Source organism: Halomonas pelophila, assembly GCF_040196315.1.
GTDB classification, from domain to species: domain Bacteria; phylum Pseudomonadota; class Gammaproteobacteria; order Pseudomonadales; family Halomonadaceae; genus Halomonas; species Halomonas pelophila.
On sequence record NZ_JBEGCI010000001.1, the window covers coordinates 281916 to 370818 of the forward strand.

Here is an 88903-nt window from a genome sequence, read left to right on the forward strand (position 1 = left end):
TTCGAGGCCGACCCGCTCAATCTCTTCGTGGTGGTGGAGACCGGCGACCATCACGCCAGCGTGCTCGACGGCGACACCTTCGAGCGGATCCACCGCTTCCCGACCCGCTACGCCCTGCACGGCGGGCCCAAGTACACCCCGGACGGGCGCTACGTCTTCTTCGGCTCCCGAGACGGCTGGATCACCAAGGTCGACCTCTACAACCTCGAGGTGGTGGCCGAGGTGCGCGCCGGCATCAATATGCGCAACATCGCCGTCTCCGCCGACGGCCGCTACGTGATGGCCGCCAACTATCTGCCCCACAGTCTGGTGCTCTTCGATGCCCACAACCTCGACCTGATGAAGGTCTACCCGGTGGCGGGCGAAGGTGGCGAGAGCTCGCGGGTCAGCGCCGTCTACGCCGCGCCGCCGCGGGGCAGCTTCATCGCCGCGCTCAAGGATATAAAGGAGGTGTGGGAGATCCCCTGGCCGCTGCCCACCGAGCCGGTGGTCGCCACCGGGCACATGGCCACCCCGCTCGAGCCGAGGCGCCGCCACGACACGCAGAGCTTTCGGGTGCGCCGCCTCCCGGTGCCGGACTACCTGGACGACTTCTTCTTCGACCCGGCCTATCGCCACGTGATCGGCGCCTCCCGGGGCGGGCAGGGCGGGATGGTGATCGACCTGGACAGCGGCGAGAAGGTCGCCGACCTGCCCCTGGAGGGCATGCCGCACCTGGGTTCCGGCATCACCTGGGAGCACGAGGGGCGCCGCGTCATGGCCACGCCCCACCTGACCCGGGCGGCGGTGTCGATCATCGACATGAGCGACTGGACGGTGATCAAGACCCTCGAGACCGACGGCCCCGGCTTCTTCATGCGCAGCCACGCCAACTCCCCCTACGCCTGGGTGGACGTCTTCTTCGGCCCGAACCGCGATCGGGTGCACGTGATCGACAAGGCGAGCCTCGAGATCGTCGAGACCCTGATCCCCGAGCCCGGCAAGACCGCCGCTCACGTGGAGTTCGACCGCGACGGCGAGAAGCTGCTGCTGAGCCTGTGGGAGGAGGACGGCGCGGTGATCGTCTATGACGCCGTCACCCTCGAGGAGGAGCAGCGCATCCCGATGAGCCGGCCCTCGGGCAAGTACAACGTCTGGAACAAGACGCGCTACGAGGAGGGCACCAGCCACTGAGGCGCCTCATAAGAAGTATTCTTGATACCTGTCAAGGAAGGGGACGGAAGAGTGGGCCACAATGGCCATCACCAAGCGTTTTAGTCGGGTATAGCGCCATGCAATCGACCACCTCCTCCGTTCGCTCCTCCTCGCTGTCGCGCCTGCCGGTGGCGAGGCTGGCCTTTCGCCCCTTCTTCCTGCTGGCCGCGCTTTACGGCGTGGTGGCGATGGTCGTGTGGCTGGCCTTCTGGCACGGCGATATCCTGCTGCGCCCCGTCGGCGGGCTGATGTTCTGGCACCAGCACGAGATGCTGTTCGGCTTCGCCACCGCGGTGGTGGCGGGCTTCCTGCTCACCGCGGTGCAGAACTGGACGGGGCTGCCAAGCCTCAAGGGCGGGCCGCTGCTGGCGCTGGTCGCGCTCTGGCTGGCCGGGCGGGCCCTGATGGCCTTTCCAATGGGCATGCCGGAGTGGCTACCGATGCTGGTCGACCTGGCGTTCCTGCCGGTGGTGGCCGGCGTCATGGCCCGGCTGGTGATCGCCGCGAAGCGCTGGCGCAACCTGATCTTCCTGCCGGCGCTGGGCCTGTTGACCCTGGCCAACCTGGCCATGCACTTGGGGGTGCTCAACGGCGATGCCGAACTGATCCGCCAGGCCGCCTACCTGGCGGTGCTTACGATCACCCTGCTGATGGTGGTGGTGGGCGGCCGGGTGATCGCCATGTTCACCGCCAACCGCCTGGGGCTGACCCGCCGGCCGGCGATCCCCGCCCTGGAGACTCTTAGCCTGGGCAGCGTGCTGGCCGTGGTCCTGGCCCAGGGGCTCGCCGTGCTCGGCGTGGCACTGCCGGGTGCGCTCTTCGCCATCCTGCTGGGGCTGGCGGCGCTCGCCAACGCCTGGCGCCTGGCGCGCTGGGGCGGCCAGCACAGCGGGCGCGAGCCGCTGCTCTGGGGCCTGCACGGCAGCTACGCCTGCATCCCGCTGGGGCTGGCGATGTGGGCGCTGGCGGCGCTGGGCGTGTTCCGCGCGGAGCTGGCCGTGCATGCGCTGACCATCGGCGGCATGGGCACCATGATGCTGGCGATGATGTCGCGGGTCGCGCTGGGCCATACCGCGCGCCCCATCCGCACCCTGCCGGGCATCGGCGTGGCGCTCGGCCTGATGCTCGCCGCCGCCGTGCTGCGCTCGCCGGTGCTGGCGCTCGTCCCGCAGATCACCCACTGGACCTACAACCTGGGCATCATCTTCTGGTGCCTGGCCTACGCGATCTTCCTGTTCCACTATACGGGGCCGCTGCTGTCGGCCCGGGCCGACGGCAAGGACGGATAAGACTCACCGCCCCGACACCGACGACAAGGACGCCGCGCCCCGTGGAACACTACGCCCTGATCAAGCACCTGCACGTCACCGCCGCCACCCTGAGCCTCGCCTTCTTCCTGCTGCGGGCCTGGTGGTCGGTGCGCGAGGCCCCCCTGCTGCAGCGACGCTGGGTGAAGGTGCTGCCCCACCTCATCGACACCGCCCTGCTGGGGCTCGGCGTGACGCTGATGGTGCTGCTCTCCGCCTGGCCCCATCAGCAGCCCTGGCTCGCCGCCAAGCTGATCGCCCTGCTGGGCTACATTGGCCTGGGCACGCTGGCGATCAAGCGCGGCCGCACCCCGGCGGTGCGCGGCGTCGCGGCGTTGGCCGCGGTGGCGGCCTTCGCCTACATGCTGGGGGCGGCCGTGACCCACAGCCCGCTCTCCTGGCTGGCCTGAGGCCAGGGGCGCCTGCGCTGAGCCCTATGCGCTGAGCCCTATGTACTGACCTATACTGACCCCGCCACTCGTCTGCAGAAGGATGCTCTCATGTCGAAACAGGAACTCCCCTCCGGTGCCGGTCAGGTGGCCGAGCAGTATCCCGAGGTCTGGTCGGCCTATGCCGAGCTCGGCCGGGCCTGTGCCGAGTCCGGCCCGCTGGACGCGCGCACGCGCCGCCTGATCAAGCTGGCGCTGGCCGTGGGGGCGCGCTCCGAGGGAGCGGTGCACTCCCACGTGCGCCGCGGCCTGGAGGAGGGCGAGTCCGCCGAGGCCCTGAAGCAGGTGGCCATGCTGGCCATTCCCACCCTGGGCCTGCCCGGCGGCGTCGCGGCCCTGACCTGGATCGAGGACATCACCGAATCCTGATCGCCAGCGGCTCTCGGGCCACTGGGACAAGCGTTTAATTGTGAGTTGGTCACGCCGCTCCGGGGTCTGCTAGGTTCGAGGCTGCTGTATTGGCAGCACTCGATCTACCAGACCCCGGAGTCATTTCATGCGGTACAACAACAAGACACTGCTCTCCCTCTCCGCCGCCGCCCTCTGCGTCGGCATGGTCTCCTCCGCCTCGGCGGCTACCCTGGAGGAGGTGAAGGAGCGCGGCGAGCTGCGCTGCGGCGTCAACGTGGGCCTCTCGGGCTTCTCCTCGCCCGACGAGGACGGCACCTGGCAGGGACTCGACGTGGAGACCTGCCGCGGCATCGCCGCCGCGATCTTCGACGATCCCGAGGCGGTCTCCTTCACGCCGCTGACCGCCAAGGAGCGCTTCACCGCCCTGCAGTCCGGCGAGATCGACGTCCTCTCGCGCAACACCACCTGGACCGCGACCCGCGACAACTCGCTGGGGCTGAACTTCACCGCCACCACCTTCTACGACGGCCAGGGTTTCATGGTGGCCAAGGACCTGGGCGTCGAGGGACCCAAGCAGTTCGACGGCGCCTCGATCTGCATCCAGTCCGGCACCACCCACGAGCTCAACCTGGCCGACTACTTCCCCTCCCGGGGCATCGACATCCAGACCGTCACCTTCGACACCCCCGACCAGACCGCCCAGGGCTTCGCCAGCGGCCGCTGTGACATCCTGACCTCCGACACCTCGCAGCTCAGCGCCCTGCGCCTGCAGCTGCCCGAGCCCGACAGCGTTGAGATCCTCGAGACGCTGATCTCCAAGGAGCCGCTCGGCCCCGTGGTTCGCCAGGGCGACGACCAGTGGCTGGACATCGTCAAGTGGTCGATCTTCGCCATGGTCAACGCCGAGGAGCTCGGCGTGAACAGCGACAACGTCGACGAGATGAAGGCCACCCCGCCCAACCCCCAGGTGGCGCGCCTGCTGGGCGTGGACGGCGACTACGGCGAGCAGATGGGGCTGGAGAACGACTGGGCCTATCAGCTGATCAGCCACGTCGGCAACTACGACGAGGTCTTCGCCAGCACCGTGGGGCAGGACTCGCCCATGCAGATCAGCCGCGGCGTGAACGCGCTGTGGAACGAGGGCGGCATCCTCTACGCACCGCCGGTCCGCTGACCCACCCTGAACGTTCCATGATCGGGCATCACGCATGAGGCCATGCGTGATGCCGTTGCGTTGACGTCCACGAGGCTCGATATGCTGCGTTCTTCTTCACGGGAGCGGGGGCCGCTGTGGCGCGACCCCACCTTCCGCGCCCTGCTGGTGCAGGGCATCCTGCTGCTGGCGCTGGGGGCCTTCATCGCCATGGTGGTGTCGAACACCCTGGCCAACCTCGAGGCCCGGGGAATCACCACCGGCTTCGGCTTCCTCCAGGACCGCGCCGGCTTCTCGATCCCCCAGACCCTGATCGACTACTCCGGCGACAGCACCTATGCCCGCACCTTCGTGGTGGGGCTGCTCAACACCCTGCTGGTCTCCGCTCTGGGCATCGTCACGGCGACCCTGATCGGCTTCGCCGTGGGTATCGCCCGGCTGTCGCCCAACTGGCTGCTGGCCCGGCTGGCCACCGCCTACGTCGAGATCTTCCGCAACATCCCGCTGCTGGTGCAGATCCTGTTCTGGTACTTCGCCGTGCTGCAGGCCCTGCCGAGCCCACGCAACAGCCACTCACTGTTCGAGGCGATCTTTCTCAACGTGCGCGGTGTGGTGCTGCCCGGCCCCCAGCCGCTTGACGGCTTCGCCGCCACCCCCTGGGCGCTGCTGGCCGCGGTGATCGCCACCGCCGGGCTGGTGCGCTACGCCCGGCGCCGCCAGGCGCAAACCGGTCAGGCCCTGCCGGTCTTCAAGCTCGGCGCGCTGATCCTGATCGGCCTGCCGGCGCTCACCTTCGTCGCCACGGGCATGCCGCTTGACTGGTCCATCCCGTCGCTTCAGGGCTTCAACTTCCAGGGCGGCGTGACGATCCTGCCCGAGCTGATGGCGCTGTGGCTGGCGCTCTCGATCTATACCGCCTCCTTCATCGCCGAGATCGTGCGCTCGGGGATCCAGTCGGTGCCCCAGGGCCAGGTGGAGGCGGCCAAGGCGCTGAGCCTGCCCGGCGGCATCATCCTGCGCAAGGTGGTGATTCCCCAGGCGATGCGGGTGATCGTGCCGCAGCTGACCAGCCAGCACCTCAACCTGATCAAGAACTCCTCGCTGGCCACGGCGATCGGCTATCCGGACCTGGTGGCGGTGTTCTCCGGCACGGCGCTGAATCAGACCGGCCAGGCCATCGAGATCGTCGCCATGACCATGGGCGTCTACCTGCTGATCAACCTGGTGGTGTCCGCGCTGATGAACCTCTACAACGCGCGCACGCTGCTCAAGGAGCGCTGAGATGTCCGATACCACGACCACCATCGAGACCGGGATGGTCGCCGAGCGGCGTCCCCCCGACCTGCGCCGCGGCCTGCTCGGCTGGCTGCATGCCAACCTCTTCAATACCCCGCTCAACGGGGCGGTGACCATGGTCACCGTGACGTTGCTGTCCATGCTGCTGTGGCCCGCGCTGCAGTGGGCGGTGTTCCAGGCCGACTGGCTCGGCGACACCCGGGAGGCGTGCAGCGGCGAGGGGGCCTGCTGGGTCTTCATCAGCGCGCGCTTCGAGTCGATCGTCTACGGCTTCTATCCCGAGGCCGAGCGCTGGCGGGTGGACCTGGTCTTCGTCCTGCTGGCGGCGTTGATTGCCTGGCTGATCATCCCGCGCCTGCCCGCCAAGCGCTGGGTGGGGCTGTTCGCCCTGGTGGGCTTCCCCGTGCTGGCCTTCTTCCTGCTGGTGGGTGGCAGCTTCGGGCTCACGCACGTGCCGACCCGCGAATGGGGCGGGGTGATGCTGACCCTGACCATCGCCACCGTGGGGATCGTCGGTTCGCTGCCCATCGGCGTGCTGCTGGCGCTGGGGCGGCGCTCGCAGATGCCGCTGGTGCGCGGCTTCTGCGTGGTGTTCATCGAGTTCTGGCGCGGCGTGCCGCTGATCACGGTGCTGTTCATGGCCTCGGTGATGCTGCCGCTGTTCGTGCCCGCCCAGGTGGAGTTCGACAAGCTGCTGCGGGCGCTGGTGGGCATCATGTTCTTCTGGAGCGCCTACATGGCCGAGGTGGTGCGCGGCGGCCTGCAGGCCATCCCCAGTGGTCAGGAAGAAGCGGCCAAGGCGATGGGCATGGGCTACTGGCAGCGCATGGGGCTGATCGTGCTGCCCCAGTCGCTCAAGCTGGTCATCCCCGGCATCGTCAACACCTTCATCGCGCTGTTCAAGGACACCTCGCTGGTGCTGATCATCGGGCTCTTCGACCTGCTGGCGATCATCCGCGCGGGGCTCACCGACAGCAACTGGCTGGGCTTCGCCACCGAGGGCTACGTCTTCGCGGCCCTGGTGTTCTGGGTGTTCTGCTTCAGCATGTCGCGCTACAGCCAGTACATCGAACGGCGCCTGCACACCGGCCATCGGAACTGACCATCATCAACGGGACCCTCTCATGAATCAGGCAAATGCCGCCCGGGCCGACGCGCCCATGGTCGAGATCACCGGGCTCAACAAGTGGTATGGCGACTTCCACGTGCTGCGCGACATCGACCTGACGGTCGCCCAGGGCGAGCGCATCGTCATCTGTGGCCCCTCGGGGTCGGGCAAGTCGACGCTGATCCGCTGCATCAACCACCTCGAGGAGCACCAGGAGGGGCGCATCGTGGTCAATGGCCTGCCGATGACCCGCGACGTGAAGCGCATCGAGCAGATCCGCCGCAACGTCGGCATGGTGTTCCAGCACTTCAACCTCTTCCCCCACCTGAGCGTGCTGGATAACTGCTGCATCTCCCAGACCTGGGTGCAGAAGAAGCCTCGCGCCGAGGCCGAGCGCATGGCGATGGAGATCCTCGAGCGGGTGCAGATCGCCGACCAGGCCCGCAAGTACCCGGGCCAGCTCTCCGGCGGCCAGCAGCAGCGCGTGGCCATCGCCCGGGCGCTGTGCATGCAGCCGGAAGTGATGCTCTTCGACGAGCCGACCTCGGCGCTCGATCCCGAGATGATCAAGGAGGTACTCGACGTCATGGTCGAGCTGGCCCAAGATGGTATGACCATGCTCTGTGTGACCCACGAGATGGGCTTCGCCAAGACCGTGGCCGACCGGGTGATCTTCATGGATCAGGGCCAGATCATCGAGCAGGCGCCCCCCGAGACCTTCTTCAACCATCCGCGCTCCGAGCGCACCAAGCTCTTCCTCGGCCAGATCCTCGGCCACTGAGCCCCTCCCGGGCGACGACCTCGGGGTCGTCGCCCGCCTTCCTTTCCCAAAAATTGATCGACATCAAGGCTCCATGCCGTGCCCTGCTGCTAGTCTTAACATGTATTTCCTATACATCTTAAGAGGGGCGCAGGGCCGCTTGCCGTGAGAGGCGACGGCACTGCCACACGAGCAAGGGGGGTATGGTCCATGGCCGACGGTCTCACCAAGTCGGCGGCCCGCAACATCTTCTACGGCGGGTCGCTGTTCTTCTTTCTGCTGTTTGCCGCGCTGACGGCCCACAGCCACTGGTACATGGTCAACACGTCCACCGACAGCGAGGGGCTCACCGAGTCCGTCAAGCACGGCAAGGAAGTGTGGGAAAAGAACATGTGCATCAACTGCCACAGCATCATGGGCGAGGGCGCCTACTTCGCGCCGGAGCTGGGCAACGTCTGGGAGCGCTACGGCGGTCACGAGAATCCCGACGCGGCCCGCGCGGGCCTCGCCGCCTGGATCCGCGCGCAGCCGCTGGGGGGCGAGGGGCGCCGCCAGATGCCGGCCTACGACTTCAGCGAGGAGGAGATGCAGGCGCTGATCGACTTCCTGGAGTGGACCGACGGCATCGACGCCCAGGACTGGCCGCCGACGCCCGCCGGCTGACCGCGGATCAATCGAGGAGAACGATACCGATGAAATACGAAACCCAGAAGGTGGCGCTGCCCTTCTTCATGGTGGCCATGGCGCTCTTCGCGCTGCAGGTGGTCTTCGGACTGCTGGCCGCCACCGTCTATGCCTGGCCCAACTTCATGGCCGAGGTCATGCCCTTCAACATCATGCGCGTCAGCCATACCAACCTGTTGATCGTCTGGTTGCTGATCGGCTTCATGGGCGCTACCTACTACCTGATGCCGGAAGAGGCCGAGCGCGAGACCCACAGCCCGACCATCGCCTACATCCAGCTGGCGATCTTCGCCTTCGCCGGCGCCGCGGCGCTGGTCGGCTACCAGTTCGGGATCCACGAGGGCCGCGAGTTCCTGGAACAGCCGTTCTGGGTCAAGGTGCTGATCACCATCTCGTTTCTGATGTTCCTGTTCAACACCAGCATGACCCTCGCCAAGGGGCGGCGAACCGCCATCAACCTGGTGCTGATGCTGGGCCTGTGGCTGGCCGCGGTGTTCTGGCTGTTCGCCTTCTACAACCCCTCCAACCTCGCCGTGGACAAACTCTACTGGTGGTGGGTGGTGCACCTCTGGGTCGAGGGCGTGTGGGAGCTGATCATGGCGGCGCTGCTGGGCTACCTGCTGATCAAGATGACCGGCGTCGACCGCGAGGTGATCGAGAAGTGGCTCTATATCATCGTCGGCCTGTCGCTGTTCTCCGGGCTGCTGGGCACCGGCCACCACTACTACTGGATCGGCGCGCCGAGCTACTGGCAGCCCATCGGCAGCATCTTCTCCACCCTGGAGGTGATCCCCTTCTTCGCCATGGTGGTGTTCGCCTTCACCATGTTCTGGAAGGGCAGCCGTAACCACCCCAACAAGGCCGCCATGCTGTGGGCCCTGGGCTGCCCGACCGTGGCCTTCTTCGGCGCCGGCGTGTGGGGCTTCATGCACACCCTGCACTGGATCAACTACTACAGCCACGGCACCCAGGTCACCGCCGCCCATGGCCACTTGGCCTTCTATGGCGCCTACGTGATGCTGATGCTTGGCATCATCACCTTCGCCATGCCGCAGCTGCGTCGCGTGCAGCCCTATAACCAGGTGCTGAACATGTGGGGCTTCTGGATCATGACCGGCGCCATGTGCTTCATGACCTTCACGCTGACCTTCGCGGGTGTCGTCCAGACCCACCTGCAGCGTGTGCTGGGCATGAACTACATGGAGGTGCAGGACCAGCTCGGTCTCTTCTACCTCATGCGCCTGGGCGCCGGCGTGGCGGTGGCCATCGGCGCGGTGATGCTGATCTATGCCTTCTTCGGCCCGGCTCGCGAGCAGGTGCCGGCCGGCGGCACCCAGCTGACCGCGGGCCCCGATCGCGCCTGACCCACCGAGGGCCCCCGCGGGGGCCCTCGTTCTTTCACCCAGACGGGAGTGATCCCCATGCCGCTTTCCTCCGTGGCCGCCAACGCCGACGAGCAGGCGATGCCCTACTACCAGAGCGTCGGCAACGAGTGCGCGCTGTTCGACCAGGCCTTTCAGCAGCGCCTGCCCATGCTGCTCAAGGGGCCGACCGGCTGTGGCAAGACCCGCTTCGTCAGCCACATGGCGGCCAAGCTCGGCAAGCCGCTCTACACCGTCTCCTGCCACGACGACCTGACCGCTGCCGACCTCACCGGGCGCTACCTGCTGCAGGGCGGCGAGACCCGCTGGGTCGACGGCCCGCTGACCCGCGCAGTGCGCGAGGGCGGCATCTGCTACCTCGACGAGGTGGTGGAGGCGCGCAAGGACGTCACCGTGGTGCTGCACCCGCTGACCGACGACCGACGCCTGCTGCCGCTGGAGCGCACCGGCGAGCTGCTCGAGGCGCCGGACGACTTCATGCTGGTGGTCTCCTACAACCCCGGCTATCAGCACATCCTCAAGTCGCTCAAGCCGAGTACCCGGCAGCGCTTCGTGGCGATGTCCTTCGACTTCCCGCCGCCGGCGGTGGAGCGCGACATCGTTGCCCGCGAGAGCGGCCTCGAGCCCGATCGCTGCGCGGCGCTGGTCAACCTGGCGGCGAGTCTGCGCGCCATGAAGGGCCAGGACCTGGAGGAGGGCGTCTCCACCCGGCTGCTGGTCTACTGCGCGACCCTGATCGGCGCCGGCATGCCGATCCTCGAGGCCGCCCGCGCCACCCTGGTGGAGCCGCTCTCGGATGACGCGGACGTCCAGGAGGGGCTGATGGAAGCCATTCAGGCCACGTTCGGCTGAGACGAGGCCGGTTGGGTCCCGAGGAATCTGGCGGAGACGGCTCTCCGGACAGGAGCGCCGGGGGCAGGTCGATGAGGAGGTCATTTGCCAGGGATGGCAAATGTAGCGCCCAGGGAAGGGTTTACAGCGCCTCCTCGTCGGTCCGGCGCCCCGGGTCCCGCCCCCCGGAAAGCCCCGGCGGTCCATCAACGCTACGTCACACCGGCTCGACACGTACATCAGGAGGCTAGGGATGCTGGATTTTCTGGAAGTCGAGGAGACCGTTGGTCGCTTCTGGCACCGCTGGGCCTCGGGCGCGGCGAGCTACCCCGACCACCCCGAGGCGGCGGTGACCCTCGAAAGCCTGCGCCCCATGCTCGGTGTCTTCTTCCGCGCCGGCGGTGGCGAGGCGGGGGTCGAGGTGGCCGCCATTGCCCGGCGCGCCTCGGCGCACCGACTGAGCCTGCGCCAGCGCCTGGGCCTCGACGAGGAGCACCTCGACCAGGCCCGCCGCGACGAGGAGCACCTGCTGCTGCCGCCGCGCCTGGCGCTGTTTCCCGAGGCGTCCCTCAACCGCGACCTCTACCTGTGGCTCACCGCCTTCCTGGCCGAGGCCCGGCCGGTAACGCTGGTCGCGGACCCGCTGCGGGCGGACCTCGCGCGCCTGCGCGAGGCACGACGCACCGCGCGTGCGGCGCTGGCGCGCTTTCCGGGACTGACGGATCGCTACGTGCGCCTGAGCGGCGAACTGTTGGCGATACGCCCGCGGCGCAAGGGCCTGCCGCCCATGGAGGCCGCCCTGGAGGCCGCCCTGCGCGCGGAGCTGGGCGCGCCTGACCCCGAGGAGGCCTGGGCGCTGGCCATGCAGCGGGCCATCCGCGAGCCGGACCGTCCCCTGGACGACTTCCGCGCGCCGCGCGGCTATCGGCCGCTGCTGCCGGTGCCGCTGTGGGGTCAGGCCATCACCCTGGGCACCCGAGACGATGCCCGAGAGGCCACGCTGGACGACGACGAGTCGACGGCCAGCGCCGCCGACTCCCCCGAGGACGACCAGGGCAAGCGCAAGGCCGACCGCCGCGAGCAGGACCAGGCCGACCGCGACGACCCGCTGATGCTCAACAATATGGAGAAGATGCTCTCCTGGGCCGAGATGGTGAACCTCAACCGCCTCGTGGACGACGATGAGGAAGAGGAAGCCAAGAAGGCCGCCGATCAGATCGACGAGATCGTGCTCACCCCCAACCGCAAGAAGGCGGCCTCGACGCTCAAGCTCGACCTCGACCTGGCGCCGGACGAAGCCAGCGGCGGCCGGCTGGCGGGGCGTCATACCTACCCCGAATGGAACCATCGCAAGCAGGCCTACCTGCCCGACCACTGCGTGGTACTCAGTGGCGTGCAGGAGGAGGAGGGCGAGGACTGGACGCCGGACGAGACCACCCGCCGACGCATTCGCCGGGTGCGTCGGGAGTTCGAGGCCCTGCGCCCGCGGCGCGAACTACTGCGCGGCCAGCTGGATGGCAGCGATCTCGACATGGACGCGGTGATCCGCGCTCGCTGCGACCTGGCCGCCACCGGCGAGTCCAGCGACCGGCTCTACATCGACAGCCGCACCCAGGCCCGCGACCTGGCGGTGTCGATCCTGGTCGACGTGTCGCTCTCCACCGAGGCCTGGCTGCAGGATCGCCGGGTGCTGGACGTGGCCAAAGAGGCGCTGCTGGTGCTGGGCCATGGTCTGGCCGGGTGTGGAGACGACTATTCGATCCACAGCTTCACCTCCCAGCGCCGCCACAAGGTCTGGGTGAATACCCTGAAGGACTTCGACGAGCCCATGGGCGAGCGGGTATCGCGGCGCATCTCGGCGCTCAAGCCCGGCTCCTACACCCGCATGGGACCGGCCATTCGCCACCTCACCAAGCAGCTGAGCGAACGTCCCAACCGGCATCGGCTGCTGCTGCTGCTCACCGACGGCAAGCCCAACGACAACGACTACTACGAGGGGCGCTACGGCATTGAGGACACCCGCAAGGCGGTGCTCGAGGCGCGCCGCCAGGAGGTGCGAGTGTTCGGCGTGACCATCGACCGAGAGGCGGGGCAGTATATTCCCCACCTGTTCGGCCGTGGCGGCTACGCCATCGTGCAGCGCCCCGAGCACCTCTCCCTGGCGCTGCCGGGCATCTATCGCCAGATCATCGCCACTTGAGGCCTCGTCCGGCGAGGCCCAACGCAAGGAGGAGTGCCATGTCCCCCCGTTCTCGATTCGTGCTGGCCGCGGCGGCCTGGTGCTTGGCCGCCGTGGCGCTGGTGCTACCGCTGGTGTGGCTGATCAACAATCGCGACTGGGGCATTGGCTTGATGCTGGTGACCCCTTTCGTGGTCTACGGCCTGATGCGCCTGGGCCGCGCTCTGGAAGGCTGGGCACGGACAACGCCGCCACCGGGTCATGAGGGATCTCGAGACTGAGGCGTCCTCGGCACTAGCGTCCAGGCTCTACGTCGGCGAGCCGTCCCTGGCATAGAGTCGCTTCCCTGCCACGATGGTCTGTTGCGGCTGGAGGTCGTCGTCGAGCAGGGTCACGTCGGCGTCGAAACCTACGGCCAGGCGGCCTTTCTGGTCATCGAGCCCCAGCACCCGGGCCACATGGCCCGAGATCAGGCCCAGGGCCTGCTCCAGCGGCAGCACCTCCTCGCGCACCAGGCGCTGCCAGTCCGCCATCAGGGTGCTGTTGCCCGCCACCCGCATGCCGATATAGGCGCCCCGAGCGTCGAACTCGGGCAGGCTGCCGTTGCAGTCGGAACTCATGGTGATACGGGTGACCGGCACGCCGCGCTGAAGCAGTAGTGACACCGCACCGAAGCCGCTCAGGTCATCCTCGTCGGCGTCATCGAAGGCGGTCACATCCACGTTGGCGTCGAAGGTCAGCGCATAGTCGGCGGCCTCCTCGAGCAGGGCGCGGTGGCGATTCACGTGGGTGGGGATCACCTGCTCGGGCGGTATCTCGGTCTCGGTGAGCAGGCGGCGAAGCGGCTCCAGTCCCCGCTTGCCATCACCGAGGTGGAAGTGACAGATGCCACGCTTGCCGGCCAGCATGGCACCGACGCGTGCCTCGCTGACCAGCCGCGCGATCTCGTCCTGGCGCGGCTGGCTCGAGCGATGGTCCGAGATGGCCAACTCGCCCAGGCCGATGACCTCGGGGATCCAGGCCAGGTCACGCTGCACGTCGCCGGTGAGGGTCGGCGGCGGCACGCGATACGACCCCGTGTACATATAGGCCGAAATGCCCTCGTCGCGGAGTCCTCGCACCTTGGCCAGCAGGTCTGCAGGGGAACGGCTGATGCCGTCGGTGCCCAGCACCCCCACCACGGTGCCGATGCCCATGGACGCAATCTCATGGGCCGTGATCTCCGGGCAGCGGGTGCCGCAGCCTCCCTCGCCACCGCCGCCGGTCACATGTACGTGCTGGTCGATGAAGGCGGGAACGGCAGTCAGGTCACGCGCCTCCACGACCCGCACCGGCCAGCCCCGCGGGACCTCGATATCCCGCCCCAGGGCCGCGATCCGGCCGTCGGCGATCAGGATGTCGGTGGCCTCGAGCGGTTGTGGCGCGAAGATGCGGCCGACGCGCAGCAGGGTCAGCAGGGAAGGGGGCCGATCATCGATGGGCATCATGGCGACTCATCAGCTGGGTCAGTCCCCGCCGGCGGCGAGAAACGGCGACCTTTCAGGCGCTCGATGGCGCCCTCGACATCATCGATCAACAGCACCAGAAGGTCGCCTTCGCCTGCCTCATCGAAGGCCCGGTCGACGGCCTGATGCTCTTCCATGATGACCTCGACTCGGCAGGCACCCGGAACTGATTCGGCACCGTTGCGCAGCAGGCGAGCGGCCTCACCGGGGGGCCGTCCGCGGGCGTCGGTCTCGTAGATGAAGACGACGTCGTGCATCCGGGCGAGCAGGATGCCCAGCGTGAACAGGTCCTCGTCGCGGCGATTCCCCGGCGCACTGGCCACACTGATGCGTCGCCGGGCCGAAATGCAGCCGACCAGTTCGCTCAAGGCCTCGAGCGCCGGCACGTTGTGCCCGTAGTCGATCAGCACCTTCATGCCGTTGGCGTCGATGAGGTTGGTGCGTCCGGGATTCTGTCCCGGGGTGGGGTGGAAGGTCTGCAGGCCCATCTGGATATCGGCGATGGAGAGCCCCAGGGCATAGCCTGCGGCGCTGGCGGCCAGGGCATTGGCGACATTGAAGCGGGCGTGACCCTCGAAGGTGATCGGCACGTCCACCACCGGTATCACCTCGGCTTCGACATGGCCCTGGCGCATCACGATGCGTTCGTTGTGGACGGTAAAGGCGACACCCTGGTCGCGGACATGTCGACGGACGGGACGTGAGTCGGGGTCCAGCGTAAAGAAGATGATATCGCCCCGGACCCACTCCTGGCCCGCCAGCACCCGCGGGTCGTCGGCATTGAGCACGGCCGTCCCACCTTGGGTGACGGCATCGATCACCACGGTCTTGCAGCGCGCCAGCTCGTCGAGGGTGTGGATATCATGCTCACCCAGGTGATCGCTGGCGATGTTGAGCAATACGCCCACGTCGCACTCGTCGAACCCCAGGCCGCGGCGCATGATGCCGCCGCGGGCGACCTCGAGCACGGCGCACTCGACCGTGGGTTCGCGCAGCACGATCGCGGCCGCCTGGGGGCCGCTGTAGTCACCGCGCAGGATCACATGGTTGTCGACCTCGATGGCGCCGGTGCAGGCCATGCCGACATTGCGTCCCGACTGGCGCAGCAGGTGGGAGAGCAGTCGCACGGTGGTGGTCTTGCCGTTGGTGCCGGTGACCGCCGCAACGGGGATGCGCCCCGTGGCCTCGGTGTCGGGGAACAGCATGTCGATCACCGGGCGACCCACATCGCGGCCCTCCCCGTGGGTGGGCGACAGGTGCATGCGAAAGCCGGGCCCGGCGTTGACCTCGACCACGGCAGCGGACTGCTCCTCCAGGGGGCGGGTGAGGGTCTCGGCCAGCAGGTCGATGCCGATGATGTCCAGTCCCACCAGCCGTGCGATGCGCTCCGCCACGTAACGCACTTCCGGATGGACATCGTCGGTCACGTCCGTGGCCGTCCCCCCGGTGCTGAGGTTGGCCGTGGGCTTGAGGAAGACCCTCTCGCCGGCCGGGATGACGCTCTGCAGGGTCAGATTCTGCTGGCCGATCAGCCGCAGCGACTGCTCGTCGAGCGCGATCTGGGTCAGCAGGTTCTCGTGACCGATGCCGCGACGCGGGTCCCGGTTCTCCTCGTCGACCAGGGCCTGCAGGGTGGCGACGCCATCGCCGACCACATGTGCCGGGCGGCGCCGGGCCGCGGCCACGAGCCTGTTGTCGATGACCAGCAGGCGATGGTCCTCGCCCCGGATGTACTGCTCGACGATCACCGAGGGGTTGCGATGAGCGGCGATGTCGAAGGCATCACGCAGCGACGTGTCGTCCTCGATGTTGGTGCTCACGCCGCGGCCATGGTTGCCGATGACCGGCTTCACCGCGACGGGATAGCCGATGTCACGGACGGCGTCGAGCGCCTCATCGAAGGAGCCGCACACCCGCCCCTGGGGGACCGGAATGCCGGCATCGCCGAGCACCTGCTTGGTCCACTCCTTGTCGTCGGCGATGCCGAAGCCGATCAGGTCCGTACGGCCGGTCACCGTCGCCTGGATGCGCTGCTGTCGATGGCCATGGCCGAACTGGATGTAGCTGTTCTCCTCGCTCAAGCGGGCATGGGGAATGCCCCGCCGGTTGGCGGCGTCGACGATGGCGGCCGTGGAGGGCCCCAACATGTGGGCGTCGCGCACCTGCTTGAGACGGTCGATGATCGCCGGCATGTCGATCGCCTCGCCGGCGAACAGTCGCTCGACGAGGTCGACGGCCTCGATCCCTGCGGCCAGGCCGCAGGCCTCGTCCCGGTAGCGGTAGACCACGTTGTAGATGCCGGTGTCATAGCTGTCGATGGTCTTGCCGTAGCCCACCGAAAAGCCGATCAGGTTCTGCAGCTCGATCGCCACATGTTCGACGACATGGCCGGCCCAGGTGCCACGCTCCAGCCGCTCCAGGAAGCCGCCGGGCCGGCCCACCGAGCAGCGGTGCTCCTGCAGGGTCGGCAGCAGGGCGGTCATCCGCTCGACGATGCCGGGGACGAGATCGCTTGGCTTCTCCTCGAGGCCGCCGATGTCCAGGCGCATGAAGATCGTCGGGTAGCGGCTGAAGTAGTTCGGGCCACGCAGGGCCCGGTGCTCGAGAATGTTCATCGTCCCTCCGCGAGCATGGCGCCGAGTTCGTGGGGGACGAGATAGCGCCGCGCCGCGACGTCGAACCCATGGCCGCTGACCATCGCATGGAGGATCATGTTCTCGATGGCCACCGGTTCGCCCATGGAGAGGTCGGCGATATTCGAGCTCGCCAGGTCCCGGCTGTCGATGAGGATGACGTGTCCCGGGCCGATGGCCTCGAGGATGCCGTGGGGGTGGATGATCACGCCGGCATCCTCGCCAAGGCCTACCCCCAGATGCTCGGGGTTGCTCGCCCCGACCTCCATCAGGCGGGTGAAGCGCCCCCGCTCGAGGAAGTGGCTGTCGATGATCAGGCCATCGACCACCCCCAGGCCGAAGGTCATGTTGACGGCGCCCTTGCGCAGGGCGTCGGTGGCAGCACCGTTATAGATCATGGTGCCCGGCATGGCCGCCGCACCGGCACTGGTCCCGGCCACCACTGCGCCGCTGTCGAGGCGTTTGCGGATGGCCGTCAGCACCGGGGAGCCACCCAGGATATGGGTCAGGCGAAGCTGGTCTCCGCCGGTGAAGAAGATGACGCCGCTTTGCTCGATCAGGCGAACGGTTTCATTCTCGGCCGCCTGACGGCGGTCGCGGATACCCAACAAATGGACGTGGCTGGCCCCCAGGCGTTCAAAGGCCGCTTCGTAGTCGGGAAGCACTTCGTCGGGGATGCTGCTCGCGGTGGCGATGACCGCAACCTCGAGGTTACCCTCGGGGGCCAGGGCAAAGACCCGTTTGAGGATCTCCAGGTCGGATTTCCTGTCCTCGGCACCGCCGATGGCCACGAGAGGGCCGGATGCCGAGAAGGGTGGCGAGGTCATAATCCTTTCGTCGCCGAGCGACGCTTTTGAGCCAACGCAGAAGCCACGTTCGCGTGAGTCACTTGCCGCCTGCACTTTCACTTATAACAGGCATCCCCGCGCGGGGCACGTTCTCGCGGACCCGAGGGTAACGGCAACAGGCGACTCGATACCGCGGCTTGACAGGAGGCGCCAGGGAGACGCCAGGGAGGCTCGCGCGTTCGGTCCATGGCAGGGGCCTGGTGGCGGGAGGCGGCGTCATCCCGTCAGCCGCGCCGCCAGGACGCCGCCGGCGATCAGTGCCAGCGTCAGCAGCACCAGGCCCACGAAGGTGCCCTTCCAGGCCGGCGTAGCCGCGCGCAGGTTGAGATAGACCATCAGCAGCCGCTGCGCCTTGAAGCCGGTGGCGGCGATCACCAGGCCCGCCGACCACAGCGGCAGCGACTGAGCGTCGTCCGGCGCCAGCCGGGCCGAGACCATCGAGAGCAGCGTCAGGGCCATCAGCGTGGCCCAGGTCGCGAGCAGGCGGCGGGTACCGGGCAGGGCGGTCATGGTCACCTCAATAGATAGAGCAGCGGGTAGAGCAGGATCCAGATCAGGTCGACCATGTGCCAGAAGGCCGCGGCGGTCTCCACGTTCTCGGTGGAGGTGCGCCAGGTCACCAGGGCCAACAGCGCCAGGCCGAACAGCACGTGGGCGAAGTGGAAGGCGGTGAGCCCGTAGTAGAAACCGAAGAAGGCGTTGGTTTCCGGGGTGATGCCGGCTGCGAACTTGCCGGCATACTCGATCCCCTTGATGACGCCGAACAGCACGCCCAGCGCCATGGAGGCCCCCAGCCATTGGCGGGCACGGCGGAGCCGCGCGGCGCTCACCGCCTCCACGGCCAGGGCCACACAGAGCCCGCTGGTCAGCAGCACCAGAGTGTTGAGCCCGCCGACCAGGGGGTCGAGCTCGCGCTGGGAGGCGTCGAACAGCGCCGTCGCGCCGACACGCTCCGCGGCGTAGAGCGCGAAGAAGGCACTGAAGACCAGCATCTCGCTCAAGATCAGCACCCACATCAGCGGGTTGCCGGGCAGCGCCGAGAGCGGTCCCCAGCCGGGGTTGGGCAGCTCGCGTGTCAGGGTGCGCTCGCTCATTCGTCCGCCAGGGTGACCCGGGCGCCGCCGAAGGCCAGGCTCGTCGGGTCGCGCACCGGCTCGTTGGAGGTCAGCCGGCTGATGCCCACGCCGCAGCGGGCCACCATCCAGATCAGGCAGGCGGTGAAGTAGACGTAGCCCAGCGCCCAGGGCGCCACCGCGGGGGCGCCGACCAGCCCCAGCAGCTGCCAGGCGGCCACGAAGAGCCCCCCGCCCAGCATGCCCAGCCAGAAGGTGCGGATCTGGAACTGCAGGTGACTCTGCACCCAGGGCGCGGCGTTGCGCCGCTTGAGGTGGGCGATCAGCACGCCGATGGGCGCGGTGACCACGGCCAGCACGCTGCCCAGGAACAGCATGTAGACGACAATGGCGGCGCCGCGGCCGCGGGCGGCCTTGTCCGAGTCGAGGTCGCCGTCGTGGGCCGGGGAGTGACACTGGGTGTGGGACTGGGGTAGGGACATCGGGGAGCACCTCGCATCCGGCGGTCGGCCGGGGTCCGCATCGAGGGCCGGCCTATTGATGTATTTCACATGCCACTATAGCGCGGAGCGCGGCGGCCTTCCCTGGCCTGGATCAAGTCCGCGCCCGTAAATGCGAATGCCGCCCGTGGGCGGCATTCCTGAGGTGGCGTTCCTTAAGTGGTGTGAGTGGCGTGAGTGGCAGGGCGGATCAGGCCTCGGCCTGCTGACCCGGACGTGACGGTGCGTCGTCGCCGGCGGCTGCTTTGCCTGCGGCATAGCGGGCTGACGGCTCCTGGAGCTCCGGCAGGTAGCGATAGCGCTCCTCGCCGAGTTCCGGCACCCGGCTGCGCTCCATGCGCCGGATCGCGCCGTGCATCCAGATCAGCGACACGGCCACCAGCACGAAGAGCACCATGTAGGAGCTGGTCCAGACCCCGGTGAGGTCGAGCACGACGCCGAACAGGATGGGCAGGAAGAAGCCCCCCAGGCCGCCGATCATGCCGACCAGGCCGCCCACCGAGCCGACGTTCTCTGGATAGTAGACCGGGATGTGCTTGTAGACCGCGGCCTTGCCCAGCGACATGAAGAAGCCCAGCAGCACGGTCAGCACCACCACGCCCCACAGCGGCATGGCGAGCGAGAAGGCGATCTGGCCCTCCTTGCCCTCCACCACGTAGTGGGTCTCGGGATAGGCGAGCAGGAACAGGCAGACCAGTGAGGCGATGAAGGTCAGATACATGATGGAGCGCGCGCCGTAGCGGTCGGACATCCAGCCGCCGAGCGCCCGGAAGACGCTGGCCGGCAGGGTGTAGAGGGCGGCCAGTGAGCCGGCCACGGCGATGCTGACGTCGTAGGCCCCCACGTAGTAGCGCGGCAGGTAGGAGGCCAGGGCGACGAAGGCGCCGAAGACGAAGAAGTAGTAGAGCGCGAAGCGCCACACCTGCAGGTGCTTGAGCGGCGCCAGCTGTTCCCGGGCGGAGGTGGCCTTGCCGCCCTGGCCGCGCCGGGAGAGAGTCAGCGGATCCTCCTTGGAGAACACCCAGAAGCCCACGGCCACCACGGTCAGCACGATGGCGTAGATCACCGCGGTCTGTTCCCAGCCCAGCGCCAGCAGCAGGAAGGGCGCGGCGAAGTTGGTCACCGCCGCCCCCGCGTTGCCGGCGCCGAAGATGCCCAGCGCCGTGCCCTGGCGCTCCTTCTCGAACCAGTAGGAGGTGTAGGCGATGCCGACGATGAACGAGCCGCCGGCCAGGCCGACGCCGAGCGCCGCGACCAGGAACATCGCGTAGGACTCGACATAGGAGAGCAGGAAGACGCAGGCCGCAGTGACCAGCATCAGCAGGCTGAAGACGCGCCGGCCGCCGAACTGCTCGGTCCAGATGCCGAGGAAGATGCGGCTGATCGAGCCGGTCAGGATCGGGGTGGCCACCAGGATGCCGAACTGGGTCTCGTTGAGGCCGAGGTCCTGCTTGATCTTGATGCCGATGATGGAAAAGATCGTCCACACCGCGAAGCAGGTGGTGAACGCCAGGGTGCTGAGTGACAGCGCCCGGATCTGTTGGGGCCGGGTCACCCCCTCGAGGTGTTTCATGTCGTGCCTCCTTCGGCGTGCATGAATGGTCGCTTTCCAGACTGGCAGGCAGGGGGCGGACGATATTGACGTGCATCAAGTCTGCCGCCCCGCTACTCCTTGATATTCCAGGCCTATCTCTTTGGAGGTACAGAGCTGTCGCCGTTAGTCGGGACGCCTCGGCGTCCCTCGCATTGGCTTTGTGGGATGGCCTGGGCCCTAGTTGCTGTGCGACTCAGGGATTCTTCACGTAGGCGCCGGGGCGCAGGTAGAACCACCAGTTGACGACCAGGCAGAGGGCGTAGAAGACCGCGAAGCCGTACATCGCCATCTCCGGGGTGCCGGCCTTGATCTGCTCGCCCATCACCCGCGGGGCGATGAAGGCGCCGTAGGCGGCCACGGCGGAGGTCCAGCCCAGCACCGGGCCCTTCTGCTGCAGGTCGAAGATGAAGCCGATGCTGCGGAAGGTGGAGCCGTTACCGATGCCACTGGCGGCGAACAGCACGATGAAGAGCACAAGGAACATCCAGAAGTACTGGTTGGGGTCGGTGGCGTTGTAGGCCAGCATCATCACGTAGCCCACCGCCGCGGAGGCCAGGACCATCACCACGGAGATCGCCTGGGTGACGATGGCGCCGCCCACCTTGTCGGAGATCCAGCCGCCCACCGGACGAATCAGCGCGCCGACGAAGGGCCCCATCCAGGCCCAGGTCAGGGCGCTGGGGGCGTCGGGATTGGCCACCCGGGTGATGGTGCCGTCGGCGGCCACCTCCATCATGTTGCCGAAGATCACGCTGATGGAGAGCGGCAGGGCGGCGGAGAAGCCGATGAAGGAGCCGAAGGTGGCGATGTAGAGCACCGTCATCGCCCAGGTGTGCTTGTTGGAGAAGATCGCGAACTGCTTCTGGATGTTTGGCTTGATGTCACCGGGAATCAGGCGCAGCAGGCCCAGGGTCAGGGCGATGGTCAGCGGCAGGGCGATCCACATGTTCAGCCAGCCCAGGGCGACGACGCCGATGATCGAGGTGATCAGGCCCACGCCGTAGAGGCCCAGGATCTTGCCGAAGGCCTGCACGGGAGAGCCGGGGTTGGGCGTGATGGCGCGGATGTTGTTCATGCCGAACCAGCCGGCGAAGGCCAGCGGGATCAGGAAGACCAGCCAGATGAAACCGGCGTTCTGGATCCAGGTGTCGGTGCCCGCCTCGATGCGGCCGATCAGCGTACCGCTGGCCTTCTGCAACTCCATCGGCTCGCCGCCCAGCGCGCCGAAGAGGCCGACGGTCATCACCAGCGGGATCAGGATCTGCATGGTGGTGACGCCGAAGTTGCCGAGGCCGGCGTTCATGCCAAGGGCATAGCCCTGCTGCTTCTTGGGAAAGAAGCTCGAGATGTTGCTCATCGAGTTGGCGAAGTTGCCGCCGCCGATGCCCGAGAGCAGCGCCAGGGCCTGGAAGATCCAGAAGGGCGTGCCCGGGTTCATCAAGGCGATGCCGGTGCCCAGGGCGGGAATCATCAGCAGGGCGGTGGTCAGGAAGATGGTGTTGCGCCCGCCGGCGATGCGGATCATGAACGACGCCGGGATGCGCAGGGTGGCGCCGGCGAGGCCGGCAATGGCGGTCAGGGTGAACAGCTGATCCACCGTGAACGGGAAGCCGAGGTTGCGCATCTGGGTGGTGATCATGCCCCACATCAGCCAGACGGCGAAGCCCATCAGCAGGCTCGGGATGGAGATCCAGAGGTTGCGGCTGGCGATCTTGCGCCCCTGGGTCTTCCAGAACGTCTCGTCCTCGACGTCCCAGTGTTCGATATCGGCGTTGCGCCGGCCGCTGGGCGGGAGCGGCTGTCCCTTGTCCTCCCAGCGGGTGGAGTCGGCACTCTCTCTGGTCATGGTGGTTCCCCCTCGCGGTCTCTCGATGGCACCCCTCGCGCGATGGCGGTTGACCGGCATCAAGCCAGGGGCTTTGCCACGCAAGATACGCCCGGGAGAGGGAGGGCGAAACGGCCCAAAAAGGCCGCTAAAACAGCGAGATACCCCTTGAGGGGTAGAGGGGGAGGCGGGTGCTTTCCTGCCATATCAGCGACTTAGCGTCGCGCCCCGGGCGGCGACGGGCCGGGGACGGGCGACGGGGCTATTTGGAGGTATCCACACGGAACCTCGCCGGACTACTTGTCCACACCCTCCTGCACGGCCCACACCGCGGCCTCCACTCGGGAGCGCAGGTTGAGCTTCTTGAGCAGGTGCTTGACGTGGACCTTCACCGTGCCCTCGGTGATGTCGAGCTGGCGGGCGATCAGCTTGTTGGAGAGGCCCGCGGCCAGCTCGCGCAGGATCTCCCGCTCGCGCTGGGTCAGGCTGTGGATATCCGGGGTGGCCGGCTGGCTGCGCTGGCTGCGCAGCGCCTCGGCCAGCAGGGCGGTGAGGCGCTCGCTGATCACCATGCGGCCCAGCGCCGCCTGGCGCAGCTGGCGGATCATGTCATCCGGGTCCATGTCCTTGAGCAGGTAGCCGTCGGCGCCGGCGCGCAGGGCGGCGACCACGTCCTCCTCGTGGTCGGAGACGGTGAACATCACGATGCGCCCGGCGAAGCCGTCCTGGCGCAGCCGCTTGAGGGTCTCGAGGCCGTCCATCCCCGGCATGTTGAGGTCCAGCAGCACCAGGTCCGGGTCCAGCTCGCCGACCAGGCGGACGCCCTCCTCCGGCTCGCCGGTCTCGCCGGCGAGCGCCAGGTCGTCCTCCAGCTCGAGCAGCTGGGTCACCCCGCGGCGCAGCAGCGGGTGGTCGTCGATGATCAGGAGGGTGGCGGGGTCATGGGCGTTTCGGGTCATCCGGCAGGGTCCCTGTTCACGGGTTGAAGTTTGACGGGCGGCTCGGCGGGCTGCTGGGCGATCAGCCGGGCCGTCTGCGGGGTGAAAACGATGGCCACGAGGGTGCCGCCGGCGTCGCGGTTGCGCACCTGGAAGTCGCCGCCCAGGGTATCGGCCCGGTCGCGCATGATTACCAGGCCGTAGTGCATGGGCGGCGAGTCCTGGGTCTCGAGGCCGATGCCGTCGTCCTCGATCATCACCTCGAGGCGGGCCTCGGCGAAGCGCACCGTGACCGCCGCCCAGTGGGCCCGGGCGTGCTTGTGCACATTGGCCAGCGCCTCGCGCACCACCTGCAGCACGTGGATCTCCTCGTTGGGGTTGAGCAGGTGCGGCGGCACGTCGACGTAGAGCTCCACCGGGAAGCCCAGGCGCTCGCCGAACTCCTCGGTGGTCTGGCGCAGGGCGCTCGAGAGCCCCGGGCCGTCGAGGCGCAGCCGGAAGGTGGTGAGCAGCTCGCGCAGCTGGCGATAGGCGCTGTCGAGCCCGGTGCGCAGCTCGTCGAACACCGGCGCCTGGGTCTCCCGCGGCATCTCCTTGACCTGCATGCGCTCCAGGCGCGCCACCTGCATCTTCAGGTAGGAGAGCGATTGGGCCAGGGAGTCGTGGAGCTCGCGGGCGATGATGGTGCGCTCGTTCATCAGCGTCACCTGCTGCTCCTCCTCGATGCGCCGCTGCAGGAAGACCGCCGTGGCCAGCTGGTCGGAGAGGGTGAAGAGCAGCCGGCGGGTGCTGGCGCTGAGCGGCTGTGCGGTGGGGTACCAGACCTCCAGGGTGCCGAGCAGGGTCTCGCCGACGCTTACCGGCAGCATCAGGCACTCCGACTCCTCGTCCTCGGAGAGCTCCAGGGGCTGGGGGTCGATCAGGCAGGCGTGGCAATCGTGGTTGCGGCAGTAGGTCGGCCGGCTGGGCGAGTGGGTGGCCAGTATCGACACCTCACGCTGGTCGTAGGGGTCGTGCAGCGACAGGCCGATGGGGCCGATGCCGAGCAGCGCCTCGAGGCGGCGCAGCATGGGGGCGGCGCTGGCGCAGAGATCGTTGCCCCCGCCGTAGAGCGCGCGGCTGCCGTCGTGAAGGATCTGCATGGCCTCGTTGCTGCGAGCCAGCTCCTGCTTCTTGCGCGACACCCGTGCCTCGAGCTCCGCATAGCTTTCGCCGAGCTCCGCGGCCATGGTGTTCAGGGTGTTGCCGAGCAGCGCCAGCTCGTCACTGCCCGAGAGCCGGGTGCGATGGCTGAAGTTGCGGCGTCCGGCCTCCCGGGCCAGCACCACCAGCTGGTGCAGCGGGCCCACCAGGTTGTGGCGGATGTCGTAGAGGGCGATCGCCACCACCACCGCGGTCAGCAACAGGAAGAGGATCTGCAGGGCGCTGAGCAGGCGGATCTTGGCCTCGCTGTTCTCCTCGAGACGGGTGACCATCTGGTCGATGTCGCCTACCAGGCCGTCGAGGGTCTGGCGCAGGGCCTCGACCTCCAGCCCGCCGCCGGCGATGGCGCGGATCACCTGGGGCGCGAGGGAATCTTCCCAGCGCGTCTGCAGCAGCCGGTACTGCTCGCGCAGGGGATGGTCATCGGCCACGGGCAGCGCCGCGGTCAGTCGGGGGCTCGCCAGCCGTTCGTGGAAGCGCTCGCTCAGCGCCTGGACCCGCTCGCGATGCACAGGCGCAGGCTCGCTTTGGTAGCGCTGCAGGGCCGCGACGATCTGGTAGGTGTTCATGCGCAGCGAGCCGGCCACATTGATGGCGGCGGCGTCGCCGCGGCTGCCGTTGGCCACCATCATGGTCACCACGATGCTGATCAGCGCCATGGCGCTGATCGCCAGCAGCGAGGCGCTGATGCGAGCCACCAGGGAGCGCTGCAGCAGCTTCATCGAGGTCTCCAGCCGGACGAACGAGGGGTGTCGAATGACACTATACCCTAGTAGGTAGGCGCCGCTCCCTCAAAGGCGTACCCCGACTGCCTCTTTGACGTCCTTCCCCCGGCTCCCGAGACTTTCGGGTAACCCCTCTCGAGCCTCGGCCCATGTCCTGCGATCCCCCGTCATCCTCGCGCGCCACTCGCGCCTCGCCGCGCGGCGGGGTCGAGGCGCCGCCGGGCTACCGCGCGCTGGTGGTAGTCGCGCTCTCGCCGCTGGCCTTCGCCCTGGTCTTCGCCTGCTGGACGCTGTTCGCCGTGCTCGGCGTGGAGCTGCGCCGCGACCTGGCCCTGGGCGGGGTCGCCTTCGCCGTGCTGCTCTCCACGCCGATGCTCGCCGGCGCCCTGGCGAGCCTGCCCATGGCGAGGCTGGCCCGACGTCACGGCGGGCGCCGCGTCATGCTCGGCTGCCTGCTGCTGATCTGCCCCTTCCTGTGGTGGATCAGCCACGCCCAGCACTATGTAGAGTTCCTGCTGGCGGGCCTCGGCCTGGGGCTGGGGGCCGGGTCGCTGGCCGCCGGCCTGGTCTACGTGGCGGAGCTGGGGCCGGCCCGGCATGCCGGCCTGGCGCTCGGGCTCTATGCGGCCGGCATGGTCGGGGCGGGGCTCGGCTACCTGCTGCTGCCGCTGATCAGCCAGGCCTACGGCTGGCGCACGGCGCCGCTGCTCTACCTGCTGCCGGTGCTGCTGGTCGCCGGGCTGCTGTGGCTCTTCGCCGAAGACCGCGATCCTCTCCCGCTCGTGAGCGACCCCATGGGCGATGAGGAGGCGCCCCCGCCTCGTCCCTCGTGGCGGGCGCGCATCGCTCATCTCGCCCGGCGGCTCGCAGACTGGTCGCCGTGGCGCCTGGCACTCCCCTATGCCTTCTTCTTCGGCGCCTTCCTGGCCCTGGCGCTGTGGCTGCCCGGCCACCTGGCGGCGCGCTTCGAGCTCTCGCTGCAGGGCGCTGCGCTGCGCGCGATCCCCTTCACCCTGGCCGTCGGGGCGGGCCAGGTGCTCGGCGGCTGGTTGGCCGATCGCCGGGACTTTCGCAGCCTGCGCTGGTGGATCTGCGCCTTCGTGCTGGTCTGCCTCTTCCTGCTCTCCTATCCGCCCTTCGAACTCCGCATCGAGGGCACCCACGGCCCGCTGAGCTGGCACTACGCGGCGCCGCTGTGGGGCTTTCTCGGCCTGCTGGTGCCCATGGGGGTAGCCATGGGAGTCGGGCAGGGCAGCCTGATGCGCCTGATCCACCGCGACCATGGCGGTGACATGGCGCTGGTGGGGGGGCTTTCGCTGACATTGGGTGGGCTCTTCGCCGCCCTGCTGCCGCCGATCTTCGTGCTGGGCAGCGAGTGGCTGGGGCTCTCCACCGCCGGCTTCATGTTCCTCTACGCCGCCCTGGTCGTCTGCATGCTGGTGATGCTCGCCGACCATGCGCGATACCGCCCTCGGCCGGAGTGACACCACCGGCCTAACCCCTCCCTCGGCGCCGCCTATCCCCTTGGGGGTAGGGGTCATGTATATGGAGGTAACCGGGCAGTAATCGGCGTGGGGATCACCCAGAATCGGCTTCAACGACCCTGGCCGCGAGCGATGCAAGGCGGCGGTGCAGGACGGGTGACCCGGTGCGGTCACGCATCTTTTCGAGGAGCCTGGAGAGCGACCATGAGTCACTTCATCGATCGGCTGAACTTCTTCCGCAAGGCCCGCGAGCCCTTCGCCAACGAGCATGGCGAACTCCGTCAGGAGTCTCGCGAGTGGGAGGACGGCTACCGTCAGCGCTGGCAGCACGACAAGGTCGTGCGCTCCACCCACGGGGTGAACTGCACCGGGTCGTGCAGCTGGAAGATCTACGTCAAGAACGGCCTGGTCACCTGGGAGACCCAGCAGACCGACTATCCGCGTACCCGGCCCGACCTGCCCAACCATGAACCTCGTGGCTGCCCGCGCGGTGCCAGCTACTCCTGGTACATGTACAGCGCCAACCGTCTCAAGTACCCGCTGATCAGGAAACCGCTGCTCAAGCTGTGGCGCGAGGCCCTCGAGGCGAAGGGTGATCCGGTCGATGCCTGGGCCTCCATCGTCGAGGACCCTGACAAGGCCAAGCAGTACAAGCGTGCCCGCGGCATGGGGGGCTTCGTGCGCGGCAACTGGGACGAGCTCAACGAGCTGGTCGCGGCCTCCAACGTCTACACCGCCAAGCAGTTCGGCCCGGACCGCATCATCGGCTTCTCGCCGATTCCCGCCATGTCCATGGTCAGCTATGCCGCCGGTAGTCGCTACCTGTCATTGATCGGCGGCGTCTGCATGAGCTTCTACGACTTCTATTGCGACCTGCCGCCGGCATCGCCGATGACCTGGGGCGAGCAGACCGACGTGCCCGAGTCCGCCGACTGGTACAACTCCGGCTATATCATCGCCTGGGGCTCCAACGTTCCGCAGACCCGCACCCCGGATGCTCACTTCTTTACCGAGGTGCGTTACAAGGGCACCAAGACCGTCTCGATCACCCCGGACTACGCCGAGGTCTCCAAGCTCACCGACGAGTGGCTCTCTGCCAAGCAGGGCACCGATGCCGCCCTGGCGATGGCCATGGGCCACGTCATCCTCAAGGAGTTCCACCTCGACAAGCCCAGCGCCTACTTCACCGACTACGTGCGCCGCTACTCCGACATGCCGTTCCTGGTCGAGCTCGAGGCTCGCGAGGACGGCAGCTACGCGCCGGGACGTCAGCTGCGTGCCAGCGATTTCGATGCCAGCCTGGGTCAGGAGAACAACCCGGAGTGGAAGACCGTCGCCTGGGACGAGACCCGTGACCAGCTGGTGGTGCCGCGCGGCTCCATCGGCTTCCGCTGGGGCGAGACCGGCGACGAGGTCGGCAAGTGGAACCTCGAGCCGCTGGACGCCGAAGGCACCGAGATCAAGCCGCTGCTGAGCCTCGCCGAGCACCACGACGGCGTGGCCAGGGTCGCCTTCCCCTACTTCGGTGGCATCGAGCACGAGCACTTCGACCATGTGAAAGGCGAAGGCGCGGGGGCGGCGGATGACCTGCTGTTCCACAACCTGCCCGTCAAGAAAATGAAGAAGGCCGACGGCAGCGAGATGCTGGCGGTCACCGTGTTCGACCTGATGTGCGCGAACTACGGCATCGACCGCGGCTTCAGCGGCGATAGCGAAGATGACGGTGCCACGTCCTACGATCAGGTCCGCCCCTACACCCCGGCCTGGCAGGAGAAGATCACCGGGGTGCCGGCGGATCAGTGTGCGCGCATCGCCCGTGAGTTCGCCGACAACGCCGACAAGACCCAAGGGCGCAGCATGATCATCGTCGGTGCCGGCATGAACCACTGGTACCACATGGACATGAACTACCGCGGCCTGATCAACATGCTGGTCATGTGCGGCTGCATCGGTCAGAGCGGCGGCGGCTGGGCCCACTATGTGGGTCAGGAGAAGCTGCGCCCGCAGACCGGCTGGACCCCGCTGGCCTTCGGGCTGGACTGGCAGCGTCCGCCGCGCCACATGAACTCCACCTCCTTCTTCTACAACCACTCCTCCCAGTGGCGCTACGAGAAGCTCGAGATCAAGGAGATCCTCTCGCCGCTGGCCAAGGCCGAGGACTATCCGGGTAGCCTGATCGATTTCAACGTGCGCTCCGAGCGTATGGGCTGGCTGCCCTCCGCGCCTCAGCTGGGCACCAACCCGCTGCGCCTGGCCGCGGCGGCCGAGGCCGCCGGAATGTCCACCAAGGACTACGCCGTCGAGCAGCTCAAGAAGGGCGAGCTGGCCTTCGCCGCCGAGGACCCGGACAATCCCCAGAACTTCCCGCGCAACATGTTCATCTGGCGCTCCAACCTGCTGGGCAGCTCCGGCAAGGGACACGAGTACATGCTCAAGTACCTGTTGGGCACTCGTCACGGTATCCAGGGCAAGGACCTGGGTGAGGAAGGCGGCACCATACCCGAAGAGGTCAAGTGGCACGACGAGGCGCCCGAGGGCAAGCTCGACCTGCTGGTGACCCTGGACTTCCGCATGTCCACCACCTGCCTCTACTCGGACATCGTGTTTCCCACGGCGACCTGGTACGAGAAGAACGACCTCAACACGTCCGACATGCACCCCTTCATCCACCCGCTGACCGCGGCGACCGACCCGGCGTGGGAGTCACGCAGCGACTGGGACATCTACAAGGGCATTGCCAAGGCCTTCTCCAAGGCCTGCGTGGGGCACCTGGGCGAGGAGACCGACCTGGTCACCCTGCCGCACCAGCACGACTCCCCGGCGGAGCTTTCCCAGGTCGAGGTCAAGGACTGGAAGAAGGGCGAGTGCGAGCCGATCCCGGGCAAGACCATGCCGGCACTGATCGAGGTCAAGCGCAACTACCCCGAGACCTATGAGCGCTTCACCTCCGTGGGCCCGCTGCTCCAGAGCATCGGCAACGGCGGCAAGGGCATCAACTGGAACACCGAGTCCGAGGTCGAACTGCTCGGCAAGCTCAACCACCGCAAGCTGGACGGGCCGCACAAGGGGCGTCCGCAGATCGAGAGTGCCGTGGACGCCGCCGAGATGATCCTGACCCTGGCGCCGGAGACCAACGGCCAGGTGGCGGTGAAGGCCTGGGACGCGCTTTCCAAGATCACCGGGCGGGATCACACCCACCTGGCGCATCCCAAGGAAGAGGAGAAAATCCGTTTCCGCGACATCGTTGCCCAGCCGCGCAAGATCATCTCCAGCCCGACCTGGTCCGGCCTCGAGGATGAGCACGTCTCCTACAACGCCGGCTATACCAACGTCCACGAGCTGATCCCCTGGCGCACCGTCAGCGGCCGCCAGCAGTTCTACCAGGATCACCCCTGGATGCGCGCCTTCGGCGAGAGCCTGCTGGCCTATCGGCCCCCCATCAATACCAAGGCGGCGCAGGGCTTCACGCTTCCGGCCGACAATGGCTACAAGACCAAGGCGCTGAACTTCATCACGCCGCACCAGAAGTGGGGGATCCACTCCACCTACAGTGAAAACCTGCTGATGCTGACATTGTCACGCGGCGGCCCCATTGCCTGGCTGTCGGAGGACGATGCGCAGTCGATCGGCATTGAAGACAACGACTGGATCGAGCTCTACAACGCCAATGGTGCGATTACCGCCCGTGCGGTGGTCAGCCAGCGGGTCAAGAACGGCATGGTGATGATGTATCACGCCCAGGAGCGAATCACCAATATCCCCGGCTCCGAGGTCAGCGGTACGCGTGGCGGGTTCCATAACTCGGTCACCCGCATCTGCCCCAAGCCGACGCACATGATCGGCGGCTACGCGCAGCTCTCCTACAGCTTCAACTACTACGGCACCGTCGGCTCCAACCGCGACGAGTTCGTCCTGATTCGCAAGATGAAGAACATCGACTGGCTGGATGGCGAAGGCAATGACACCGTGCAGGAGGCCGTCAAATGAAGATTCGTTCGCAAGTAGGCATGGTCCTCAATCTCGACAAGTGCATCGGCTGTCACACCTGCTCGGTGACCTGCAAGAACGTCTGGACCAGTCGTGAAGGCATCGAGTACGCCTGGTTCAATAACGTCGAGACCAAGCCCGGTATCGGTTATCCCAAGGAGTGGGAGAACCAGAAGAAGTGGAAGGGCGGCTGGTTGCGCCGTAAAGATGGCAAGATCGAGCCGCGCATCGGCGGCAAGTGGCGAGTGCTGGCGAACATCTTCGCCAACCCCGATCTGCCGGAGATCGACGACTACTACGAGCCGTTCACCTTCGACTACCAGCACCTGCACACCGCCAAGCAGGGCGAGCATCAGCCCACCGCGCGGCCGCGTTCGCTGATCTCCGGCGAGCGCATGAACAAGATCGAGTGGGGCCCGAACTGGGAGGAGATCCTCGGCACCGAGTTCGCCAAGCGGCGCAAGGACTCGAACTTCGAGAAGATCCAGGCCGATATCTACGGCCAGTTCGAGAACACCTTCATGATGTACCTGCCGCGGCTGTGCGAGCACTGCCTCAACCCGACCTGCGTGGCGTCGTGCCCGAGTGGCGCGATCTACAAGCGCGAGGAGGATGGCATCGTCCTGATCGACCAGGACAAGTGCCGCGGCTGGCGGATGTGCATCTCCGGCTGCCCCTACAAGAAGATCTACTACAACTGGAAGACCGGTAAGTCCGAGAAGTGCATCTTCTGCTATCCGCGCATCGAGGCCGGCCAGCCGACGGTCTGCTCCGAGACCTGCGTGGGGCGCATCCGCTACCTCGGCGTGCTGCTCTATGACGCCGATCGCATCGAGGAGGTGGCGAGCTCCCCGGACGAGCGTGACCTCTATCACCGCCAGCGCGAGATCTTCCTCGATCCTAACGACCCCGAGGTGATCGCCCAGGCCAAGCAGGACGGCATCACCGACAACGTGATCGCTGCCGCCCAGGCCTCGCCGGTCTACAAGCTGGCCATGGACTGGGGCCTGGCACTGCCGCTGCACCCGGAATATCGCACCCTGCCGATGGTCTGGTACGTGCCGCCGCTGTCGCCGATCCAGTCGGCCGCCGAGGCCGGCAACGTCGAGTTCGACGGCGTGATGCCCAAGATCGAGTCGCTGCGCATTCCGGTCAAGTACCTGGCCAACATGCTGACCGCCGGCGAGGAAGAGCCCGTGGTACTGGCACTCAAGCGTCTGATGGCCATGCGCCTCTACATGCGCGGCAAGCACGTCGAAGGCAAGGCCGAGACCGAGGTGCTGGAGAGCGTGGGCCTCAGCGAGGCCCAGGTGGAGGACATGTACCGGTATCTGGCCATCGCCAACTATGAGGATCGCTTCGTGATCCCGACGAGCCATCGCGAAATGGCCACCGAGGCCTTCCCGGAGCGTGGCGGCTGTGGCTTCACCTTCGGCGACGGCTGTCACGGCGAGAGCAAGCCGAGTCTGTTCAATGGCCGTTCACAGACCACCACCCTTGTTCAGCCGGTGGAGACCTTCGACCCCCAGGCACAGGGCAAGCGACAGAGCGAGGAGGTGCGTCATGGCTGAGGCAGCCATCCAAACCCCGGTGGCGGAGCCTGACATGCTGAGTCTGCGTGTGCTGGCCCGACTGCTCGACTACCCCTCCGCGGAACTCCAGGCCGCCGCGCCGGAGCTGATCGAGATCATCAACGCCGAGCGCCGGCTTCCGGCATCGCTGCGCGCTCGCCTGATGGACTGGTGCCAGCGCCTGCTGGAGGCCGACCTGCTGGAACTGCAGTCCGAGTATGTGGCCCTGTTCGACAAGGGTCGCAGCACCTCGTTGCTGCTCTTCGAGCACGTTCACGGCGAGTCCCGTGATCGTGGCCAGGCGATGGTCGACCTGATGGCCGAGTACCGCGCCGCCGGTTTCGAGCTCGATGCGCGTGAACTGCCCGACTACCTGCCGATGTTCCTGGAGTACCTCTCGACCCGCCCGGAGGCCGATATCGGTCGCTGGCTGGGCGAGATCCGTCACATCCTGGCGTTGCTCAGTGCGCGCCTCGAAGAGCGCGAGGCCGACCATGCCCTGGTGCCACTGGCGCTGCTGGCGCTGATCGGTGCCGAGGGAGACGTCGCTGCCCACCGCGAAAGCGTCAAGGAGGAGGCGCCCGACGACACCCCCGAGGCGCTGGACGAGGTCTGGGAAGAGGAAGCGGTGCGCTTCAGCGCCGCCTCCGACGAGGACTGCGCGCTGCAGTCCGCCGAAGGTCGCCGACTCGCCGAGCGCAAGAAGGCCGTGCCAAGCGACCCCGTCAAAATCATGCCCGGCAGCGGCCCGACCGAACGCGGCCCGGCCGTTCGCTAAAGGAGAACCGTCATGTTTGGCGAATACCTGCAACACCTCATCTATGGCTACTACCCCTATCTGGCCGGCACGGTGTTTCTGGTCGGCAGCCTGCTGCGCTTCGACCACGGCCAGTACACCTGGAAGACCGGCTCCAGCCAGATGCTCTCGTCGAAGAACATGCGCCTGGCCAGCAACCTCTTCCATATCGGCATCCTGGTGATCTTCTTCGGCCACCTGTTCGGCATGCTGACACCGCACTGGGTCTATGCGCCCTTCCTGAGCGCCGGGACCAAGCAGGTGCTGGCGATCGTCATCGGCGGCATCGCCGGGGTGCTGTGCCTGGCCGGTGGCGCCATGCTGCTCTACCGTCGCCTGACCAACCCGCGGGTCAAGGCATCGTCGAGCATGATGGATAACGTCATCCTCGGGCTGATCGTCTTCCAGGCAGGCCTGGGCGTGATCAGCGTGTTCTTCTCGCTGGGGCACCTGGACGGCGAGGTGATGCTGACCCTGGCGGGCTGGGCGCAGTCCATCGTGTTCTTCAGCGGCGGGGCGGCCGACTACATGGCCGAGGTCTCCTGGATCTACAAGATCCATGTCTTCATCGGCCTGACCATCATCCTGCTGTTCCCGTTCTCGCGCCTGGTGCATGTGTGGAGCGTGCCCTTCGGCTACGTGACTCGCCGCTACCAGCTGGTCCGCAAGCGGGGCTGAGCCAAGAGCTTGCCCCCACTCCCGGCAGGGGCGCCGGGGGCAGGGCGAAGAGGAGGTCCGACGGCAGGGATGACGTCGGTAGCGCCCAGGGACGGGTTCATAGCGCCTCCTCGTCGGTCCGGCGCCCCGGGGCCTGCCACCGGAAAGCCCCCTTACCCGACAGGTTGAGAAGAGCACCAAGGATCCAGTCATGCAAAAGATCGATATCGAGATGATTCCCGGGGGCGCCAGCCCCCCGCCCATTCGGGTCGGCGAGGCCACCATCGCCGAGGCCGCCATCGCCGAGGAGATGCAGTACCACCCGGCCGACAGCGCCGGCACCGCCCAGCTCCAGGCGGCCCGCGCCCTGGTGGTGCGCGAGCTGCTGCGCCAGCGGGCGAATGCCCTGGGCCTGGCCGAGGCCGCCTCCGAGGCGATCGATGAGGCCGATGACGCCATCGCCGCGCTGCTCGAGCGGGAGCTGGACGTGCCCGAGCCCAACGAGGCCGACTGCCGGCGCTTCCACGCCGCCCACCCCGAACGCTTCAGCGAGCCGACGCGCCTCAGGGTGCGCCACGTGCTGCTGGCCGCGGCCCCGGACGACGCCCCGGCGCGCGACGCCGGCTATCGCCAGGGCGAGAAGCTGATCCGCGAACTCGAGGCGACGCCCGAGCGCTTCACCGAGCTCGCCCAGCGCCACTCCGCCTGCCCGTCGAAGGAAGCGGGCGGGGAGCTGGGCTGGCTCGCGCCCGGCCAGACCGTCGCCGAGCTCGACCGGGCGCTGCAACACCTGCCCGTGGGGCTCCACCAGCGGCCGCTGGCCTCGCGCTACGGCTGGCACCTGGTCAGCATCGACGAGCGTCAGGAGGGTCGCGAACTGCCCTTCGAGCAGGTGGCCGAGCGGGTCCGCCACAGCCTGCGCGAGCAGGCCACGCGCCGCGCCCTGCGCCACTACCTGCTGGCGCTGGAGGCCGAGATCGGCGTCGAGGGTCTCTCCCTCGATGACGACGGCGGCAGCGCCCTGATGCAGTGACGCCGGACGCGCGAGAGCCCGCCAGCCGAGGCGTGGCGGGATCTCGCGCTTTCTTGATGCGCGTCATTCCCCTCGTGTCGGCGCCGCCGCACCATGCATGGCAAGGAGGATCCCCATGTCCCATGTTTCTGCCAATACGCCCTTCGTGCCGCTGGGCATCGCCGTGCTCACCGTCTCCGATACCCGCGGCTTCGCGGAAGACGGCAGCGGCGACCTGCTCGCCGAGCGCCTTAGCGCCGCCGGCCACCGCCTGGCGGAGCGCCAGATCGTGCCCGACGACGTCTACCGCCTGCGCGCCGTGGTCTCGGCCTGGGTGGTGCGCGACGACATCCAGGCCATCCTGGTCAATGGCGGCACCGGCTTCACGCCGCGCGACACCACCCCGGAGGCCCTGGCGCCGCTGTTCGACAAGGCCATCGACGGCTACGGCGAGCTGTTCCGCCAGCGTTCGCTGGCCACCATCGGCACCTCGACCATCCAGTCCCGCGCCGTGGCCGGGCTGATCGACCGCACCCTGGTGTTCGCCATGCCCGGCTCACCGAAGGCCTGCGCCACCGCCTGGGACGACATCCTGGTCGAGCAGCTCGATGCTCGCACCCGGCCCTGTAACTTCGTCGCCATGGTGCGCCCCCAGGTCGCGCCCTGTGCCTCTCGCCAGGCGACCTCCGACCAGTCTGCGGATGCGGCGTCGGGAGCAACGGCATGAACTGCGGCTGCGCGGACGTCGTTACCCCCGGCCTGCTCGACCTGTTCGAGGCCCGGGCGCGGATGATCAAGGCCGCCCGGCCGATCGCCGGCCTCGAGCGCGTGGCGCTGGAGGCGGCCGCCGGGCGGGTGCTGGCCGAGCCGGCGCGCTCGACCCTCGACATGCCCGGCGTCGACAACAGTGCCATGGACGGCTTCGCCCTGCGCCTCGATACGCTGGCCGGCACCCCCGAGGGCCTGCCGGTGCGGCTGCGCATCCCGGCCGGCGCCGGCGTGACGCGCCTGCCCGAGGGGGGCTGCGCGCGCATCTTCACCGGCGCCCCGGTGCCGCTGGGGGCCGATGCCGTGGTGCCCCAGGAGCGGGTGAGCCTGGACGCCGCGGGGCGTGTGCACGTCGCGGGCGAGATAACCGCGGGTGCCAATATCCGCCGCCGCGGCGAGGAGAGCCGCGCCGGCGCGACGCTGCTGGAGGCGGGCAAGCGGCTCAACGCCGCCGCCATCGCCCTGCTGGCGGGCCAAGGCATCGCCAGCGTCACGGTGCAGCGGCGCCTGCGGGTGGCGCTGGTCACCACCGGCGACGAGCTGATCGCCCCCGGCCAGGCCTGGCGGCCGGGCGCTGTCTACGACAGCAGCGGCCCGATGCTGCGCACCCTGCTGGCCGACCAGGGCTGCGAGGTGCTCGACCTGGGCCCGGTGCTCGATACCCCCGAGGCGCTGGCCGCCGTGCTCGCCGAGGCCCGCGACCACGCCGACCTGGTGCTCTGCACCGGCGGCGTCTCGGTGGGCGAGGAGGATCACGTGCGCCCGGTGCTGGAGCGGCTCGGCGGGCTCGACTTCCACGGCGTGGCCATGAAGCCCGGCAAGCCCCTGGCGCTGGGCTGGCTCGGCGCCTCGCTGAAGGCCGGGACGCCGCTGATCGGCCTGCCCGGCAATCCGGTGGCCTCGCTGGTCGGCTGGCAGCTGCTGGCGCTGCCCTTCGTACACGGGCGCCAGGGGCGTGCCCCCGCGCCGCTACAGCGCTTCCCGGTCGCCGCCGGCTTCTCGCGCCGCGCCCCTCACGGCCGACGCGAGCTGCTGCGGGTGGTGCTGGACTGGAGCGCCGGCGCCCCCGTGGCGCGGCTGGCCGGCGGCCAGGGGTCGCACATGCTCGGCGCCGCCAGCCAGTCCCACGGCTACCTGATCATCGATGCCGATACTCCCGTGGAGGAGGGCCATGCCTATGGATACTGTCCCGGAGCCCAGTTCCTCGACTGACCTGCTGTTGCGGCCGCGCCACCTCCGCGAGCTGGTGCGCGGGGTGCCGTGGCTCGGCTGCCTCGACGACGAGGCCCTCGAGGTCCTGATGAAGGATGCCGGGGTGCGAACCCTGGGGAGCCGCGAGTGGCTGTTTCGCCAGGACGCCCCGGCCAGGCGGGTCTACATCGTGATCAACGGGCTGGTGCGCCTGGTGCGCAGCGGCCGTGACGGGCGGTTGGCGACCATCCGCTGCGTCGAGCGCGGCGGCACCCTGGGCGAGCTGAGCATGGTCTCGGGGCCTGGGATCTACCTCTACTGCGCCGAGGCGTTGCGGCGTACCCAGGTGCTGGTGATCCCCGCCGCGCGTTGTCGCGAGATCCTGGATCGCCATCCCGAGTGCCGGGCGGAGTTCATGAGTCGACTGGCCCTGGAGCTCACCGATCGCCTCGAGGACCTGGCCCTGCTCACCCAGGCCGACGCCATGTCGCGACTGGTCAGCTATATCCTCCGCCAGCTGCCCGTCGGCCATCACCGGGGGCAGCAGGTGGTGCGTCTGACCATCCCCAAGCGCTGGCTGGCCGCGCAGCTCGCCATGACCCCGGAGACCCTCTCGCGCCTGCTGGCCAGACTGCGCGAGGAGGGCGTGATCAGCATCGATCGCCAGCGCCTGGTCGTGCTCGACGAGCACGCGCTGCGCGACTTCATGCTGGACGACGACTGACCCTTACGCCGACACCCTGGGAGGCTGCATGTCCCGAATCACCAACCGATCCCGTCCCCTGATCTACGCCTGCTCGGGCTGCTCCGACGTGGCTCAGCTCGCCAACGAGGTCGCCCTGCGCCTGGATCACGAACGCGAGGCGGAGATGTCCTGCATCGCCGGCGTCGGCGGCGGCGTGCCGGGCCTGGTGCGCACCGCTCGTTCGGGCCGACCCATCGTGGCCATCGACGGCTGCCAGATGCACTGCGCCGAGCACTGCCTGGCCAACGCCGACGTGGCGCCCACCGAGCACGTGCGGCTCTACGAGCAGGGCCTGAAGAAGCGCAAGGGGCGGCGCTACGACGAGGCGACCATCGCCGCGGTCACCGCGCAGGTGGGGGAGCTGATTGCCCGGCTGCCGATGACGGCCGAGGCCTGAACCGGGGGGGCGTGGGCGCCCTGCGTGCAGGGCGGTGGGCGTCGCTAGCAAAGCGCTCTCGCGCCGGGCGGCGAAGCCGGGTGAGCTTCGCTATAGTGGGCCCCTCATTCGCTAAGGGGCTCTCATGGCGCTGCTCGACGGCCTCTCGCCGCTCGCCGCTTCCCTCAACCTGCTGCTGATCCTTATCTCGATGCTGACCTCAGCCTTCACCGCGGCGGTGGGCGCCGGGGGCGGGGTGCTGATGATCATGGCGCTGGCCCAGGTGATGCCCGCGGCGGCGCTGATTCCGGTGCACGGCATGGTGCAGCTGGGCTCCAACGTCGGTCGCACGGTGATGACCTGGCGCCATATCGATCGCGCCACCCTGCTGGCCTTCCTGCCCGGGGTGGTGCTCGGCGCCCTGGCGGCCGCCTGGCTGCTGATCCGGCTGCCGGCGGGGGTGCTGGAGCTGTGCATCGCCGCCTTCGTGCTGTTCACCTGCTGGGGGCCGGGGCTGCCCGGGCGCGCCCTGGGCCGCATCGGCACCCTGGTCGTCGGCGCGGTGACGACCCTGCTCTCCAGCCTGGTCGGCGCCAGCGGCCCGGTGGTCGCGGCCTTCATCAAGCAGCGCCAGTCGGGGCGGCTGGCCAAGGTGGCGACCTTCTCCGCCTGCATGCTGGCCCAGCACCTGACCAAGGCCTTCGTGTTCGGCATGGCGGGTTTCGTCTTCCACGAGTGGCTGGCGCTGATGCTTTCAATGGTGGCGGCGGGCTTTGTCGGTACCTGGCTGGGGCTGCGCTTGCTGCATCGCCTCTCCGAGCGGCGCTTCGATGTGCTGTTCCGCTGGGCGCTGACGCTGCTCGCCCTGCGCCTGGCCTGGCTGGGCGCGCAGAACCTGGGCCTGGACCTGGGCTGACCCTGCGGCGGCGTTGAAAGCCGGCACCCCGCCAGACGAGAGGCCTCAACGGTCGTGGCATATGCTGTGAGGCGTGACCGGCTCTCGCCGGTCACGCCTCAGGCTGCCACCGGGACACCGCCATGCCGCGTCGACCCCTCTCCCTCCAGGCGCTGACGGTACTGGCGATTGTCGCCCTGATGCTGACGCTGGCCACGGTGCTGCTGTGGCACGGAGCCCGCGGCGCGGATCGCATCCTGGTCAGCGCCATGCAGGACACCAGCCACCAGCTCGCCGCGACGACCGAGGAGCGTTCGAGGCGGTTGCTCGACCCGGCCCGGGTGATGCTGCGCCTGCTCGCCCGGGACAACCTCGGCGAGGAGCGACGCCTGGCCGACCGCCTGGCGGCCCTGCCCATGCTGGCCGCGGCGCTGGACGCCCACGAGGTGGCCAGTGCCGTCTACATCGGCTACGACAACGGCGATTTCCTGCTGCTGCGCCCCGCGGCGCGGGCCGACGAGGCACGCCTGCCCGACATCGAGGGCAACGAGCGGGCCCGCTATCTGGTGCAGCAGGCGGTCTCCCGGGAGCCCGGCGGGCGGCGCGTCGGCGAATGGCGGCTCTACGACGCCGACCTGGCAATGCTAGGCCGGGGTGTCATGCCGGACTACGACTTCGATCCGCGTACTCGCCCCTGGTACCGCGCGGCGATGGCCACGGAGGGGGAGCACCTGACCGAGCCCTATGCGTTCTTCACCACCCGCGAGATCGGCGTCACCCTGGCGCGCCGCAGCCAGAACCGGCGCGCGGTGCTGGGCATCGACGCCTCCCTGTCGGACCTGGGCGACGAGATGGCGGGCTTCAAGCTCACCCCAGGGACGCGGCTGGCGGCGGTCTCGAATCAGGGGCGCATGCTGGCGCATCCCGACGTCGGCACTCTGCTGGTCGAGACCGCCGAGGGCCCGCGGCTGGCGACCCTCGCGCAGCTGGGCGATCCGGTGCTCGCCCGGCTGGGCGATCTCGAGGGAGACGGCCAGTCGACGCGCTTCCGGGAGGCGGACGAGGCCTGGTTCGGCATGCGCCTGCCGTTTCAGGCCATGGACGATGTCCAGGCGCACCTGTTGATGGCGGTGCCAGAGGACGAGCTGCTGGCCGGCACTCGCCGCCTGCTCTGGCAGCGCTTGCTGGTGGCCGGGGGGCTGGTGCTGGTCCTGCTGCCGCTGGGTATCTGGGTGGGCCACCGCCTCGGCCGGCCGCTGCGCTCGCTCGCCGACCAGGTGCGCGCCCTGGCCGAGTTCGACTTCGCCGGCTACCGCGGCACCGCCTCGCCGATCCGCGAGGTCCAGCAGCTGAGCCAGGCGGTCGAGGGCATGGTCGGCAGCATCACCGACTTCCAGCACATGACCCACACGCTCAGCAGCGAGCCCCAGCTGGAGACGATGCTCGCCGGCATCCTCGATGACCTGCTGCGCATCACCGCGAGCCAGCATGGCGCCATCTACCTGGTGGACGAGGCCGAGGCCTCGCACTTCGCCCGTGCGGCCGAGGCGGGTAGCGGCGGCGGGTCGGCCACGCTGCCCGAGCGCCTGGAGCTCGAGGCGCAGGGGCTGACGGCGCTGCGCGACGAGTTCGAGGGTCGCGGGTACCTAGTCCAGCCGCTGTGCAATCGCGGCGGGCAGCGCCAGGGACTGCTGCTGCTGGCCCTGCGCGGCGATGCCGAGACTGATGGCGACCGGCCGTGGCGGCGTTTCGTCGAGGAGATATCCAGGGTGGCCGCCGTGGCCATCGAGATGCGCCGGCTGCTGGAGGGGGAGAAGCGGCTGCTGGATGCCATCGTCGAGCTGATCGCCGGGGCCACCGATGCCAAGTCGCCGCATACCGGCGGCCACTGCTCGCGGGTACCGCAGCTCGCCGAGATGCTGCTGCAGGGCGTGGAGCGCGACCGTACCGGCCCCTTCGCCGCCGAGACGGTGGACGAGGATCGACGCGCCGCGTTTCACCTGGCCGCCTGGCTCCACGACTGCGGCAAGCTGACCACGCCGGACGAGGTCATGGAGAAGGCGACCAAGCTCGAGACGCGCTACAACCGCCTGCATGAGATCCGCACGCGCTTCGAGGTGCTGTGGCGCGACGCCGATATCGCCTACTGGCAGGGGCGCGCCGAGGGCGGCGAGCCGAGCCGGCTCGACGACGCGCGGGAGCGTCGTCGGGACGAGCTCCAGGCCGCCTTCCGCCTGGTCGCCGAGATCAACGTGGGCGGCGAGCAGCTCGACGAGGCGCGGGCCCGTCGACTCGAGGAGATCGCGGCATGGCGCTGGTGGCGCCACTTCGACGACCGGCTCGGCGTCTCGCAGGAGGAGGCCGGTCGCCTGGCACGGGAGCCCGGGCTCGAGCTGCCGGTGGCGGAGCCGCTGCTCGCGGACCGCCCGCGGCATCGCATCGACTGGGTAGTCAAGCCGCCGCCGGTGGCGCCGGAGGATCCCGATAACCGCTGGCGCTTCGACATGCGCCCGCCCGAGGTAGCCGGCCACCAGGGTGAGCTCTACAACCTGCGGGTGGCCCGCGGCACCCTCAACGACGTGGAGCGCTTCCGCATCCAGGAGCACATCGTCCAGACCATCATCATGCTGGAGTCGCTGCCCTGGCCCGCCCACCTGCGCCGGGTGCCGGCCATTGCCGGCAACCATCACGAGCGCATGGACGGCCAGGGCTATCCGCGACGCCTGGTGCTGGCGGAGGCGAGCCTCGAGGAGCGCATCATGGCAGTGGCGGACGTCTTCGAGGCGCTGACCGCTGCCGACCGGCCCTACAAGTCGGGCATGGCGCTGTCGCAGGCGTTGTCGATCCTGGCGAACATGGCCCGGGAGGGCCACCTGGACCCCGAGGTCTTCCAGCTGCTGCTCGATAGCGGCGTCTGGCACGACTACGCGCAGCGCTTCCTGAAGCCCGCGCAGATCGATCGCGTGGATATCGCGGCTCTCAAGGTCCAGGCGGGGCTGGCGAGTCCGATCTCGTGACCGCCTGAAGCTTCTCTTCTTGAACCGCCTCGATCGTCGAAGAGCCGCGATCGTAGAGAGGCATCTCGACCTGGGTGAAACCCGCAAAAGCGCTCATGCTGCGTCGCCGTTGGTCGGTCGGCGCGAGTAGGTCGAAAAATCGGGGAAAAGTCTGATCTCTGCCCTGTACAGGGCGCAGCGGCTAGCCATAATAGTGAGGTGCCACTGGAAAAACCTCGAGGGAACGCATCATGGTGCCTATCACAACAACTATCCGGCGCCGTAGAGGGGTCGTCTGCTCGCTGCTGGCATGCCTGCTGCTGGCCTTCTTGCTGCTGAATTCTGGCCTCGCCCAGGCCGGCAATCCGCGCTACGCCGGTATCGTCATCGATGCCGATAGCCAGGAGATCCTCTACGCGGAGAACGCCGATCGGCTCCGCTATCCCGCCTCGCTGACCAAGATGATGACGCTTTACCTGACGTTCGAGGCCCTCGAGGAGGGGCGCCTGAGCCTGGGCCAGCCGCTGCCGGTCTCCGCCTATGCGGCCTCCAAACCGGCCTCCAAGCTCTACGTGAAGCCCGGCTCCACCATCCCGGTGGACAAGGCCATCGACGCGCTGGTGATCAAGTCGGCCAACGACGTGGCCGTGGTGGTGGCCGAGGCGCTGGGCGGCAGCGACACGCACTTCGCGCAGATGATGACCGACAAGGCCCGTGAGCTCGGCATGCAGGACACCATCTTTCGCAATCCCAACGGCCTGCCCGATGCCGGCCAGGTCACCACCGCCCGCGACATGGCGGTGCTCTCTCGCCACCTGATGCGTGATTTCCCCCAGTACTACTCGCGCTTCTCGCGCACACGCTTCACCTGGCGGGGCAAGACCATCACCGGCCATAACCGCCTGTTGAAGAGCTACCCTGGCGCCGACGGCCTCAAGACCGGCTTCATCCGCGCTTCCGGCTTCAACGTGGCCACCTCGGCGGTGCGCGGCGACCGCCGCCTGCTGACCGTGGTGATGGGCGGCTTCAGCGCCGCCTCGCGGGATGCGCATACCGCCGACCTGCTGGATCGTGGCTTCATGCGCGCCTCGCTGGCCGATGGCCGCGGCTGGTTGGCCAGCGCGGACATCACCGGCGGTCGCCTCATGCCCGGCGAGCCCCAGGCACCGGGGCAGCCGGTCGGCCGCGAGATGCGCCTGGCGAGCCTCAACGCCCCGGGCGACAGCGAGGTGGCGGCTCCCGTCACGGCATCGGCCCCGATCGCCGCCGCGCCGCGGCCGGTGGCGGCGACGCGTTTCACTCGGGTGGAACGCCCCGCCTTGGCCGAGGCGGGGGCCCCGGCGCAGGGCTCGGCCGAGGACCCCATTCGCGAGCTGATCGCCGATGGTGATTCCGCGCCGCGTCCCCTCGCCGGGGGGCGCTGGGGCGTTCAGGTCGGCGCCTTCAGCGATGCCGGACACGCCCGTAGCCTGGCCGCTCGAGCCGCCGATCGCCTGGCCAGCGAGCTGACCAACGCCCGGGTCGCCGTGGGCAGCGCCGAGTCCGCCGGCGTCTACCGCGCCCGGCTGGTCGACATGAACGAGGGGCAGGCGCATACCGCCTGCCGTCGCCTGGTGGCCCAGGGCATGGAGTGCATGGTGGTCCAGGCCAGCCTCTGAGGCCTTGCCCCGGCTCGCGCCACCGACTAGCCTGACCTCTCTGACACCCCGCCGGCCTCCCAGGCCGGCGGGGTGGTTGTTTTAGACGCCGCCAGGGAGGGCCGTCGGCATGTCATCGAGCTACACGTCATCGACGTTCAAGGGAATCGGCTTCATGTGCCTGGGCGTGTTCTGCCTGGCGCTGGGCGACGCCATCACCAAGTGGCTGGGCGAGGTGCACTCCCCGCTGCAGATCATCTTCTTTCGCACCCTGGTGTCGCTGCCGCTGATCGCGCTGATCGCGCGCTTCAACGGCGGCCTGCGGACCCTCACCACCCGGCGCCCCGGGGTGCACCTGCTGCGCGGCCTGATCTTCAGCGGCACCATGATCTGCTTCATGTGGGGCCTGACCCTGCTGCCGCTGGCCGAGACCACGGCCATCGCCTTCGCCGCGCCGCTCTTCGTGACCATCCTCTCGGTGCCGCTGCTCGGCGAGCGGGTCGACGGGCCGACGCTCGCCGCCACGCTGCTGGGCTTTCTCGGCGTGCTGGTGGTGATACGCCCGGGGGGCGCGAGCTTTCAGCCCGGCGCCCTGGTGGTGGTCGGCGCGGCGGTGTTCTATGCCCTGACCATGCTCACCGCGCGGCGCTACGGTGACCGCGAGCATCTCTGGGCGATGGTCTTCTACACCACCCTGGTGCCGCTCGTGGTTTCGGCGATGACCTTGCCCTGGGTGTGGCAGACGCCGGCACCGCTGCACTGGCCGGCCTTCCTGGTGGCGGGCGTGCTCGGGGTGGGGGCCATGACCGGCCTGACCCTGGCGTTTCGCTATGCGCCGGCGGCGCTGGTCGCGCCCTTCGACTACACGGCCCTGCTGTGGGCCGTGGGGCTGGGGTGGTGGCTCTGGGACGAGGTGCCGGACCTGTGGGTCTTCGTCGGCGGCACCCTGATCATCGCCAGCGGCCTGGCCATCGCCCACCACGAGCGGCGCACCACCCTGAAGCGCCGGCCCACCGCCTGAGGCCTCGCGGCCGGCGCGAGCCTCTCGACGTGGCCTGTCTCACCTCCCTCGCACCTTAAGCCTCTCCTAAGCCCGATGCTCGATGATGCGCCTGTCCCCCAACATCGGCGGGGGCGGGCCGCCGCGACCGCGCGGGTGGCCCTTCGACACCGACTCTCTGGAGATTCTGTCATGAAGCGCACCCTGATCACCGGCACTCTCGCCACCGGCCTGATGACCGCAAGCCTGGCGGCCCTGGCCGGGCCGACCTGCACCGAAGCCCCGCAGAGCGACTGGATGAGCGAGGAGGCGATGCAGCAGCAGATCGCCGACATGGGCTACGAGGTCAAGACGTTCAAGACCACCGACGGCAGCTGCTACGAGATCTACGGCTGGGACGATCAGCAGCGTCGCGTCGAGATCTACTTCAATCCGGTCGACGGCAGCATCGTCAAGCAGGAGATCGACTGAAGGAGGCCGCGTCATGAGCAACGAGACGAGCCGCCGACGAGTCCGCGTCTGGGATCCGCTGGTGCGACTCGTGCACGGGTCGCTGGTGGCGGGCGTCGCCGCCAACGCGTTCGTCACCGAGGAGGGCGAGCGCTGGCACCAGTGGATCGGCTACGGTGTGGTGGCGCTGATCGGCGTGAGGATTCTCTGGGGCTTCGTCGGCCCCTGGTCGGCCCGCTGGACGAGTTTCTGGCCGACCCCCGGGCGCCTTCGCGCGTCGCTGCGTCCCGCCGTCGGAGCTGCCCGGTCGACCCCCGGCATCACCCATACCCCGCTGGGGGCGGTGATGATGCTGACGCTGCTGGCCCTGCTGCTGGGGCTCGGAGCGACCGGCTATATGATGGAGGAGACCGATCGCTTCTGGGGGGTGGCATGGGTCGAGGAGGTCCATGAGCTGATGAGCAATGCGATTCTCGTGCTGGTGCCCCTGCACGTGCTCGGCGCGCTCTGGGAGAGCCACAAGCGCCGCGACAACCTCATCGCGGGCATGGTGCACGGCGACCGCCGGCCTTTCGAGCAGACGCCCTCGCGCTGACTCGGTCCGGCCTCCTCGTCACAGCGCCCCCGGCCCATTCGGGCCGGGGGCGCTTTTACGCCGGGTCTCCGGGGAGGTCATCCGCGGAGCGCGGTGCGTTTGGAGCGTTCAGCGGCGCGGGAAGGCGCGGGCGGCGGCCTCTGGGTCCGGGGTGCCGCAGATGGCGGAGATCACCGCCAGGCCGTCGGCGCCCGCCTGGCGCACCGCCTCGGCATGCTCGACCTTGAGCCCGCCGATGGCCACGCTGGGCAGCGGGCTCGCCGCCACCAGGGCGGCCAGGCCGTCGAAGCCCTGCGGCTCGGCGTGGTCGTGCTTGCTGGGGGTGGCGAACACCGGACCCAGGCCGAGATAGTCCAGGGCGCTCGGGTCGAGGCGGGCGAGCTGCTCGTGGGTCTGCACCGAGAGCCCGAGGATCGCCTGGGGACCCAGCGCCGCGCGGGCCCTGGCCACGTCGCCGTCGTCCTGGCCGATGTGCAGCCCGTCGGCGCCCGCGGCGAGCGCCACCTCCAGCCGGTCGTTGATGATCAGCGGCACGCCGCTGCCCGCGAGCGCCGCCTTGAGGCGGCGGGCCTGGTCGATCATCTCGGCGTCACTGGCGTGCTTGTCGCGCAGCTGGACCAGGGTCACGCCGCCGCGGACCGCGGCGAGTACCGTCTCCTCCAGGCCATGGTCGGCGCAGAGTCCGGCGTCGGTGACGAGATAGAGTGAGAGATCAAGGGGCATCGGCAACCTCCAGTTTGGCCCGCTCGGCGAGGGCCTCGGTGTCCAGGTGATAGAGGGCGTCGAGGAAGGCCACCGCGAAGCTGCCGGGGCCACGGGCCACCTCGCCGGCGAGCTCGCCGGCCACGGCGTAGCCGGCCAGCGCCGCCACCGTCGCCTCGAAGGGATCGTCGGCGCCGGCCACGAAGGCCGCCACCACGCCGGTCAGCGCACAGCCCAGGGTGGTGACCCGGGGCATCAGCGGGTGCCCACCGGCGACATGGGCGAGGCGCCGGCCGTCGGTGACCAGGTCCACCTCGCCGGTCACCGCCACCACGCCGCCGGTGTGCTTTGCCAGGCGGCGGGCGGCCTCGAGGGCCGCCTCGGCGGGGTCGGTGCTGTCCACGCCGCGTCCGCCGCCGGCGCCGCCCGCCAGGGCGATGATCTCCGAGGCGTTGCCGCGGATCACGTCCGGCGCGAGCGCCAGCAGCCGCGCGCCGGTCTCGCGCCGGTAGCGCGTGGCGCCCACCGCCACCGGGTCCAGCACCCAGGGGCGCCCCGTCTCTCCGGCCGCCAGCGCGGCGGCCTCCATGGCCTCGACCCAGTGGGGCGAGAGGGTGCCGATGTTGATCGTCAGGGCGCTGGCCAGGGCGGTGAACTCGGCGGCCTCCTCGCGGGCGTGGACCATGGCCGGCGAAGCGCCGATCGCCAGCAGCACGTTGGCCATGCTGTTCATGGCGACATGGTTGGTGATGTTGTGGACCAGCGGGCGGGTCTCGCGCACCCGGGCCAGGTGCGTGGCGGGATCGATGTGGTGCATGGGGCCTCCCCGGCGAGGGAGGTGCAGGTCGACGGAAGGTCGGCGCTGCACGACTCCCTACGCCGGCATTGTCCGGGTCAGGTTCCGAGGGTGCGTCTCAGCCGCGGCGTGCTCGTCGCGGCGCCCCTGTCGTCAGACCTCACTATCCCTGTCGTCCGCGCGGCTGTAAAGGCCGCGCATCAGGCCAGCAGCTGAATGCCGATCAGGGTGATCAAGCTGGCCAGGGTCAGGCTGTAGAGGGCCTCCATGACCTCATTCTGGCGGCTCATGCCCGGCGTCATCAGCACCAGGCCCGTCGCTCCCAGGGCGACCACTTCGAGCGGCACCGCCACCGGCTCCCAGCCGACCAGCAGCGCACCGAGGGTCAGCAGCAGCAGGCCCGCGACGACCAGCCGGCCAGCCTGTCGGGCGCTGGCGGAAAGGTTTTCCTGAGTGATCGTGTGCATGCAGGCGTCTCCTCGTCATGGCCGGGCCGAGCATCTGCTCCAGCCCCCCTTGACGCTACGGGGGGCGTCTTAACGACCGCTTAAGGGGAGATGACCATCGCGTGACGGCACCGCGTCGGCCGCACGGGGCGTTCTCGGCAGCGTGACCATGACGCTCAGGCCGCCGCCCGGGGCGTCGCCGAGCCGCAGCCGGCCATGATGGCGCTGCAGCAGGCGGTCGACGATAGAGAGCCCCAGGCCGGCCCCGGCGCCGGGGCCGCCGCGGTGGAAGCGCGCCAGCACCTGCTGGCGCTGCTGAGCCGGGATGCCCGGTCCCTGGTCCTCCACGGTGATCGTCACGGCGTCCTGCCCGGCGGTGAGCAGGATGCGGATCAGCGCGCCGGCCGGCGAGTGCTGCAGGGCGTTGCCGACCAGGTTCTGCAGCAGGGTGTCGACCGTGCCGGGCTCCACCTCGAGCCGCCAGTCCGCCGTCTCTTCGGCCTCCAGCTGAAGCTCCTGGCGACCCTCCACGGCCAGCGGCATCAGCTTGGCCAGCGCCTCGCGCACCTCGGGGAGCAGGGCGATCTCGCGCCCCTGGCCGTCGCCCTCCTGCTCGGGCTCGAGCCGGGCCAGGGTGAGCAGCTGCGAGACCATCCGCGTGACCCGCGCCACGCCGCCGCGCAGCTGGTCGAGCGCCTCGCGGCGGTCCTCGGGATCGTCGGCGGCCAGGGCATTCTGGGCGTGGAGGTCGAGCACGGCCAGCGGCGTGCGCAGCTCGTGGGCGGCGTCGGCGATGAAGCGCTGCTCCCGGGCACGCAGGGCGCGAATCCGCTTGAGCAGCCGGTTGAGGGCGCCGGCGATGGTCTCCAGTTCACGGGGCAGCCGCTGCATGACCAGCGGCTGCAGGTTCTGGGGGTCGCGGCTGCGGATCTGCGCGGCCAGCTGCGACAGCGGCCGCAGGCCCCAGCCGATGGCCCACCACAGCAGCAGGCTCAGCACCGGCAGCCCCAGCAGGTCCGGCATCAGAGTGCGCAGGGCGATGGCGGTGACCAGCTCGCCGCGCACGTCCTCGCGCTCCGCCACCAGCACCCGCCGCGGGCTGCCCGGGGCGTCCAGGGCGAAGACCCGCCACTCGTAGTCATCGAGGCGCGCGTTGCCGAAGCCGTTGCGCAGCGGAGTGAGCGGGGCCTCGGGGGCCTCGGCGGAGCGCAGCAGCAGGGTCTCGTCGTGCCAGGCCTGGAAGATCAGCTTGCTCTCGTAGGGGTGACGCACCACCGCCCCCTGGGCCTCGTCGCCGCGCTGCAGGGCCGTGCCGATGCTGTCCAGCAGCGCCTGGCGCTGATCCTCGGGGAGCGGTGCACCCACCAGCCCCTCCAGCAGCCGGGCGTTCTGGGCAAGCCGCGCATCGAAGAGTTCCTCCACCTCGTGGGCGGCGTCGCGGTAGCTGGTCAGCCCGATCACCAGCATGCTCAGGCCGAATACCAGCAGCACCACGCCCAGGGTGCGGCGGCGAATCGAGGTCATGAGGGGGACTTGTCCATCACGTAGCCGATGCCGCGCACGGTACGGATCAGCTCGGGAAAGAGCTTGCGGCGCAGGTGGTGGACGTGCACCTCGATGGCGTTGCTCTCCACCTCCTCGTCCCAGCCGTAGACCAGCCGGGTCAGGGTGTCGCGGGTGAAGACCCGGCCCGGATGGCTGAGGAACTCCTGCAGCAGGGCGAACTCACGCCGCGACAGCGCCACGGGCGTCTCCCGGTAGCTGACGCTGTGGGTGGCCGGGTCGAGGCGGATGCCGCGCGCCTCCAGCACGCTGCTGGCCTGCCCCTGGCTGCGGCGCAGCAGGGCCCGCAGGCGTGCCTTGAGCTCGTCGACCTGGAAGGGCTTGATCAGGTAGTCGTCGGCGCCGGCGTCCAGGCCGGCGATGCGGTCATCGATGCCGTCCCGGGCGGTCAGCACCAGCACCGGCACGCGGTTGCCCCGCCGGCGAACCGCCTCGAGCACCTGCATGCCGTCGAGCCCGGGCAGTCCCAGATCGAGAATCACGGCATCGAAGGGCTCGTCGCCCTTCAGCGCCGCCAGGGCCTGCCGGCCATCGGCCAGCAGGTCCACGGCGTAGTGTTCGGGCTTGAGCGCCAGGCGGATGCCCGCGGCCAGGCTAGGGTCGTCCTCCACCAGCAGTATGCGCATGTCCTGTCCTTGCAAGGGGCGTGTTCGGCGGTGTGGCTGTCGGGATAGTCGCCGCGCACGGGGCGGCTGTCGAGTCCCGGGGCGGCTCGCGGGTCACGGGGCCTCGCCGTTGGGCCTTGCGAGGAAGCGACGAATGGTGGGCAGCTGGCGGCGCAGGGCCCGGTCGACCAGGCCCGGGGCGATGGCGTTGAGGCGGGCGAAGAGCCGCTCGGGATCGCCCAGCTGGGTCTCCTCGCGCCCGGCCTCGATGGCGCGGCGAACCAGGTGGGCGACCCGCTGGGGGGAGTCCATGGCGTTGCCCAGCGCCTGGTTCATCGCCTCGATCTCCGGTGCGTTCATGCCGGTGCGGGTGGCCCGCGGCGCCACGTGCAGCACGTGGACCCGGGTATCGGCCAGCTCCCGGCGCAGAGCCTGAGTGAAGCCGCGCAGGGCGAACTTGGTGGCGCAGTAGCCGGCCTGGCCGGGATAGCCGATGGTGCCGAAGGTCGAGCCCAGGTTGACCACCCAGCCGTGGTCCGCGGCGAGCAGCTGGGGTAGCAGCGCGCGGGTCAGCTGCAGGGTGCTGGTGAGGTTGAGGGTGATCAGGGCCTCGATCTCCGCGTCGCTGAAGGACTCGAAGAGCCCCACCCGGTTCACCCCGGCGGCGTTGATCAGCATGGTGCAGCCCGCCTCACAGGCCCGCTCGACCAGTTGCCGGCGCTCCTCGGCGCGGGTCAGGTCGGCGGCCATGACCGTCACGCGTTCCGGATGGCGCGCCGCCAGGGCGTCCAGGGCCTCCTGGCGGCGGCCGGTGATCAGCAGCCGCGCCCCGGCGCCTGCCAGCTCGTCGACCAGCGCCTGGCCGATGCCGCCGCTGGCCCCGCTGATCAGCACCGACTGGGCGGCCCAGCCGCCCTCGGGGAGCTGTCTGGACCAGGGCGTGCTACACGAGAGCATCGGCGAGCTCCCGGGTCGCGTCGTCGCCGGCGCAGCGGGCGGTGACGCCGCGGAACATGGCGCCATAGAGGCGATAGACCATCTTGGCGGTGTCGATCACCGCCGCCAGGTCCTCGTCGTCGAGCCGGTTCACCAGGCCCTCGAAGAAGGCCAGGTGGCTAATGTCCAGGCTGCCGTGGGAGGTCAGGTAGCGCACCGCGTCATCCGGCAGGCCGAGGCTCGACTGGAGCCCTTCGGCGGCCTGGGTGGCGATCGCCGTGCTGGTGCCCTCGAGCACCTGCACCATGCCGAAGAAGCCCACCGGGTTGCCGTGATCGATGACGTCGCGCACATGGGAGACCATCAGCGTCGTGGCCGGCGCGGGCTCGGCCATGGCCGCCGCCTCCGCATCGCCGCCGGCCGCGCGGATGTCGTCGAGGATCCACTGCTCGTGGCCGTGCTCCTCCTCGATATACTCCACCAGGGCGCTGCGCAGCCAGCCGAGGCGCTCGGGCAGGCGTGCCCCGCAGGCCATCATCAGCGGCACCGTGAAGCGCACGTGGTGATAGGCCTGGCCGAGGAAAGCCAGGTACTCCTCGCGGCTCACCTCGCCGCTCAGGGCGCGGGTCAGCAGCGGGGCGGCCAGCAGCCAGTCGCGCTCGGCACGGGTGGCGTCCTGCAGATGCTGGTAGGGGGTCATGGCGTTGCTCCTTTGGGGCATGGAAGGATCGAACGGGGTGGGCATCGGCGGCGCCTTTACGGGGCGCAGGAGCCAGTCGCTGTAGACGGCGTGTAGGGTGTCGCGTCGCAGGCGACCGTTGGCCGTGAGCTGCTGGTTGTCGGGGGTGAAGGGCGGGCAGCGGCGCCATTCGCTGACCCGGGCATAGTCGGGCAGGTCGGCGTTGGCGTAGGCGATCGCCGCCGCCAGGGCCTGGTCGTCAAGCTCGGGGCTCGCGGGCACGATCAGCGCCCGGTTGTGCGCCAGCGCCTCGCCGTGAACCAGCGCCTGGGCGATGGCTGGCCGCGCGCAGAGCTCGCCTTCCACCCACTGGGGGTCGACGTTGCGGCCGTAGGCGGTGATGAAGACGTCGCGGCGGCGGCCGTCGAGCACCAGGTGCTCGCCCTGCCAGTGGCCGAGATCGCCGCTGGTGTGCCAGCCGTCCAGGGGCGGCTCGCCCAGGTAGCCGAGCATGGTGGCGCCCCGGACCTGCACCTCGCCATCGGCGGCGACGCGGACCTGGGCGTGGGGCAGGGGGCGGCCCACGCCGAGGGCGGGCTCGCCGGGGCGGTTGAGGCAGACCACCGAGGCGGCCTCCGACAGGCCATAGCCCTCGATCACCGGCCAGCCGCCGTCGCGCGCCCGGTCGAGCAGCGACGCGACGACCCGGGCCCCGCCCACGGCGACGACGCGCAGCCCGGCGGGGGGCTGGGGCGACTGCTCGACCAGCGCCTGCAGCAGCTGGGGCACCAGGATCAGGCTGTGCGGGCGAAAGGCCTCGAGGGCCGAGAGGGCGCGGCGGGGATCGAAGCCGCTGCCGCCGGTCCAGCCCAGGTCGGCGGCTCCGGGCAGGCCGGCGGTGGCGCTCAGCAGCAGCGGCACGTAGAGGCCGCCGATGTTCTCCAGCAGGGTCGCCAGGGGCAGCATGGCCAGGTGGCGATGGATCGACAGCGGCTCCACCGCCTCGGCGAGGCTCTCGGCGACCCGCAGCGGGGCCGCGCGGTCGAGGCACACGCCCTTGGGGTGGCCGCTGGTGCCGGAGGTGAAGGTGATCGTGCCGGTGCCGGCATGCAGCGCGGGCGCCGAGGCCACCGACCGGCGGGCGATGGCCGGGTCGGGGCTTTCCGAGAAGCCGAGCGACGCGGCGCGGGGGCCGATCCAGGCGTCCAGGCCGGCCTGCTCCACCAGGTGGCGACGCTGGGCCTCGCTGAAGAAGGCGGGGACCGGCACGTCGACTCGGCCATCGGTCAGCAGGGCGAGGTGCCAGAGCGCCCAGTCGAGGCCGTTATCGAGCGCCAGGCCGATTCGCCGGGCGCCGAGGGCGTCTAGGCGGGCGCGGCGCTCATCGATCTCGCCGGGCAGTGCGCCGTAGGCGATGCGTCGCCGGCCGTCGTCCAGGGCCGGGGTATCGGGCGCCGCCTCGGCGAGGTGGGCCAGGCGCGCCAGCAGGATCTCAGTGCCACGGGGCATGGTCGACCTCCGCGAGGCGCGCCGGGCCCAGCAGGCCGCGTTCGGTGAGCACCTTGTGGGCCAGGCGCAGGTCGCCGGCCATCACCCGGGGCTGGTGCTCGTAGTAGCGGCCCCAGCCGGCCTGCTCGTCGCCCAGCCGCGTCGGGTCGGCGAGGTGCAGTGGATGCAGTTCGATGCCGAGCCGGCGGATGCCGTTGGCCACCGTCGGCGTCGCGGTGAACAGCACCCACTCGAGCCCGTCGTCGACCAGCTGATCGATCAGCGGCACGAAGAGGCGCCGCTGCAGGCCGCGGCGCAGGCTGACCAGGTTGCCGATCTCGGCGATCGCCTCGCGGCTGACGGGCCGGCCGAGATAGCGGGAGAGGAAGGTCTCGACGGGCTCGTCCAGGTAGTGCTCCTGAAAGAGCGGCCCGGCGATGGCCCGACCAGCCCCGACCGCCGCCAGGGGCGTTTCGCCCTCCCAGAGCCCGAAGAGGCGCGGCAGGAAATGACGGATGCGGGCGCCGTGGTCGAGGGTGAAGCAGCGGCGTACCAGCCGCTCCAGGCGCCGACGCTCATACCAGTGGCGCCCCTCCCGCCACTCGAGCGGGAAGGCCGTGGCGATCGGAGTACTCGCGACGATAGGGACCGTCGGCGGGCTTTGGCCGGGGGCGGGCGCGTGAACGGGATCGGGGTTCGACATCGGGGCGTCTCCATGACGTTTCCCCGATACTGTGGTTGGGTCAACTTAACGATGGCTTAAGAGGCGCGACGAAGTGGCGCTTTCCACAGAAAAGTGGTCAGGGCGCGGGCGCGGCGGCGCCCAGGAAGCGCTCCTGCCAGTAGTCCAGGGCCAGGGCGGTAGTGGTGACGCGGCGACCGCGGCCCGGCGCGTGGATCATCTCGCCGTCGCCCAGGTAGATGCCGACGTGGCTCGCCCGGCGGCCCCCGGCGGTGGCGAAGAACAGCAGGTCGCCGGGGCGCGCCTCATTTACGCGCGGCAGGGCCTTGAACTGCGCCCGGGAGGTGCGCGGCACGCGGATGCCGGCGCGGGCGTAGGCGCGCCGCACCAGGCCCGAGCAGTCCAGGCCATGATCGCTGTTGCCGCCGTAACGATAAGGGATGCCGAGGGATCGCCTGGCCTCGGCGAGGATCAGCGCGCGATCGATGGAGATTGCGCCCGCCTCGTCTCTGGTGGCGAGCTCTCTGCCCGCGCAGCCCGTCAGCAGCCAGGCGATTAGCAGGGCGATCAACAGCCGGATCGCGCCGTCCGTGGCCGATCGATGAGCGTGCATCAGCGAAAGGCGATTCGTGTGCCGCTGGCCAGCATCTCGTCCGGCGAGAGGGCATGGCCCGGCACACCGATCATCTCGTCGCCGCACTGGTCGCCCCAGGTGAGTACGCCGTGGGTCAGGCCGATGCCGCCGAGCAGGTCGCGGATCTCGCCGGTGCCCAGGAAGGTGCGGGTCTTGCCGTGGGCATCGGAGAGATCCGAGACGTCGTTGGCATGGTGGAAGCGCACGGTGTAGATGCCATCCATCGATTCGACCTCGACGATGGGCGTCAGGCCGTGGGCGACGGCGTTGGCAATTTCCTTGAGGGTGACGTGATCACCCAGCTGGTAGGCCGCGATGGACATGGGGTGGTGCCTCACTGGTTCTCAGGTTTGTTTTGTATAACTAGTGTAGAAGGTTTTCGGGCCGCATCAAGAGGCGTTCGCGACAAAATGCCACCTGACGTTACCGGTGCGTCACTTCTGTACATGGTGATCGACGCGAGGCGAGCCGCACGCCTGCCGGGGCTGGAAAAGCCCGCCCGTCGTCCCCACCTCCTTCATTCTCGTCACCCTCTCGGCATCGTGCCGCGATTTTTTCACCCATCCGTTTTTATCCATTCGTTATTGCCCATTCGTTATTGCATGAGGAGTCCCGCATGAGCTTCCAGGGAGAACAGCACCCCGGCGTAAAGGCCCCCACGGCCGAGAGCAACGGCTTTCGCCTCAACCACACCATGCTGCGCATCAAGGATCCCGAGCGCGCGCTGGCCTTCTATACCCGCGTGTTCGGCATGCGGGTGCTGCGTCGGCTCGACTTCGAGGAGATGCAGTTCTCGCTCTACTTCCTGGCGCGCCCGGAGGCCGGAGAGCGGATCCCCGAGGAGCGTGACGCGCGCACCGCCTGGACCTTCGACCAGCGCGGCGTGCTGGAGCTGACCCACAACTGGGGCACCGAGACCCAGGACGACTTCGCCTACCATGACGGCAACGCCGAGCCCCAGGGCTTCGGCCACATCTGCTTCAGCGTGCCGGATCTCGAGGCGGCTCAGGCGTGGTTCGACGCCAACGCGGTCGAGTTCGTCAAGCGCGCCGATCAGGGCAAGATGAAGGACGTGGTGTTCGTCAAGGACGTCGACGGCTACTGGATCGAGGTGGTCGAGGCGGCCCGCATGGCCGGCAAGGGCGACTGAGGGCGGGGCGCTTCGTTGGTGGCGAAACGTTGATAGGCGGCGCCAGGGGGAATAGGGTCATGGGATCATTCTAAACGGCATGACCTGCCAAGGAGTCCCGATGACCCTGCCTCTTCGTCCCCTGACGCTGGCCCTCGCCGGCACCCTGCTGGCCGCCCCGCTGGCCGTGAGCGTGGCTCAGGCCGCCGAACCTGAACAAGTGCGCTTCTCCGTGCCGGCCTGGCCCGGCGTGACCGTCAAGACGGCGCTGGCCGAGACGCTGCTCGAGACCCTCGGTTACGAGGTGGATCAGGAGGAGCTTGGCTCCACCATCACCTACGAGGCGCTGACCCAGGAAGAGGTCGACGCCTTCCTTGCGGCCTGGCTGCCCGCCCAGCAGGCGATGTTCGATGCCACCCTGGAGAAGGGCGCCATCGTCGATCTGGGCAACAACGTCGACGGCGCGCGCCTGGGCTTCGCCGTGCCGACCTACGTTTATGACGCCGGCGTGACCACCGCCGAGGACCTGGCCGACGAAGAGTTCGCCGAGAAGCTCGACCGCACCATCTACTCCATCGAGGTGGGCTCCGGGATGAGCGATACCCTCAACGAGGCGGTCGAGAAGGACACCTACGGCCTGGGCGACTGGGATCTCTCCGAGACCTCCACGCCGGGCATGCTGAGCGCCGTGGACGCGGCCATCGACCGTGAGGAGTGGATCCTCTTCTCCGGTTGGACGCCGCACTGGATGAACATCGAATACGATGTGAAGTTCCTGACCGACACCCAGGACATGTGGGGCCCGGAGGGCGGCCGTAGCGACGTGCGCACCCTGGTCTCCACGGCCTTCAACGAGTCCAATCCCAACGCCACCCGGCTGATCGACCAGCTCAACTTCACCGCCGATGACCAGAGCGCGATGATCCGCGGCTTCAGCTACGAGGAGCGCGAGCCGGAAGAGGTGGCCCTGGCGTGGCTGCGCGACAACCCCGCCAAGGCCAAGGTTTTCCTCGAGGGCGTGACCACCCTCGACGGCGAGCCGGCCTGGCCGGCGGTGCAGCAGGCGCTGGAGATCCCCGACGCCTGATTCCTGCCCGCCCCGCGTTACGCGACGAGGCCGCCCCATGGGGCGGCCTCGTTGTCGTTGGGGCCACGAAAGCCCGCCCGTCAGTAGCCGGTCATCTCGAGGTAGCCCACGCCCCGCGGCGCGCCGTCGTCGCGGTCGGTGACCCGCACCGCGCCCTCCCAGTAGGGCACCGAGGTGGGCATCCAGCGGTTCGGGTGCTCCGCGCTGATCGTCAGGTCGAGGTCCTGGTCCGGCACGGCGAGCCGCCAGCGAGTGGGCAGCTCGCGGCCGGCGACGCGGCGGCTGGCCAGCGGCATCAGCGAGAGGCTCTCGCCGTCGAGGCTCTGCGTCTCTCCGTCCGGGGCGATCCAGGTGCCGAACAGGGTGCTCTTTGCGGCCGAGTCGCCGCGCAGGTGGTAGACCATCAGCTTGTGGCCGTCGGCGAGGTGCAGCGCGAACCAGTCCCAGCCCTCGTGCCAGGGCGCCATCAGGCGGTTGCCCCACTCGCGGTCGAGCCAGGCGCGGCCGCTGACCGTATGGGTCTCGCCGGCCAGGGTGACCTCGCCGGCGACCTCATAGAAGGGCTGGCTCAGGTAGATCGGGCCCGCGGCCGCGGCGTCTCCCTCGTTGAAGGTCGGCTTGCCATGGTGCACCAGCGGGCCCTGGGCCGTGAGATCGAGCCGATAGCCGAAGGCGTCATCGCCCGTCCCGGCGCGGGCGTGGACCGTCAGCCGGTCCAGGGCGTCCCGCCCGGGTGCCGCGCCGCGGCTATCCAGCGTCCAGTCGTCGAGCCAGGCGCGAAAGGGCCGGGCGGTGGCGCCGGCCTGGTCCCGCTCGGGCGAGGCGTTATCGGAGTCGCCCCGGGCGAAGCGCTCGGCGACCCGGTGGAGCTCGCCCCGGGAGACCGCCATGTGGGCCATCCACAGCTGGTCGGCGGCCCAGGGGCCGGGTGCCTCCGGGCGCTCGGCCGGCGGTCGCTGGGCCTGGCGGAAGAGCGTCCACTGCACGCCCATCGGCTCCCCCTCCGCGTCCTCCAGGTTGGCGGTGAGGTACCACCACTCCAGGCGGTGGTCGGGGTGGGGGCCGTGATCCTCGGGGAAGCGCAGCGGCGTGTCCGGGGCGGCCTGGGCGAAGCCGCCGGCCTCGGCGCCGAGCCCCGCGAAGCCCTGGGAGGCGGCGGGGGACGGCTCCTCGGCGCAGCCTGCCAGCAGGACGAGCAGGGCGAAGAGCGCGCCTCCGATCGGATAACGCCTCATGTGGTCTCCTCCTCGGCCAGCAGCGCGCGCGGTGGCGTGCGCCACAGCGTCAGGGCCGGCAGGCCGGCCGCCAGTAGCGCCACACCCAGGGCGGTAGCCAGGGTCAGCGCGATCTCGCCGGGGAAGACGTGCAGCGGCAGGCGCCAGCCGAAGGCGGCCACGTTGATCACCGACACCAGGCTGGCCGTGATGGCGATGCCCAGCGGCACGGCGAGAAGCCCCGTCACCAGCGCCGCGCCGCCCAGCTGGGCCAGCTGCAGGCTCGCCAGCTCGCGCCTTGGCACGCCCAGCGCCCACAGCGGCGCCAGCCGGCGGCGGCGCTCCCGAGCCTGGGCGAGCAGGCTGGCGAGCAGCGCCAGGGCCGCCACGGCCAGCGTCAGGGCATTGAGGGCCCGGGTGATGGCGAAGGTGCGCTCGAAGATATCGGTGGAGAGCGCCTTGATCCGGCGCTGGTCGAGCACGGCCTCGTCGTCGAGGCCGAAGCGCTTGGTCAGCGCCCGGGAGAGCGGGGCGGCGGTGTGCCCCTCGGCGAGCGCGATGCCGATGGAGCCCGGCGGCGCATCGAAGCGCTCGCGCAGCCGGGTCGCGGTCAGCAGCACCTCGCCACGCGGGTTGCCGTAGTCGGGATAGACGGCGGCCACCGTCACCTCCTCGCGGCCCCGGCCGCCCGGCGCCTGCAGGACGAGTCGATCGCCGGGGGCGATGCCCTGGCCGAGGGCCAGCTGCTCGTTGATGAAGGTCTCGCCCGCTTCGAGGGCGGCCCAGGCCGCGTCGCGGCCGGCCGCCGTCTGAAGCAGCGGCCAGCTCGGGGTCAGGCGCTCGCCCGGGGTGATGCCGAAGAGCGTCACCGGCACGTTCAGGGGAGCGGCTTGAGGCTCGTCTCTTGAATCGCTCTGTGCCTCGCTTTCTATCTCGCTTTTTGTCTCGCTTTCTATCTCGTTATGAATCCGGCCTTGGGCACGATGCGCGAGCAGCACCGCCTCGGCCTCGGCGGTGGGCAGCAGCTCGGCGACCTCGTCGCGGCGCGCGAGCCAGGCCTGCACTTCGTCGACGCGCTCGGGCGGCGGGCGCAGGTAGAGATCGGCGGCCAGCCGCTGGTCCAGCCAGTCGAGGAAGGTGAGGCGAAAGCCGCCGACCATGCTGCCGACGCCCAGATTGGCGGAGAGGGCGATCAGCAGCGCCATCATGGCGAACGACAGCCGCGGTAGCTGCAGCTGCAGGTCGGCCAGAGCCCACTGGGTCAGTGGACGGTGGCGGGCGAGCCCGGCCAGCCAGGCGAGCCCGGTCGCGAGCAGCGGCGACAGCCAGAGGGCACAGGCGAGCATCAGCGCCGCGATCATCACGAAGCCGGCGACCAGCCCCTCGCCGGGCGGCCGCGTGGCCAGCCAGGCCCCCGTGGCCAGCGCCAGCAGGGCGGCGAGGCTGCCGGCGATGGCCTGCCCGCGCAGCTGGCGCTGGAAGCCTGCGCGCCATGCCTGGGCCTGACCGAGCTCCAGCACGCCGAGCCGGGCGGCCCGCCACAGGGTGCCGCTGCCGGCGATGGTGAGCCCGCCCAGGGTCACGCCGAGCCCGCCGAGCCAGTAGTGCCAGGGCAGCTGGAGCCGGGTGCCCACCGCGGCGCCATAGAGGCCCTGCAGCGTAGCGGCCACGTCCGGCAGCAGCGCGCGGGCGAGCCACACGCCACTGGCGATGCCGGCCAGGGCGCCGATGAGCCCGAGCAGGGCGAGCTCGAGGGCCAGCACCCCGACCAGGGTGCGCCCCGGCACGCCCAGGGCGCGCAGGGTGCGCAGCAGCCCCAGGCGCTGCTCCAGCGCCAGGCCCAGCGCCGCCTGGACGATGAAGAGCCCGACGATCAGCGCCAGCAGCGCCATGGCGGTGAGGTTGAGGTGAAAGCTCGCGGTGAGCTCGCCCGGGTCCGCCAGGGTCTCGGCGCGGATCAGCCGATAGCCCGCCGGGGCCGCGTCCAGCGCGCCCGCGTCGGCCAACAGCCGGCTGGCGGCGTCGCCGCTGCCCAGCAGCCGCGCCGCGGCAGCGATGTCCATCACCAGGGTATCCGGCGGCAGCGACGGGGCGAGGGAAAGCGGCGGCAGCGTTTGGCCGTCGGCAAGCGCCGGGGTGGCGCCGGGGGCCGTGGAGGCCTCGAGTCCTAGTTGTTCCACGCTGGCTGGGGCCAGGCGGGTCTGCCAGGGCGGGGTGAAGAAGGCGGTCAGTCCGCCGCCGCTGCCGGCGGTGGCGAAGGCGCTGTCGCCGGGCAGGGTCAGCGGGTCGATGCCGATCACCGTCAGCCGCTCGCCTTGCACGGTGACCACCTCGCCCTCCAGCAGCGGCGAGACGGCAAGCCCGGCGCGGCGCAGGGTCACGAAGTCCGCGTGATCCAGCGCCTCGCCGTCGCGGCGCTCCAGGCGGTCCAGGCCGCTGGTGAAGAGCGCCTCGGCCCGGGCGTAGCTGTCCCGGGCCGAGGCGTTGATCGCCTGCACGCCGCTCCACAGGGCGCCGGCCACCCAGAGGCCCAGCAGTAGCATGGCCAGCTGGCCGGGGTGGCGGCGATAGTGGCCGAGCAGCGTGGCCAGGGCGACGAGCGTCAGGCGCATGCGTCCTGCCCCGCCGGGGGTGTCGTCAGCCGGCCATGGGTGAGGTGCAGGCGGCGGTCCAGCGGGGCGGCCACCCGCGGGCTGTGGGTCACCATCAGCAGGGCGCAGCCGGTGTCGCGCACCAGCGCCAGCAGCAGGTCGAGCACCTCGTCGGCGGTGTCTTCGTCGAGGTTGCCGGTGGGCTCGTCGGCGAGCAGCAGGGCGGGGCGCGGCGCCAGCGCCCGGCCGATGGCCAGGCGCTGCTGCTGGCCGCCGGAGAGCTGCTCGGGATAGCGCTTTTCCAGCCCGGCCAGGCCCAGCCGCTCGATCAGCTCGGCCGTCCAGTCGGGCCGTTCGCGACCCGCCAGGCGCGCCTGCAGGCGCAGGTTGTCGCGCACGGTGAGGCTCGCCACCAGGTGGAACTGCTGGAACACCAGGCCCAGGGTCTCGCGGCGTAGCCGCGCCCGGACCGGCTCGGCGAGCGACGAGATCGCCTGGCCGGCGAGGCGCACCTCGCCGCGGTTGGGCAGGTCGAGCCCGGCGGCCAGGTGCAGCAGGGTCGACTTGCCGCTGCCCGACTCGCCCATCAGCGCCAGGCTCTCGCCGGCCGCCAGTGCGAGGTCCACCCCCGCGAGCACCTCGAGCGGCCCCTGGGGCGTGGCGTAGGCCTTGGCGACCTGGCGGAACTCGAGCATGGCGGCGGTCCTGGCGAGGGGCGTGGCTCGATGGTGGCACAAAACGGGCGCCATCCGTAGATGGCGCCCGTGTCGTGCCGGCGTGGTGGCCGTGCGCTGGTCTGGCGTCGGCGTGCTCGAGCCGCCGTGTGGTCCTGTGGCGCGCTAACTCAGTGCGCGTGGTCGTGTGGCGCCTCGTCCGGGGCGTGATCCTGGCCCTGAGCGTCGCTGTCCCCTTCATGGCCCGGCTCTTCATGGCCCGGCTGTGCCAGGGCGTCGTGGAGCACCCGGGCGTTGTGACGCATCATGCCGAGCCAGCTATCGGCCTCGCCGTCGCTGGCCAGGGCGTCGGCATAGAGGGTGCCGGCCACCGGCAGGCCGGTCTCCTCGGCCAGCTGGTCGATCATGGCGGGGCTGGTCATGTTCTCGTGGAACAGCGCCCGCACGCTCTGCTCGCGGATCACGTCGATCAGCCGGGCCATGTTGGCCGCGCTCGGCTCGCCCGCGGTGGAGAGCCCCTGGGGCGAGAGGAAGCGCAGGCCGTAGGCGCGGGCGAAGTGGCCGAAGGAGGCGTGGCCGGTGATCACCGTGGTCTCGTCGGGGATCTCGTCGAGCAGGGCGCGAAGTTCGTCGTCGGCCGCGGCGATGGCGTCGAGGTAGCGCTCGGCGTTGGCCCGGTAGGCATCGGCGTGGGCCGGGTCGGCGGCGATCAGGCCGTCGCGGATGTTATCCACATAGATCTCGCCCAGCCCCAGATCCTGCCAGGCGTGGGGGTCGAGGGGGCCGTGATCGTGCTCGTCGCCGGGCGCCTCGTCGTCGTGGCTGGCGTGCGCGTCATGCCCGTCGTCCTCGGCGGCCTCGAGGTGCGCCTCGAGGCCGTCGGTCGCCACCACCAGCGGGCCGTCGAAGTCGCTGGCATCGATCAGCCGCTCCATCCAGCCCTCGAACTGCAGGCCGTTGAAGACCACCAGGTCCGCCTCGGCGAGATCGCGGGCGTCGGTGGGGCGTGGCGAGTAGACATGGGCATCGCTGTCCGGCCCGACCAGCGCCGCCACCTCGACGTGCTCGCCGCCGACGTTCTCGATCATGTTGGCGAGCAGGCTGAAGCTGGTGACCACCTGGACGCGCTCCGCGGCCAGGGCGGCGGGCAGGGCCAGCAGGGTGGACACCCCGGCGAGCAGGGCAAGAGTTCGGGCGAGGCGCATGGCGGGCTTCCTTGGTTGGGTGTGTCAGTCGTTGACGGCGGCGCCCAGCGGCTGGGCATGGCGGCGCCGGCGGGCGGTCAGGCTATGGTGGCGGCCAAACAGTGCGGAGAGCACGTAAGCGGCGCCGGCCAGCAGGATGATCGCCGGGCCCGAGGGCAGGCTGAAGTGATAGGAGATCAGCAGGCCGCCGGTGCTGGCCGCAAGCGCGATGACGATGGCGATGGCGATCAGCCCCTCCAGGCGCTGGCTCCAGAAGCGTGCGGTGGTGGCGGGCAGCATCATCAGGCCCACGGCCATCAGGGTGCCCAGGGTCTGGAAACCGGCGGTGAGGTTGAGCACCACCAGGCCGAGGAAGATGCCGTGGACCAGGCCGCCGCGCACTCCCTGGCCGCGCAGGAACAGCGGATCGAGGCACTCCACCACCAGGGCGCGGAAGATCACCGCCAAGGTGATCACGATCAGGCTGCTGATGCCGGCGATCAGCGTCAGGGCGATGGAGTCGACGGCCAGGATCGAGCCGAACAGCACGTGGGTAAGATCGACGCTGCTGCCGCCCAGCGAGACCAGCATCACCCCCGCGGCCAGCGAGATGAGGAAGAAGCTGGCCATGGCCGAGTCCTCCTTGTGACCGGTCATCTGCGAGACGCTGCCGGCGAGCACGGCGATCAAGAGCCCCGAGAGGATGCCGCCGAGGCTCATCATCGGCAGTGAGAAGCCGGCGGCCAGGAAGCCCAGCGCCACCCCGGGCAGGATGGCGTGGGCCATGGCGTCGCCGATCAGGCTCATGCCGCGCAGCATCAGGAACACGCCCAGCGGCGGGGCGGCCAGCGACAGCGCCAGCCCGGCCACCAAGGCGCGCTGCATGAAGCCATAGTCGAAGGGGGCGATCAGCCAGGCCTCAAGCAGTGCCAGCATGGGAAGCATCCGGAAAGGTCAGGGGCAGGCGCGGTGCGCGGGGCACCAGGCCGCTGTGGTGGTCGAGGAGGGCGTCGGGACGCACCCAGCGGCCGTGGCCGCCGGCCAGCAGCAGCACGTCGTCGGCCAGGCGGGCGAGCTGCTCCATGTCGTGGAGCACCACGATGATGGTGGTTCCGGCGCGGGCCATCTCGCGCAGCACCTCCATCAGCACGTCGACCGTCTCGATGTCGACGTTGGCGAAGGGCTCGTCGAGCAGCAGCAGCTCGGCCTCCTGCATCAGGGTGCGGCCGAACAGCGCGCGCTGGCGCTGGCCGCCGGAGAGCTCGCCCAGCTGACGATGCGCCAGCGGCGAGATGCCGAGCTTGGCCATGATCTCGCGGCAGCGACGGTAGTGGGGGCCGCAGTAGCCCTTCAGGGCGCCGTGGCTCGGCCAGGTGCCGCTCATGATCAGCTCTTCCACGCTCATCGGGAAGGTCAGGTCCAGCGCCAGCTGCTGCGGCAGCCAGGCGCGGCGCTCGCGGGGCACCGCGCACTCGACCCGCCCGGCGATCGGCGACAGCATGCCCATGATCGCCGAGATCAGGGTGCTCTTGCCGGCGCCGTTGGCGCCGATCAGCGCGGTGATGGCGCCGTCCATGAAGCGCCCGTCGAGGTGTTCGAGGATCGTCTGGCCGCCGCGGGCCAGCTGCAGGTCGTGCAGTTGCAGGCGCGCCATCAGGACCACCACCCCGCGGCCCAGGAAACCGCCAGCCACAGGGCGGCCAGCGGCGCGGCGACGAGCAGCAGCCGGCGCGCCGCGGAGAGCGACATCAGCGAGAAGTGGCAGGGCCCTTCGGGGCGATGCCGGTGGTGTCGGTGTGCCATGGTCGATCGTCTCCGGAAGTGCGGCAAAGGTTATAACATAACAATACCGCCCCGAGCCACTGCCGGGCCGCCGTTCGCCGCCTGCCTCTCATCGTCCGTGGTCAGAGCCCCAGGGCGTGGCGCATCACCTGTTTCTTGGCGCCCTCCAGGCGGTCGGCGAGCGCCAACCCAGCGCCCCCGGCCTGGCGCAGGGGCGCGGCCCCGGTGAACACCTGGTGGAAGGTCTCCATGGCGGCGATCATCGCCAGGGTCTGGGGGCGTCGCTCGCGGGCATAGCCGGCCAGCACCCGACGCTGGCCCGGATCCTGGCCGGCCCGGAAGGCGGCGGTCACCCGGCGACTCAGCGCCTCGGCATCCTGCAGCCCGAGGTTGAGCCCCTGCCCGGCCAGCGGGTGGATCACGTGGGCGGCGTCGCCCACCAGCGCCAGCCGCGGGCGCAAATAGCGCTCCGCATGGCGGCGGCGGATGGGGAAACTGGCGCGACCCAGCACCGCCTCCACGCCCCCCAGGCGCTCCGGGAAGTCGCGCTCGATGGCCTGGCGCAGCGCCTCGTCGTCGAGCGCCTCGCGGGCCCGGTTGGCCTCGTCGCCGTCGTACCACACCAGCGAGGCGTGGTGGCCGGGCAGCGGCAGCATCGCCTGGGGCCCGCAGGCGGTGAAGCGTTGCCAGCTCACGTCCTGCTGGGGCAGCCGGGTCCGCACATTGATGATCAGGGCGCGCTGGCCATAGTCCTCGTCGCGAGTGGCGATGCCGGCAAGCTGCCGGGTGCGCGACGCCGCCCCGTCGGCGCCCACCACTAGCCGCGCGGCCAGCAGCCGGCCGTCGTCGAGCTCCAGCAGGCCGTGTTGCCCACCGGGGAGCCAGGCCACCGGCCCGGCGCGGCAGAGGATCGTCGCCTGCGGCAGCTCGGCCAGCCGCTGCCAGAGGGCGCGGCGGATCACCCGGTTCTCGACGAAGTGGCCGAAGTCCGGCAGCTCGAGCGCCTCGGCGCCGAAGTGGACGTGGCGCTGCCCGGACTCGTCGCTGGCCTCGATATGTCGGAAGGGGCAGCGCCGGGCCTCGGGAATGAGCTGCCAGGCGCCGATCTCCTCCAGCAGTCGCCGGGAGGCGAGGTTGAGCGACGAGACCCGCAGGTCGAAGGGGGCGTCATCGGGGATCGCCTCGGGCGGCTCGCCGCCCTCCACCAGGGCCACGCGCAGGCCGGCCTGGGCCAGCGCCACGGCGGTCGCGGCACCGACCATGCCGCCGCCCACGATGAGGGCATCCAGGGTCTCGTCCATCTCTCCCTCCCAGCACAACCGCTTCGACGTCGGGACATCCACCGCCTACGATACCGGATTCACCACCACGAGGAGTGACCATGACCGCGACGCGTTCCGCCCTGGTGCTGATGAGCTGGCTGGCGCTGACCGCCCTGACCGCCCTGACCGGCATCGCCACCCCGCCCGGCGACTGGTACGCCGGCCTGGCCAAGCCGCCGCTCACGCCGCCCGACCTCGCCTTCCCCATCGCCTGGAGCACGCTCTACCTGCTGATGGCGCTGGCAGCCTGGCGGGCGACCCTGGCGGTACCGCCCGCGGCGCGCTGGCACACCCTCTGGCCCTTCCTGGCCCTTCCTGGCCCAGCTCGTCGCCAACGCGCTCTGGTCGATCTTCTTCTTCGGCCTGCACTGGATGGGCCTGGCGCTGCTCGACCTGCTGCTGCTGTGGGCACTGATCGCGCTGACCCTGCGCCGCTTCGCCCGGGTCTCGCCCGTGGCCGCCTGGCTGCTGGTGCCCTACCTGGCCTGGGTGAGCTTCGCCGCCTACCTCAATGCCGCCACCTGGTGGCTCAACGGCTAGGCAATGATGGCCGCGATGGCCTGGCTATGATGGATCTTCATGCCGACGGCCCGGCGCTGCTGGTCCGCACGCCGAGGGAGGGGGGGGTGACGCTTAGCCGCTTGTCGTGTCGTCAGGGCTGGCGGGCGATGAACTGCACCACGGCCCCCAGGCCGGTATGGCCGCGGCCCTCGATCACCGGGCGATCGAACTCGCGGCTCGCGAGGATCTCGAGCTCGGCATAGGCGGCCTCCAGCTCCGCGGCGGTGGGCGTGCGATCCGGGGTGTCCGGCCCGCCGGTGTTTCGCGGCACCTGGGCCGGGGTGTAGGCCTCCAGGATCAGCACGCCGCCGGGCTTCAGGGTGCGCACCACCTGGCGATGCAGGTGCGGGCGCCCCGCCTCAGGCACGTGGCAGAAGATCGATACCACCGCATCGAAGGCCTGCGCCGGAAAGACGTGCTCGGTGAGGTCGGCGTGAAGGGTCTCCAGCGGCACGCCCTCGCGCTCGGCCAGCCGGACGGCCTTGCGCAGGCCGACCGCGGAGGCGTCCACGGATAGCACCCGATGGCCGAGCCCGGCCAGGTAGACGCCGTTGCGCCCCTCGCCATCGGCCAGGCACAGCACCCGCTTCGGCGGCTTGCCGATCCGCTCGACCTGCTCGCGCAGGAAGTCGTTGGGCTCGGTACCGTAGAGGTAGTCGTCGCTGTCGAAGCGTTCATCCCACATGGCAGTCTCTCGAACGGGCGGATGGATATCGTCAGCGAGAATACCAAGGGGGCGGCGGAGCGTCTGCGGGGTGGGGGGCCGCACCTGGGGCGCGTACACTCCCTGCTCCTCAACAGGCTCACAGGAGTGATCGCATGCCACGGACATCCCTCTCCCGCACTCTGCGCATCGCCGGCCTGGCCGCCGGGCTCGCGCTGAGCGCCGCGCCCGCCATGGCGGCCGGCACCGGCTTCTATGTCGGCGCCGGCGCCGGCGAGACCCACGGTAGCGGCGCCTTCGACGACGAGACGAGCCACTGGAAGCTCACCGGCGGCTACCACTTCGGCTGGCTGCCGTTGATCGATCTTGGTGCCGAACTGGCCTACGTCAACACCGGCGAGCTCGATGGCGAGGTGGGCGGCCGCTCGGCGAGCCTCGAGGTCGAGAGCTTCCAGGCCATGGGGCTCGCCGGGCTGAGCTTCGGCCCGCTGGGGCTCTATGCCAAGGCCGGCATGGCCGACTGGGACGCCGAGCGCCGCGGCCGCGGGATCGGCGATCGCTCCGGCACTGACCCGGTCTACGGCGTAGGCGCGCGCCTCGGGCTGTTCGGCCTGAGCGGACGGCTGGAGTACGAGCACATCGATGCCGACGAGATCGGTGATCTGGACATGCTCACCGCCGGGGTGATCTACACCTTCTGAGGCCGCGCCGAAGGTCGACTCCGCGCGGCGCGCGTTTCGCCGTACCCTGAACCCCGCCTGGCCGCCGCCGGGCGGGGTTGTCTGTTTCGGTGCGGTCAGTTCGGCATGGCCGGTTTGGCACGGCCGGTTTGGCACGGCCGGTTCGGCCCTGTTGGCGTGGTGCCGATGGCCATCGGCGCCCGAGGGTGAGGCTTGCCCAGCCGCTTTCCCCCTGCGCATGATGGATGGGCGGTCGTGGCGTCTTTATTCGCGCAGCCCCGCCCATCGTGTCCGCCACCACAGGGAGAATGTTCGTATGTCCGAGCGCGTGATCCTCACCACGTCTTCACACCTCGAAGGCTACCGCGTGACCGAGCACCTCGACATCGTCTCCGCTGAGTGCGTGTTCGGCATGAACATCCTCAAGGACATGTTCGCCGGCTTCCGCGATTTCTTCGGGGGGCGCAACAAGTCGTCCCAGGACGCGCTGCGCGATGCGAGGGTCTCCTGCCTGGACGAGCTGCGCCGGGAGGCGGCGTCGATGGGCGCCAATGCCGTGATCGGCATCGACCTCGATTACAGTGAGATCTCCGGCGGCGGCAAGTCGATGCTGTTCCTGGTGGCGACGGGCACCGCGGTGAAGGTCGCCCGGGCCTGAACCGGTCGCGGAGCAGCCGATGGCCTTCCACAACCCCGACCCGAAGATGCGCGCGCTGGAACAGCGCAATGCTCGGTTCGTGCCGCCCTCTTGTCGAGTCTCACGAATTGCTCGCGCCCACAGAGGAGACGGTGCCTGATCGGTCAGCCTTCGGAACTCATTGGGGCCTGATCTTCTTCTTGGGTGACAACCCCATCAAGATGCGGGCCCTGCTGAAAGCCCAGGAAGAGCTGGATTTCTCCGTTTAGCGGTTCTGCTCAGCGCGGCGATGGATGTGCCGTGGAAGGCCGCTGCGTCGGCCACGGCTGCACTGCCGGGGTCGTCTGGCAGGACGTTGAGGGCACTCACCGGATTCCCTGCCAATGCGTCAATGACCGCATAGGTGCTGTCGGCCAATGCCTTCGCGTTGTAGCCGCCTTCCAGCATCATCACCAGTCGGCCGTCACAGAGCTCATCGGCCAGGGCGCACAGGCGCTGGGTGACGGCGGCATAGCCGGTCTCGTCCATGGCGCAGATCATGTCGAGGTAATGACAGTCGAAGCCAGCGGATATCAGCAGGAGTTCGGGCTGGAATGCGTGCGCTGCCGGTCGTACCACCTGCTCGAACACCTCCAATAGCGCGGCGTTGCCAAACCCCATGGGCAGCGGCACGTTGAGGTGGTAGCCAACGCCCGCTCCGGCGCCGGTTTCGGCCAACAGGCCGCTGCCCGGGTAGAACGGTGCCGCGCAGTGGCTATCGACCACCAGCACGCTGGGATCGTCATAGAAAATGGCCTGGGTACCGTTGCCGTGGTGCATGTCCAGGTCCCAGATCATGACCCGGTCATGGCCGAGCGCTTGGCGTGCATGCGCCGCGGCGACCGCCAGGTTGTTATACAGGCAAAAGCCACGGGCACGGTCGGCCGGCGCATGGTGGCCCGGCGGGCGCACGATACAGAACGCTCGCCGGGCTTCACCGGCGGCGATCGCTTCGATCGCGCTGATTCCGGAGCCGGCCGCCAGGCGGGCCGCTGTCACGCTGCCCGGCGATACGGCGGTCGTGTCCTTGGCCAGCCAGCCGGATTGACCGTCCAGCGACTCGACATGGGCCACATAGGCCGCATCATGTGCCCTCTCCAGCTGGGTGGCGCTGGCCGTGGCCGGCAGCATCCAGCGCAACCCGTCGATAGGCCCGTTAAGCAGCCGATCGACGATCGCCGTCAGCCGACCCGGACGTTCCGGATGGCTATAGGTGTCCAGGTTGGCATTGGGGTACTGAAGCTCAATCATCGCCTTGACGGCGTCAGTCCACTCGGGACGGTCAGGGTCCCAGCCGTGTGGATTGTGACCGAGCATGCGGAAGTCGTAATAGACCAGTACGGTTGTCGCCATCGCTGTCACTCCCCCGGCAATCTGGGTTTGTTTCATCAACCGGGGCGGCCGACCTGGAAACCCAATCGTGTCCGAGGAGCCTTTGGCTCCCCGGCCCGTCAGTCATGTTGCTCCCCTCCGGCGCAACTGTACATAGGGACACTTCGACGCGGTGCGTTCTACCGTCATCGACCAGCGCAAGCTTGCGCTAAACCCTTCAGCGACAGCCTCCGAGGGGCAAGCGACGGCCGCCAGCACTTCGCCAGCCGCCCTCGCGCCCCTTCATGCGAGTGTCGCCATCAGGCTGCTGGCGTGCCAGGCGATCATGCGTTCCTCGTCGGTAGGGATGACCCAGGCGCCGACGCGGCTGTCGGTGCGGGAAATACAGGTAGCATCGCGACGATTGGCATCGTCGTCCAGGTCAACGCCGAGCCAGGCGCACTCCTGGCCGATGGCTCGGCGCACCGGGGCCGCCCGCTCGCCGATGCCCGCCGTGAACACCAGATGATCCAGCCCGCCCATGGCGGCGGCGAGGCTGCCGACTTCGCGAACGATGCGATACACGAAGAGGTCGATCGCTTCCTGGGCCTCGGCGGCGTCGCTCTCCAGCAGTGCGCGCATGTCGCCGCTGATGCCGGAAACGCCGAGCAGGCCGGAGCCTGAGTAGAGCAGGTCATTGACCTCATCGACGCTCATGCCCTCCTCGCCGAGCAGGTAAAGGACCAGGCCGGGATCCAGGCTGCCGCAGCGGGTGCCCATGGGCAGGCCGTCGAGCGCGGTGAAGCCCATGGTCGAGCCCACGCTCTGGCCGTCCTGGATGGCGCACAGGCTGGCGCCGTTGCCCAGGTGGGCGACCACCACCCGCCCGGCGGGCTGGCCGTTCAAGTGACGCGGCAGCATGCGATTGATGTAGTCGTAGGAGAGCCCATGAAAGCCGTAGCGAATCAGGCCCCTGGCGGTCAGTTCGCGAGGCAGGGCGAAGTGCCGGGCCACTGCCGGCTGGGTGGTGTGAAAGGCGGTATCGAAGCAGGCGATCTGAGTGATCTCGGGAAGCCGCTCGGCCAGGCGCCTGATCGGTTCGAGGCCGTAGGGCTGATGCAGCGGAGCCAGGGGCTCGAGGGTCTGCAGTTCCTCGACGATGGCCGCGTCGAGCACCACCGGTGCATGGAAGTGGCGTCCGCCGTGCACCACACGATGGCCGATCACGGCGAGGTCGTCGAGATCGGGACGCTCACTGATCCAGTCGAGCAGCCGCACCAACGCACCCTGATGATCCAGTGCGGGGGGCAGGTCGCTGAAGGAGCCGGCCTGTACCGGCTGGCCCTCGGCGTCTTGCAGGCGGGCGGCGGAGGCGGCCTGCCCCTTGCCGAGCCCGGTGAGCTTGCCTTGAAAACGCAGCGCGAGGCGGTCGAGGTCGTGAGCGTCTGCGTCGGGCGGGGAAAACAGCGCGAACTTGAGACTCGACGAGCCGCTGTTGATGACCAGGATATCGCCCATGTCAGCGCTCCTGTCGTTGTGCGGCGCCCTGGCGCTGCTGGTAGTCGGCCAGCAGCAGTGCCAGGGCACAAGAGGCCATGCGCGTGATGGCTTCGTCGGCGCGGCTGGTCAGCACGATCGGCACCCTGGCACCCAGCACGATGCCGGCACCGGTGGCGTCGGCGAGGTAGGTGAGCTGTTTCATCAGCATGTTGGCGGCCTCGAGGTCCGGGGCGACCAGGATGTCGGCCTTGCCGGCCACTGGCGAGACGATGTGCTTGGCCTCGGCGGCGGCCTCGGAGACGGCGTTGTCGAAGGCCAGGGGGCCATCCAGGGTGCCGCCGGTGATCTGGCCGCGTTCGGCCATCTTGCACAGCGCGGCGGCGTCCAGGGTGGAGGTGATCTTGGGGTTGATGGTTTCCACCGCCGAGAGTATCGCCACCTTGGGGTCGGCGATGCCCAGCGCCTGGGCCAGCTCGATGACGTTCTGCACGATGTCGCGCTTGTGGGCGAGGGTGGGATAGATGTTGATGGCGGCATCGGTGATGAACAGCGGACGGGGGTAGGTGGGCACATCGAACGCCATCACATGGCTGATGCAGCGTTCGGTGCGCAGGCCGCTCTCGCGCTTGAACACCTCGCGCATCAGCTCGTCGGTGTGCAGGGCTCCCTTCATCAGCGAGGCGGCGCGACCTTCGCGGACCAGGGCCACGGCCTTTTCTGCCGCGGCGTGACTGTGAGGCGTGTCTATCACCTCGATGTCGCGGATATCGACCTCGGCGGCATCGGCGGCGGCCTGTATCTTGCCAGCGGGCCCCACCAGCAAGGGCACAATGAGCCCATGCTCGGCGGCGGCCATGGCGCCCAGCAGCGATTCGCGATCGACCGGGTGGACCACGGCCATGACGATGGGCTCGGGGTGGTCGGCGGCGCTGAGGATCTCATGAAGGCGGCCACGCTCGGCCAGACGCACCTCGGGCATGGCGGTGCGCGGCCGCCGAATCTTCTCGGTCGGGGCGAGCACATGGGCCTGACCTTCAATGACGACCTTGCCCTTCTGGTTCTCGCAGCGGCATTCCAGGTCGAGCTGCTTCTTCGCCTCGTCCTTCGCCGTGACCCGGACGCACACCTTGAGCACGTCGCCGAGGTTGACCGGGGCGTGAAAGCTCAGGGTCTGCCCCAGATAGATGGTGCCGGGCCCGGGCAGCTGGGTGCCGAGAACCGTGGAGATCAGCGCGCCGCCCCACATGCCATGGGCAATCACCTCCTGGAAGCGCGTGCTGCGGGCGAAGTCGTCGTCGACATGGGCCGGGTTGATGTCGCCGGACATGATCGCAAAAAGCTTGATGTCTTCCATGGTCAGGCGCTTTTCGAGACACGCCTGGTCGCCGATCTTGATCTCGTCGAAGGTGCGGTTCTCGATAAAGCCATCGCCGCTTGTCGCGCTCATGTTCCTCTCCTCGTCGTTCGCTTCGCCAGGGTCTTCGATGGCGATGTGGGGCTCAGTAGCGGATGTGGTCGCCGGCATCGACATAGTGCAGCGAGCCGGTGGTCGCGGCGCCGGCTGGGGAGGCCAGGTAGACGACCGCATTGCCCACGTCGCGCACCGTCGCCAGCCGCCGCAGCGGCGCATGGGCTTCGCTCTCCCGGGCCAGGGCCTCGAAATCCTTGAGGCCGGAGGCCGCGCGGGTGCGGATCGGCCCCGGGGAGACGGCATGCACGCGGATGCGCTTGGGTCCCAGCTCGGCGGCCAGATAACGGGTGGCGGATTCCAGGGCGGCCTTCACCGGGCCCATCAGGTTGTAGTTGTCCACCACCCGTTCGGCGCCGTAGTAGGACATGCACACCAGGGTGCCGCCATGCGGCATCAGCGACTCGGCGCGTTTCGCCATGCGCAGGAAGGAGTGGCAGGAGACATCCATCGCCAGCGTGAAGCCGTCTCGCGAGCAATCCACCACACGGCCATGCAGGTCGTCCAGCGGCGCAAAGGCGATCGAGTGCACCACGAAGTCCAGACGCCCCCAGCGCTGATGAGCCCGGTCGAAAAGTTCATCCAGCTGGGCGTCGTCCTGCACATCGCAGAGCCGCAGTTCGGGATGGCCCATCTCGGCACCGAGCGGAGTGACGAAGCGCTCGGCCTTGGGGCTGGCATAGGTCACCAGCATGTCGGCGCCGGCTTCGTGCAGGGCCTGGGCACACCCGAAGGCGATACTGTCCTGGTTGGCCAGGCCGGTCACGATGCCGACCTTGCCTTGCAGAGAGAAGGGGTTCGTCATAGCGGCTCCACGATTTATTGCGTTGCAGCATAGGCTAGCCCAGGAGTGTGACCGCTGCAGTACCTTGAGGTGAATTAAGGGGCCATGATCGACGCATACCCAGGAGGTCAGGCGTTTTTTCCAGCAGGCCGGCCAATACCAGGCCCCTGCGCCTCTGCGCACGGGCACTCGGCGACGCGAAGGGATTATGTTGCACTGCACAAAAGTGCCTGCTATGATGCAGGGCATCAGAACGGGGATCGCCCGTTCCATGGCACTCAGAACCTTGGAGGTTCCCATCATGACCAACGTTTTCGCTTTCGACACCAAGCAATTCGACACCACTCAGTTCGAGTCCATGTTCTTCGCCCCGGCGCGGGCCTTCGCCGCCCTGTCCGTCGACTTCACCGAGAAGATGGTCAATGCTCAGCTTGATGCCACCAAGGCCTATGCTGACACCAACCTGGCGCAGCTGCGCAAGCTGGTAGAGGTCAAGGACGCCGAAGGCTTCAAGAGCTACCTGGAAGGCCAGCAGGACGTCGCCAAGCAGCTGACCGAGCGCCTGAAGGGCGATGCCGAGAAGGCGGTGGCTCTCCAGCAGGAGTTCGCCCAGGAGAGCCAGAAGCTGACCGAGGGCAGCGTCAAGCAGGCCCAGGAAAGCGCCCAGCAGGCCACCGAGACCGCCAGCAAGGCCGTCAAGGAAGCCGCACCCAAGGCTGCCAAGTAAGCCTTTAACCCGGCCCACGGGCCGGGATGATGAAAGCATCCAAAAGGCCGTCGATCATTGATCGACGGCCTTTTTGGTGTGACGACGGGCTTACCGGACAGACCCCATGTCAGCCGTTCCCCGCAGTCGCGAGGAGGCCAGCCTGCGCCTGGTCGCCTTATGGTCGTTATTTGAATGGTCAATCAAAATAAAGGAGGATAGCAGCGTTACCTACCAATAACGACATACCCTGCATGGGAGCGCTTCAATGACCAAGCGACTCGAACGACTACTGCTGGCCGGCCTGCTGGCCGGCGCCTCCGCGGCGTCTCACGCCGAGGTCAGTATCACCCGTGGCGCCACGGTGATCCCCGATGGGGAAGCCCAGGCGAGCGAGGACCTGACCATCGCCAATGAGCGGCTGGCCTTCTCCCTCGCCGTTGAATCCGCGCCGCCCTGGGGCGTGCCCCGCGGCACCCTGGTCGACCTCGCCGCCGTGAAGGAGGGCGAGATCGACCTCGACCGCATCGCCTTCGCCGACTTCATCCCCAACAACTGGTCCGCCTGGCCCAACGACGGCAAGGAGGTGGAGATCGTCGAGGACTCGGCCGAGCGGGTGGTAGTGCGGATTCGCCGCAACTGGGGCGAGGCCTGGGTCACCACCACCTACAGCCTCGAGGCGGGCAGCGATCGCATCCAGCTCAATACCGAACTGGAGAACGCCGGCGAGGCGCCGCTGGAGGCCATTCGCTCCGGCTACACCCTGTGGCCCGACACCGGCTTCCTGTTCGGCGTCCCGGGACTCGGCGATGCCAAGGAAACCGTGGCCGTTGATGCGCTGACCGATCGCATGGTCGCCTACGATCGTGATTGGGTCTTCGCGCTGCATGCCCCCTACTTCGATCGCGTCAACTACGAAGGCCAGGACATGTACCTGGAGCATGACCTCGCGCCCGGCGAGTCGCGCACCTTCGAGGGCTGGCTGCAGGTGGTGCCCGAGGGCGACCTGGCGCCGGTGGTGGCCTTCGAGGCCGAGCGGCATGGCGAGCCCGTCGGGCAGATCGCGGGCACCCTGCGCAACGACGGCGGCGAGGCCCCGCAGGATGGCCTGGTGATGATCGAGCAGGACGGCCACCCCTACGCCTGGACCCTGGCCGAGGGCGGCACCTTCGAGATGTCCCTGCCGGTCGGCGAGTACAGCGCCTATGCCACGGGCCTCGGCCACGCCAACAGCGAGCCCGTCGCGCTGACGGTGACCGCGGGCGGCGAGCAGACGCTGGACTTCGCGGGCCTGAAGGGGCCGGGTACCCTGCGCCTCGATGTGCGGGATGCCAAGACCGGTGCGCCCCGCGATGCCCGCCTGGCGATCCTCGAGGGGCAACAGCCGCCCGTCGAGTTCCTTGGCAAGCAGACCTTCTTCACCGAGCTGACCCCCGCCGGCCAGGCGGAGCTTAACCTGGCGCCCGGGGACTACCGCATGAGCATCAATGCCGGTGCCGGCTTCACCGCCGAGCAGCAGGAGCTCGAGGTGAGCCTGGCCTCCGGCGAATCCGTACAGAAGACCCTCGAGATCGAGCGGCTCGCCGAGCCCAACAACGATTCCTGGTACGGGGCCGACCTGCACCACCACGCCAACGTCCTCGAGGGCACCACCCCGCCCGAGACGGTCGTCCGGGCGCAGCTGGCCACCGACCTCGACCTGACGTTCATCAGCGACCACGATTCCACGGCCAACCATGAGCGCTTCCAGGCGCTCTCCGGGCAGCGTGGCGTGCCCTTCATCCCGTCCATCGAGGTGTCGGCGTCCTGGGGGCACATGAATCCCTTCCCCATCGATATCGCCGGCGAGATGCAGGTGGATCCGGGGACCGACAGCGTCCAGGAGATCCTGGCGGATGCCCGCCGCCTGAACGCCGAGGTGATCCCCCTGAACCACCCGTTCAACGACTACGGCTACCTGCGTAACCTGGCCAACGACAGCGTGCCGGGCGGCTTCGCCACCGGTTTCGACCTGCTGGAGCTCAATGCCGAGGTCGACAACGTCCCGACGCGCCAGACCGCCCATAACCTGTGGGACGAGGGCAGCCGCGTCTACTTCACGGCGGGCACCGACACCCACGACGCCTGGAACGACCTGACCGGCCGCATCCGCATGATGGCCAAGGTGCCGGGCGAGCTGACCCCGCGCGCCTTCGCCCGCGCCCTCAAGGATGGCCACGGCTACGCGACCCAGGGGCCACTGCTGCATCCGCGCAACGGCTTGTTCGGCGACGCCCTGCGTCTGCCCGAGGGGGAAGCCTTCACCTGGCAGGTGGATGTCACGGCCGTCGACGGCCTCAAGGAAGCCCGGCTGATCGGAAAGGGTGGCGAGGTGCTCGAGACCGTCGCCCTGGACGGCCGCGAGGCCAGCCTCTCGCTGACCCTGGACGAGACGGTCGAGGGCTGGGTTGCCCTCGAGGTCGACGACCAGGACGACGAGACCGCCTGGAGCAACCCGCTGTGGGTGGAACGTGAGCAGCCGACCCCCTATACGGCCGCCGCCGAGGGCTGATCGCCCCGGCTGTCGTGCATGACCAGGCCGCGCCCTTCGGGTGCGGCCTTTTTCGTATGCAGGGGGCATCATGGTCGGCGGGACTCATGGTCCCGAGTGTTTCCCGAACATCCGATTTTCACGGTGCCGGGAATAAAGTCGCTGCCTCGCGCCGTCTTAATAGGCAGCACAATTAAATCGGGAGCAAGCGGGATGCGGTTTCTGGGCCATTTTTCGTCGCGGGAGAGGCGCTATCGACGCCTGGTACAGCCGCATGTGACGCATCTCGTGCACATCGCGATGCAGCGCACGGGCCATGCGGCGCTGGCCGAGGACCTGGTGCAGGAGAGCTGCATCATGGCCTGGGAGAAGCTCGAGGAGCTGCGTTCGGCCGAGGCCTCACGGGCCTGGCTGGTGCGCATCCTGCTGCGGCAGGTCGCCGATCATCGCCGCACCCGGTCGCGCCGCCAGGCGCTGCTGCCGATCACTGATATCGAGGAGGCGCACTGGCAGGCCATCGCCGGCGAGGCGCCGGGGCCCTTCGAAGAGGCCGTGGCGGCGCAGTCTGACAGCCGCGTGGCGGCGCTGCTGCGCCGCCTGCCGGATGATTTCGCCATCGTGGTCGAGCTGCACGACCTGATGGGTTACCGCTACCGGGAGATCGCCGAGACCCTGGAGCTGCCGCTGGGCACGGTGACCAGCCGACTGGCTCGCGGCCGCCGCCTGCTGGCCGCGCTGCTGGTCGAGGCGCCGGAGGCGGTCGGGGGCGTCGGCACGCCGGGCGAGAAGGAGGCAAGCCACCATGAGTGATCACGATCGCCGCGAGCATGAGGCGCATGCCGCCTGGCTGGAGCAGGTGGCGCCCTACCTGGATGACGAGCTGTCCCCCGACGAGTGCCGCGTCATGGCACAGCACCTGGCGGGGTGCGAGCCGTGCCGGCGGGAGCTGGCGCGCCAGCAGGCCGTGAGCCAGCGCCTGGGGCGGCTCGGCGCCGCCGCACCTTCGGTTCCAAATTCGGCCTCACCTGCAGCCACTCCCTCTGTCGCCCACGCGGCCTCGGCCGAGGCCGTCGAGCGGCGCCTGAGGCATCGGCTGCTCTCGCCCGCCCGGCGGCGCCCCGCCCCGCGCGCCCTGTGGGGCTGGACGGGCTGGGGCCTGGCGGCGGTCCAGGCCTGCGTGCTGGCGGTGGTGCTGGGGTGGCCGAGCTGGCAGGCGCGCCAGGGCGTGCCAATGGTGCGCGACGCCGTGGCCGATTACCGGCAACTGGTGGCCGGTGAGCTGCCCGGGCATACCACCCGGGATACCGCCGTGCTGGCGCGCACCCTAGCGCTGCCGCTCGAGGTCATCGAGGGGCCCGGGGTGGAGTTCCTGGGCGCCTGGCCGACCGCGCTGCAGGGGCAACCCGCCGCGGCGCTGGCCTACCGCGTCGAGGCGCGCACGGTGGTCCAGTACGTGGTCAGCGGTCCGCTGTTCTTCAATCGGGCGAGCGTGCGCGATGCGGTCGCCCGAGAGGGTCGCTACGTCGCCCACCTGGGCGACCAGGCGGTGGTGGGCTGGCCGGGCGACAACGCCGGCTCGCTGCTGGTGGGCGAGCTGCCCACCGATAGGCTGGAGCGGCTTCGGCTGTAAGACGCCGAGCGCCGCTGCGGCGTGATTCTTTCCCATGCAAAGGAGATTGCACGATGATGATTCGCCATTCCCTGACGGCCATGACACTGACGTTCGGCCTGGTCGCGAGTGCGCTCGCGGCCCCATCCCTCGAGGTAGCGGAGCAGGCCCCCGGCCGCACCGTCATGGTGGCCGGCGTGAGCGTCGCCGAGGATGGCTTCGTGGTGGTCCATGAGAGCGACGGCGAGGGCAAGATCGTGGCGCCGGCCTCCATCGGCCATGTCGCCGTGGCCGCCGGCGATCACGCGGCCGTCGAGGTGCCGCTGGCGCGTGAGGTGGCCGCCGGCGAGCGGCTCTACGTGATGCTCCACCGCGATACCGGCACGCCCGGCGAGTATGCCTTCGGCCCCGGTGCGGTGAAGGTCGATCCGCCGCTGGTCGTCGACGGCAAGCCGGTGGTGCGCCCCGTCGCGGTGCAGTGATGCCATGGCCGGGCGCCGACCCGGCCCCACTTTCCGAGCGCCCTGGCGGCGGCTCGTCGCGATGACGAGGCCGTGACGGGGGCCAAGGCCCGATGCGAGAGATGACAATGATAAGACCCTACCTGCTGCCCTGGATGACGGCCTGCCTGTTCGGCGCGACCGGCGCGGTGGCCGCCACCACGTCCGCCGCCCAGGAGGCATCCCCCGGGGCTCGAGTCTATGCCGAGCACTGTGCCGCCTGTCACCAGCCGAACGGCGAGGGCGTGAGCGGCGTCTTCCCGCCCCACCGCGGCCACGTCGGCGAGCTCTATGCCGCCGAGGGTGACGAGATCAACGGGCGCGACTACCTGGCCCGGGTGCTGCTGAACGGCCTGACCGGCCCGATCGTCGTCGACGGCGTGACCTACGACGGCAACATGCCGGCCTGGGGCGAGGCGCTTGGCGAGGCGCAGATCGCCGAGGTGCTCAACTACCTGCTCACCGAGATCGATCCCGCCCCCGAGGCCTTCCGCCCCTACACCGCCGAGGAGATCGAGGCGCTTGGCGAGGCATCGCTGAGCGGGCGCGACGTCCACCGGCTGCGCCAGGGGCTCGACGGCATCGGCGAGGCGACCCCGGAGGCCGCGGCCGCCTCGAGGCCCGCACCGGACGATGCGACCACGGCGCTCACCCGGGAGGCGGCGTTCCCCGCGCCCGCCTACGTCGCGGTGCAGCACAGCGGCGATGTCGAGGTGCTGCCCACCGGTGAGGCCTGGCCGGGCATCGAGGGCGCGCACTACAACGCCCTGAGCCCGGATGGCTCGCGGCTGCTGGTCTCGGGCTTCAAGACCGGCGATGTCCATGTGCTGGACGCCCGCACCGGGGCGCTGACCGCGACCCTGCCGATCGGCGCAGTGGCCCAGGGGGTGAAGATCGCGCCCAACGGCCGGCACGGCCTCGCCATGGCCCAGGCGGATGACGTGGCGGTGGTGATCGACCTGGACGCCGGCGAGCGGATCGCCAGCATCCCCGTCGGCGCGGGGCCCCACAACGCCGTGTTCTCCGCCGACGGCGCGCGGGCCTACGTGACGCTGCAGGGCGGCGGGGCCATCGCCGTGATCGACATGGCCACTCTCGAGAAGGTCGACGAGATTCCCACGCCGGGGCTCGAGACGCCGCACAACCTCGACCTCAGCGAGGATGGCGAGCGGCTGTGGATCCGCGATTTCGTGGGCCAGGTGGGGGTGCTCGAGCTGGCCAGCGAGACCATGCTCGCCACCTTCCCGGTCGGCAATGGCCACGGTGGCATCGATGTCCTGCCCGGTGGGCGTTACGTGGCGACCGGCGCCATCGCGGACTCCGTGGTGACCGTCATCGACGCGCAGGCCCTGGAGGTCGCCGCGTCGGTCGAGGTCGGCACCGGGCCCCATGGGGTGCGGGCGAGTCGAGACGGGCGCTATCTCTACGCCTCGCTCACCGCCGAGGATGCCATCGCGGTGATCGACACCGAGACCCTGGAGGTCGTGCGGCGCGAGCCGCTCGCGGGCGCCTTCCCGTTCTGGATCGCCGTGCCGGGCAATCCCTGAGCGGCCGGCTCTCCCTTTCGCCCAGGGCCCGACAGCCCGGCGCCTTTGCAACGGCGCCGGCGCTGGTCATCATGGGGGCCTCCCGGTGACAGGAACCGCACCATGCCCGAGATCCCCCTGCTGATCGCCGTCGCCGCCCTGGCCGGTGCCGCCCTCTCGGCGCGCGCCGCATGGCGGCGGCGCGGCGTGAGCCGCTGGCCCGAAGCGACGGCCAGGGTGACCGACACCGAGCTCGAGGAGCTCGGCTCGCCGGTGCAGAACCGCGAGAGCCCCGATCAGTCGCGCCGCTACCTGGCGCGGGTGCATATCGTCTTCCGGGTCGAGGGGCGGGAGGTCGTCTCCGACAACGGCCGCTTCGATGGCGCGCCCACCTTCCCCTCGCGGCAGGAGGCCGAGGCGTTTCTGGCCGACTACCCGCCCGGTCGCACGCTGGCGATTCGCCACGACCCGACGATGCCCACGCGCACCCTCATCGGCGCGGTGCGCCTGCCGACTAGGCGCCTCGGCCTGATGCTCTTCCTGCTGGGTGTGGCCGTCGTCGCGCTGTGGCTCGCGCTGCGCTGATTCCCCGGCCGGTTGCCCCGGTTTCTCCTCCTTTGCATAACGCATTGATCTTCATGCAGAAGGCCGCCAGGATAGCGGCTTTTTGCCTGGAGATGGCATGCCGCGTTATCTGCTGGCAGGGCTGCTGGCCCTGTCTCCCCTTACCGTGTCGGCCGACGTGCTCGTCGGCAGCTGGAACATCGAGCACCTGGGCTGGAACAACGACAAGGCCATGCCCCAGGTGGCCCACGTGGCCAATCACTTCGACCTGCTGGCGGTGCAGGAGCTGATGGACCCCGCGGCGCTGGGCGCGCTGGAGCGCGAGCTCGAGGCGCGCTCGGGCGAGGCCTGGTCCTCCATGGCCAGCCACGCCCTGGGGCGCGGTGCCTACGAGGAGCACTACGGCTTCCTGTGGCGGGAGAGCGAGGTGGCCTACGAGGACGGCGCCGTGGTGTTCATCGATCACGGCGACGTCTTCTCCCGCGAGCCCTACTCGGCACGCTTTCGCGACCTGGCGACCGGCGACCGCTTCACCCTGGCGAACGTGCACGTGGTCTACGGCGAGCGCATGGGCGATCGCCTGCCGGAGATCGCGGCGCTGGCCGACTACTGGCAGTGGCTCGGCGAGATCGCGCCACAGACGCCGCGCCTGCTGGCGGGCGACTTCAACCTGCCGCCCGACCATCCGGGCTGGGCGCCCCTGCGTGCCCTGGGAGCGGTGCCGGCGATCACCGAGGGGCGCTCGACCCTGTCGACCACGGCGGGCGAGTACTCGAGCCTCTACGACAACCTCTGGTACGACGCCGAACGCCTGGCGCCCGACGACCGGGGCATCCTGCGCTTTCCCGCGCTGCTGTCCCTGGATCATGAGGCCGCCCGCGACCGGGTCTCGGACCATGCACCGGTCTACCTGGCGCTCAACGGCGCGCGCCTCCCGCCCGTGCCGGCGGCCGGGGGCGCCTTATTGGCAGGCTCGGCAGCCGGCGGCTCGGGGGCGAACTGCATCGACCTCAACGCCAGCGACGCGACGCGGCTCGCCGAGCTGCCCCACGTGGGGCCGTCGCGCGCCGCGGACATCATCGCCGGGCGGCCGTGGCGGGGTCCGGCCGAGCTCACCCGGATCGGCGGGATCGGTGAGGGTCGGCTGGGGGAGATCCGCCACAGCGGCCTGCTCTGCGGCGAGCAAGGATGACGCTCGCGGCGCTCAGATCGCCCGCTGGTTGACGCGCTCGGAGAGCTCGCCGGCGCTCTCCTTGCGCTCGGAGTAGCGATCGGTGAGGACGTCGGTGCGGCCGCGCACCAGCCAGGTGAACTTCACCAGCTCCTCCATCACGTCGACGATGCGATCGTAGTAGGGCGAGGGGCGCATGCGATCGTGCTCGTCGAACTCCAGGTAGGCCTTGGGCACCGACGACTGGTTGGGGATGGTCAGCATGCGCATCCAGCGCCCCAGTACGCGCAGCTGATTGACGCTGTTGAACGACTGGGAGCCGCCGCAGACCTGCATCACGGCCAGCGTCTTGCCCTGGGTGGGGCGCACGGCGCCCAGCGAGAGCGGAATCCAGTCGATCTGCGCCTTCATGATGCCGGTCATCGCCCCGTGGCGCTCCGGCGAGCACCACACCATGCCCTCGGCCCAGGCGGCCAGCTCCCGCAACTCGGCGACCTTGGGGTGGCTGGCCTCCTCGGCATCGGGAAGCGGCAGGCCGCGGGGATCGAAGGTTCGGGTCTCGGCGCCCATGGCCCCCAGCAGCCGCGCGGCTTCCTCCACCGCGAGGCGGCTGAAGCTGCGTTCGCGCAGCGAGCCGTAGAGCAGCAGGATCCGGGGCGGATGCGGCGCGGCGTCGGCGCCGCCGAGGGCCTCGGGGTCGGGGACGCGAAACAGCGGGCGGTCGATATTCGGCAGGTCGTGCAGAGAGGACATGGGCAGTGAAGGTCCTGGAACCTGGGAGTTCTCGCTAGAATATATGCCATTCCATATATAAACAACGCCGCCCGCCCGCGCCCTGAGAGCCTGCGGGCCGAGGCGCTGCGATGGGGCACCGGGCCGACGTGTGGGCCCGCCATGGTGCAGGTGCGAAGTGATCGGGCGCCGTGACACGCGGCGTCGAGGCGCCATGTTTCGTTAACTATTTGTTGTGAAAGTGTTTTCTTTTTGTTGGCCTGCTTCTCGCAATCTGTATGGCAGGATCGCCATTGGAGTGGCGATACAAAGAGTGAGCTGGCGTGCTCCTACTGGCCCCCTTCGGGGGGCCTTTTTTTTATGCGCGATCGTTACGCCTCGTGCGGCCCGAGGCGATCGAGGCCATCGCAGGATCACCGCGGCCTGGGCGCCGGGCGATCCGCGGCGGCGGGGCTGGGCCCGGTGCCGGGCGGCCCGGTATGCTGTGGCCGTCGTGCCGTTACCGGACCCGACCCTACCCGATCAAGGAGTGCGCCCATGCCTGCCGAATCCCCTCGCGACCCCTCTCCCTTCGCGGCGACCCTCGCCGCCCTGGATGCCCTGCACGCCGATGACCCGCGCCGCGTGACGGTGGCGGGCGAGTCGGTGCCCCAGGAGCTGTGGCACGCGGGGCGGATGAGCGCCTGGCTGGAGCGGCTCGTTGAGGCGCCGGACGACCTGGTACGCCTGGCGGTGCGCGGCCAGCACCTGCAGCGCTGGCAGGTGCCGCGCGGCGACTACCCCGAGGGGCGCGTGGGCTATCTGACCTGGCGTCGCGACCAGGGGCAGCGCGCCGGCGAGACCACCGCGGCGCTGATGCGCGAGGCGGGCTACGATGACGCCTCGGCCGAGCGGGTGGCGACGATGATCCGCAAGCAGGGGCTGGGGCGAGACGCGGGCGTGCAGGCGGTGGAGGACAGCGCCTGCCTGGTGTTCCTGGAGAACTACTTCGGCGACTTCTCCCGACAGGTCGACCACGATCACCTGATTCGCATCGTGCAGAAGACCTGGCGGAAGATGTCGCCGGGCGCCCATGCACTGGCCCTCGCCCTGCCGATGACCGCCGAGGCCCGTGCGCTGGTCGAGGAAGCCCTGGCCGGCTGAGGCGCCGGGGCGGCGGGCGGCGTTCAGGCCCGTAGGGCGTGTTCAGGGCTTCAGGGCGTGGTCAGCGGACGCGCGGCGTTGAGGTAGGCCATGCCGTTGAGGCGCACGCGCTCGCGGTCGACGCTCTCCGAGCCCAGGTGCACCTCCTCGAGGGAGGTGGCCATGGTGTCGACCTCGGCATCGATACGGGCCAGCGCGTTCTCCAGGGTGTAGGTGAGCTCGTGGACGGTGCCCAGGTCGCGGTTGCTCAGCTCGTCCTTGGCCAGCAGCTCGGTCAGCCGTGCGTTGTAGTCGCTGAGGTTGGTCAGCGCCTCCTCGAGGGTGCGCGAGGGCTCGCCCGAGAAGTGATCCGGCCCTTCGGCGTAGGCGGTGGTGGCGAGCAGGCCGGTGCAGAGAGCGGTGAGCAGCAGGTTCTTCATGCGGGGATCCTTGGTGCAAATGAGAATATATCGCATGCCTACGCTATCACCCACTCTTGCGCCTGACAATCATTATCGTTCGATATCTGCTCGCGTTTGACCCGGGTCAACACCGGGCTCGTCGCCGAACTGCACCGTCAGGCTCTCATCGCTCTCGCACGGCTTCCCGTGGCGCAGCGTGAGGCGCCGCCGTGTCAGGTCCATGACCACCGAGAATAGCGTCTCCATGCGCTCCTCCGCGGGCTGGTCGGGGTTGAAGTGGCGACAGATCGAGAGCGGCGCGCCGTGGTGGTCGGCGAGCAGCGCGAAGAGCTCCCCTTCGCCGACCGGGTCCTGCGCTGGCAGCTCCTCGCGCAGCAGGGCATCCAGCCGCGCCAGGCGAGGCCGGGAATCGGCGCGCGGGAAGTCCTCGACGCGCTCGGCGCCGCCGCCGGCATAGAGATGGTTGGTGTGGGTGACCACGCCGTCTTCGGGGGATAGGACGCCGGGCTCGCCGGGGTGCACCTCGAGGCCCAGCGCCCGGCTGTCGCCGCTGGCGACCAGGAAGTGCGCCGGCGAGCAGACCCGGTCGTGGCGTGCCACCGCCACGGCGTCGTCGAGGTCGCGGCACTCCAGGATCTTGCGCAGGGCGACGTGGATGGGCAGGCCCTCGCCGCAGGTCTGCGAACGGATGGCGTTGAGGCAGACGCCGAGGCCGTGCTCGTTCATGCCGATCTTCGCCACCATGCCGGCCTCGCCGATGCTGAACAGCGCCGGGGCGTCGTCGCCGTTGATCTCCAGCGCCACCACGTTGTGCAGCTGATCGCTGCGCCAGTCCCAGTTCTGGGCCAGCCACTGGGTGCCGTCGCGGGCGAGGGCGAAGGCCGAGCAGCCTCCGCTGGCCTGGGTCAGCGAGATCTCGCTCCGGCAGTTCAGGGTCAGGATATCGGCGAAGTCGAGGCCCGCGCCCCGGGCGATGCCGTCCATCTCCTCGAGGATCGCCGGGAAGCCGCGCTCGATCATCGGCAGGAAGCGCTCGGCCACGCGGCGCGCCCGGGCCCAGTCCAGGCCCACGAAGTCCTGGAAGAGCCGGTCGTAGACCTCGAGGCTAAGGGTGATCCGCTCGCCATGGGCGCGGCCGTGGGCCTCGCCGATCTCGGCCCGGCTGCCGGTCAGGGGGGTGATATGCATGGTGACCTCGCGACTCGCTGCGCATCGACAGGATCACTGTAGCATTCGCGGGTAGCCGGCAGGGCAGGGACGGGTCGAGAGCCGGGTCAGGGCGAGCGGTTCAGGAAAACGGCCCAGGACGCGCCGCGGAAGGCGCGGCGCCGAAGCGGGGCCGGCGCCGCGGGGGATCAGCTCTTGTCGGGGGCGTTGTAGATGCCCTCGTCGAGCTCGCCTTCGCTCTTGCCGACCAGGGTGGTGACCATCAGGTCGCCGGCCACGTTGACGCTGGTGCGGGCCATGTCGAGGATGCGGTCGATGCCGGCGATCACCGCGATCGCCTCCAGCGGCAGGCCGATCTGGGCCATCACGATGGAGAGCATCACCAGGCCTGCGCCGGGCACGCCGGCGGTACCGATCGAGGCCAGGGTGCCGGTCACGATGATCATGCCGTAGTCCATCATGCTGAGCTCGACGCCCAGCAGTTGGGCGATGAACACCGCCACCACGCCCTGGTAGATGGCCGTGCCGTCCATGTTGATGGTGGCACCCACCGGCAGCACGAAGCCGGCCACGCCCTCGGAGACGCCGAGGTTCTTCTGGGCGCAGCGCAGCGAGACCGGCAGGGTGCCGGAGGAGGAGGCCGAGGAGTAGGCCACCACCAGGGCGTCGAGGATGCCCTGCAGGTAGCGCACCGGATTGAGGCGGCCGAGCAGCGCCAGCAGGCCGGAGTAGACGATCAGCACGTGCAGCACGCTGGCCAGGTAGGCCACGCCGATGACCTTGGCCAGCGGCAGCAGCACCTCGAGGCCGTAGCTGCCCGAGACGTGGGCGATCAGGCCGAACACGCCGAACGGGGCGAGGGCCATGACGAAGCTGGTCAGCTTGTACATCGCCTCGGCGAAGCTCTCGAAGACGCGCACCACCGGCTCGCCCTTCTCGCCGATCAGGGTCAGCGAGATGCCGAGCCCGATGGCGAAGACGATGATCTGCAGGATGTTGCCGCTGGCCAGCGCATCGATGGGGTTCTGGGGCACCAGGCCGACCAGGATCTCCACCAGGCTGGGGGCCGCCTTGGCCTCCATGCCGGACTCGAAGCTCATCTCCAGGCCCACGCCGGGCTGGAAGATCAGCGAGGCGAGCAGGCCGATGGCGATGGCGAAGGCGGTGGTGATCAGGTACAGCCCGATGGTGCGCACGCCGATGCGGCCCATCTTCTGCGGGTCGCGCATCGCCGTGATGCCCACTACCAGGGTGGAGAACACCAGCGGCACGATCAGCATCTTGATGGCGCTGATGAAGACGTCACCGATGGGCTTGAAGACACTGGCGTCCTCGCCCATCAGCGCGCCGGCGAGGATGCCGAGCGCCAGGCCGGCGAGGATCTTCTGCCACAGGGGAATGCGCCGCCACACGTTGGTGGGCGCGGCCGTTGAGGGGCTCGTCACGTCGGTACTCCTTTCTGCAAAACAGCTTTTATGTGGTGGTTGTCAGTTCGGGAAAGCGATTCTACAGAAAGAAAAACCATTAATCTTTGGTTAAACGAACGACCTCTTGCGAGATGGCGACCCGCGCCGCGGGCCGCCCGGGGGGATCACAGCACCTCGTCGAGCAGCCCCAGGAAGGCGGCCCAGGACTTCTCGTCGGCCCGCGCCTGGTAGCGCTCGCTGCCGAAGACGGTGAAGGCGTGGGGCGCGCCGGAGTAGATCTCGATCTCGTAGGGGGTGCTGGCGGCTTCCAGCTCCTTGCCCAGGGCCGCGACGTCGTCCAGCGAGATCGAGCCGTCGGCGCCGCCGTGGGCCACCAGGATCGGCGCGGTGTCGGCGCGATAGCCCTGGCCCTCGGGGGTGGCCAGGCCGCCGTGGAAGGTGGCGAAGCCGCTCATCTCCTGGGCCGCGTCCGAGCGGGCGAGCTCCAGCACCACCGCGCCTCCGAAGCAGTAGCCCATGATCACCACCGGGCCGGCGGCGCCCTGGGCGCGGGCCTCCTCGAGGCCGGCCAGGGTCAGGCGGCGCATGCGCTCGCGATCCTCGTAGAGCTTGCCCGTCTCGGCCTTCTTGGCCGCGGTCTCCACCGGGCGATTGCCCTGGCCGTAGAGGTCGAGGGCGAAGGCGTCGACGCCCAGCTCGGCGAGCATGTCGGCGCGTCGGCGTTCGTAGTCGGTGAGGCCGTCCCAGTCATGGATGATCAGCACGGTGCCGCGGGACTCGTCCGGGGCGCTGGCCAGGTAGCCGGCGAAGGCCTCGCCGTCCACGGCGTAGTCGATGGCCTGGCCGGAGGGCTGAACGGCCTGGGCGCTTCCCAGGAAGAGGACGAAGGGGGCGAGGAGGGCGCAGGCGAGGGGCGTCGGGCGTGTCGTCATGGTGACCTCTTAGATGTTGGGAACGGCCCTCAGTATAGGTCGGGGGGCTCGGTTGCGTTGAAGCGTGCGTTCGAACGCTTAAGCACCGGCGCTTCGCCATGGTGATCAATGACTTGGCGAGTACCGGCGGGCCCGAAGCGTTGGCAGCGCCGGCTTGTGTTTTGCTCCCCGGCCTTCCAGATTGGGGGTGTGATTCATGCAGTCCATGATCCGAGCAACCAGAGCGAGACCAACAATCATGAAGAAACGCGTTCTAGCGACGGCGGTGGCGGCGACCACCCTGGCCCTCTCCGGCATGGCACAGGCCGAGGTCAAGGTCGGCTTCCTGGGGGGCTTCACCGGCGGCATCGAGAGCCTGACGCCGCCGATCTTCGACGGCGCCCAGCTGGCGGTGAGCCAGGTCAACGAGCAGGGCGGCCTGCTGGGCGGCCAGGAGCTGGTGATGCCCACCGGTGACACCACCTGCTCCGACGCCTCGGCCGCCTCGAACGCCGCCGACCGCATGGTCAACACCGAGCAGGTCACCGCCATCGTCGGGGCGCTGTGCACCGGTGCGACCATCGCCGCGGCCAACAACGCTGCCGTGCCGGGCGGCGTGACCATGGTCTCGCCGGCCTCCACGGCGCCGGCGGTCACCCACATCGACGATAATGATCTGGTGTTCCGCACCGTCGCCTCGGATGCCTTCCAGGGCGAGATGCTGGCCAAGCTGCTGATCACCAAGGGTATCGAGGAAGTCGTCGTCACCTACGTCAACAACGACTACGGCCGCGGCCTCTCCGACGCCTTCACCGAGGAATTCGAGGCCGAGGGAGGCATAGTGGCGGAGAACCTCGCCCACGAGGACAACCGCGCCGACTACCGCTCGGAGCTGGGCACCCTCTCCTCCACCGGCGTGCCGAACCTGGTGGTGCTGGCCTACGCCGATACCTCCGGCCAGACGGTGGTGCGTCAGGCCTACGAGAGCGGCATGTTCACCCAGTACATCGGGGCCGACGGCATGGTCGGCGACAGCCTGGTCGAGGCCATCGGCGCCGACGTGCTCGACGGCATGATCGCCACCCGCCCGGGCAGCCCCGAGCTGCCGGGCACCGAGATGTTCCAGGCCCAGGCCGAGGAGGCCGGCATCGACCCCAGCGCGGTGTTTGCCGCCCAGGCCTACGACGCCGCCTTCCTGCTGGCGCTGGCCATCGAGCAGCACGGCAGCGCCGAGCGTGAGGGGCTCAACGAGGCGCTGCGCAGCGTGGCCAGCGCGCCGGGCGAGGTGATCCTGCCCGGCGAGTGGGAGAAGGCGGTGGAGCTGATCGCCGCCGGCACCGAGATCAACTACGAGGGCGCCTCCGGTACCCACGAGTTCAATGCCAACGGCGACGTGCCGGGCGTGGTGCTGGAGATGGTGATCGAGGACGGCACCTTCACCAGCAAGGGCTACGTCGACCTCTGAGGGACGCGCCTGCGCCGAGCGAAGGCGAACGAACGAAGGCCCCGGCGGACCACTGAACTGACCCCCAATAGCTGGACGGTTCATTCAGCCAGCGCCCAAGGCCTGAGTCCTGTACTGCACGGGGCTCAGGCCTTTTAGTTTCAGCCTGATGCGTTCGTGGTTGTAGTAATGGATGTACTGATCGAGCCCTTGCTG

Annotated in this window: 83 protein-coding genes, 2 pseudogenes and 1 riboswitch (1 of these 86 running past the window's edge); of the genes and pseudogenes, 46 read left to right on the forward strand and 39 right to left on the reverse strand. The window is 69.3% G+C overall.

What is annotated here, in order from left to right:
* The 13 genes from ABE957_RS01315 to ABE957_RS01375 all read left to right on the forward strand — a co-directional run.
* On the forward strand, window positions 1-1173 hold the 3' portion of the coding sequence (locus tag ABE957_RS01315; protein ID WP_349756848.1) for a cytochrome D1 domain-containing protein. 396 nt of this gene lie to the left of the window's left edge; the window shows 1173 of its 1569 coding nt (coding positions 397-1569); its start codon lies beyond the left edge, outside the window; the stop codon is at window positions 1171-1173.
* Between the two features lie 98 nt (window positions 1174-1271).
* Complete coding sequence (locus tag ABE957_RS01320) at window positions 1272-2483, forward strand: NnrS family protein (protein WP_349756849.1); 1212 nt, start codon at window positions 1272-1274, stop codon at window positions 2481-2483.
* A gap of 41 nt (window positions 2484-2524) precedes the next feature.
* A complete protein-coding gene (locus ABE957_RS01325) occupies window positions 2525-2911 on the forward strand; it encodes a SirB2 family protein (protein WP_349756850.1) in 387 nt (128 codons plus the stop codon).
* Between the two features lie 90 nt (window positions 2912-3001).
* Complete coding sequence (locus ABE957_RS01330) at window positions 3002-3319, forward strand: carboxymuconolactone decarboxylase family protein (protein ID WP_349756851.1); 318 nt, start codon at window positions 3002-3004, stop codon at window positions 3317-3319.
* Window positions 3320-3446: 127 nt separating this feature from the next.
* The gene (locus ABE957_RS01335; RefSeq protein WP_349756853.1) at window positions 3447-4475 is read left to right on the forward strand and encodes an amino acid ABC transporter substrate-binding protein; all 1029 of its coding nucleotides are present in this window, start codon (window positions 3447-3449) and stop codon (window positions 4473-4475) included.
* An 81-nt stretch (window positions 4476-4556) separates the two neighbouring features.
* Window positions 4557-5735 carry an amino acid ABC transporter permease gene (locus ABE957_RS01340; RefSeq protein WP_349756854.1) on the forward strand — a complete coding sequence of 393 codons (1179 nt, stop codon included), beginning with the start codon at window positions 4557-4559 and terminating at the stop codon, window positions 5733-5735.
* A gap of 34 nt (window positions 5736-5769) precedes the next feature.
* Window positions 5770-6852, forward strand: a complete 1083-nt coding sequence (locus tag ABE957_RS01345; RefSeq protein ID WP_349756944.1) for an amino acid ABC transporter permease — start codon at window positions 5770-5772, stop codon at window positions 6850-6852.
* A gap of 58 nt (window positions 6853-6910) precedes the next feature.
* On the forward strand, window positions 6911-7639 hold the full coding sequence (locus ABE957_RS01350) for an amino acid ABC transporter ATP-binding protein (protein ID WP_432765383.1): 729 nt from the start codon (window positions 6911-6913) through the stop codon (window positions 7637-7639).
* Between the two features lie 189 nt (window positions 7640-7828).
* Window positions 7829-8281, forward strand: coding sequence for a c-type cytochrome (locus ABE957_RS01355; protein ID WP_349756856.1), 453 nt, complete (start codon window positions 7829-7831; stop codon window positions 8279-8281).
* A gap of 29 nt (window positions 8282-8310) precedes the next feature.
* A complete protein-coding gene (locus tag ABE957_RS01360; protein ID WP_349756857.1) occupies window positions 8311-9666 on the forward strand; it encodes a cbb3-type cytochrome c oxidase subunit I in 1356 nt (451 codons plus the stop codon).
* A gap of 57 nt (window positions 9667-9723) precedes the next feature.
* The gene (locus ABE957_RS01365; RefSeq protein WP_349756858.1) at window positions 9724-10536 is read left to right on the forward strand and encodes a CbbQ/NirQ/NorQ/GpvN family protein; all 813 of its coding nucleotides are present in this window, start codon (window positions 9724-9726) and stop codon (window positions 10534-10536) included.
* 232 nt (window positions 10537-10768) lie between these two features.
* Window positions 10769-12715 (forward strand): nitric oxide reductase activation protein NorD, encoded by a 1947-nt coding sequence (locus ABE957_RS01370; protein WP_349756859.1) that lies wholly within the window; start codon window positions 10769-10771, stop codon window positions 12713-12715.
* 38 nt (window positions 12716-12753) lie between these two features.
* Window positions 12754-12975 (forward strand): hypothetical protein, encoded by a 222-nt coding sequence (locus tag ABE957_RS01375; RefSeq protein ID WP_349756860.1) that lies wholly within the window; start codon window positions 12754-12756, stop codon window positions 12973-12975.
* Window positions 12976-13002: 27 nt separating this feature from the next.
* Here ABE957_RS01375 and iadA read toward each other — a convergent pair whose 3' ends face one another.
* From iadA to ABE957_RS01425, 10 genes are all read right to left on the reverse strand, one after another.
* The gene (iadA, locus tag ABE957_RS01380) at window positions 13003-14181 is read right to left on the reverse strand and encodes a beta-aspartyl-peptidase (protein ID WP_349756861.1); all 1179 of its coding nucleotides are present in this window, start codon (window positions 14179-14181) and stop codon (window positions 13003-13005) included.
* Window positions 14178-16814 (reverse strand): cyanophycin synthetase, encoded by a 2637-nt coding sequence (cphA, locus tag ABE957_RS01385; protein ID WP_349756862.1) that lies wholly within the window; start codon window positions 16812-16814, stop codon window positions 14178-14180. The genes iadA and cphA overlap by 4 nt, the downstream gene beginning before the upstream one ends.
* Complete coding sequence (locus ABE957_RS01390) at window positions 16811-17740, reverse strand: cyanophycinase (protein ID WP_349756863.1); 930 nt, start codon at window positions 17738-17740, stop codon at window positions 16811-16813. The genes cphA and ABE957_RS01390 overlap by 4 nt, the downstream gene beginning before the upstream one ends.
* Window positions 17741-17896: 156 nt before the next feature.
* Window positions 17897-18190, reverse strand: coding sequence for a hypothetical protein (locus tag ABE957_RS01395; RefSeq protein WP_349756864.1), 294 nt, complete (start codon window positions 18188-18190; stop codon window positions 17897-17899).
* A gap of 2 nt (window positions 18191-18192) precedes the next feature.
* Complete coding sequence (locus ABE957_RS01400) at window positions 18193-18774, reverse strand: cytochrome c oxidase subunit 3 family protein (RefSeq protein ID WP_071943065.1); 582 nt, start codon at window positions 18772-18774, stop codon at window positions 18193-18195.
* Window positions 18771-19235 carry a DUF4870 family protein gene (locus ABE957_RS01405; protein ID WP_349756865.1) on the reverse strand — a complete coding sequence of 155 codons (465 nt, stop codon included), beginning with the start codon at window positions 19233-19235 and terminating at the stop codon, window positions 18771-18773. The genes ABE957_RS01400 and ABE957_RS01405 overlap by 4 nt, the downstream gene beginning before the upstream one ends.
* Before the next feature lie 208 nt (window positions 19236-19443).
* Complete coding sequence (locus tag ABE957_RS01410; RefSeq protein ID WP_349756866.1) at window positions 19444-20826, reverse strand: MFS transporter; 1383 nt, start codon at window positions 20824-20826, stop codon at window positions 19444-19446.
* Window positions 20827-21040: 214 nt separating this feature from the next.
* Window positions 21041-22693, reverse strand: coding sequence for an MFS transporter (locus ABE957_RS01415; protein WP_349756867.1), 1653 nt, complete (start codon window positions 22691-22693; stop codon window positions 21041-21043).
* Window positions 22694-22968: 275 nt separating this feature from the next.
* On the reverse strand, window positions 22969-23631 hold the full coding sequence (narL, locus tag ABE957_RS01420) for a two-component system response regulator NarL (RefSeq protein ID WP_349756868.1): 663 nt from the start codon (window positions 23629-23631) through the stop codon (window positions 22969-22971).
* Window positions 23628-25535 (reverse strand): type IV pili methyl-accepting chemotaxis transducer N-terminal domain-containing protein, encoded by a 1908-nt coding sequence (locus tag ABE957_RS01425; protein WP_349756869.1) that lies wholly within the window; start codon window positions 25533-25535, stop codon window positions 23628-23630. The genes narL and ABE957_RS01425 overlap by 4 nt, the downstream gene beginning before the upstream one ends.
* A gap of 152 nt (window positions 25536-25687) precedes the next feature.
* Here ABE957_RS01425 and ABE957_RS01430 point away from each other — a divergent pair, with 152 nt between their 5' ends.
* The 16 genes from ABE957_RS01430 to ABE957_RS01505 all read left to right on the forward strand — a co-directional run bounded on the left by ABE957_RS01430 (window position 25688) and on the right by ABE957_RS01505 (window position 45698).
* Window positions 25688-27022, forward strand: coding sequence for an MFS transporter (locus ABE957_RS01430; protein ID WP_349756870.1), 1335 nt, complete (start codon window positions 25688-25690; stop codon window positions 27020-27022).
* Between the two features lie 204 nt (window positions 27023-27226).
* The gene (locus tag ABE957_RS01435; protein ID WP_349756871.1) at window positions 27227-31009 is read left to right on the forward strand and encodes a nitrate reductase subunit alpha; all 3783 of its coding nucleotides are present in this window, start codon (window positions 27227-27229) and stop codon (window positions 31007-31009) included.
* Complete coding sequence (gene narH, locus ABE957_RS01440) at window positions 31006-32580, forward strand: nitrate reductase subunit beta (protein WP_349756872.1); 1575 nt, start codon at window positions 31006-31008, stop codon at window positions 32578-32580. The genes ABE957_RS01435 and narH overlap by 4 nt, the downstream gene beginning before the upstream one ends.
* Window positions 32573-33358: a nitrate reductase molybdenum cofactor assembly chaperone gene (gene narJ / locus ABE957_RS01445; RefSeq protein WP_349756874.1), complete on the forward strand. Its 786-nt coding sequence runs from the start codon at window positions 32573-32575 to the stop codon at window positions 33356-33358. Before narH ends, narJ begins: the two co-directional genes overlap by 8 nt.
* A gap of 12 nt (window positions 33359-33370) precedes the next feature.
* Window positions 33371-34054: a respiratory nitrate reductase subunit gamma gene (narI, locus tag ABE957_RS01450; protein ID WP_349756875.1), complete on the forward strand. Its 684-nt coding sequence runs from the start codon at window positions 33371-33373 to the stop codon at window positions 34052-34054.
* A 190-nt stretch (window positions 34055-34244) separates the two neighbouring features.
* Entirely contained in the window at window positions 34245-35066 is an 822-nt protein-coding gene (locus tag ABE957_RS01455; RefSeq protein ID WP_349756877.1) for a peptidylprolyl isomerase, read from the forward strand.
* A 115-nt stretch (window positions 35067-35181) separates the two neighbouring features.
* Window positions 35182-35772 (forward strand): molybdenum cofactor biosynthesis protein B, encoded by a 591-nt coding sequence (gene moaB, locus ABE957_RS01460; RefSeq protein ID WP_349756878.1) that lies wholly within the window; start codon window positions 35182-35184, stop codon window positions 35770-35772.
* Window positions 35769-37025: a molybdopterin molybdotransferase MoeA gene (locus ABE957_RS01465; RefSeq protein ID WP_349756879.1), complete on the forward strand. Its 1257-nt coding sequence runs from the start codon at window positions 35769-35771 to the stop codon at window positions 37023-37025. Before moaB ends, ABE957_RS01465 begins: the two co-directional genes overlap by 4 nt.
* The gene (locus ABE957_RS01470; RefSeq protein WP_349756881.1) at window positions 36991-37728 is read left to right on the forward strand and encodes a Crp/Fnr family transcriptional regulator; all 738 of its coding nucleotides are present in this window, start codon (window positions 36991-36993) and stop codon (window positions 37726-37728) included. Before ABE957_RS01465 ends, ABE957_RS01470 begins: the two co-directional genes overlap by 35 nt.
* Before the next feature lie 28 nt (window positions 37729-37756).
* Window positions 37757-38146 carry a putative zinc-binding protein gene (locus tag ABE957_RS01475; RefSeq protein ID WP_349756883.1) on the forward strand — a complete coding sequence of 130 codons (390 nt, stop codon included), beginning with the start codon at window positions 37757-37759 and terminating at the stop codon, window positions 38144-38146.
* A 124-nt stretch (window positions 38147-38270) separates the two neighbouring features.
* Complete coding sequence (locus ABE957_RS01480; protein WP_349756884.1) at window positions 38271-39041, forward strand: TSUP family transporter; 771 nt, start codon at window positions 38271-38273, stop codon at window positions 39039-39041.
* Window positions 39042-39163: 122 nt separating this feature from the next.
* Complete coding sequence (locus ABE957_RS01485; RefSeq protein WP_349756885.1) at window positions 39164-42037, forward strand: HD domain-containing phosphohydrolase; 2874 nt, start codon at window positions 39164-39166, stop codon at window positions 42035-42037.
* Between the two features lie 230 nt (window positions 42038-42267).
* A complete protein-coding gene (locus ABE957_RS01490) occupies window positions 42268-43674 on the forward strand; it encodes a serine hydrolase (protein ID WP_349756886.1) in 1407 nt (468 codons plus the stop codon).
* 109 nt (window positions 43675-43783) lie between these two features.
* The gene (locus ABE957_RS01495) at window positions 43784-44674 is read left to right on the forward strand and encodes a DMT family transporter (protein WP_349756887.1); all 891 of its coding nucleotides are present in this window, start codon (window positions 43784-43786) and stop codon (window positions 44672-44674) included.
* Window positions 44675-44845: 171 nt separating this feature from the next.
* On the forward strand, window positions 44846-45124 hold the full coding sequence (locus ABE957_RS01500) for a PepSY domain-containing protein (protein ID WP_349756888.1): 279 nt from the start codon (window positions 44846-44848) through the stop codon (window positions 45122-45124).
* Between the two features lie 13 nt (window positions 45125-45137).
* The gene (locus tag ABE957_RS01505; RefSeq protein WP_349756889.1) at window positions 45138-45698 is read left to right on the forward strand and encodes a cytochrome b/b6 domain-containing protein; all 561 of its coding nucleotides are present in this window, start codon (window positions 45138-45140) and stop codon (window positions 45696-45698) included.
* A gap of 108 nt (window positions 45699-45806) precedes the next feature.
* Here the strand turns inward: ABE957_RS01505 and thiE are convergent, their stop codons facing one another.
* The 10 genes from thiE to ABE957_RS01555 form a co-directional block, all read right to left on the reverse strand.
* On the reverse strand, window positions 45807-46421 hold the full coding sequence (thiE, locus tag ABE957_RS01510) for a thiamine phosphate synthase (RefSeq protein WP_349756890.1): 615 nt from the start codon (window positions 46419-46421) through the stop codon (window positions 45807-45809).
* Window positions 46411-47217, reverse strand: a complete 807-nt coding sequence (thiM, locus tag ABE957_RS01515) for a hydroxyethylthiazole kinase (protein WP_349756891.1) — start codon at window positions 47215-47217, stop codon at window positions 46411-46413. The genes thiE and thiM overlap by 11 nt, the downstream gene beginning before the upstream one ends.
* Window positions 47218-47254: 37 nt before the next feature.
* Window positions 47255-47355, reverse strand: a riboswitch (TPP riboswitch).
* Window positions 47356-47396: 41 nt separating this feature from the next.
* Window positions 47397-47663: a hypothetical protein gene (locus ABE957_RS01520; RefSeq protein ID WP_349756892.1), complete on the reverse strand. Its 267-nt coding sequence runs from the start codon at window positions 47661-47663 to the stop codon at window positions 47397-47399.
* Between the two features lie 69 nt (window positions 47664-47732).
* On the reverse strand, window positions 47733-49166 hold the full coding sequence (locus ABE957_RS01525; protein WP_349756893.1) for an ATP-binding protein: 1434 nt from the start codon (window positions 49164-49166) through the stop codon (window positions 47733-47735).
* Window positions 49163-49831 (reverse strand): response regulator, encoded by a 669-nt coding sequence (locus tag ABE957_RS01530; RefSeq protein ID WP_349756895.1) that lies wholly within the window; start codon window positions 49829-49831, stop codon window positions 49163-49165. The genes ABE957_RS01525 and ABE957_RS01530 overlap by 4 nt, the downstream gene beginning before the upstream one ends.
* A gap of 93 nt (window positions 49832-49924) precedes the next feature.
* On the reverse strand, window positions 49925-50767 hold the full coding sequence (locus ABE957_RS01535; RefSeq protein ID WP_349756896.1) for an SDR family oxidoreductase: 843 nt from the start codon (window positions 50765-50767) through the stop codon (window positions 49925-49927).
* Entirely contained in the window at window positions 50754-52934 is a 2181-nt protein-coding gene (locus ABE957_RS01540; protein WP_349756897.1) for an AMP-binding protein, read from the reverse strand. The genes ABE957_RS01535 and ABE957_RS01540 overlap by 14 nt, the downstream gene beginning before the upstream one ends.
* Window positions 52918-53616: a thermostable hemolysin gene (locus ABE957_RS01545; RefSeq protein ID WP_349756898.1), complete on the reverse strand. Its 699-nt coding sequence runs from the start codon at window positions 53614-53616 to the stop codon at window positions 52918-52920. Before ABE957_RS01545 ends, ABE957_RS01540 begins: the two co-directional genes overlap by 17 nt.
* Window positions 53617-53713: 97 nt before the next feature.
* Window positions 53714-54208, reverse strand: coding sequence for a C40 family peptidase (locus ABE957_RS01550; RefSeq protein ID WP_349756900.1), 495 nt, complete (start codon window positions 54206-54208; stop codon window positions 53714-53716).
* Window positions 54208-54552, reverse strand: a complete 345-nt coding sequence (locus ABE957_RS01555) for a hypothetical protein (RefSeq protein ID WP_349756901.1) — start codon at window positions 54550-54552, stop codon at window positions 54208-54210. Before ABE957_RS01555 ends, ABE957_RS01550 begins: the two co-directional genes overlap by 1 nt.
* Before the next feature lie 293 nt (window positions 54553-54845).
* Here ABE957_RS01555 and gloA point away from each other — a divergent pair, with 293 nt between their 5' ends.
* Window positions 54846-55379, forward strand: coding sequence for a lactoylglutathione lyase (gene gloA, locus ABE957_RS01560; protein ID WP_349756902.1), 534 nt, complete (start codon window positions 54846-54848; stop codon window positions 55377-55379).
* A 100-nt stretch (window positions 55380-55479) separates the two neighbouring features.
* Window positions 55480-56445: an ABC transporter substrate-binding protein gene (locus tag ABE957_RS01565; protein ID WP_349756903.1), complete on the forward strand. Its 966-nt coding sequence runs from the start codon at window positions 55480-55482 to the stop codon at window positions 56443-56445.
* An 80-nt stretch (window positions 56446-56525) separates the two neighbouring features.
* Here ABE957_RS01565 and ABE957_RS01570 read toward each other — a convergent pair whose 3' ends face one another.
* The 8 genes from ABE957_RS01570 to ABE957_RS01605 form a co-directional block, all read right to left on the reverse strand.
* On the reverse strand, window positions 56526-57680 hold the full coding sequence (locus ABE957_RS01570) for a lipocalin-like domain-containing protein (RefSeq protein ID WP_349756904.1): 1155 nt from the start codon (window positions 57678-57680) through the stop codon (window positions 56526-56528).
* Window positions 57677-60271, reverse strand: coding sequence for an FtsX-like permease family protein (locus ABE957_RS01575; RefSeq protein ID WP_349756905.1), 2595 nt, complete (start codon window positions 60269-60271; stop codon window positions 57677-57679). Before ABE957_RS01575 ends, ABE957_RS01570 begins: the two co-directional genes overlap by 4 nt.
* The gene (locus ABE957_RS01580) at window positions 60262-60945 is read right to left on the reverse strand and encodes an ABC transporter ATP-binding protein (protein WP_349756906.1); all 684 of its coding nucleotides are present in this window, start codon (window positions 60943-60945) and stop codon (window positions 60262-60264) included. Before ABE957_RS01580 ends, ABE957_RS01575 begins: the two co-directional genes overlap by 10 nt.
* Before the next feature lie 149 nt (window positions 60946-61094).
* Window positions 61095-62129 (reverse strand): metal ABC transporter solute-binding protein, Zn/Mn family, encoded by a 1035-nt coding sequence (locus ABE957_RS01585; RefSeq protein WP_349756907.1) that lies wholly within the window; start codon window positions 62127-62129, stop codon window positions 61095-61097.
* 24 nt (window positions 62130-62153) lie between these two features.
* Complete coding sequence (locus ABE957_RS01590; RefSeq protein WP_349756908.1) at window positions 62154-63044, reverse strand: metal ABC transporter permease; 891 nt, start codon at window positions 63042-63044, stop codon at window positions 62154-62156.
* A complete protein-coding gene (locus ABE957_RS01595) occupies window positions 63028-63762 on the reverse strand; it encodes a metal ABC transporter ATP-binding protein (RefSeq protein ID WP_349756909.1) in 735 nt (244 codons plus the stop codon). Before ABE957_RS01595 ends, ABE957_RS01590 begins: the two co-directional genes overlap by 17 nt.
* A complete protein-coding gene (locus tag ABE957_RS01600; RefSeq protein WP_349756910.1) occupies window positions 63762-63911 on the reverse strand; it encodes a hypothetical protein in 150 nt (49 codons plus the stop codon). Before ABE957_RS01600 ends, ABE957_RS01595 begins: the two co-directional genes overlap by 1 nt.
* A 101-nt stretch (window positions 63912-64012) precedes the next feature.
* Window positions 64013-65191 carry a UbiH/UbiF/VisC/COQ6 family ubiquinone biosynthesis hydroxylase gene (locus tag ABE957_RS01605; protein ID WP_349756911.1) on the reverse strand — a complete coding sequence of 393 codons (1179 nt, stop codon included), beginning with the start codon at window positions 65189-65191 and terminating at the stop codon, window positions 64013-64015.
* Between the two features lie 110 nt (window positions 65192-65301).
* On the opposite strand from ABE957_RS01605, the pseudogene ABE957_RS01610 reads away from it, so the two are divergent.
* Window positions 65302-65421, forward strand: a pseudogene (locus ABE957_RS01610) (tryptophan-rich sensory protein); the annotation flags it as partial.
* Between the two features lie 139 nt (window positions 65422-65560).
* A complete protein-coding gene (locus tag ABE957_RS01615) occupies window positions 65561-65752 on the forward strand; it encodes a tryptophan-rich sensory protein (RefSeq protein ID WP_349756945.1) in 192 nt (63 codons plus the stop codon).
* A gap of 112 nt (window positions 65753-65864) precedes the next feature.
* Here the strand turns inward: ABE957_RS01615 and ABE957_RS01620 are convergent, their stop codons facing one another.
* Window positions 65865-66458 carry an SAM-dependent methyltransferase gene (locus ABE957_RS01620; RefSeq protein WP_349756913.1) on the reverse strand — a complete coding sequence of 198 codons (594 nt, stop codon included), beginning with the start codon at window positions 66456-66458 and terminating at the stop codon, window positions 65865-65867.
* A 134-nt stretch (window positions 66459-66592) separates the two neighbouring features.
* Here ABE957_RS01620 and ABE957_RS01625 point away from each other — a divergent pair, with 134 nt between their 5' ends.
* The 3 genes and pseudogenes from ABE957_RS01625 to ABE957_RS01635 all read left to right on the forward strand — a co-directional run.
* Window positions 66593-67138 (forward strand): outer membrane beta-barrel protein, encoded by a 546-nt coding sequence (locus tag ABE957_RS01625; RefSeq protein WP_349756914.1) that lies wholly within the window; start codon window positions 66593-66595, stop codon window positions 67136-67138.
* 295 nt (window positions 67139-67433) lie between these two features.
* A complete protein-coding gene (locus ABE957_RS01630; RefSeq protein ID WP_349756915.1) occupies window positions 67434-67775 on the forward strand; it encodes a YbjQ family protein in 342 nt (113 codons plus the stop codon).
* An 86-nt stretch (window positions 67776-67861) separates the two neighbouring features.
* Window positions 67862-68023: pseudogene (locus ABE957_RS01635) on the forward strand (carboxylate--amine ligase); the annotation flags it as partial.
* On the opposite strand, the gene ABE957_RS01640 reads toward ABE957_RS01635, so the two are convergent.
* From ABE957_RS01640 to fabI, 4 genes are all read right to left on the reverse strand, one after another.
* Window positions 67971-69146 carry a histone deacetylase family protein gene (locus ABE957_RS01640; RefSeq protein WP_349756916.1) on the reverse strand — a complete coding sequence of 392 codons (1176 nt, stop codon included), beginning with the start codon at window positions 69144-69146 and terminating at the stop codon, window positions 67971-67973. The pseudogene ABE957_RS01635 and the gene ABE957_RS01640 sit on opposite strands and share 53 nt — an antisense overlap.
* Before the next feature lie 261 nt (window positions 69147-69407).
* Complete coding sequence (locus ABE957_RS01645; RefSeq protein ID WP_349756917.1) at window positions 69408-70622, reverse strand: acetate/propionate family kinase; 1215 nt, start codon at window positions 70620-70622, stop codon at window positions 69408-69410.
* A 1-nt stretch (window position 70623) separates the two neighbouring features.
* Entirely contained in the window at window positions 70624-72051 is a 1428-nt protein-coding gene (locus ABE957_RS01650) for a bifunctional enoyl-CoA hydratase/phosphate acetyltransferase (protein ID WP_349756918.1), read from the reverse strand.
* Window positions 72052-72103: 52 nt separating this feature from the next.
* On the reverse strand, window positions 72104-72877 hold the full coding sequence (gene fabI, locus ABE957_RS01655) for an enoyl-ACP reductase FabI (protein ID WP_349756920.1): 774 nt from the start codon (window positions 72875-72877) through the stop codon (window positions 72104-72106).
* A 280-nt stretch (window positions 72878-73157) separates the two neighbouring features.
* Between fabI and ABE957_RS01660 the strand changes: the two genes are divergently transcribed.
* The 8 genes from ABE957_RS01660 (at window position 73158) to ABE957_RS01695 (ending at window position 81483) form a co-directional block, all read left to right on the forward strand.
* Window positions 73158-73583 (forward strand): phasin family protein, encoded by a 426-nt coding sequence (locus ABE957_RS01660; protein WP_349756921.1) that lies wholly within the window; start codon window positions 73158-73160, stop codon window positions 73581-73583.
* Between the two features lie 247 nt (window positions 73584-73830).
* Complete coding sequence (locus ABE957_RS01665) at window positions 73831-76113, forward strand: CehA/McbA family metallohydrolase (RefSeq protein WP_349756922.1); 2283 nt, start codon at window positions 73831-73833, stop codon at window positions 76111-76113.
* 192 nt (window positions 76114-76305) lie between these two features.
* Window positions 76306-76902, forward strand: coding sequence for an RNA polymerase sigma factor (locus ABE957_RS01670; protein ID WP_349756923.1), 597 nt, complete (start codon window positions 76306-76308; stop codon window positions 76900-76902).
* Entirely contained in the window at window positions 76895-77722 is an 828-nt protein-coding gene (locus tag ABE957_RS01675) for an anti-sigma factor (RefSeq protein ID WP_349756924.1), read from the forward strand. Before ABE957_RS01670 ends, ABE957_RS01675 begins: the two co-directional genes overlap by 8 nt.
* Window positions 77723-77775: 53 nt before the next feature.
* Entirely contained in the window at window positions 77776-78183 is a 408-nt protein-coding gene (locus ABE957_RS01680) for a DUF7282 domain-containing protein (protein ID WP_349756925.1), read from the forward strand.
* Between the two features lie 107 nt (window positions 78184-78290).
* Complete coding sequence (locus tag ABE957_RS01685) at window positions 78291-79748, forward strand: cytochrome D1 domain-containing protein (RefSeq protein WP_349756926.1); 1458 nt, start codon at window positions 78291-78293, stop codon at window positions 79746-79748.
* 102 nt (window positions 79749-79850) lie between these two features.
* Window positions 79851-80312 (forward strand): DUF3592 domain-containing protein, encoded by a 462-nt coding sequence (locus ABE957_RS01690; protein ID WP_349756927.1) that lies wholly within the window; start codon window positions 79851-79853, stop codon window positions 80310-80312.
* A gap of 97 nt (window positions 80313-80409) precedes the next feature.
* Entirely contained in the window at window positions 80410-81483 is a 1074-nt protein-coding gene (locus ABE957_RS01695; RefSeq protein WP_349756928.1) for an endonuclease, read from the forward strand.
* 12 nt (window positions 81484-81495) lie between these two features.
* Here ABE957_RS01695 and arsH read toward each other — a convergent pair whose 3' ends face one another.
* Window positions 81496-82215 carry an arsenical resistance protein ArsH gene (gene arsH / locus ABE957_RS01700; protein WP_349756929.1) on the reverse strand — a complete coding sequence of 240 codons (720 nt, stop codon included), beginning with the start codon at window positions 82213-82215 and terminating at the stop codon, window positions 81496-81498.
* Window positions 82216-82731: 516 nt separating this feature from the next.
* Here arsH and ABE957_RS01705 point away from each other — a divergent pair.
* The gene (locus ABE957_RS01705) at window positions 82732-83337 is read left to right on the forward strand and encodes a DUF4202 domain-containing protein (protein WP_349756930.1); all 606 of its coding nucleotides are present in this window, start codon (window positions 82732-82734) and stop codon (window positions 83335-83337) included.
* A 50-nt stretch (window positions 83338-83387) separates the two neighbouring features.
* Here the strand turns inward: ABE957_RS01705 and ABE957_RS01710 are convergent, their stop codons facing one another.
* The 4 genes from ABE957_RS01710 to ABE957_RS01725 form a co-directional block, all read right to left on the reverse strand.
* A complete protein-coding gene (locus ABE957_RS01710) occupies window positions 83388-83756 on the reverse strand; it encodes a DUF6746 family protein (protein ID WP_349756931.1) in 369 nt (122 codons plus the stop codon).
* 72 nt (window positions 83757-83828) lie between these two features.
* Window positions 83829-84926 carry a C45 family autoproteolytic acyltransferase/hydrolase gene (locus ABE957_RS01715; protein ID WP_349756932.1) on the reverse strand — a complete coding sequence of 366 codons (1098 nt, stop codon included), beginning with the start codon at window positions 84924-84926 and terminating at the stop codon, window positions 83829-83831.
* Window positions 84927-85093: 167 nt separating this feature from the next.
* Window positions 85094-86350 (reverse strand): dicarboxylate/amino acid:cation symporter, encoded by a 1257-nt coding sequence (locus tag ABE957_RS01720; protein ID WP_349756933.1) that lies wholly within the window; start codon window positions 86348-86350, stop codon window positions 85094-85096.
* A gap of 146 nt (window positions 86351-86496) precedes the next feature.
* Window positions 86497-87264 carry a dienelactone hydrolase family protein gene (locus ABE957_RS01725; protein WP_349756934.1) on the reverse strand — a complete coding sequence of 256 codons (768 nt, stop codon included), beginning with the start codon at window positions 87262-87264 and terminating at the stop codon, window positions 86497-86499.
* A gap of 235 nt (window positions 87265-87499) precedes the next feature.
* On the opposite strand from ABE957_RS01725, the gene ABE957_RS01730 reads away from it, so the two are divergent.
* A complete protein-coding gene (locus ABE957_RS01730) occupies window positions 87500-88708 on the forward strand; it encodes an ABC transporter substrate-binding protein (protein WP_349756946.1) in 1209 nt (402 codons plus the stop codon).
* 84 nt (window positions 88709-88792) lie between these two features.
* Here the strand turns inward: ABE957_RS01730 and ABE957_RS01735 are convergent.
* A partial coding sequence (locus ABE957_RS01735; protein ID WP_349756947.1) for an IS3 family transposase occupies window positions 88793-88903 on the reverse strand: 111 nt, incomplete at its 5' end.

Excerpts from the sequence above, each read along its gene's own strand:
- ABE957_RS01320 (WP_349756849.1), top strand. The coding sequence starts at position 1,272 with ATGCAATCGACCACCTCCTCCGTTCGCTCCTCCTCGCTGTCGCGCCTG.
- ABE957_RS01330 (WP_349756851.1), top strand. The coding sequence starts at position 3,002 with ATGTCGAAACAGGAACTCCCCTCCGGTGCCGGTCAGGTGGCCGAGCAG.
- ABE957_RS01335 (WP_349756853.1), top strand. The coding sequence starts at position 3,447 with ATGCGGTACAACAACAAGACACTGCTCTCCCTCTCCGCCGCCGCCCTC.
- ABE957_RS01340 (WP_349756854.1), top strand. The coding sequence starts at position 4,557 with ATGCTGCGTTCTTCTTCACGGGAGCGGGGGCCGCTGTGGCGCGACCCC.
- ABE957_RS01345 (WP_349756944.1), top strand. The coding sequence starts at position 5,770 with ATGGTCGCCGAGCGGCGTCCCCCCGACCTGCGCCGCGGCCTGCTCGGC.
- ABE957_RS01350 (WP_432765383.1), top strand. The coding sequence starts at position 6,911 with ATGGTCGAGATCACCGGGCTCAACAAGTGGTATGGCGACTTCCACGTG.
- ABE957_RS01355 (WP_349756856.1), top strand. The coding sequence starts at position 7,829 with ATGGCCGACGGTCTCACCAAGTCGGCGGCCCGCAACATCTTCTACGGC.
- ABE957_RS01360 (WP_349756857.1), top strand. The coding sequence starts at position 8,311 with ATGAAATACGAAACCCAGAAGGTGGCGCTGCCCTTCTTCATGGTGGCC.
- ABE957_RS01365 (WP_349756858.1), top strand. The coding sequence starts at position 9,724 with ATGCCGCTTTCCTCCGTGGCCGCCAACGCCGACGAGCAGGCGATGCCC.
- ABE957_RS01370 (WP_349756859.1), top strand. The coding sequence starts at position 10,769 with ATGCTGGATTTTCTGGAAGTCGAGGAGACCGTTGGTCGCTTCTGGCAC.
- ABE957_RS01375 (WP_349756860.1), top strand. The coding sequence starts at position 12,754 with ATGTCCCCCCGTTCTCGATTCGTGCTGGCCGCGGCGGCCTGGTGCTTG.
- iadA (WP_349756861.1), bottom strand. The coding sequence starts at position 14,181 with ATGATGCCCATCGATGATCGGCCCCCTTCCCTGCTGACCCTGCTGCGC.
- cphA (WP_349756862.1), bottom strand. The coding sequence starts at position 16,814 with ATGAACATTCTCGAGCACCGGGCCCTGCGTGGCCCGAACTACTTCAGC.
- ABE957_RS01395 (WP_349756864.1), bottom strand. The coding sequence starts at position 18,190 with ATGACCGCCCTGCCCGGTACCCGCCGCCTGCTCGCGACCTGGGCCACG.
- ABE957_RS01400 (WP_071943065.1), bottom strand. The coding sequence starts at position 18,774 with ATGAGCGAGCGCACCCTGACACGCGAGCTGCCCAACCCCGGCTGGGGA.
- ABE957_RS01405 (WP_349756865.1), bottom strand. The coding sequence starts at position 19,235 with ATGTCCCTACCCCAGTCCCACACCCAGTGTCACTCCCCGGCCCACGAC.
- ABE957_RS01410 (WP_349756866.1), bottom strand. The coding sequence starts at position 20,826 with ATGAAACACCTCGAGGGGGTGACCCGGCCCCAACAGATCCGGGCGCTG.
- ABE957_RS01415 (WP_349756867.1), bottom strand. The coding sequence starts at position 22,693 with ATGACCAGAGAGAGTGCCGACTCCACCCGCTGGGAGGACAAGGGACAG.
- narL (WP_349756868.1), bottom strand. The coding sequence starts at position 23,631 with ATGACCCGAAACGCCCATGACCCCGCCACCCTCCTGATCATCGACGAC.
- ABE957_RS01425 (WP_349756869.1), bottom strand. The coding sequence starts at position 25,535 with ATGAAGCTGCTGCAGCGCTCCCTGGTGGCTCGCATCAGCGCCTCGCTG.
- ABE957_RS01430 (WP_349756870.1), top strand. The coding sequence starts at position 25,688 with ATGTCCTGCGATCCCCCGTCATCCTCGCGCGCCACTCGCGCCTCGCCG.
- ABE957_RS01435 (WP_349756871.1), top strand. The coding sequence starts at position 27,227 with ATGAGTCACTTCATCGATCGGCTGAACTTCTTCCGCAAGGCCCGCGAG.
- narH (WP_349756872.1), top strand. The coding sequence starts at position 31,006 with ATGAAGATTCGTTCGCAAGTAGGCATGGTCCTCAATCTCGACAAGTGC.
- narJ (WP_349756874.1), top strand. The coding sequence starts at position 32,573 with ATGGCTGAGGCAGCCATCCAAACCCCGGTGGCGGAGCCTGACATGCTG.
- narI (WP_349756875.1), top strand. The coding sequence starts at position 33,371 with ATGTTTGGCGAATACCTGCAACACCTCATCTATGGCTACTACCCCTAT.
- ABE957_RS01455 (WP_349756877.1), top strand. The coding sequence starts at position 34,245 with ATGCAAAAGATCGATATCGAGATGATTCCCGGGGGCGCCAGCCCCCCG.
- moaB (WP_349756878.1), top strand. The coding sequence starts at position 35,182 with ATGTCCCATGTTTCTGCCAATACGCCCTTCGTGCCGCTGGGCATCGCC.
- ABE957_RS01465 (WP_349756879.1), top strand. The coding sequence starts at position 35,769 with ATGAACTGCGGCTGCGCGGACGTCGTTACCCCCGGCCTGCTCGACCTG.
- ABE957_RS01470 (WP_349756881.1), top strand. The coding sequence starts at position 36,991 with ATGGATACTGTCCCGGAGCCCAGTTCCTCGACTGACCTGCTGTTGCGG.
- ABE957_RS01475 (WP_349756883.1), top strand. The coding sequence starts at position 37,757 with ATGTCCCGAATCACCAACCGATCCCGTCCCCTGATCTACGCCTGCTCG.
- ABE957_RS01480 (WP_349756884.1), top strand. The coding sequence starts at position 38,271 with ATGGCGCTGCTCGACGGCCTCTCGCCGCTCGCCGCTTCCCTCAACCTG.
- ABE957_RS01485 (WP_349756885.1), top strand. The coding sequence starts at position 39,164 with ATGCCGCGTCGACCCCTCTCCCTCCAGGCGCTGACGGTACTGGCGATT.
- ABE957_RS01490 (WP_349756886.1), top strand. The coding sequence starts at position 42,268 with ATGGTGCCTATCACAACAACTATCCGGCGCCGTAGAGGGGTCGTCTGC.
- ABE957_RS01495 (WP_349756887.1), top strand. The coding sequence starts at position 43,784 with ATGTCATCGAGCTACACGTCATCGACGTTCAAGGGAATCGGCTTCATG.
- ABE957_RS01500 (WP_349756888.1), top strand. The coding sequence starts at position 44,846 with ATGAAGCGCACCCTGATCACCGGCACTCTCGCCACCGGCCTGATGACC.
- ABE957_RS01505 (WP_349756889.1), top strand. The coding sequence starts at position 45,138 with ATGAGCAACGAGACGAGCCGCCGACGAGTCCGCGTCTGGGATCCGCTG.
- thiE (WP_349756890.1), bottom strand. The coding sequence starts at position 46,421 with ATGCCCCTTGATCTCTCACTCTATCTCGTCACCGACGCCGGACTCTGC.
- thiM (WP_349756891.1), bottom strand. The coding sequence starts at position 47,217 with ATGCACCACATCGATCCCGCCACGCACCTGGCCCGGGTGCGCGAGACC.
- ABE957_RS01520 (WP_349756892.1), bottom strand. The coding sequence starts at position 47,663 with ATGCACACGATCACTCAGGAAAACCTTTCCGCCAGCGCCCGACAGGCT.
- ABE957_RS01525 (WP_349756893.1), bottom strand. The coding sequence starts at position 49,166 with ATGACCTCGATTCGCCGCCGCACCCTGGGCGTGGTGCTGCTGGTATTC.
- ABE957_RS01530 (WP_349756895.1), bottom strand. The coding sequence starts at position 49,831 with ATGCGCATACTGCTGGTGGAGGACGACCCTAGCCTGGCCGCGGGCATC.
- ABE957_RS01535 (WP_349756896.1), bottom strand. The coding sequence starts at position 50,767 with ATGCTCTCGTGTAGCACGCCCTGGTCCAGACAGCTCCCCGAGGGCGGC.
- ABE957_RS01540 (WP_349756897.1), bottom strand. The coding sequence starts at position 52,934 with ATGCCCCGTGGCACTGAGATCCTGCTGGCGCGCCTGGCCCACCTCGCC.
- ABE957_RS01545 (WP_349756898.1), bottom strand. The coding sequence starts at position 53,616 with ATGTCGAACCCCGATCCCGTTCACGCGCCCGCCCCCGGCCAAAGCCCG.
- ABE957_RS01550 (WP_349756900.1), bottom strand. The coding sequence starts at position 54,208 with ATGCACGCTCATCGATCGGCCACGGACGGCGCGATCCGGCTGTTGATC.
- ABE957_RS01555 (WP_349756901.1), bottom strand. The coding sequence starts at position 54,552 with ATGTCCATCGCGGCCTACCAGCTGGGTGATCACGTCACCCTCAAGGAA.
- gloA (WP_349756902.1), top strand. The coding sequence starts at position 54,846 with ATGAGCTTCCAGGGAGAACAGCACCCCGGCGTAAAGGCCCCCACGGCC.
- ABE957_RS01565 (WP_349756903.1), top strand. The coding sequence starts at position 55,480 with ATGACCCTGCCTCTTCGTCCCCTGACGCTGGCCCTCGCCGGCACCCTG.
- ABE957_RS01570 (WP_349756904.1), bottom strand. The coding sequence starts at position 57,680 with ATGAGGCGTTATCCGATCGGAGGCGCGCTCTTCGCCCTGCTCGTCCTG.
- ABE957_RS01575 (WP_349756905.1), bottom strand. The coding sequence starts at position 60,271 with ATGCGCCTGACGCTCGTCGCCCTGGCCACGCTGCTCGGCCACTATCGC.
- ABE957_RS01580 (WP_349756906.1), bottom strand. The coding sequence starts at position 60,945 with ATGCTCGAGTTCCGCCAGGTCGCCAAGGCCTACGCCACGCCCCAGGGG.
- ABE957_RS01585 (WP_349756907.1), bottom strand. The coding sequence starts at position 62,129 with ATGCGCCTCGCCCGAACTCTTGCCCTGCTCGCCGGGGTGTCCACCCTG.
- ABE957_RS01590 (WP_349756908.1), bottom strand. The coding sequence starts at position 63,044 with ATGCTGGCACTGCTTGAGGCCTGGCTGATCGCCCCCTTCGACTATGGC.
- ABE957_RS01595 (WP_349756909.1), bottom strand. The coding sequence starts at position 63,762 with ATGGCGCGCCTGCAACTGCACGACCTGCAGCTGGCCCGCGGCGGCCAG.
- ABE957_RS01600 (WP_349756910.1), bottom strand. The coding sequence starts at position 63,911 with ATGGCACACCGACACCACCGGCATCGCCCCGAAGGGCCCTGCCACTTC.
- ABE957_RS01605 (WP_349756911.1), bottom strand. The coding sequence starts at position 65,191 with ATGGACGAGACCCTGGATGCCCTCATCGTGGGCGGCGGCATGGTCGGT.
- ABE957_RS01620 (WP_349756913.1), bottom strand. The coding sequence starts at position 66,458 with ATGTGGGATGAACGCTTCGACAGCGACGACTACCTCTACGGTACCGAG.
- ABE957_RS01625 (WP_349756914.1), top strand. The coding sequence starts at position 66,593 with ATGCCACGGACATCCCTCTCCCGCACTCTGCGCATCGCCGGCCTGGCC.
- ABE957_RS01630 (WP_349756915.1), top strand. The coding sequence starts at position 67,434 with ATGTCCGAGCGCGTGATCCTCACCACGTCTTCACACCTCGAAGGCTAC.
- ABE957_RS01640 (WP_349756916.1), bottom strand. The coding sequence starts at position 69,146 with ATGGCGACAACCGTACTGGTCTATTACGACTTCCGCATGCTCGGTCAC.
- ABE957_RS01645 (WP_349756917.1), bottom strand. The coding sequence starts at position 70,622 with ATGGGCGATATCCTGGTCATCAACAGCGGCTCGTCGAGTCTCAAGTTC.
- ABE957_RS01650 (WP_349756918.1), bottom strand. The coding sequence starts at position 72,051 with ATGAGCGCGACAAGCGGCGATGGCTTTATCGAGAACCGCACCTTCGAC.
- fabI (WP_349756920.1), bottom strand. The coding sequence starts at position 72,877 with ATGACGAACCCCTTCTCTCTGCAAGGCAAGGTCGGCATCGTGACCGGC.
- ABE957_RS01660 (WP_349756921.1), top strand. The coding sequence starts at position 73,158 with ATGACCAACGTTTTCGCTTTCGACACCAAGCAATTCGACACCACTCAG.
- ABE957_RS01665 (WP_349756922.1), top strand. The coding sequence starts at position 73,831 with ATGACCAAGCGACTCGAACGACTACTGCTGGCCGGCCTGCTGGCCGGC.
- ABE957_RS01670 (WP_349756923.1), top strand. The coding sequence starts at position 76,306 with ATGCGGTTTCTGGGCCATTTTTCGTCGCGGGAGAGGCGCTATCGACGC.
- ABE957_RS01675 (WP_349756924.1), top strand. The coding sequence starts at position 76,895 with ATGAGTGATCACGATCGCCGCGAGCATGAGGCGCATGCCGCCTGGCTG.
- ABE957_RS01680 (WP_349756925.1), top strand. The coding sequence starts at position 77,776 with ATGATGATTCGCCATTCCCTGACGGCCATGACACTGACGTTCGGCCTG.
- ABE957_RS01685 (WP_349756926.1), top strand. The coding sequence starts at position 78,291 with ATGATAAGACCCTACCTGCTGCCCTGGATGACGGCCTGCCTGTTCGGC.
- ABE957_RS01690 (WP_349756927.1), top strand. The coding sequence starts at position 79,851 with ATGCCCGAGATCCCCCTGCTGATCGCCGTCGCCGCCCTGGCCGGTGCC.
- ABE957_RS01695 (WP_349756928.1), top strand. The coding sequence starts at position 80,410 with ATGCCGCGTTATCTGCTGGCAGGGCTGCTGGCCCTGTCTCCCCTTACC.
- arsH (WP_349756929.1), bottom strand. The coding sequence starts at position 82,215 with ATGTCCTCTCTGCACGACCTGCCGAATATCGACCGCCCGCTGTTTCGC.
- ABE957_RS01705 (WP_349756930.1), top strand. The coding sequence starts at position 82,732 with ATGCCTGCCGAATCCCCTCGCGACCCCTCTCCCTTCGCGGCGACCCTC.
- ABE957_RS01710 (WP_349756931.1), bottom strand. The coding sequence starts at position 83,756 with ATGAAGAACCTGCTGCTCACCGCTCTCTGCACCGGCCTGCTCGCCACC.
- ABE957_RS01715 (WP_349756932.1), bottom strand. The coding sequence starts at position 84,926 with ATGCATATCACCCCCCTGACCGGCAGCCGGGCCGAGATCGGCGAGGCC.
- ABE957_RS01725 (WP_349756934.1), bottom strand. The coding sequence starts at position 87,264 with ATGACGACACGCCCGACGCCCCTCGCCTGCGCCCTCCTCGCCCCCTTC.